Annotated in this window: 108 protein-coding genes (2 of these 108 running past the window's edge); 46 read left to right on the forward strand and 62 right to left on the reverse strand. The window is 74.2% G+C overall.

The genetic code is table 11. The features are described from left to right. The 7 genes from ACIRBX_RS26495 to ACIRBX_RS26525 all read left to right on the forward strand — a co-directional run. On the forward strand, positions 1-524 hold the 3' portion of the coding sequence (locus tag ACIRBX_RS26495) for a TauD/TfdA family dioxygenase (RefSeq protein WP_402300123.1). 478 nt of this gene lie to the left of the window's left edge; 524 of the gene's 1002 nt are visible here — the last part of the coding sequence; its start codon lies beyond the left edge, outside the window; it ends in the stop codon at positions 522-524. A gap of 73 nt (positions 525-597) precedes the next feature. Continuing rightward, positions 598-1869: an MFS transporter gene (locus ACIRBX_RS26500; RefSeq protein WP_402300125.1), complete on the forward strand. Its 1272-nt coding sequence runs from the start codon at positions 598-600 to the stop codon at positions 1867-1869. Positions 1870-2325: 456 nt separating this feature from the next. Next, entirely contained in the window at positions 2326-2751 is a 426-nt protein-coding gene (locus ACIRBX_RS26505) for a hypothetical protein (RefSeq protein ID WP_402300127.1), read from the forward strand. 118 nt (positions 2752-2869) lie between these two features. Next, positions 2870-4465, forward strand: coding sequence for a PP2C family protein-serine/threonine phosphatase (locus ACIRBX_RS26510; RefSeq protein ID WP_402300128.1), 1596 nt, complete (start codon positions 2870-2872; stop codon positions 4463-4465). 109 nt (positions 4466-4574) lie between these two features. Next, the gene (locus ACIRBX_RS26515; RefSeq protein ID WP_402300131.1) at positions 4575-4940 is read left to right on the forward strand and encodes a hypothetical protein; all 366 of its coding nucleotides are present in this window, start codon (positions 4575-4577) and stop codon (positions 4938-4940) included. 207 nt (positions 4941-5147) lie between these two features. Further along, positions 5148-5498, forward strand: coding sequence for a YciI family protein (locus ACIRBX_RS26520; RefSeq protein ID WP_402300132.1), 351 nt, complete (start codon positions 5148-5150; stop codon positions 5496-5498). Between the two features lies 1 nt (position 5499). Then, positions 5500-6816 carry an RNA polymerase sigma factor gene (locus ACIRBX_RS26525; protein ID WP_402300133.1) on the forward strand — a complete coding sequence of 439 codons (1317 nt, stop codon included), beginning with the start codon at positions 5500-5502 and terminating at the stop codon, positions 6814-6816. Positions 6817-6982: 166 nt separating this feature from the next. Here the strand turns inward: ACIRBX_RS26525 and ACIRBX_RS26530 are convergent, their stop codons facing one another. The 3 genes from ACIRBX_RS26530 to ACIRBX_RS26540 form a co-directional block, all read right to left on the reverse strand. Further along, positions 6983-8626 (reverse strand): penicillin-binding transpeptidase domain-containing protein, encoded by a 1644-nt coding sequence (locus ACIRBX_RS26530; protein ID WP_402300135.1) that lies wholly within the window; start codon positions 8624-8626, stop codon positions 6983-6985. Positions 8627-8687: 61 nt separating this feature from the next. After that, positions 8688-10004, reverse strand: a complete 1317-nt coding sequence (locus ACIRBX_RS26535; RefSeq protein ID WP_402300137.1) for a hypothetical protein — start codon at positions 10002-10004, stop codon at positions 8688-8690. Positions 10005-10048: 44 nt separating this feature from the next. Next, the gene (locus ACIRBX_RS26540) at positions 10049-10594 is read right to left on the reverse strand and encodes a SigE family RNA polymerase sigma factor (RefSeq protein WP_402300140.1); all 546 of its coding nucleotides are present in this window, start codon (positions 10592-10594) and stop codon (positions 10049-10051) included. A gap of 224 nt (positions 10595-10818) precedes the next feature. On the opposite strand from ACIRBX_RS26540, the gene ACIRBX_RS26545 reads away from it, so the two are divergent. The 5 genes from ACIRBX_RS26545 (at position 10819) to ACIRBX_RS26565 (ending at position 14255) form a co-directional block, all read left to right on the forward strand. Continuing rightward, entirely contained in the window at positions 10819-11571 is a 753-nt protein-coding gene (locus tag ACIRBX_RS26545) for an SDR family NAD(P)-dependent oxidoreductase (protein ID WP_402300142.1), read from the forward strand. 197 nt (positions 11572-11768) lie between these two features. After that, complete coding sequence (locus ACIRBX_RS26550; protein WP_402300143.1) at positions 11769-12098, forward strand: hypothetical protein; 330 nt, start codon at positions 11769-11771, stop codon at positions 12096-12098. 111 nt (positions 12099-12209) lie between these two features. Continuing rightward, the gene (locus ACIRBX_RS26555) at positions 12210-12470 is read left to right on the forward strand and encodes a hypothetical protein (protein WP_402300145.1); all 261 of its coding nucleotides are present in this window, start codon (positions 12210-12212) and stop codon (positions 12468-12470) included. 48 nt (positions 12471-12518) lie between these two features. Beyond that, positions 12519-13034, forward strand: coding sequence for a hypothetical protein (locus ACIRBX_RS26560; protein ID WP_402300147.1), 516 nt, complete (start codon positions 12519-12521; stop codon positions 13032-13034). A gap of 426 nt (positions 13035-13460) precedes the next feature. Next, on the forward strand, positions 13461-14255 hold the full coding sequence (locus ACIRBX_RS26565) for a metal-dependent hydrolase (RefSeq protein ID WP_402300148.1): 795 nt from the start codon (positions 13461-13463) through the stop codon (positions 14253-14255). 39 nt (positions 14256-14294) lie between these two features. Here the strand turns inward: ACIRBX_RS26565 and ACIRBX_RS26570 are convergent, their stop codons facing one another. From ACIRBX_RS26570 to ACIRBX_RS26580, 3 genes are all read right to left on the reverse strand, one after another. After that, on the reverse strand, positions 14295-14537 hold the full coding sequence (locus ACIRBX_RS26570) for a hypothetical protein (RefSeq protein WP_402300149.1): 243 nt from the start codon (positions 14535-14537) through the stop codon (positions 14295-14297). A 108-nt stretch (positions 14538-14645) separates the two neighbouring features. Beyond that, positions 14646-15377 carry a hypothetical protein gene (locus ACIRBX_RS26575; RefSeq protein ID WP_402300151.1) on the reverse strand — a complete coding sequence of 244 codons (732 nt, stop codon included), beginning with the start codon at positions 15375-15377 and terminating at the stop codon, positions 14646-14648. A 20-nt stretch (positions 15378-15397) separates the two neighbouring features. Then, positions 15398-15976, reverse strand: a complete 579-nt coding sequence (locus tag ACIRBX_RS26580; protein ID WP_402300152.1) for a TerD family protein — start codon at positions 15974-15976, stop codon at positions 15398-15400. Between the two features lie 181 nt (positions 15977-16157). Here ACIRBX_RS26580 and ACIRBX_RS26585 point away from each other — a divergent pair, with 181 nt between their 5' ends. Continuing rightward, positions 16158-16793: an ATP/GTP-binding protein gene (locus ACIRBX_RS26585; RefSeq protein WP_402300153.1), complete on the forward strand. Its 636-nt coding sequence runs from the start codon at positions 16158-16160 to the stop codon at positions 16791-16793. A 95-nt stretch (positions 16794-16888) separates the two neighbouring features. Here ACIRBX_RS26585 and ACIRBX_RS26590 read toward each other — a convergent pair whose 3' ends face one another. The 9 genes from ACIRBX_RS26590 to ACIRBX_RS26630 form a co-directional block, all read right to left on the reverse strand. After that, complete coding sequence (locus tag ACIRBX_RS26590; protein ID WP_402300154.1) at positions 16889-18481, reverse strand: M4 family metallopeptidase; 1593 nt, start codon at positions 18479-18481, stop codon at positions 16889-16891. 184 nt (positions 18482-18665) lie between these two features. Then, positions 18666-20177, reverse strand: coding sequence for an aldehyde dehydrogenase (NADP(+)) (locus tag ACIRBX_RS26595; RefSeq protein ID WP_402300156.1), 1512 nt, complete (start codon positions 20175-20177; stop codon positions 18666-18668). A gap of 137 nt (positions 20178-20314) precedes the next feature. Then, the gene (locus ACIRBX_RS26600) at positions 20315-21133 is read right to left on the reverse strand and encodes an NAD-dependent epimerase/dehydratase family protein (RefSeq protein ID WP_402300158.1); all 819 of its coding nucleotides are present in this window, start codon (positions 21131-21133) and stop codon (positions 20315-20317) included. After that, positions 21130-22383, reverse strand: coding sequence for a hypothetical protein (locus ACIRBX_RS26605; protein WP_402300159.1), 1254 nt, complete (start codon positions 22381-22383; stop codon positions 21130-21132). The genes ACIRBX_RS26600 and ACIRBX_RS26605 overlap by 4 nt, the downstream gene beginning before the upstream one ends. Before the next feature lie 212 nt (positions 22384-22595). Then, positions 22596-23852 (reverse strand): glucarate dehydratase family protein, encoded by a 1257-nt coding sequence (locus tag ACIRBX_RS26610; protein WP_402300161.1) that lies wholly within the window; start codon positions 23850-23852, stop codon positions 22596-22598. Beyond that, positions 23852-24775 (reverse strand): 5-dehydro-4-deoxyglucarate dehydratase, encoded by a 924-nt coding sequence (locus ACIRBX_RS26615; protein WP_402300163.1) that lies wholly within the window; start codon positions 24773-24775, stop codon positions 23852-23854. Before ACIRBX_RS26615 ends, ACIRBX_RS26610 begins: the two co-directional genes overlap by 1 nt. Before the next feature lie 111 nt (positions 24776-24886). Continuing rightward, positions 24887-25756 carry a carbohydrate ABC transporter permease gene (locus ACIRBX_RS26620; RefSeq protein WP_402300164.1) on the reverse strand — a complete coding sequence of 290 codons (870 nt, stop codon included), beginning with the start codon at positions 25754-25756 and terminating at the stop codon, positions 24887-24889. Continuing rightward, positions 25753-26730: a carbohydrate ABC transporter permease gene (locus tag ACIRBX_RS26625; RefSeq protein WP_402300167.1), complete on the reverse strand. Its 978-nt coding sequence runs from the start codon at positions 26728-26730 to the stop codon at positions 25753-25755. The genes ACIRBX_RS26620 and ACIRBX_RS26625 overlap by 4 nt, the downstream gene beginning before the upstream one ends. Beyond that, entirely contained in the window at positions 26730-28064 is a 1335-nt protein-coding gene (locus tag ACIRBX_RS26630; RefSeq protein WP_402300170.1) for an extracellular solute-binding protein, read from the reverse strand. The genes ACIRBX_RS26625 and ACIRBX_RS26630 overlap by 1 nt, the downstream gene beginning before the upstream one ends. Positions 28065-28188: 124 nt before the next feature. On the opposite strand from ACIRBX_RS26630, the gene ACIRBX_RS26635 reads away from it, so the two are divergent. After that, the gene (locus ACIRBX_RS26635; protein WP_402300173.1) at positions 28189-28968 is read left to right on the forward strand and encodes an IclR family transcriptional regulator; all 780 of its coding nucleotides are present in this window, start codon (positions 28189-28191) and stop codon (positions 28966-28968) included. A 16-nt stretch (positions 28969-28984) separates the two neighbouring features. Here the strand turns inward: ACIRBX_RS26635 and ACIRBX_RS26640 are convergent, their stop codons facing one another. Further along, the gene (locus ACIRBX_RS26640; RefSeq protein WP_402300367.1) at positions 28985-29254 is read right to left on the reverse strand and encodes a cellulose binding domain-containing protein; all 270 of its coding nucleotides are present in this window, start codon (positions 29252-29254) and stop codon (positions 28985-28987) included. On the opposite strand from ACIRBX_RS26640, the gene ACIRBX_RS26645 reads away from it, so the two are divergent. From ACIRBX_RS26645 to ACIRBX_RS26660, 4 genes are all read left to right on the forward strand, one after another. Continuing rightward, positions 29220-29477 carry a hypothetical protein gene (locus ACIRBX_RS26645; RefSeq protein WP_402300369.1) on the forward strand — a complete coding sequence of 86 codons (258 nt, stop codon included), beginning with the start codon at positions 29220-29222 and terminating at the stop codon, positions 29475-29477. The genes ACIRBX_RS26640 and ACIRBX_RS26645 overlap by 35 nt on opposite strands. Before the next feature lie 2084 nt (positions 29478-31561). Then, complete coding sequence (locus ACIRBX_RS26650; protein WP_402300174.1) at positions 31562-31888, forward strand: hypothetical protein; 327 nt, start codon at positions 31562-31564, stop codon at positions 31886-31888. Positions 31889-32019: 131 nt separating this feature from the next. Next, positions 32020-34074: an NAD-dependent DNA ligase LigA gene (ligA, locus tag ACIRBX_RS26655; RefSeq protein WP_402300175.1), complete on the forward strand. Its 2055-nt coding sequence runs from the start codon at positions 32020-32022 to the stop codon at positions 34072-34074. Between the two features lie 23 nt (positions 34075-34097). Next, positions 34098-34595 carry a hypothetical protein gene (locus ACIRBX_RS26660; RefSeq protein ID WP_402300177.1) on the forward strand — a complete coding sequence of 166 codons (498 nt, stop codon included), beginning with the start codon at positions 34098-34100 and terminating at the stop codon, positions 34593-34595. A 527-nt stretch (positions 34596-35122) separates the two neighbouring features. Here the strand turns inward: ACIRBX_RS26660 and ACIRBX_RS26665 are convergent. Further along, entirely contained in the window at positions 35123-35431 is a 309-nt protein-coding gene (locus tag ACIRBX_RS26665; protein WP_402300179.1) for a hypothetical protein, read from the reverse strand. Positions 35432-35800: 369 nt separating this feature from the next. Here ACIRBX_RS26665 and ACIRBX_RS26670 point away from each other — a divergent pair, with 369 nt between their 5' ends. The 5 genes from ACIRBX_RS26670 to ACIRBX_RS26690 all read left to right on the forward strand — a co-directional run bounded on the left by ACIRBX_RS26670 (position 35801) and on the right by ACIRBX_RS26690 (position 40542). Next, the gene (locus ACIRBX_RS26670; RefSeq protein WP_402300181.1) at positions 35801-36352 is read left to right on the forward strand and encodes an RNA polymerase sigma factor; all 552 of its coding nucleotides are present in this window, start codon (positions 35801-35803) and stop codon (positions 36350-36352) included. Beyond that, positions 36349-37215 carry a zf-HC2 domain-containing protein gene (locus ACIRBX_RS26675; RefSeq protein WP_402300183.1) on the forward strand — a complete coding sequence of 289 codons (867 nt, stop codon included), beginning with the start codon at positions 36349-36351 and terminating at the stop codon, positions 37213-37215. Before ACIRBX_RS26670 ends, ACIRBX_RS26675 begins: the two co-directional genes overlap by 4 nt. Positions 37216-37340: 125 nt before the next feature. Then, positions 37341-38216, forward strand: a complete 876-nt coding sequence (locus ACIRBX_RS26680; protein WP_402300185.1) for an ABC transporter ATP-binding protein — start codon at positions 37341-37343, stop codon at positions 38214-38216. Beyond that, positions 38213-39835, forward strand: coding sequence for a hypothetical protein (locus tag ACIRBX_RS26685; protein WP_402300186.1), 1623 nt, complete (start codon positions 38213-38215; stop codon positions 39833-39835). The genes ACIRBX_RS26680 and ACIRBX_RS26685 overlap by 4 nt, the downstream gene beginning before the upstream one ends. Next, on the forward strand, positions 39829-40542 hold the full coding sequence (locus ACIRBX_RS26690) for a hypothetical protein (protein ID WP_402300188.1): 714 nt from the start codon (positions 39829-39831) through the stop codon (positions 40540-40542). The genes ACIRBX_RS26685 and ACIRBX_RS26690 overlap by 7 nt, the downstream gene beginning before the upstream one ends. Before the next feature lie 13 nt (positions 40543-40555). On the opposite strand, the gene ACIRBX_RS26695 is transcribed toward ACIRBX_RS26690, so the two are convergent. Both ACIRBX_RS26695 and ACIRBX_RS26700 read right to left on the reverse strand, forming a co-directional pair. Next, complete coding sequence (locus ACIRBX_RS26695) at positions 40556-41242, reverse strand: hypothetical protein (RefSeq protein WP_402300191.1); 687 nt, start codon at positions 41240-41242, stop codon at positions 40556-40558. Positions 41243-41417: 175 nt separating this feature from the next. After that, positions 41418-42704 carry a GDSL-type esterase/lipase family protein gene (locus tag ACIRBX_RS26700; protein ID WP_402300193.1) on the reverse strand — a complete coding sequence of 429 codons (1287 nt, stop codon included), beginning with the start codon at positions 42702-42704 and terminating at the stop codon, positions 41418-41420. A gap of 150 nt (positions 42705-42854) precedes the next feature. On the opposite strand from ACIRBX_RS26700, the gene ACIRBX_RS26705 reads away from it, so the two are divergent. Beyond that, positions 42855-43478, forward strand: a complete 624-nt coding sequence (locus ACIRBX_RS26705; protein ID WP_402300194.1) for a hypothetical protein — start codon at positions 42855-42857, stop codon at positions 43476-43478. 99 nt (positions 43479-43577) lie between these two features. On the opposite strand, the gene ACIRBX_RS26710 is transcribed toward ACIRBX_RS26705, so the two are convergent. After that, positions 43578-44330 carry an LURP-one-related/scramblase family protein gene (locus ACIRBX_RS26710; protein WP_402300196.1) on the reverse strand — a complete coding sequence of 251 codons (753 nt, stop codon included), beginning with the start codon at positions 44328-44330 and terminating at the stop codon, positions 43578-43580. A 688-nt stretch (positions 44331-45018) separates the two neighbouring features. On the opposite strand from ACIRBX_RS26710, the gene ACIRBX_RS26715 reads away from it, so the two are divergent. The 5 genes from ACIRBX_RS26715 to ACIRBX_RS26735 all read left to right on the forward strand — a co-directional run bounded on the left by ACIRBX_RS26715 (position 45019) and on the right by ACIRBX_RS26735 (position 50315). Beyond that, positions 45019-45885 (forward strand): hypothetical protein, encoded by an 867-nt coding sequence (locus tag ACIRBX_RS26715; RefSeq protein ID WP_402300198.1) that lies wholly within the window; start codon positions 45019-45021, stop codon positions 45883-45885. Positions 45886-46325: 440 nt separating this feature from the next. Further along, positions 46326-47483 (forward strand): LLM class flavin-dependent oxidoreductase, encoded by a 1158-nt coding sequence (locus ACIRBX_RS26720; RefSeq protein WP_402300200.1) that lies wholly within the window; start codon positions 46326-46328, stop codon positions 47481-47483. Next, positions 47480-48379 carry an ABC transporter permease gene (locus tag ACIRBX_RS26725; protein ID WP_402300202.1) on the forward strand — a complete coding sequence of 300 codons (900 nt, stop codon included), beginning with the start codon at positions 47480-47482 and terminating at the stop codon, positions 48377-48379. Before ACIRBX_RS26720 ends, ACIRBX_RS26725 begins: the two co-directional genes overlap by 4 nt. A 45-nt stretch (positions 48380-48424) precedes the next feature. Continuing rightward, positions 48425-49480, forward strand: a complete 1056-nt coding sequence (locus ACIRBX_RS26730; protein WP_402300204.1) for an ABC transporter substrate-binding protein — start codon at positions 48425-48427, stop codon at positions 49478-49480. Further along, positions 49467-50315, forward strand: a complete 849-nt coding sequence (locus ACIRBX_RS26735; protein ID WP_402300206.1) for an ABC transporter ATP-binding protein — start codon at positions 49467-49469, stop codon at positions 50313-50315. The genes ACIRBX_RS26730 and ACIRBX_RS26735 overlap by 14 nt, the downstream gene beginning before the upstream one ends. Here the strand turns inward: ACIRBX_RS26735 and ACIRBX_RS26740 are convergent. Next, the gene (locus tag ACIRBX_RS26740) at positions 50294-50953 is read right to left on the reverse strand and encodes a hypothetical protein (protein WP_402300208.1); all 660 of its coding nucleotides are present in this window, start codon (positions 50951-50953) and stop codon (positions 50294-50296) included. The genes ACIRBX_RS26735 and ACIRBX_RS26740 overlap by 22 nt on opposite strands. 26 nt (positions 50954-50979) lie before the next feature. Continuing rightward, a complete protein-coding gene (locus ACIRBX_RS26745; RefSeq protein WP_402300209.1) occupies positions 50980-52560 on the reverse strand; it encodes a phytoene desaturase family protein in 1581 nt (526 codons plus the stop codon). Between the two features lie 219 nt (positions 52561-52779). On the opposite strand from ACIRBX_RS26745, the gene ACIRBX_RS26750 reads away from it, so the two are divergent. Beyond that, complete coding sequence (locus ACIRBX_RS26750; protein WP_402300211.1) at positions 52780-53163, forward strand: STAS domain-containing protein; 384 nt, start codon at positions 52780-52782, stop codon at positions 53161-53163. A 22-nt stretch (positions 53164-53185) separates the two neighbouring features. After that, on the forward strand, positions 53186-53671 hold the full coding sequence (locus ACIRBX_RS26755) for an ATP-binding protein (protein ID WP_402300212.1): 486 nt from the start codon (positions 53186-53188) through the stop codon (positions 53669-53671). A gap of 215 nt (positions 53672-53886) precedes the next feature. Here the strand turns inward: ACIRBX_RS26755 and ACIRBX_RS26760 are convergent, their stop codons facing one another. Both ACIRBX_RS26760 and ACIRBX_RS26765 read right to left on the reverse strand, forming a co-directional pair. Beyond that, the gene (locus ACIRBX_RS26760) at positions 53887-54423 is read right to left on the reverse strand and encodes a hypothetical protein (RefSeq protein ID WP_402300214.1); all 537 of its coding nucleotides are present in this window, start codon (positions 54421-54423) and stop codon (positions 53887-53889) included. Positions 54424-54529: 106 nt separating this feature from the next. After that, complete coding sequence (locus ACIRBX_RS26765) at positions 54530-54691, reverse strand: hypothetical protein (RefSeq protein WP_402300215.1); 162 nt, start codon at positions 54689-54691, stop codon at positions 54530-54532. A gap of 454 nt (positions 54692-55145) precedes the next feature. Between ACIRBX_RS26765 and ACIRBX_RS26770 the strand changes: the two genes are divergently transcribed. Beyond that, positions 55146-55898, forward strand: coding sequence for an SDR family NAD(P)-dependent oxidoreductase (locus ACIRBX_RS26770; protein WP_402300217.1), 753 nt, complete (start codon positions 55146-55148; stop codon positions 55896-55898). A gap of 235 nt (positions 55899-56133) precedes the next feature. On the opposite strand, the gene ACIRBX_RS26775 is transcribed toward ACIRBX_RS26770, so the two are convergent. Beyond that, positions 56134-57150, reverse strand: coding sequence for a phosphatase PAP2 family protein (locus ACIRBX_RS26775; RefSeq protein ID WP_402300218.1), 1017 nt, complete (start codon positions 57148-57150; stop codon positions 56134-56136). A 234-nt stretch (positions 57151-57384) separates the two neighbouring features. Between ACIRBX_RS26775 and ACIRBX_RS26780 the strand changes: the two genes are divergently transcribed. The 4 genes from ACIRBX_RS26780 to ACIRBX_RS26795 all read left to right on the forward strand — a co-directional run bounded on the left by ACIRBX_RS26780 (position 57385) and on the right by ACIRBX_RS26795 (position 60498). Next, complete coding sequence (locus ACIRBX_RS26780; protein WP_402300220.1) at positions 57385-58680, forward strand: pyroglutamyl peptidase; 1296 nt, start codon at positions 57385-57387, stop codon at positions 58678-58680. A gap of 178 nt (positions 58681-58858) precedes the next feature. Next, a complete protein-coding gene (locus ACIRBX_RS26785) occupies positions 58859-59527 on the forward strand; it encodes a hypothetical protein (RefSeq protein ID WP_402300221.1) in 669 nt (222 codons plus the stop codon). Further along, on the forward strand, positions 59514-60167 hold the full coding sequence (locus ACIRBX_RS26790; protein ID WP_402300223.1) for a class F sortase: 654 nt from the start codon (positions 59514-59516) through the stop codon (positions 60165-60167). The genes ACIRBX_RS26785 and ACIRBX_RS26790 overlap by 14 nt, the downstream gene beginning before the upstream one ends. Positions 60168-60276: 109 nt before the next feature. Beyond that, positions 60277-60498 (forward strand): DUF6458 family protein, encoded by a 222-nt coding sequence (locus ACIRBX_RS26795; protein WP_402300225.1) that lies wholly within the window; start codon positions 60277-60279, stop codon positions 60496-60498. A 222-nt stretch (positions 60499-60720) separates the two neighbouring features. On the opposite strand, the gene ACIRBX_RS26800 is transcribed toward ACIRBX_RS26795, so the two are convergent. Beyond that, entirely contained in the window at positions 60721-61323 is a 603-nt protein-coding gene (locus tag ACIRBX_RS26800; RefSeq protein WP_402300227.1) for a DUF309 domain-containing protein, read from the reverse strand. Positions 61324-61528: 205 nt separating this feature from the next. Between ACIRBX_RS26800 and ACIRBX_RS26805 the strand changes: the two genes are divergently transcribed. Then, positions 61529-63928, forward strand: a complete 2400-nt coding sequence (locus tag ACIRBX_RS26805; RefSeq protein WP_402300229.1) for a ricin-type beta-trefoil lectin domain protein — start codon at positions 61529-61531, stop codon at positions 63926-63928. Between the two features lie 114 nt (positions 63929-64042). On the opposite strand, the gene ACIRBX_RS26810 is transcribed toward ACIRBX_RS26805, so the two are convergent. From ACIRBX_RS26810 to ACIRBX_RS26835, 6 genes are all read right to left on the reverse strand, one after another. Next, a complete protein-coding gene (locus tag ACIRBX_RS26810) occupies positions 64043-65080 on the reverse strand; it encodes a serine hydrolase domain-containing protein (RefSeq protein WP_402300231.1) in 1038 nt (345 codons plus the stop codon). Positions 65081-65108: 28 nt separating this feature from the next. Further along, entirely contained in the window at positions 65109-65237 is a 129-nt protein-coding gene (locus ACIRBX_RS26815) for a hypothetical protein (RefSeq protein ID WP_402300234.1), read from the reverse strand. A 370-nt stretch (positions 65238-65607) separates the two neighbouring features. Further along, positions 65608-66258, reverse strand: a complete 651-nt coding sequence (locus ACIRBX_RS26820; RefSeq protein ID WP_402300235.1) for a DUF1062 domain-containing protein — start codon at positions 66256-66258, stop codon at positions 65608-65610. A 229-nt stretch (positions 66259-66487) separates the two neighbouring features. After that, the gene (locus tag ACIRBX_RS26825; protein WP_402300236.1) at positions 66488-67252 is read right to left on the reverse strand and encodes an SOS response-associated peptidase; all 765 of its coding nucleotides are present in this window, start codon (positions 67250-67252) and stop codon (positions 66488-66490) included. Between the two features lie 117 nt (positions 67253-67369). Next, positions 67370-68500, reverse strand: coding sequence for a hypothetical protein (locus ACIRBX_RS26830; RefSeq protein WP_402300237.1), 1131 nt, complete (start codon positions 68498-68500; stop codon positions 67370-67372). Positions 68501-68642: 142 nt separating this feature from the next. Then, positions 68643-68996 (reverse strand): hypothetical protein, encoded by a 354-nt coding sequence (locus ACIRBX_RS26835; protein ID WP_402300238.1) that lies wholly within the window; start codon positions 68994-68996, stop codon positions 68643-68645. Positions 68997-69205: 209 nt separating this feature from the next. Here ACIRBX_RS26835 and ACIRBX_RS26840 point away from each other — a divergent pair, with 209 nt between their 5' ends. Then, the gene (locus ACIRBX_RS26840) at positions 69206-70414 is read left to right on the forward strand and encodes a serpin family protein (RefSeq protein WP_402300240.1); all 1209 of its coding nucleotides are present in this window, start codon (positions 69206-69208) and stop codon (positions 70412-70414) included. A gap of 59 nt (positions 70415-70473) precedes the next feature. Here the strand turns inward: ACIRBX_RS26840 and ACIRBX_RS26845 are convergent, their stop codons facing one another. The 8 genes from ACIRBX_RS26845 to ACIRBX_RS26880 form a co-directional block, all read right to left on the reverse strand. Beyond that, positions 70474-70623 carry a hypothetical protein gene (locus ACIRBX_RS26845; protein WP_402300242.1) on the reverse strand — a complete coding sequence of 50 codons (150 nt, stop codon included), beginning with the start codon at positions 70621-70623 and terminating at the stop codon, positions 70474-70476. Positions 70624-70706: 83 nt separating this feature from the next. Then, entirely contained in the window at positions 70707-71672 is a 966-nt protein-coding gene (locus ACIRBX_RS26850) for a Gfo/Idh/MocA family oxidoreductase (protein WP_402300244.1), read from the reverse strand. Positions 71673-71674: 2 nt separating this feature from the next. Beyond that, positions 71675-72973 (reverse strand): protocatechuate 4,5-dioxygenase subunit alpha, encoded by a 1299-nt coding sequence (gene ligA, locus ACIRBX_RS26855; RefSeq protein ID WP_402300247.1) that lies wholly within the window; start codon positions 72971-72973, stop codon positions 71675-71677. Positions 72974-72979: 6 nt separating this feature from the next. Further along, positions 72980-73996, reverse strand: a complete 1017-nt coding sequence (locus ACIRBX_RS26860) for an amidohydrolase family protein (RefSeq protein ID WP_402300249.1) — start codon at positions 73994-73996, stop codon at positions 72980-72982. A 3-nt stretch (positions 73997-73999) separates the two neighbouring features. Beyond that, positions 74000-74689, reverse strand: a complete 690-nt coding sequence (ligK, locus tag ACIRBX_RS26865; RefSeq protein ID WP_402300252.1) for a 4-carboxy-4-hydroxy-2-oxoadipate aldolase/oxaloacetate decarboxylase — start codon at positions 74687-74689, stop codon at positions 74000-74002. 19 nt (positions 74690-74708) lie between these two features. Then, positions 74709-75728 (reverse strand): amidohydrolase family protein, encoded by a 1020-nt coding sequence (locus ACIRBX_RS26870; protein WP_402300254.1) that lies wholly within the window; start codon positions 75726-75728, stop codon positions 74709-74711. 171 nt (positions 75729-75899) lie between these two features. Beyond that, on the reverse strand, positions 75900-77117 hold the full coding sequence (locus tag ACIRBX_RS26875) for a 4-hydroxybenzoate 3-monooxygenase (protein WP_402300256.1): 1218 nt from the start codon (positions 77115-77117) through the stop codon (positions 75900-75902). A gap of 191 nt (positions 77118-77308) precedes the next feature. Beyond that, complete coding sequence (locus tag ACIRBX_RS26880) at positions 77309-78088, reverse strand: IclR family transcriptional regulator (RefSeq protein ID WP_402300259.1); 780 nt, start codon at positions 78086-78088, stop codon at positions 77309-77311. Positions 78089-78135: 47 nt separating this feature from the next. Here ACIRBX_RS26880 and ACIRBX_RS26885 point away from each other — a divergent pair, with 47 nt between their 5' ends. Next, the gene (locus ACIRBX_RS26885) at positions 78136-78843 is read left to right on the forward strand and encodes a molybdate ABC transporter substrate-binding protein (protein WP_402300261.1); all 708 of its coding nucleotides are present in this window, start codon (positions 78136-78138) and stop codon (positions 78841-78843) included. 37 nt (positions 78844-78880) lie between these two features. Further along, a complete protein-coding gene (locus ACIRBX_RS26890; protein ID WP_402300263.1) occupies positions 78881-79525 on the forward strand; it encodes a GNAT family N-acetyltransferase in 645 nt (214 codons plus the stop codon). Positions 79526-79679: 154 nt separating this feature from the next. Here ACIRBX_RS26890 and ACIRBX_RS26895 read toward each other — a convergent pair whose 3' ends face one another. The 9 genes from ACIRBX_RS26895 to ACIRBX_RS26935 form a co-directional block, all read right to left on the reverse strand. After that, positions 79680-81002 carry an SMI1/KNR4 family protein gene (locus ACIRBX_RS26895; protein ID WP_402300265.1) on the reverse strand — a complete coding sequence of 441 codons (1323 nt, stop codon included), beginning with the start codon at positions 81000-81002 and terminating at the stop codon, positions 79680-79682. An 80-nt stretch (positions 81003-81082) separates the two neighbouring features. Then, entirely contained in the window at positions 81083-81823 is a 741-nt protein-coding gene (locus tag ACIRBX_RS26900; protein ID WP_402300268.1) for a lactate utilization protein C, read from the reverse strand. A gap of 104 nt (positions 81824-81927) precedes the next feature. Further along, positions 81928-83385, reverse strand: a complete 1458-nt coding sequence (locus ACIRBX_RS26905) for a LutB/LldF family L-lactate oxidation iron-sulfur protein (RefSeq protein ID WP_402300271.1) — start codon at positions 83383-83385, stop codon at positions 81928-81930. After that, positions 83385-84128, reverse strand: coding sequence for a (Fe-S)-binding protein (locus ACIRBX_RS26910; RefSeq protein ID WP_402300274.1), 744 nt, complete (start codon positions 84126-84128; stop codon positions 83385-83387). The genes ACIRBX_RS26905 and ACIRBX_RS26910 overlap by 1 nt, the downstream gene beginning before the upstream one ends. Positions 84129-84134: 6 nt before the next feature. Further along, positions 84135-85142: an aldo/keto reductase gene (locus ACIRBX_RS26915; RefSeq protein WP_402300371.1), complete on the reverse strand. Its 1008-nt coding sequence runs from the start codon at positions 85140-85142 to the stop codon at positions 84135-84137. A 17-nt stretch (positions 85143-85159) separates the two neighbouring features. After that, a complete protein-coding gene (locus ACIRBX_RS26920; protein ID WP_402300277.1) occupies positions 85160-85921 on the reverse strand; it encodes an SDR family NAD(P)-dependent oxidoreductase in 762 nt (253 codons plus the stop codon). Next, positions 85918-87255: an enolase C-terminal domain-like protein gene (locus tag ACIRBX_RS26925; RefSeq protein ID WP_402300279.1), complete on the reverse strand. Its 1338-nt coding sequence runs from the start codon at positions 87253-87255 to the stop codon at positions 85918-85920. Before ACIRBX_RS26925 ends, ACIRBX_RS26920 begins: the two co-directional genes overlap by 4 nt. Positions 87256-87266: 11 nt before the next feature. Then, positions 87267-88121: a fumarylacetoacetate hydrolase family protein gene (locus ACIRBX_RS26930; RefSeq protein WP_402300281.1), complete on the reverse strand. Its 855-nt coding sequence runs from the start codon at positions 88119-88121 to the stop codon at positions 87267-87269. A gap of 367 nt (positions 88122-88488) precedes the next feature. Continuing rightward, positions 88489-89160 carry a FadR/GntR family transcriptional regulator gene (locus ACIRBX_RS26935; RefSeq protein WP_402300284.1) on the reverse strand — a complete coding sequence of 224 codons (672 nt, stop codon included), beginning with the start codon at positions 89158-89160 and terminating at the stop codon, positions 88489-88491. Between the two features lie 65 nt (positions 89161-89225). On the opposite strand from ACIRBX_RS26935, the gene ACIRBX_RS26940 reads away from it, so the two are divergent. Next, complete coding sequence (locus ACIRBX_RS26940) at positions 89226-90260, forward strand: sugar ABC transporter substrate-binding protein (RefSeq protein ID WP_402300285.1); 1035 nt, start codon at positions 89226-89228, stop codon at positions 90258-90260. Positions 90261-90277: 17 nt separating this feature from the next. On the opposite strand, the gene ACIRBX_RS26945 is transcribed toward ACIRBX_RS26940, so the two are convergent. The 3 genes from ACIRBX_RS26945 to ACIRBX_RS26955 all read right to left on the reverse strand — a co-directional run bounded on the left by ACIRBX_RS26945 (position 90278) and on the right by ACIRBX_RS26955 (position 95743). Then, positions 90278-90619 carry a DUF5713 family protein gene (locus ACIRBX_RS26945; protein WP_402300288.1) on the reverse strand — a complete coding sequence of 114 codons (342 nt, stop codon included), beginning with the start codon at positions 90617-90619 and terminating at the stop codon, positions 90278-90280. A gap of 72 nt (positions 90620-90691) precedes the next feature. After that, complete coding sequence (locus ACIRBX_RS26950) at positions 90692-92917, reverse strand: MMPL family transporter (RefSeq protein WP_402300289.1); 2226 nt, start codon at positions 92915-92917, stop codon at positions 90692-90694. Positions 92918-93301: 384 nt separating this feature from the next. Next, positions 93302-95743, reverse strand: a complete 2442-nt coding sequence (locus ACIRBX_RS26955) for a SpoIIE family protein phosphatase (RefSeq protein ID WP_402300292.1) — start codon at positions 95741-95743, stop codon at positions 93302-93304. A gap of 160 nt (positions 95744-95903) precedes the next feature. On the opposite strand from ACIRBX_RS26955, the gene ACIRBX_RS26960 reads away from it, so the two are divergent. Next, a complete protein-coding gene (locus ACIRBX_RS26960) occupies positions 95904-96677 on the forward strand; it encodes a S1 family peptidase (protein ID WP_402300294.1) in 774 nt (257 codons plus the stop codon). Here the strand turns inward: ACIRBX_RS26960 and ACIRBX_RS26965 are convergent. From ACIRBX_RS26965 to ACIRBX_RS26995, 7 genes are all read right to left on the reverse strand, one after another. Next, positions 96669-97547 (reverse strand): amidohydrolase family protein, encoded by an 879-nt coding sequence (locus ACIRBX_RS26965; protein ID WP_402300296.1) that lies wholly within the window; start codon positions 97545-97547, stop codon positions 96669-96671. The two genes, ACIRBX_RS26960 and ACIRBX_RS26965, sit on opposite strands and share 9 nt — an antisense overlap. Beyond that, positions 97544-97855, reverse strand: a complete 312-nt coding sequence (locus ACIRBX_RS26970) for an L-rhamnose mutarotase (protein ID WP_402300298.1) — start codon at positions 97853-97855, stop codon at positions 97544-97546. The genes ACIRBX_RS26965 and ACIRBX_RS26970 overlap by 4 nt, the downstream gene beginning before the upstream one ends. A 61-nt stretch (positions 97856-97916) precedes the next feature. After that, positions 97917-99107, reverse strand: coding sequence for a hypothetical protein (locus ACIRBX_RS26975; protein ID WP_402300299.1), 1191 nt, complete (start codon positions 99105-99107; stop codon positions 97917-97919). Between the two features lie 58 nt (positions 99108-99165). Beyond that, positions 99166-100251: an enolase C-terminal domain-like protein gene (locus ACIRBX_RS26980; RefSeq protein ID WP_402300300.1), complete on the reverse strand. Its 1086-nt coding sequence runs from the start codon at positions 100249-100251 to the stop codon at positions 99166-99168. A gap of 58 nt (positions 100252-100309) precedes the next feature. After that, positions 100310-101221 carry a carbohydrate ABC transporter permease gene (locus ACIRBX_RS26985; protein ID WP_402300302.1) on the reverse strand — a complete coding sequence of 304 codons (912 nt, stop codon included), beginning with the start codon at positions 101219-101221 and terminating at the stop codon, positions 100310-100312. After that, a complete protein-coding gene (locus ACIRBX_RS26990) occupies positions 101221-102114 on the reverse strand; it encodes a carbohydrate ABC transporter permease (protein WP_402300304.1) in 894 nt (297 codons plus the stop codon). The genes ACIRBX_RS26985 and ACIRBX_RS26990 overlap by 1 nt, the downstream gene beginning before the upstream one ends. A 190-nt stretch (positions 102115-102304) precedes the next feature. Then, positions 102305-103660, reverse strand: a complete 1356-nt coding sequence (locus ACIRBX_RS26995; protein ID WP_402300306.1) for an ABC transporter substrate-binding protein — start codon at positions 103658-103660, stop codon at positions 102305-102307. A gap of 94 nt (positions 103661-103754) precedes the next feature. Between ACIRBX_RS26995 and ACIRBX_RS27000 the strand changes: the two genes are divergently transcribed. From ACIRBX_RS27000 to ACIRBX_RS27015, 4 genes are all read left to right on the forward strand, one after another. Continuing rightward, positions 103755-104435 (forward strand): GntR family transcriptional regulator, encoded by a 681-nt coding sequence (locus ACIRBX_RS27000; RefSeq protein WP_402300307.1) that lies wholly within the window; start codon positions 103755-103757, stop codon positions 104433-104435. 263 nt (positions 104436-104698) lie between these two features. Then, the gene (locus tag ACIRBX_RS27005) at positions 104699-105355 is read left to right on the forward strand and encodes a GntR family transcriptional regulator (protein ID WP_402300309.1); all 657 of its coding nucleotides are present in this window, start codon (positions 104699-104701) and stop codon (positions 105353-105355) included. Positions 105356-105578: 223 nt separating this feature from the next. After that, entirely contained in the window at positions 105579-108926 is a 3348-nt protein-coding gene (locus tag ACIRBX_RS27010) for a carbohydrate-binding protein (protein ID WP_402300311.1), read from the forward strand. A gap of 68 nt (positions 108927-108994) precedes the next feature. Beyond that, the gene (locus ACIRBX_RS27015; protein WP_402300313.1) at positions 108995-109660 is read left to right on the forward strand and encodes a response regulator; all 666 of its coding nucleotides are present in this window, start codon (positions 108995-108997) and stop codon (positions 109658-109660) included. Here ACIRBX_RS27015 and ACIRBX_RS27020 read toward each other — a convergent pair. From ACIRBX_RS27020 to ACIRBX_RS27030, 3 genes are all read right to left on the reverse strand, one after another. Beyond that, a complete protein-coding gene (locus ACIRBX_RS27020) occupies positions 109635-110891 on the reverse strand; it encodes a threonine/serine exporter ThrE family protein (RefSeq protein WP_402300314.1) in 1257 nt (418 codons plus the stop codon). The genes ACIRBX_RS27015 and ACIRBX_RS27020 overlap by 26 nt on opposite strands. A 517-nt stretch (positions 110892-111408) precedes the next feature. Then, on the reverse strand, positions 111409-112620 hold the full coding sequence (locus tag ACIRBX_RS27025; protein WP_402300315.1) for a sensor histidine kinase: 1212 nt from the start codon (positions 112618-112620) through the stop codon (positions 111409-111411). A gap of 67 nt (positions 112621-112687) precedes the next feature. Continuing rightward, a protein-coding gene (locus tag ACIRBX_RS27030; RefSeq protein ID WP_402300317.1) for an FtsX-like permease family protein crosses the window boundary here: on the reverse strand, positions 112688-113033 show its 3' portion. 1031 nt of this gene lie beyond the right edge of the window; the window shows 346 of its 1377 coding nt (coding positions 1032-1377); its start codon lies beyond the right edge, outside the window; it ends in the stop codon at positions 112688-112690.

Here is a 113033-nt window from a genome sequence, read left to right on the forward strand (position 1 = left end):
TCCACGACGAACGCTGCGACATCCTCGCGCTGCTGACCCTGCGCAACCCGGACCGGATTCCCACCACCATCGCCACCGCCGACCACCTGCCACTGCCGGACCGGCTGGTCGAGGCCCTCTTCCAGCCGCGCTTCCTGATCCTCCCCGACCCCGAGCACCTGCGCACCACCGACGACCCCGAGCACGCGCTGCCGCACCTGCGCGCAGTGCTCTACGGCTCGCCGGACACCCCGTACCTACGGGCCGACCCCGCCTTCACCCGGCCGCAGCCCGGCGACCGGGAGGCCGCCGAGGCCTTCGAGGCGCTCTGCCGCCACCTCCAGGCCGGCCTGGTCGACGTACCCGCCGAGCCCGGCGACCTGCTGCTGCTCGACAACCACCGCGCGGTGCACGGCCGTCGGCCGTTCCGAGCGCGCTACGACGGCACCGACCGGTGGCTGCGCAAGGTCACCACCGTGCGCGACCTACGCCGTACCCGGGACCGGCGGACCGCCGCCGGGCCGCGCGTCCTCGCCCCCTTCTGATCCTCCCTGCTGATCCCCCGTCACCCACCCCACCCCCACGTCCCCCACTGCCAGGAATCACGAGGTACCACCGATGTCCCTGACCACCTACCGCCGTCTGCTCGGCGGTGAGCGCCGGCTCCGGCTGGCGCTCACCGCGGCCTTCCTGGGGCGGCTTCCGCTCGGGCTGGTCACCGTCCTGCTGCTGTTCGCGGTCGGCACCGAGGGTCGCTCGCTCGGCCTGGCCAGTCTGGTGAGCGCGGCGGCGGTGGTCGGGATGGCGGTCGGGGCACCGGTCCAGGGCCGGCTGCTCGACCGGCTGCCCCCGGCCAGGGTCACCGCGTGCTGCGCCGCGCTCCAGGTGGTGGCCCTGCTGGCGCTGGCCTGGTCGCTGACGTCGGCGCCGAGTTGGGCGGTGGTGGTGCTCTCGTTCACCCAGGGGGCCACCGTGCCCTCGCTCTCCGCCTGCGTCCGACTGGTGCTCCGGCGCAGCATCGGCCGGGACGACCCGGGCCCGGCCTTCTCGCTGGACGCCGTGGTGATGGAGGTGATCTACCTGACCGGTCCGGCCGTGGCGGCCTGGGGCACCGTGCTGATCGGACCCGAACTGCTGCTCACCGCCTGCGCGTTGCTGGTCGCGGCCGGCACCGCCGGCTTCCTCGCCGCTGCCCGGGGGAGCTGGCTGGTGCCGCTCCCGCCGGAGGGTGACGAGGAGTCGGGCGGCGCCGCCGCGGCCGGCACCCGGCTCGGGCCGGTGGTCTGCTTCGTGCTGGCGATGGCCCTGGTGGCGGCCCCGTTCGGGATGAGCGAGGTGGCGCTGACCCGGCTGGCCGCCGAACAGGGCAGCGGCCTCGGGCCGGTCGGCAGCACGCTCACCCTGATGGGCCTGGGCAGCGTGGTCGGCGGCCTCGCGTACGGTGCGGTCCGCTGGCGCTCCGGCCCCGGACGGAGGTTCCGACTGCTCGCCCTGGGCCTGGGCCTCGGCCTCACCGCCACCGCCCTGACCTCCGGCTTCGCCCCCGCCCACCTGCTGTTCGCGCTGGCGGGCCTGTGCGTCGCCCCGCTGGCCGGTCTGAGCTTCGAGATCCTCGACCGGATCGGCCTGGTCGGCGCCTGGATGCAGACCCAGAGCTGGGGCTCGGTGGCCAACACCGCCGGCCACGCGGGCGGCCTCGCCCTGGCGGGCGCCCTGGCCGGCTCGGTCGGCGCGAGCGGCGTCTTCTGGCTGACCGGCGCCGCCGTCCTGCTCGGCGTCCTGATCGCCGGCCCCGCCCTGGCCGAGCTCCGCCGCCTCGACCGCTCCCCCGCCGCCCCCGACCGGACACCACGGCCCGTACCCGAGCCCGCAGCACCGACGGCGCAGTAGGGCCTCGGAGGTCCAGCCCGGGCCCACCGGGCCCGCACACCACACCCACCCGACTCCGAACGGCCCGACGAACCGTCAGGCACCGGCCCCGTCCCGTGGCACCGGAGTCCTCCCGTGCCTCCCCCGATTCCCGCACGCCGACGGCCCGGCGAGGGGCTCGCCGAGGTCGGTGCCGCCTGCCCCCGGGTCCGCCCACGCGCGGCGGCGGCCGGCGACCTCCATGCGGCGTTCGTCACCCCGGTACTGTTTCAGCCGATCGCACACGAACCCATGGGTGACAATGGTCCCGCGAGCCGCGCCGGGCCCAGCGCGGAGCGCACCCACACCCGCACCGACCGGACGGCCCGCGCCCGGCGGACCGACGCGGCCACCGGGCTCCGTCCGTGACCAGAGAACCGGGACCCGGCCCATGCCCTCCAGCCCCTCCGCGCCCACCCGCGCCGATTCGAGGACCGGGTGAACGACCGCTGGGGCCCGACGCCGCCCTACCTTCCGCTCGGGCTCTGGTGGCTGATCGCGGCAGTCTGCTCGCTGACCTTCCTGGCCCTCTTCGTCCCGCCGATGCCGACCACCGCGCACCGGATCCGGATCGCGCTGACGCCGCCCGCCCTGGCAGCGGGCGCCGTACTCATGGGCTTCCAACAGGATCTCGACGCCAGGCATTTGGTTCCCATGTACGCCTGCATGCTCATCGGCTTCCAGCTCGGACTCGTGGGCCGCGGGCGCGAGATGCGGCGGGTGGCGATCGACACCCTGGCCTACGAGGCCGGTGAGGACGGTGCGACCACCAGGCCGCAGCTGTCCGCAGGCGCCTACGTCCAACTCGCCTGCGCCCTGCTGCCGACGCTCGCCGCCACCCTCTGGTTCGTCGCCGTCCCCTAGACCGGCGGGCCACCGACCGGGAAGGGCCGGACCGGCTGCGCACGCCCCCGTAGGCCGCGCTCACCCGTCCGGGGAACTGACCGCCGACAGACCGGGCCGTCCGTGACATGCTCCTCCCATGACGGACCTTGAGGTGGCGGCGGCACCGGAGGCGGATGCTCACGAGCCCGCCACCGCCCAGCGGATCGAGCAGGACCCGGAGCTCGGAACGGTCCAGGAGGTGCTGGCCGCGCTCCCCGGCTCGGTGGTCTACCTCCGACCGGTCCGGGCCGGCGGCGCCCGCTCCGAGGTGCTGGACTTCCGGCTGCTCGCCGCCTCCCCCGGGGCGGTGGACATCGGCGGGCGCCGGGGCGCGGAGCTGATCGGCACCAGCCTGCGGCGCACCTACCCGAGCGTGGTCGGCAGCGAGCTGTGGCAGGGCTACCTGACGGCTCTGCAGGGCACCCCGTACGAGGGCGAGTTGGAGTACCAGGAAGCCGCCGCCGGCATCCCGCACCTGTCCCGTTACCGGGTCCGCGCGGTACCCGGCCGGGGCGGGCTGATCGTCTCCTGGGAGCGCCTGGACAGCGGGGAGCGCGAGCGTCGCCGGCTGACGCTGGCCCAGCAGCTGGGCCGGCTGGGCTGGGTGGACCGGGACCTGGTCCGGGGCGGCACCACCTGGTCCGAGGAGGTGTACTCGATCTTCGACCGGGACCGTGCGCTCGGCCCGCTCGGCCTGGACGAGCTGCTGGCCCTCGCGGACGGCGAGGACCGCCCCGAGCTGGCCGACGAGCTCCGGCGCCTGCTCACGGCCGGCGAGCCGATCGACCGCACCTTCCGGGTGCGCCTGCCGCACCAGGTGCGGCACGTGCGGATCGTGGCCGAGACCGAGGCCGACACGCACGGCCGCCCGGTCCAGCTGCACGGCCTGGTCCAGGACCTGACCGCCGCCAAGCAGACCGAGGAGCTGCTCGTCGAGCAGCGGCGGGCCGTGCTCAGCCAGCAGACCCTGCTGGCCGCCGAACGCGACCTCGCCGCCCGGCTCCAGCGGACCATCCTGCCGGTGCCCGAGCAGGTGCTGCGGCTGGCCGACCTCACCGTCGACATCGCCTACCGGCCCGTCCAGCAGGGCCTCAAGCTCGGCGGCGACTGGTACAGCGCGATCGAACTCCCGGACGGCACGGTGCTGTTGGTGGTCGGCGACGTGGCCGGCCACGGACTGGACGCGGTCGCCACCATGGCCCAGCTGCGCTTCACCGCCAAGGGCATGGCCATCACCGGCACCCCGCTGCCGGAGGTGCTGGCCAATCTGAACACCCTGCTGCTGCACTCCCCCGAGCGGCACTGCAACACCGCGACCATGGTGATGGCCGTCTACGAGCCCGCCACCTCCCGGCTCACCTGGGTCCGGGCCGGCCACCCGCCGCCGCTGCTGCTGCGCGACGGCCGGGCCGAGTTCCTCCCCGCCCCCGAAGGCATCCTGCTGGGCGCCGGCACCGACCCGGTGTACCGGGCGGCCACCCTCGACCTGCACCCGGGCGACCACCTGCTGCTCTACACCGACGGCCTGATCGAGAACCCGGGCGAGCCGATCAACGACGGCCTGGCCCGGCTGGCCCGGGCCGCCGCCGAGCAGCAGCCGCGCGGCCCGCGCTTCGTGGACGCGCTGGTGCACGCCCTGACCTCGGCCCGCACCCGGCGCGACGACATCTGCGCGCTCCACATCAGCCGCTGACCACAACCCCCTACCGGCACCCGTCCCCGTCCTCCTGCCGCCCCGCGCCGGCAGTCCCCCGTACCGCCCTTCCGACCGCCGGGGCCGCGCGGGCGCTATCCTCGGGCGCATGTCGAACCCTGATGCGCTGCTCGTCGACATCGCCGCGATGGTGGAGTCCGAGGGCAGCAACCAGATGCCGCTGACCGTCGTCGTCCCCGGGGCGGTGATCACCGGCAGGCTGGCCCCCGAGAGCCTGTGGAACGAGCGAGTGGCCGAAGTCCTCGCCACCTCCGAGCACTTGAAGCCCTTCGCCGCCCTCTTCTCACCCCCCGACGACGGCGGCGCTCCCGAGCCCCCCACCCACCTCCACCTGCACGTGGCCCGCATCCTGCAGGGCAGCTACGGCCTCCCGCACACCGGCGGGATGTACCGGATCGCCATCGCCGACATCAGCAGCTGGACGGTGGGAGACCTCAGCTACTCCGACCAGTGATCCCCGGCCCGCCGGCGGACGGCCCGTGCCCTGACGGCCCGTCCGCCGGCGGCCCGAGCCCGGCCTCGACCTGGTCCGGGAAGGGTCGACCGCGCCCCGGAAGAAAGTCCGGAGGGCGTGTCGATCCGGCCCCCTCGCGTTCGTCGTCATCATGTACGGCAGCCCGCCGTGCACCGCGGGACGCGGGACCTGACAGGGAGTCGGACCATGAAGTACATGCTGCTGATCAACGCCGGTGCGGTCGCCGAGGGCGGCGGGGCCGCCGAGTGCGAGCCCCAGGACTGGATGGACTACGACAAGCAGGTCCGGGACGCCGGGATCCTGGTCTCGGGCGAGTCGCTGGCGGACCTGGTCACCGCCACCACCGTCCGGGTCGGCCCCGACGGCGCCCGGGCCGTGACGGACGGACCGTTCGCCGAGAGCCGTGAGGTGCTCGGCGGCTTCTACGTGATCGACGTGCCGGACCTGGACGTGGCCCTCGACTGGGCGGCCCGCTGCCCGGGCGCGCGCGGCAGCGGCTCGGTGGTGGTGCGCCCGGTCGCCGACTTCGGGGTCTGAGGTGACGGACGGAACGGCTGCGGGGTCGGGCACGCCCGGCCCCGCGGCGGGCCGGGCCTCGGTGGAGGCGGTGTTCCGCGAGGAGCGCGGGCGGCTGCTCGCCTCGCTGGTGGGGCGCTTCGGTGACCTCGACCTGGCGGAGGAGGTCACCTCGGAGGCCGTCGAGGCCGCCCTGGTGCACTGGCCGGTGGACGGCGTCCCGGCCAGGCCCGGGGCCTGGCTGCTCACCACAGCCCGCCGCAAGGCCGTCGACCGCCTACGGCGGGACAAGGCGTACGCCGCCCGGCTGGCCGTCCTCCAGGTCGAGGCGGACCGGGCCGCCCCCGCCCCGCCGGCCGACGCCGACGGTGAACTGCCGGACGAGCGGCTGCAGTTGTTCTTCACCTGCGCCCACCCCGCGCTCGCCGCCGAGGACCGGGCCGCGCTGACCCTGCGCTGCCTGGCCGGGCTCGGCACGCCGGAGGTGGCCCGGGCCCTGCTGCTCCCGACCACCACGGCGGCGCAGCGGATCGTCCGGGCGAAGAAGAAGATCCGTGAGGCCCGCGTGCCGTTCCGGGTGCCCGGACCGGACGAGCTGGCCGAGCGGCTGCCCGGGGTGCTCCTGGTGCTGTCCTCGATCTTCACCGAGGGCTACGCGGCCAGCTCCGGCCCGGACCTCCAGCGGCCCGACCTGGCCGAGGAGAGCATCCGGCTGGCGCGCATCCTGCACCGGCTGCTGCCCGGCGAACGGGAGACGGCCGGGCTGCTCGCCCTGCTGCTGCTCACCCACGCCCGCCGGGCCGCCCGCACCGGCCCGGCCGGTGAGCTGCTGCTCCTCGACGAGCAGGACCGCGGCCGGTGGGACGGGCCGATGATCGAGGAGGGCCGGGCCCTGGTGGTCCGCGCGCTGACCGGCGGGCCGCCGGGCCCGTACGGCGTGCAGGCCGCCATCGCCGCGCTGCACGACGAGGCCGCCGACCTCGACTCGACCGACTGGCCGCAGATCGTCGCCCTCTACGACGTGCTGCTCGCCCTCACCCCGTCCCCGGTGGTGGAGTTGAACCGAGCGGTGGCGGTGGCGATGCGCGACGGCCCCCGGGCCGGCCTGGCCCTGCTCGACGCCCTGGCCGGCCACCCCCGGCTGCGCACCCACCACCCCTATCCGGCCGCCCGGGCCGAGCTGCTCCACCGCCTCGGCCGCCTGCCCGAGGCCGCGACCGCCTACCGGGACGCCCTCGCCCTGGTCGGCACCGATCCCGAACGGGACCACCTACGGCGGAAGTTGGCCGAGATCGAACCGCCCGGCCCGGCTGACGGCCCCGGGGCGCACGGCGCCTGACCGGGCGGGCGAGCCGGGTGCACGTGGTGCCGTCCCCTCCTGAGGACGGCACCACGTGCGTCTGACCGACCCGGCGTCGGCGCCGGGTGACCGCGCCCCTGCACGCACTGCCCCGCCACCCGCGCCAACGGGCCACCGCACCGCCCGGGCCACGAGGCGGACCGGGTCAGCCGGCGTTGCCGACCTTCAGCAGGGCACCGGCCAGCGGCGCGGCGGCGGCGCCGCCGTGGCCGCCGGCCTGGACCTCGGCCGCCACCGCGAGGTTGTCCCGGTAGCCGGTGAACCAGCTGTTCGGCTCCTGACCGCCGACCTCGGCGGTGCCGGTCTTGCCCGCCGCGTTCGGGATCGAGCCGAGGGCCGCCGTCGCGGTGCCGCTCTGGACGGTGCGGCGCATCATGCTGCGCAGGCCGTCGAGGGTCGCGGCGGAGAGGCTGCGGGCGGCCTTGGGCTGGGCCGTGCCGGGCACCAGGATCGGCTGGCGGAAGGTGCCGCTCTTCACGGTGGCCGAGACCGAGGCCATGGCCAGGGCGTTGGTCCGGATGCGGCCCTGGCCGATGTAGGAGACGGCGATCTGCTCGCCGTTGGTCTCGACCGGCACCGAGGTGTCGTAGGCCGGCAGGCCGGCGTCCCAGACCATGCCGAGCCCGAACACCTCCTTGGCGAAGACCGGCAGCGAGTTCGGCTTGAGCCGGTCGCGGGCGGCGTCCAGGAAGGCGGTGTTGCAGGACTGCGCGAAGTCGTCCTTGAAGGTGTTGCCGGGGCGGGCGCCGTCGAAGTCGTTCGGCACCGCCCGGCCGCCGGGCACGGTGGTGGTGGGCGGGCAGGGCAGCGGGGAGTCCGGGGTGAGGCCGGTCTCCAGCAGGGCGGCGCCGGTCACCACCTTCATGGTGGAGCCGGGGGCGAGGGTGGCGCCGAAGGCCCGGTTCTGGCCCTGGGGCGGGTTGTTGGCGAAGGCCAGCACGTTCCCGGTGCTCGGCTCGATCGCGACCACCGAGGCGGGGCCGGACTGCTTGGCGACGGCGGCCTCGGCCGCCCGCTGGAGGTCGGCGTCCAGGGTCAGCCGCTGCGGCTCGGCGGACTCCGAGGCGGTGATGGTGAAGAGCTGCACGGGAGTGGACGGCGAGCCCGGCACGCTGGCCACCACGGCCCGCCCGTTCTTCGGCGCCGACTCGGTGCCCTTGAACCGGATCTCATTCAACACCGCTGCCACCGAGGGGAATTCGGTCACCGGGCGGCCCTTGCGGTCCACCACCTTGGAGGGTGCTCCGGAGACCGACTGGACCGAGAGCGTCTTGGCACCGTCGAGCTTGGGGTGCACCACGGTCGGGGCCCAGTGCACCACCGCCTTGTCCTTGCCGGCCTTCACCATGGTCAGCGTGCCGTCGTACTCCCACGGCGCGCTGGCGCCCTCCAGGGTGACCTTCGCCCGGAAGGTCAGCGGCAGCTCCGTCCCGGCGGTCGGCTTGGCGGCGGTGTCCGGGCCGCCGACCGTGAGGGCGACCGAGGTCGGCTTCAGCACGTCACGGAACTTGGCCAGCGCGGCGTTCGCCGTCTCCGGCTTGTCGGTGTGCTGCCCGGCCTCCTCGTAGTCGCCCTTCGCCCAGGCGGCCAGGAAGGCCTGCGCCCCGGCCGTCGCCTGCTGCGCGCTCGGCGGCTCGGTGGGCGCGGGCTCCGGGGTGGGGGCGGCCTTGGCGGACGCCGGCCGGTCATCGGTGGCGACGTCGCTGATGAACGCGTAGGCGGCGTAGCCGCCACTGGCGAACATCGCGGCGGTGACGGCGGCGATCCCGACCTTGACTCCGGTGTGCATGCTGTGGGTACTCCCCTTCGAGGGCGGTCGTCAGAAGTTTCGGTGCGGACCCGGCGGCGGGTCAGTCTCGGGGCGCCCAGCTGGACGCGTCGCCGATGGCGAGCAGTTGATCGGAGGTCAGCATGGCTTCTCCGGGCCGGACTTCGGGGCCGGTGGCGGCGTAGGCGGCCATCAGCACCCGGCGGCCGTCGGCCCGCAGCAGGTCCACCACCCAGCGCGGGGCCGCGCCGGAGCCGACGGTCACCAGCACCCGGCTGCCGTCGGACCGGAGCTCCCCGCCCCGGTAGCGCTCGACGTACGTGGCGAGGTCCGCCCGGTGGTCCTCGACGGTGACCTCCAGCAGACCGCTGCTCTCGGCGCCCTTGACGGTGAGCCGGGCGAGCGGCTCCCCGGTCGGGGCCGACGGGACGGCGATCAGTCCGGGCGGCATCAGGCCGGAGGCGACGCTCGACACCATCGCGTGCGGAAGGACCGTCACACCGCCCTTCGCGGTGGCGGTCGCCCCGCCTCCCGGGCCCCGGCCGACCACCGGGAGGTCCGCCAGCACCGGGTCCCAGGCACCGGACCTCAGCGCGGCCGTCAGCTGGGCGACCGTCAGCGGCGGCGCGGGCCTGCTCACCGGGACGCCCTTGGAGACGGGCGCGTTCCACTCGTCGATTCGGACCAGGCGGCCGTCCTTGCCCGCCAGCACCGCACTCCAGTACTTGGTCTTCTCCCGGCCGTCCGGGTACTCCAGGCCCTGATGGACCCTCAGCAGCGACCCGTCGGCCAGCGTCTCGACCCGGCAGACCGCCGTCGGATCCACCTCCGCCGCCTTGCAGCCGAACTGGGAGCCGGTGGGCATCTGCACCTGCTGGGCGTGCCGGGACACCTCGACGGCGATCTGGGCGGCGCCCGCGCCGTCGTCGAACCGCGCCTCCACGAAGGTGCCGTCCCGCTCCATGTCCTGCTCCTCCATCCCGTGCACGTCGGTGAACGTGCCGGGCGGGAAGGCCGACTTGAGCGCCGCCACCACCCGGTCGGTCGGCACCGGCACCGGCCCGGAGGTCCGGCCCGAGCCGGGCCCGGACGCGGTGGCGCTCGGGCTGCCGCTGGGGGTGGCCGCCCCGGACGGCGCGGTCGCGGACGGGGTCGGCCCGCCCGCCGGGGCGGGCGGCGCGGTCGGACCGCCCGGCTGGGTGAACAGGTACGCGCCGCCGCTCACCAGCGCCAGCGCGGTCGCCACGCCGATCGCCCGTCCGGCCTGCCGGCGGCGCCAGGCGCGTCGGCCGCGGGCCAGCCCGGCCGACTCCAGACGGAAGGTCTCGGTGTGGAACGCCTCGCCGACCCGCGCCATGGCGAACGTCAGATCCTCTTCGAACTTCTGGTCACTGGACATGCGGAGTCCTCGTCACGGTGGTCGTGGTCCTGAGCGGGACGGGATCAGTGGTGGGCGAGCTCGGCGAGCGAGTCACCGAGGAGGTCGCGCAGCCGGGCCAGCGCCCGAGTGGTCCTGGTGCGCACCGCCCCCGGGGAGGACCGCAGCACCTCGGCGGTCTCCTCGATGCTCCGGTCCTCCCAGTGCCGCAGCACCAGCACCGCGCGGTCCTTCGGCGGCAGTTGGGCCAGCGCGTCCAGCAGGGTCAGCCGCAGCGCGCTGTCCGCGCGCGGGGCCCCCGTCTCGGGCAGCTCGGCGATCGGCAGCTCACCGCTCGACTTCCGCCGGCGGTGGTTGAGGAAGGTGCGGACCAGCACCTGGTGGGCGTAGGCCCCCGGGTCCTCGATCCGGGACCGGCCGGCCAGCCAGGAGTTCTGCCGGCGCCAGATCGCGTACATCCGGGCCAGCGTCTCCTGGACCAGGTCCTCGGCCAGGTGGGTGTCACCACCGGTCAGCAGGCACGCGGTCCGGTACAGCTGGGCCGTGCGGCCGGCCGTCAGTTCCAGGAACCCGGCGTCCCTGGCCTCTGCGGCCACGCGGTAGCCCGCCATCTCTCACTCTCCCCCTCGAACGGTGCTCACCTTTCAGAACCCCGGGACCGGCCGAACGTTACAACCGATCTCCGAAAAGTTTTCCGGATCATCACCTCCCCCAGTCGTTGAACGTTGAACTCCATGGCGGATTGCCGCCAGCTCCTCCCGCTCTCCCCCGCCAGGATCGGGGCAGAGCCGCGAACGACGCGGCCCGCAGGACGGAGGAGACGACAGTGAACGGTGTGACCAACGACGCAGTGGCGCTCGACGGCAAGGTGGCCCTCGTCACGGGTGGCAGCCGGGGGATCGGCGCGGCCGTCGCACTGCGGCTGGCCGAGGACGGGGCGGACGTGGTGCTGACCCACCAGGGCTCGGCGGAGGCCGCCGAGGAGGTGGTCGCGAAGATCGCCTCGATGGGCCGGCGCGCCCTGGCGGTCCGGGCCGACAGTGCCGACCCGGCGGCCGTCGAGGCGGCGGTGACGGCCGCCGTCGACCGGTTCGGACGGCTCGACATCCTGGTGAACAACGCCGGGACGGGTGCGGTCGGCCCGATCGGGGAGATGACGCCCGACCGGATCGACCACGTGCTGGCGGTGAACGTCCGCGCGCCCTACCTCTACGCCCGGGCCGCCCAGGCACACCTGGCCGAGGGCGGACGGATCGTCAGCATCGGCAGCTGCATGGCCCAGCGCGCCGCCTTCCCCGGCGGCACCCTCTACGCCACCAGCAAGGCCGCCCTGATCGGCCTGACCAAGGCGCTGGCCCGCGAGCTCGGCCCGCGCGGCATCACCGTCAACCTGGTCCACCCGGGCCCGGTCGACACCGCCATGAACCCGGCCGACGGCGACTCGGCCGCCTTCCAGCACGGCTTCACCGCGCTGGGCCGCTTCGGCAGCACGACTGAGGTCGCGGACGCCGTCGCCTACCTGGTGGGCGACGGCGCCCGCTACGTCACCGGAGCGGAGCTGGCGGTGGACGGCGGCTTCGCCGCCTGACCCCGGAGCCGGTCCAGGCCGCCGAGACCACGGAGCAGAGGAGAGGGAGGACCGCACACGGAACACCTGAATGGCAAAGCGCCTGCGAATGGCTCCTCAGTTCGAGTACTTTGACGCTCGGTCAGACGGGGGGCGCTCCTCCCAACGGACCCCTCGCGCTCCGGGGGGAGCGCACAAAGGGATACGGGGGGACAGACGTGTCGGCTGGAACGGAAATTCAGGACCCGGCAGCACTCGACCGCGCGGCCGCCGGCGCCCGGGAGATCGCCTGGCGGACGCAGACCGCCGGCGCCCGTCCGGCGGACGAGACGGACTCGGCCGCCCGGGCCTTCGGCGGCGGCACCTGGGACGGCGGGCTGAACGGGGCGCTGACCGGCGCGGCGCAGACCTGGTCGGCCCAGGTGTCCGCCCTCACGGCCGACTGCGGCACGTTCGCCGAGCAGTGCGACAGCACGGCGACGCAGTACCAGCGCGTCGAAGCCGACATCAGTCAGACCTTCCGCTCCATGGCGAACGGCTTCGGCTGAAGCCGTTCGCCCGCCACCACGGCGCAGGCCTGACAGGACGCACCATTTCACGGGGGATTCACCGAGCTCCGCCCGGACCCGGCCACCCTGCCGGAGATCGCCGTCGAGTCCGTGGAGCGCCTGCGCCGGGTCTGCACCTCGGTCGAGGTCACCGGCGGCCGGGAGATCGGCTCTGCGGAGGCACCCGGACTCACCCGGACGCCGGCCGTCACGGCGGTGGTCGGCGGTGTGGCCCGCGCACTCGTCCAGTCCCAGGTGTACCTGTCCATGCCGGACGTCGCCGACCCGCGCAGGCGGGCGGTGACACGCCTGGTGCTGACGGCCACCAAGACCAGTTCCCCGATGTCCTGGACGACTTCCGGGACTTCGTGAGCACCGTCCGCCCGGACTCGGCACACTGACTCCGCAGAGGGAGATTCCATGGGGCTCTTCGACAAGCTCACCGGTACCAAGCGACCCGCCGACGGTGTCGCCCCGCGGCCTGCGGCCGAGGTCTACCGGGCACTGCTCGGTCTCAACCGGCCCGACGTCCCGTACGTCATCAGGGACGGCCGCGCGGAGGGCGCCGACCTGGTGGCCGAGTGGCGCGTCCTGGACCCGGCCTGGCGCAACTTCTTCGTCGCCACCCAGGTAAGCCGGCTGTTCACCGTCCGCATGCTCCTGGTCCCGGAGAAGCACGAAGTCCGCACCCTCGACCAGCAGTTCGAGGTCACCTGGACCGCCGGCGGCATCCCCCATCTGGCCATCGCGGCCGAGGTCCAGCGCGGCCAGGTCCACCCGACCTCGAAGCGCTGGACGATCGGCGGGGGCGAGAACGGCGGCTCCGGTATGACCCAGACGTACGACTTCGACAGCGCCGACCTGAAGACCCCCTTGCAGGAGACCGTCCTGGGCGCCGGCTGGACGTGGCGCGCCGTGGTGAGCGGCAAGCTCTGAACGGTCGCCACCACAGCGGCCGACCACTCCGGCGCAACCCATGAACCACAGGGCCCCGGTGGGCGCGGTGCGACACCGCCGCCTCCGCCGGGGCCCTCGCCCGGTGCACCGCGCACGGAACCGCGGCAGCCGGACCGCTGTCCCCGGCAGACCGCTCCCCCGTCGCCACCACCGCAGCCGGACCGCGCCCCACCTGACCCGCCGTCACCCCGCGCCGGCTCCGCCCTCCGCCCCGTCCCGGGCACGGCCCCCGACCGCCCTGTCGAGTGGGCCTGCGCCAGGCGGCAGTTGACCCGGGGTCACGCTGACACCGGATCAGCACGCGCACGCCGCATCGACAGCACTGTAAAGATCACCTGCCGTATGCTGCCGGGACACCACCGAACACGCGAACGAGCCCGCGCACGGGCCGATGGGGAGACCAGCATGATGGGACCAGCGCACTCGCTGTCAGGCGCCGCCGCCTGGCTCGGAGTGGGCGCCGGGGCGGCACTCCTGGACCGGCCGATGCCCTGGCCGGTGCTGCTCGCCGGAGCGCTGATCTGCGCCGGCGCGGCACTCGCCCCGGACCTCGACCACAAGGCGGCGACCATATCCCGGGCCTTCGGGCCGGTCTCCCGCACCCTGTGCGAGGTCATCGACAAACTGTCCTACGCCACCTACAAGGCGACCCGGATGAAGGGCGACCCGCGCCGCTCCGGTGGCCACCGCACCCTCACCCACACCTGGCCGTGGGCCCTGCTGTGCGGCGGCGGCGCGGCTGCCGCCTGTGTCTACGGCGGCCGTTGGGGCGTGCTCGCGGTCCTCTTCGTGCACATGGTGCTGGCCATCGAGGGCCTGCTCTGGCGGCACGCCCGGGTCTCCAGTGACGTGCTGGTCTGGCTGCTCGGCGCGGCCTCCGCCTGGATGCTGACCGAGGTGCTGGACAAGCCCGGCAACGGCTCCGGCTGGCTGTTCGAGGCCGAGGGCCAGCAGTACATGTGGGTCGGACTCCCGGTCGCGCTGGGCGCGTTGGTGCACTGCCTGGGCGACGCGCTGACCGTCTCCGGCTGCCCGGTGCTCTGGCCGATCCCGCTCGGCCGCAAGCGCTGGTACCCGCTCGGCCCGCCGAAGGCGATGCGCTTCCGGGCCGGCAGCTGGGTCGAACTCAAGGTCCTGATGCCGGTGTTCGCCGCCCTCGGCGGCGTCGGCGCCCTCGCCGCGCTCCAACTGATCGGCTGACCGGCCCGGTTGCCGCGCCCCGCGACCCCGAGCGCCCCGTCAGATCCCCGAACTGGGGAGCAGCACGAGGCGGTCGGGGTCGAACGGCATCCAGCGGGCTTCCTCGCCGCGCCCCAACAGCCGTACCCGGCACCAGGACCGGCCGGTGGCCGGCCGCCACCAGCCGTTGATCCGCCCGACCGCCCAGTCTCCGTCCGCGAGGCCCACCTCCACCGGCTGGTAGGCCGGCTCGACCTCCTCCGCCGGAGGCTGCCAGGCACTGCTCGTCCGCGTGTCCGTCATCGTTCGCTCCCCGTCGGCCGGTCCCGAAAACTCTACACAGCTGTAGATGCCCACGAACCGACCTGACAAGCCATCCGCCGGACACCGTGCGGTACGCACCCGGGCTCCTCAGGAACGGGTGTCGAAATCCGGACTGCTGAAGTCCGGGCTGCTGTAGTCCGGCCCGCTGAACCCGGCCCCGCCCGCACCTCCGGCGCCACCCGCTCCCGTCGCGCCCGTCGCGCCCGTCGCGCCCGAGCGGACCGCCTCCCGCAGCACCGGGAGCATGCCGCGCTCCAGCATCGCCGCCCGCCAGCGCTGCCGCGCCTCCAGCACCAGCGCCTCGTGCGCGGCCGTGGCCGGCTCCCGGCCCTCCGACGCTCCGTCAGCCCCCGCACGCGAGGCGGCGACCACCAGGCCGAGCACCCCGGCGACCGCGCCCAGCACCGCCACCCCGGCCGCCACCAGGGCGGCGGACCGCAGCGCCGCCGCGACGCCCTCGGCCGAGAGGGCCCCGAGCAGCACGGCGAGCAGGAAGAGCACCACGGCCACCCCGCCGGCCACCGCCGGGACCACTACGACGGCCGCGCCGAGCGCCCCGCCCGCACTCCGGGCCGGCGGGGCGTCGGCTCCCGCCGGCCCGGCCGGGCCGGCCTCCCGCAGCGCCGCGTACTCCTCGTACTCGGCGGCGCAGGCGTCCATCACCGCCGCCGCCGCGCCGCGCACCGCGCTCCGCAGCGCACCGAGGTCAGCGCCGGTGCGCTGCACCGCCGTTCGCACCTCCGGCCGGGCCAGGGCCTGGACCAGGGCCTGCTCGAAGTCCCCCCGGTCCTGCTGGGTCAGCCGGTACTGCCGCTCCACGATCCCCCCGCCCCGGGCCGTCAGCCGACGTTGACGCCGTAGTCCAGCGCGATGCCGCGCAGACCGGAGGCGTAACCCTGGCCGATCGCGCGGAACTTCCACTCACCGCCGTGCCGGTAGAGCTCGCCGAAGATCATCGCGGTCTCGGTGGAGGCGTCCTCGGTCAGGTCGTAGCGCGCGATCTCCCGGCCGTCGGCCTGGTTGACTACCCGGATGAAGGCGTTGCGGACCTGGCCGAAGCTCTGGTTGCGCGCGTCCGCGTCGTAGATGGAGACCGGGAAGACCACCTTGGCCACCGTCGCGGGGACGGCCGACAGGTCCACCTTGATCTGCTCGTCGTCGCCGTCGCCGCCACCGGTCAGGTTGTCGCCGCTGTGCTCGACCGAACCGTCCGGGCTGCGCAGGTTGTTGAAGAAGACGAAGTGCTGGTCGGTGAGCACCCGGCCCGCCGCGTCGCACAGGATCGCGCTGGCGTCCAGGTCGTGGTCGGCACCCGTGGTGGTGCGGACGTCCCAGCCCAGCCCGATGATGACCGAGGTCAGCCCGGGCGCCTCCTTCGTCAGTGAGACGTTGCCGCCCTTGGCCAGCGTGACTCCCACGTCGCCCCTCCAGGTTCGCTCCGCCCGCCGGTCGAACGACGGGCACCGTACTGGCCTCCGAATCTACAGCACTGTAGATCGATGCGGGGCGGACGCCCACGGCCCCGCCCGCCCCGCCGCAGGCCGCGTGCTAATTTACGTCGCTGTAGATGACGGACCGACAGGACAGACACCGGACACCGTGGCGAACGACCTCATACCGGACCCCCTGACCACGCCGGCCGGACTGCGCCCGCGCGGCCTGGTCGATCTCAGCGGCGGCGGTGCGGTGCCGCACACCCTCGACTACCCGCCCGGCTCCGTGGTGGTGGTCTCCGGCCTTCCGGGCAGCGGCAAGAGCACCGCGCTCGGACGGTGGGCCGCAGCCGCCCCGGTGATCGACCCGCGCACCACCCACCTCGCCTGCGAGGCCGTGATGCCCGACTGGCTGCCGTACGCCGTCTATCGCCCGTGGGCCCGGCTGCGGTACTTCCGCCGGCTGCACACCAGCACCCGGGACGGCGCCGAACTGCTGGTGCACGACTGCGGCAGCCGCTCCTGGCTCCGCCGCCACCTCTCCCGCCTGCTGGCTCCGCAGGGCCGCGAACTCCACCTGGTCATCCTGGACGTGGGCGCCCCCGAGGCGCTGGCCGGCCAGCACTCCCGGGGCCGGTCGGCCCCGCGCCGCACCTTCGCCCGGCACCACCGGGGCCTCGGCCGGCTGGTCCTCGCCCTGCGCGCGCACGGCCCGGCCGCCGCGCCGGGGACCGCCTCCGTCACACTGCTCGACCGGGCCGCCCGTGACCGGCTCCCGCAGGTCACCTTCGGCCGGGTCTGACGCCGGTCCGGACACCGGGCCGGACGGCGCGCCCGGCACCGGAGGGGCCCCGCGCGCCGGGCAGGCGGGCGGGCCCCGGGGGTGCTGACGACGGGTCAGGCGACGCCGACCGCGCTCCAGGCCGCCGCCACCGCCTTGTACTCGGCGCTCGCGGTGCCGCCGTAGAGGTCCTTGGCCGCGTTCAGCGATGCGGTCCGGGCACCCTTGTAGTCGGTGGTGGAGGTCATGTAGACGGTCAGCGCGCGGTACCAGATCGCCGCCGCCTTCTGGTTGCCGATGCCGGTCACCGTCGAGCCGTTGCAGGTCGGGCTGTTGTAGGTGACGCCGTTGACGGTCTTGCTGCCGCTGCCCTCGCTGGCCAGGTAGAACCAGTGGTTGCCCACGCCCGAGGAGTTGTGCACGTCGAGCTGGCCGACCTTCTTGGTCCAGCAGTCGGCGGAGCGGCCGTCCAGCGAGGGCTTGTCCATCCGGCGCAGCCACGGCGGGGTGGACTGGTCGCTGAACAGGTAGTCGCCCTTGTCCACCGCGTTGCCCGCGTACCACTCGACCATGGTGCCGAAGATGTCGCTGGTGGCCTCGTTCAGCCCGCCGGACTCACCGCTGTAGCGCAGGTTGGCGGTGGCGCTGGTGACGCCGTGGGTCATCTCGTGGCCCATGGTGTCGAGGTCCACCTGCTCGGGGTCGGTGACCCCGTCGCCGTCGCCGGTCATCATGCAGAAGCAGCTGTCCGACCACTGGGCGTTGTCCCACTTGGTGCCGACGTGCACGAAGACCGTGGCGCCCTTGCCGTCGTTCTTGATGCCCCGCCGGCCGAAGGTGTTGAGGTAGTAGTCGTACGTCCAGGCGGTGTTGGCGTGGGCGTCGACGGCGGCGGTGGCGCGGTCGGTGGAGAACTTGCGGCCGTCGCCCCAGACGTTGTCGGCGTCGGTGAAGAGGGTGCCGGAGTTGGCGTTGATCGAGGAGGACGAGACGTTCTTGGCGTCCTTGGTGACGTGTCCCCGGGTCGGGTCCTTCAGCGCGTAGCCGCCGGTCTGCGCGGTGGTGTCGATCCGGACGTCGCCGGTGTACTCGGAGTGCCCGGTGCCCACCGCCTGGTGCTCGGCGGCGTAGGCCTCGATCTGCTCACCGGTGTCCGCGTCGGTGACCACCACCTGCCCGGCCGGCTGGCCGTGGTCGCCGACCCCGGCCACCGTGGTGCGCCAGGCCAGCCGCGGGGTGCCCTCGGCGGCCCAGATGACCAGCTCGGGGGTGGAGGTGGCGGCCGTGATGCCCTCGGCCTGCGCCAGCGCGCCGCTGGCGCTGGCCTGCGCCGGGACGGACGGCCTGGTCGACTTCACTTTGGGGTCGTGGGCCCTGCCGCGTGAGCTGTCCAGCAGCCCGCCGCGCGCGTTCTGATGGACCACCAGGTCACCGCCGACCACCGGCAGGCCCTGGTAGGTGCGGTCGAAGCGGACGTGCTGGGTGCCGTCGGCGTCGATGATGACGTCCTTGACCACCAGGTCCTGACCCGCGCCGAAGCCGAAGTCGCCGGGGTGGTGGGCGACGTTGGCCCGGGCACTGGCTATCGCGGCGTCCCGGCCGGAGGCGGCGGTCGCCGCCCCGGTCTGGAAGGTGACGGCGACGAGGGCGGCGGTGACCGCGAGGGATGCTGCCGCGAGGTGGCGGCGCTGCGAGGAGGTGGGGCTCACTCTGACTCCAGTCGGGGTAGCTGTGAAGAGCTGCGACAGAGCTTGACGGTGAGCTGCCAAGAATGGCCATGCCTGGTCGGATTTCTTGGTCAATCCTTTTCCGAAGATCGCCGAAAGCTTTCAACTTCCGTTCCGGACCGCCCTCTTGACACCACCTCCGGCCGGACGGTAGCGCGCCCGGAGCTCAGCCGGTGGTGCGCTGCGGCACGCCCAGCGGATTGCCGTCCCGCAGCTCCGGCGGGAGCAGCTCCGGCGGGACGTTCTGGTACGCCACCGGACGCAGCCACCGTTCGACCGCCGTCGCGCCGACCGAGGTCGAGCCGGAGGTGCCGGCCGGGTAGGGGCCGCCGTGGTGCATGGCGGGGGCGACCGCGACGCCGGTCGGCCACTGGTCCACCACCAGCCGCCCCACCAGCGGGCGCAACCGCTCCAGCAGGGCCGTCGCCGCCGGGCCGCGCTCGTCGGCCGCCAGCTGCACGGTCGCGGTCAGACTGCCGCCCAGGCGCCCGAGGGCCGCGCCGAGTTCGTCCTCGTCCCGGTAGCGGGCGAGCACGGTCAGCGGGCCGAAGCACTCCTCCAGCAGCTCACCGGTCAGCTCGGCCGCGTCCACCGCCAGCACCCCGGGGCGGACCGCGAGTCCGGACTCCCCCGTGGGCTGCGGCCCGGCCGCCAGCAGCACCCGCACGCCCGGCTGAGCGGCCCGCCGCCGGGCACCGGCCAGGAACGCCTCCCGCATCCGCAGGTCCAGCAGCGGCCCGGGCGGGACGGCGGCGGCCGCGCCGGTCAGCGCCTCCTCCAACCGGTCGGCACCGGCCGGGACCAGCACCAGACCGGGCTTGACGCAGAACTGGCCGCTGCCGAGGGTGAAGGACGCCGCCAGCCCCGCACCGATCTCCTCCGCCCGGGTGGCGGCGGCCCGTTCGGTGACCACCACCGGGTTGAGCGAACCGAGCTCGCCGTGGAACGGGATCGGCACCGGCCGGGCCGCCGCGAGGTCGTACAGGGCCCGGCCGCCGCGTACCGAGCCGGTGAAGCCGACCGCCGCCACCAGCGGGTGGCGGACCAGCTCGGGCCCGGCCGCGAAGCCGTGTACCAGCCCCAGTACACCTTCCGGGACGCCGACTTCGGCCGCCGCGCGGCGGAGCAGCCCGGCGCACAGCTCGCTGGTGGCCGGGTGGTCCGGATGGGCCTTGACCACCACGGGGCAGCCGGCCGCCAGGGCGCTGGCGGTGTCGCCGCCGGGCACGCTGAAGGCCAGCGGGAAGTTGCTCGCGGCGAAGACCGCGACCACGCCCAGCGGCACCTTCATCCGGCGCAGGTCGGGGCGGTTGAGCGCGGGATCGGCCCGGTCGATCGCCACGTCCAGGAAGGCGCCCTGCTCGACCTGCTCGGCGAAGGCCCGCAACTGGTAGGTGGTACGGGCGAGTTCGCCGGTCAGCCGGGCCGGGCCGAGTGCGGTCTCGGCGTCGGCGGCGGCGACCACCTGCTCGGCCGCCGCCGCCAACTGCCCGGCGGCGGCGCGCAGCAGGGCGGCCCGGACCACCCGGTCGGCCAGCGCGGGCCCGGCTACGGCGGCCGCCCGGACCGCGCGGTCGACCTCGGCCGGACCGGCCTCCACGGCGACCGCCCTCCCCGGCTCACCGGTCCTGGGGTCGTGGGTGCGGACGGGATCGGGCCGAACATCGGTCGGCTGCACGGGCGTTCCTCTCTACGGGCTGCGGGCTGCGAGTCTGCGGGGCTACCGGGACTGCCGGGCTGCGGTGGCCGGGTGTGCCGACCGGGCGTGCGCGGTCAGGCGCACGAGGTCATGCGCACGGAGTCAGGCGCACGGAGTCAGGCACGCGGGGGCTGCGGCCCGGTGAACTGACCGCCGATGAAACGGGCGTCGGCGTCGGCCGGGTCGAGCGGGCCGTGCTCGGCGAGCACCTTCTCGGCGAAGGTCTCGGCGTCGTCCTGCGGGTGGTAGCCGAGCGCACGCGCCGGGCCGAGGTCCCACCAGGCGCGGGTGTTGGCGCTGATGCCGTGGACCACGGTGTGCCGGGTCAGCGGCGGGTCGAGCGGGGCGGTGAGGGCGGCGTGCACCAGGCGGGCGCAGTCGTCCGGGCTGAGCCAGGTGGCGAGCATCCGCACCGACCGGGGCGCCGGGAAGCAGGAGCCGATCCGGAGCGAGACCGTCTCGATGCCGTACCGGTCGGCGTAGAGCGAGGCGAGGTTCTCCGCGAAGCACTTGGACAGGCCGTAGAAGGTGTCGGGCCGTTGGGGCGTGTCGGCCCCGATCGGCGCTCCGCCCGGGGCGGGCAGCGGGGTGAAGCCGACCGCGTGGTTGCTGCTCGCCAGCACCACGCGGCAGATGCCCTCCTCCCGGACGGCCTCGTAGACGTGGTGGGTGCCCCGGACGTTGGCGTCCAGGACGTGCTCGAAGGTGTCCTCCAGCGAGATCCCCCCGAGGTGCACCACGGCGTCCACCCCGCGCACCGCCTCGCGGACCGCGTCCGGATCGCGCAGGTCGAAGACCAGCGCCTCGGGCGCGTCGGGGACCGGCCGGACGTCCGCCAACCGGAGTAGGTGGCCGAGGGCGGGCAGGCGCTCGCGCAGGTGCGTGGCGACGCCTCCGGCGGCGCCGGTGAGCAGGACGGTACGGGGCTCGGTCATCGCGGCTGGTGCTCCTGTCGGACGGGGGTCGATCGGAACGCCTCGGCCAGCTCGGCCAGCACGGGCTGTAGACGGGCCGGCAGCAGGCCGAGGTGGTAGAGGCTCAGGCGGGCGGCACCGGCCGCCCGGAGCCGACGGACGTGGGCGGCCAGGTCCTCGGGGCGGGCGGGCGGCAGGGCGGTGACGTAGGCGTCCACCGGCCGGCCCGTGGCGGCGGCCCGCCGGACCAGCTCGGCGCTCTCCTGCCCGGTCGGCCAGCAGGGCACCAGCAGCGCGTCGGCGAGCCCGGCCGCGTTGGCGGTGAGGCCCGGGGACGGACCGGTGGCCCACGGGTCCGGGTGGGCGTGCAGGGTGACGGTCGCTCCGGGGGCGGCGGTCCGGACGGCGGCGGTCACCTGCCGGATCAGCGCGTCCGTGGCGAGGTGACGCACCGTCAGCAGGGCGTCCGCCGTCGGTCCGGGCAGCAGCTCACCGCTGCGCGCGGCCTCGCGCAGCAGGGCCAGGGTCCGCTCCGGATCGAGTCCGTACCGACGCCAGCCGTCCTGGCAGACCGCGCAGCAGCAGACCGAGAGCGCCCGCAGGGCGGTCGGCGGGTAGGCGCCGTCGGTCTTCTCGTGGCAGCCCAGATGGACGGCGCCGAGCTGACCGGCCGACTCCAGCGACACCGACCGGACCGCCCCGGGCGGGAGGCCGTGCAGGGCCTCGGCCGCCAGGGTCGCGCAGTACCGCCGCACCTCCGCCCGGGCCGGGCAGAGCGCGTAGGGGTAGTGCTCGCCGTGGCAGTTGACCACGGTCAGGTCCGGATTCCGGTACCCGAGACGGGAGTTGTGGGCCAGCACGATCCAGGCGTTGACCGGGATGCCGGCTGCCCCGAGCAGCCCGAGGGCGGTGGCGCCCGGGTCGGGTCCGGGCGTCCAGTCGGCCGCCACGGGCACGAGGCGGTGACCGGCCCAGGCCTCCGGCCGGACCGGCCGGTAGAGCGCGCTGTGCCGGGCGTCGACGAAGGTCCGCTCCGGGTGCACCGGAGTGGCGGCCCTGGTCGAGTGGTAGCTCAGCGCCAGGGTGACGGCGTCGGCACCGCTCGCCCGGAAGCGGTCGGCGAAGCCCGGGTCGCCGAGCACGTCCCACGGATAGGCGTGCACCGAGACGGCCGGACTGCCGACCGGGTCGACTTCCCGGGCACCGGCACGGTCACCGGCCGGGGCGCCGGTCGCGCGGTCGGCCAGGGGCTCGATCGGGCGATCGGTCACGTGCTCCGCCCGGTGCTCGTTCGCGTGGCCCGTCTCACCTTCAGCCAGGGACCCGGTCACGTGATCCGCACGGCAGTCAGCCAAGGGCTCGATCGGGCGGTCGGTCACGTGATCCGCCCGGTGCTCGTTCACGTAGCCCGTCTCACGTTCAACCAGGGACCCGGTCACGTGATCCGCACGGCAGTCGACCAAGGGCTCGATCGGGTGGCCGGTCACCAACGGGGCCTCCGCCTGCGGAAGTCGGGCTCGAACTGCTGCCGGTAGGCGGTGTCGTCGCGCTCGCGGATGCCGCACCGCAGGTAGTCCTCGTGCAGCCGGGCCAGCGCGTCCGGGTCGAGTTCGACCCCGAGCCCGGGGCCCTCGGGGACCCGGACCGCACCGTCGACGATCGGCAGCGGCTCGGCGACCACGTCCGTCCCGAGCTGCCAGGGGGTGTGGGTGTCGGCGGCGTAGCTGAGCTCCGGCAGCGCCGCGCCCAGGTGGGTCATGGCGGCGAGGCTGATGCCCAGGTGGCTGTTGGAGTGCATCGAGACGCCGACGCCCCAGGTGCGGCAGATCGCCGCGAGCTCGGCCGAGCGCCGCAGCCCGCCCCAGTAGTGGTGGTCGGCCAGCACCACGCCGACCGCACCGGCCCCGAAGCCCGGGGCGAGGTCGGCGGGGGCGACCACGCACATGTTGGTGGCCAGCGGCATCGGCGCGTCCCTGGCCACCTCGGCCATCCCCGGGATGCCGGGCGTCGGGTCCTCCAGGTACTCCAGCAGGCCCTCCGTCCCGGCCGCCACCGCGCGTGAAGTGTCCACCGTCCAGGCCGCGTTGGGGTCCAGTCGGAGCGGGTGCTCGGGGAAGGCGGCCCGCAGCGCCCGGATCGCCTCGATCTCCAGCTCCGGGGGGAAGACGCCGCCCTTGAGCTTGAGCGAGCCGAAGCCGTACCGGTCCACCATCCGACGGGCCTGCGCGACGATCCCGTCCGGGTCGAGCGCCGGGCCCCAGTCGTCCTCGGCCGCGCCCGGGTGGCCCGCCCACTTGTAGAACAGATAGGCGGAGTAGGGGACTTCGTCCCGGACCCGGCCGCCGAGCAGGTCGGCCACCGGCCGGCCGGTGATCCGGCCCTGGAGGTCGAGGCAGGCGACCTCGAACGGACTGAGCACCTTGAGCGCGGTCTTCTCCGGCCCGGTGCCGCCGGTCAGGCCGTGCCGGTCGGGGGCGTCGGCGGCGCCGAGGGCCTCGGTGATCCGGCGGGTCAGCTCGTTGGTGTGGAAGGGGTCGAGGCCGACCAGCAGCGGTGCGACGGTGCGCAGCAGCGCGAGGTGGGCGGCGTCGCCGTAGGTCTCCCCCAGGCCGGTCAGGCCGTCGCCGCAGTCCAGCTGGACGATCGCCCGCAGGGCCCAGGGCTGGTGCACCCCGGCCGAGTTGAGCAGCGCGGGGTCGGGGAAGGCGACCGGGGTGACGGTCACCGTGCGGATGCGCATCAGCGGGCCCGGGCGGTCAGGGCGGCCCGGCCGCGCTCCAGGATCGCGGCCAGCTGCTCCAGGTGCTCGGGCGTCGGGTCCACCAGCGGTGGCCGGACGGTGCCGAGGTCCAGGCCGGAGAGCCGGGCAGCGGCCTTCACCAGGGCGACCGCGTAGCCGGGCACCTTGTCGCGCAGCGCGACGAAGGGCAGGTAGAACTCGGCGAGCAGCAGTTGCACGGTGGCCTGGTCACCCCCGCGCACCGCGCGGTTGAAGGCGGTGGCGATCTCCGGGGCGAAGCACAGCACGGCGGAGGAGTAGCTGCCGACGCCGATCGCCTCGTAGGCCTGGACGGAGAGTTCGGCGGTGGGCAGGCCGTTGAGGAAGCCGAAGGCGGCGGCCCTGGGGTGCCCGCTGGACCGGACGGCGGTGACCAGGCGGAGCATGTGGTCCACGTCCCCCCGGCCGTCCTTGATGCCGGCCACCGTGGGGATGTCCAGCAGGGCGACGGCCGCCGTCTCGTCCAGCACGGCGGTGGCACGCTGGTAGACGGTGATCGGCAGGTCGGTGGCCCCGGCGACGTAGCGGACGTGGTCGACCAGTCCGCTGGGCGGGGCGGAGACCAGGTACGGCGGGAGCAGCAGCAGGCCGTCGGCCCCGGCCCCGGCGGCGGTGCGGGCGAACTCGTGGGCGGCGCGCGGTCCGCCGCCGCAGCCGGCCAGCACCGGCAGTCGGCCGCCGGCCACCTTGACGGCGGTGCTGACCACCTCGCGGTACTCGCCGTGCGAGAGGGCGGTGAACTCCCCGGTGCCGCAGGCGACGAACAGCGCGTCGGGGCCGGCGGCGATCTGCCGCTCGACGTGCTCGGCGAAGGCGGGGAGGTCCACGCCGTCGTCGGTGGTGAACGGGGTCAGTGGGAAGGACAGCAGCCCGTTCGAGTACATGGCGTCTCCTTGGGTCGGTGGTGAGGGCGGTCCTGCGGTGGTACTTCGGTAGCGCGGCGACGTGCGTCGGTGCGGCGACGGGCGGTACGGCGGTGACGGGCCGTCAGCCCCTCAGCCCTTCACCGCGCCGGAGGTCAGGCCGCGCATGAACTGCCGCTGCATGGCGACGAACGCCAGCACGCTCGGCAGCAGGGCGAGCAGGGCGGAGGCGAGCAGCACGCCGATGCCGACCTCCTCGTCGGCGCGCAGCGTGCGCAGCGCGATCGGCAGGGTGAACTGCCGGGCGTCGGTGGCGACCAGCAGCGGCAGCAGGTACTGGTCCCAGATCATGGTGAAGCCGAAGATGCCGATCACGCCGAGGGCGGGGCGGCAGAGCGGGAGGATGACGGACCAGAAGATCCGCAGGTCGCCGGCACCGTCCAGGCGGGCCGCCTCCTCCAGCTCGACCGGGATCTCCTTCATGAACTCGGCGGTGACCAGGATGGAGAACGCCCAGGCCCCGACCGGCAGGATCATCCCGAACAGCGTGCCCACCAGGTCCAGGTCGGACAGCACCAGGGAGAGCGGGATGGCCAGCACCTCCTCCGGCAGCATCATCGTGCTGAGCACCAGCAGCAGCACCAGGTGCGCGCCCCGGAAGCGCTTGCGGGCCAGCGCGTAGGCCGCGCTGACGCTGACCGCGATCTGCAGCAGCAGGCCGCCGCCGACCACCAGGAAGGAGTTCAGCAGGTAGCGCAGCACGTCGCGGTCGACGGCGGCCCGGAAGTTGGCCAGGGTCGGGTGGGTCGGGAGCAGGGTCAGCGAGGTCGGGTCGGTGACCTTGGAGAAGGCACTGGAGATCAGGGCCAGCAGCGGCCCGGCGAAGACCAGCACCAGCACCAGGTGGAGCAGGACGCGGAGCACCCGGCCGACCGGCCCCCGGGCGGTGTCCAGCCCGAGCGCGGTCTCCGTGGAGAGTGCCCGGCCACGGGTCCGCTTCATCGGTGCCCCCTCCCCCCGGTGCCGCGCCGGGCCCGGACGGCCAGCGTGAGGACCACCGTCGCGCCCAGCAGCACCATCGATCCGGCTGCGGCGACGCCCAGTTCGTTGCGTTCCAGGCCGAGCCGGTAGATGAGCGTCATCACCACGTCGGTCGAGCCGTTCGGTCCGCCGTTGGTGAGGAGGAAGATCTCGGTGAACACCCGTAGACCCCGGATGGCAGCGAGGGTGATCAGGATGGCGAAGGCGGGGCGCAGCGCGGGCAGGGTGACGTGCCACAGCCGCCTGCGCACACCCGCGCCGTCCACGGCGGAGGCCTCGTACAGCGTCCGGTCGACGCCGGCCAGCGCGGCGAGGAAGATCATCATGTCGTAGGGGGCACCCCTCCAGATCCCGACCGCCATCACCGAACCGAGTGCGCTGTCCTCGCTGTTGAGGAACTGCGAGGGGCCCGCGCCGAGCCAGCCGAGCAGGGTGTTCACCGCGCCGTCGGCCGCCGGGTAGTAGAGGATGCGCCAGACCTCGGCGACCACCGCCATGGCGGCGACGGTGGGCAGGAAGACCGCCGTGCGGACGAACCAGAGGTGGCGGGCCTGGCCCTCCAGCAGCAGGGCCAGCGCCAGGCCCAGCAGCACCGAGCCGCCGGTCTGACCGACCGCCAGCAGCACGGTGTGCCAGACGGCCGCCAGGAAGGCGTCGTCGGTCAGCACCTGCCGGTAGTTCGCGGTGCCGACCCAGCGGTCGCCCAGGTAGGGGCGCACCTCGTGGAAGCTCATCACCACGGCGCGCCCGGCGGGGACGAACTTGAAGAGTGCGAACAGGACCAGCGCGGGGGCGAGGAAGAGCCAGGGCGTGAGGGACGGCGTCACCCGGTGGTGCCACCGGCGCGACGGCGGCCCGGGCCGGGCCCCGGCCTGACGGGGGCTCAGGCCGTCGAGCGCGGGCCGCCGGCCGCGGTCCACCCCGGTGGCCGCCATCAGGAGCCCGCCCCCTGCCTCTTGAGCTCGGCGGCGAAGGTGGCGGCGAGCTTGTCGAGCGCGGCCTTCGGGTCGGAGCCGCAGTCCGCCACCACCGCGTTGAGCGTCTCGGCGGAGGCCTGCCGGAACGGCGTCCACTCGGGCACGGCGGGGGCGTAGCGGCCGGCCTCCCGGTACACCCGGTCGAACACCTGCCAGCGCGCGTCGGTCCGCTCGGCGGCGAGGTCGACGGTCCGGTTCACCGGGAGCCGGACCACCGTGCCGTCGGTGTCCCCCGCCATCCCGGTCCGCTGGCCGGCCGGGCTGATCAGGTGCTCGGCGTACCGGAGTTGGCCCTTGGGGTTCTTCGAGCCCGCCATCAGGTAGACGTTCTCGCCCTCCGCGAGCACCGCGCTCCGGCCGCCCGGGCCGGCCGGCAGCGGCACCACCTCGTACTTGTCCTTGCCGAGGCTCTTGTCGAAGCGGGGCATGTTGTACGGCCCGGTCAGGTAGATGCCGCCCTTGCCGGTCTCGAACAGCGGGTGCGCCTGGGTGGTCTCGGCCGTGACCGCGCCGGGCACCACGCTCCGGTCCAGGCAGAACTGCTTCTTGAGGCGCTGGACGGCGGCCAGCGCGCCGTCCCCGGCGATCGCCGGCTTCAGCGCGCCCGGCTCGCCGGTGAAGTAGTCGCCGCCCGCCGACCACAGGAAGCTGGAGGCGTACCAGTCCAGGTAGCCGCGCTTGGTGGAGCCGGGGACGACGTAGCCGAAGGTGTCGGCCTTGCCGTTGCCGTCCGGGTCGCCGGTGGTGAACGCCTCTGCCAGGTCGTCGAGTTGGTCCCAGTCGGCGGGCTGGGCCAGGCCGAGCTTCTCCCGCCAGTCCTTGCGGATCAGCAGGGCGAAGGTCTGTGCCGAGAACGGCACGCCGTAGTACTTCCCGTCGGCGGCCCGCGCGGCGTCCCAGGCCTGGGTGATCACCTGGTCCCCGCCGGCCACCGCGCCCTTGTCCACCGGCCGGACCAGGCCCTGCTTGACCAGGGTGCCCAGCTGCGCGGTGTCGTTGACGATCAGGTCCGGCAGCTTCTTCTGGGCCGCCGCCTGCTGGAGCTTGGTCTCGAAGTCGTCGAACAGCGCGGTGACGTGGGTGGGGACGCCGGTGGCGGCGGTGAAGTCGGCGGCCAGCTTCTGGTGGGTCTTCTCGGTGTTGGAGCCAGGGGGCTTGCGGACCCAGATCTCCAGCGGGGCCCGGTCGTCTCCCCCGCCCGCACCACCGTCGCTGCCGCAGGCGGCGACGGAGCCGAGGGCGAGGGCGGCGGCGAGGGAGACGGCGAAGACTCGGGCGGCTCTGCTGAGCATCGTCGGCATTCCTGTCTACGTATGTGGACGAGGTCTGTGAATGTGGAGGCTTGTCAGGTGAAAGTAGGGCAGCTGTACGATGCGAGTCAACAGTCACGGAAACACGGATGTGGAGGGTGTACCGATGGCCGCTGGCCAGCCCGAGGCCGCGACGGTGAAGTCCGCGGAGCGCACCGTCCGCATCCTGGAGACCCTCGCGGACTCCCCCACCCGACTCACCGTCAACGAGCTCCAGGAACGCCTGGGTTACCCGCGCAGCAGCCTGCACGCGCTGGTCCGGACGCTGCGGGAGCTCAAGTGGCTGGAGGCCGACGACAGCGGCTCCGCCTTCGGTGTCGGCCCGCACGCGCTGCTGTCCGGCACCGCCTACCTCGACCGCGATCCGGCCCTGCCGCACGCCCAGGAGGCCCTGGAGGCGCTGCGCGACGAGATCGGCTACACCGTGCACTTCGCCCGCCGGGACGACGCCTACGTGCTCTACCTCGCCAGCCGCGACTCGCGCGAGAGCGTCCGGGCCGTCTCCCGGGTCGGCCGCCGCCTGCCCGTCCACCTCACCGCACTCGGCCAGGCCCTGCTGGCCGACCTCACCGAGCGGGAGGCCGACGCCGTGCTGCCCGCCGAACTCCCCTCCTACACCCCGCACACCATCACCGACCGCGCCGAACTGCACGCGGCCCTGGCCACAGTCCGGGACCGGGGCTGGGCCCTGGAGCGGGAGCAGGGCACCCTGGGCATCACCTGCGTCTCGGCCGCCGTGCCCTACCGGATCCCGGCGACCGACGCGCTGAGCTGCTCCATGCCGGCCGCCGCGGCGACCGCCAAGGAGACCGAGCGGGTGGCCAGGGCGGTGACGGCACACGCCACCGCCCTGGCCACCACCCTGCGCCGCCACGGCATCCGCTGACGGCGCAGGGCCCGGCTCAGCGGACCGTCAGCGCGGTGGGCTGGCCGGTGCCGGCGGCGTTGAACCCGAAGCCCTGCTCGGCCCCCGGGGCGACCGAAGCGTTCCAGCCCACCGGGGTGAAGGTGAGGTGCTGCCCGCTCTGGACCCGGACGGAGGACCAGCTGGACGACACCGTAGTACCGGCCGGCAGGTCGAACTCCACCGTCCAACCCTGGCGGGTGGCAGCGCAGTTGTTCTTCACGAACACGTCCATGCCGTACCCCGAGCTCCAGGTCGAGGACTTCACCGCGCGGACGGTGAGGCACCCGGACGGCGAGGCGGAGGGCGACGGCGAGGCGGAGGGCGACGGGGACGGCGAGGCGGAGGGCGAGGGTGACGGGGACGGACTGGCCGAGCCGGACGGCGACGGCGACGGCGACGGCGACGGGGTGACGGTGCCGACGGCCTTCAGGAAGAGCGAGGGCCCGCTGTCCGTCCGACTGGCGTCGACGCCGTGGCCGCCGGTGTAGTCGAGCTGCTCCCGACCGGCCCAGTCGGGGATCGGCGTACCGGCCGTGTCCAGGTGCCGCCAGGCGGTGCCGCTCCAGCCGAACTGGAAGATCCGCTGCCGGTCCGCGTAGTACGGGGTGTAGCCCGCACCGGCCGAAGTCTGCTTGGTCATCGCGTTGTTGAAGAAGACGTTGCGCGGCCCGCTGGAGCCCGACCACTTCACCGCCTTCTTCCCGGCCGCCCACCAGATCGGGTACCAGGTGGAGGCGTCGGTCCCGCCGCCGCCCTCCTCGCCGCAGTTGGCCCGGCAGTTGGCGGAGCGGTGGTCGTACGGCACCGTGACGGTGTTGAGCTCCAGCAGGTTGTTCCGCTCCCAACCCCCGTGCAGGTTCAGGTCGGAGTCGAAGTCGTTGCCGATCGCGACGTTGCCCGAGGCGGACCACTGGAAGGTGAAGTGCCGCAGGTTCCGCGAGGTGTTGCCGGCGTAGAGCGAGTCCCAGACCCGGGAGCCGCGGAAGTAGCCGTTGCCGCCCTTGCCCTTGTTCCACGAGCCGTCGAGCTGGTTGCCGACGATCTGGAGGTGGTAGGCCTCCTCGGTGACGATCGGGTGCGAGCCGGTCATCTCGGTCCGCACGCCGCGCACCCAGGAGTCCGCCGCCCACTTCAGCACGATGCCGTGGATGGCGTCGGCGGGCGTCATGTTGCCGTAGTTGTGCACCGCGTCGGCGGCGCTCAGCCCGGGCTCCGCCTGGGTGAGTGCGAAGTCCTCCAGCCCGACGCCGAGCACCGGGTCGACGATCGGGGAGGCCTTCGAGGCGTAGACCGTGCCGTCGATCGGTGCCGAGCCGTCGGAGGTGGAGTCGACCGGGACGTCGTACTCCAGCGGCTTGTTCAGCGTGATGGTCCGGTTCGCGGAGTCGACCGCCGTCACGGTGAAGATCTGCTGCCGCATGTGGATGTTCTGCAGGGTGCCGTCGGCGGGCGTGATGTCCTGCTCGGCGTAGAACTTCAGGGAGTTGGCGGCCCGGATGTTGACCAGCCCGCCGACCTGGAGGCCGGTGAGCGCGCTCCCGGTGGCGAGCGGGACGACGGTGTCGCCGGCCCGGGCCGCGAAGCCCGCCCCGCCCGCCTTCTCGCGGAGCTTCAGGCCCGCCTTCCAGTGGACGTTGACCGTCCCCTCGAAGAGGTCCTTGCGGTTGGCCGCTGCCGCCGCGTACTCGGCGGCGTAGGCCGGGTGCACCGCCCGGGACTGCACCCGGAAGACGCCCCGGCCCGGCCACATCCAGCCGCCCTTGGCCGAGCCCGAGGTCATGCCGTCCTCGTCCCAGTCCGAGCCGTCCTCGGTGAGGGTGTCGTACCGGGTGGCGGCGTCCGGCCGGAAGACGATCCTGGTCCCGCCGGCGCCGCTGCCGGCCCCACGGATCGTCAGGAAGTCGGCGTCGACGCCGATCTGGTGCGAGACGTCGAGCGTCCCGGCGGGCAGCGTGATCAGCGAGAGCCGATCGTACCCGGCGGTCGGTGAGCAGGCGGTGCGGATGCGGTCGATCGCCCGCTGGAGCCCGGCGGTGTCGTCGGCCCCGTCGTCCGGCCTCACTCCGTAGTCGGCGGCCAGTTGGACGGCGGTGATCCGGCAGGCGGCGTCCGGGGTGGTCTGCGCGGTGCCCGGCAGGTCGGCACCGCCCCGGTAGCCGGCCTTCGACCAGTCGTACAGCCCGGCGACGGGGGCCCGACGGTTGGCCGCGGACAGGTCCAGGCCGGTGAGGGCGGCCGAGGCCGCCGCCACCGGAGCGGCGGCGGGGGTGCCGACGGCCGGGGCACTCACGCCGGCCGTCAGCAGCAGGGCGACCGCGCCGGCGAGCGCAGTGCCTGGCACCAGGACCCCAAAGGTCGTTCTGTGCACGGTAGTTCCTCCCATGCGTGGGGGAAGGGGGATGGCCCTCATGGTGTAGACCACTGCTCCACAGGTCAAGACGCAAGACGGAAATACATCATGCGTCCACATACATGGACGACACCCATGACACCGCCCCCCCGGGGCTCCCCGCCGCCGGCCACCCATGCCAAGATCCGTCCAGCACCGACGCCGCACACCCGAGGAGTAACCGTGGCCCGCTGGACCGTCTTCGCCTGCCCCGTCCACCGGGGCATCGGCGAGTCGATCGGCTTCGAGGAGAAGGGCGAGTTCGAGGGCACCGAGGAGGAGGCGCTCGCCTGGTTCGCCGAGCGGGCGGGCGGCTACACCGCCGACCGCAAGAAGGTGCGGCGCCGCGAGGTGTTCAAGTCCTCGGACCGCAGTTACTTCGTCCGCCTGCACGGCCGCTTCATGACCACGCTCCACGTCCTCCGGCTCACCGAGCGGATCTCGGACACCGGGCTCTCCGGCCCGACCGACGCCCCCGACCCGTTCGCCGCCCCCGGCACCACCGACTGACCGGAGTCCCGGCCGACCACCGACGGAGAGTCCACCTGCCCGCACCGCGGCCCGGAGCCGGGCCACGGCACGCGGCCGCCGATGCGGAAGCCTTCCTTCGCATTGTCAGTGCTGGTCAGGATGATGTTCCCATGACGGACACCACCTCCTCGCTGCTCTCCGCCGACGCCTACGCCGCTGCGATCGCCACCGCCGTGGCGGCCTCCGCCGCGTACTACACCGACGGCTCCACGCCGCTCGGCGACGACGAGTACGACGCCCTGCTGCGCGCCATCTCCGCCTACGAGGAGGCCCACCCGGGCGAGGTGCTGCCGGACTCCCCGACCGGCAAGGTGGCGGGCGGCGCCGTTCAGGGCGACGTACCGCACTCCGTCCCGATGCTCTCCCTGGACAACGTCTTCGACGCCACCGAGCTCGCCGACTGGGCGGCCGGCCTGGAGCGCCGCCTGGGCCGCCCGGTGGCCGGCTGGTGCGTGGAGCCGAAGCTCGACGGTCTGGCGATGGCCGCCCGCTACCAGGGCGGCAAGCTGGTGCAGATGCTCACCCGGGGCGACGGCCTGGCCGGCGAGGACATCACCCACGCCGCCGACGCGATCCTCGGCCTGCCCGCCGTCCTGAGCGAGCCGATCGACGTCGAGCTGCGCGGCGAGGTGCTGCTGACGACCGCTCAGTTCGAGGAGGCGAACCGGATCCGGCTCGCCCACGAGGCGCCCGCCTTCGCCCACCCGCGCAGCGGCGCGGCCGGGACGCTGCGCGCCAAGGACCGCCCGTACCGGATCGAGCTGACCTTCTTCGCCTACGACGCGATCGGCCTCGACCTCGACCTCTCGCACAGCTCCCTGCTCGCCCGCCTCGCCGGGCTGGGGGCGAACACGGCGGCCACCACCGCCGCCGCCCCGCTGCACTGCGAGACCCTGGACGCCGCCCAGCAGCGGATCGACGAGATCTCCGCCCTGCGCGCCGCCCTCCCCTTCGGCATCGACGGCGTCGTCGTGAAGGCCGACACCGCCGCCGACCGCCACCAGGCCGGCTCCGGCTCCCGCGCGCCGCGCTGGGCGGTGGCCCGCAAGCTCGCCGCCGAGCACAAGGTCACCCGCCTGCTGGAGGTGGAGTGGAACGTCGGCCGCACCGGCATCATCGCCCCGCGCGCCGTCCTGGAGCCGGTCGTCATCGACGGCGTCACCGTCACCTACGCCACCCTGCACAACCCGGCCGACATCACCCGCCGCGACCTGATGATCGGTGACCAGGTCTTCGTCTACCGGGCCGGCGACGTCATCCCGCGTGTCGAGGCCCCGCTCGCCGACCAGCGCACCGGCGCCGAGACGCTGATCGCCTTCCCAACCGCCTGCCCGCGCTGCGGCGACGAGATCGACACCTCGGAGCAGCGCTGGCGCTGCGTCCGGGGCCGGAACTGCCAGGCCGTCGCCTCCGTCATCTACGCGGCCGGCCGCGACCAGCTCGACATCGAAGGGCTCGGCGGCACCCGCGCGATCCAGCTCGTCGAATCCGGCCTGGTCACCGACATCGCCGACCTCTTCACCCTCACCCGCGAGCAACTCCTCGGCCTGGAGCGGATGGGCGAGACCTCCACCGACAACCTCCTCGCCGCCCTGGAGACCGCCCGCAGCCAGCCCCTGAACCGGGTCTTCTGCGCCCTCGGCGTCCGCGGCACCGGCCGCACCATGTCCCGCCGGATCGCCGCCCACTTCGGCTCGATGGCCGCGATCCGCGCCGCCGACGCCGACACCCTCGCCGAGGTCCCCGGCATCGGCACCGAGAAGGCCCGGGTGGTCGCCGCCGAGCTGGTCGAACTGGCCCCGCTGCTCGACAAGTTGACCGCCCAGCACGTCGGCACCCAGGTCACCGAGCCACAGCGCCCCACCTCGGCGGAGGCCGCAGCCGACACCGAGGCAGCGGGCGAGGCCGGTCCGCTGACGGGCGAGGCCGTGGTCGTCACCGGCTCGATGACCGGCGCCCTCGCCACCCTCTCCCGCAACGAGATGAACGAACTCGTCGAGCGGGCCGGCGGCAAGGCCTCCTCCTCCGTCTCCAAGCGCACCACCCTCCTGGTCGCCGGCGAGAAGGCCGGCTCCAAGCGCACCAAGGCCGAGGAGCTCGGCATCCGCATCCTCACCCCCGAGGACTTCGCCACCCTGGTCGCCGACTTCCTCCCGGCGGGCTGACCGTGGACCCCAGGACGTCCCACTTGGCCGACCTGCTGGGTCCACCGGCCCACCAACCCGCCCAGGTGCCGTGGGAGAGCGCCACGGACGCCCACCCCGACCTCCGCTTCCCCACGGACTACCGCTGGCTGATCGACACCTACGGCTCGATCCGCATCCACGAGGACCTGGCGGTGAGCGGCCCGATGTCCACAAGCTTCTACGGGGAGGGCTTCGCAGGCTTCCTCGCGATGACGGCGGACGCGTACGGGCAGGCCGAGCTGGTCCACGAGGAGCCCCGCTTCCCTCACGAGACCACCCCGGAGCCGCCCTACCCGATGTTCCCTGACAGCGGCGGCCTGCTGTCCTGGGGCAGCGACACCCTCGGGAACTCCTACTTCTGGCTCACCCAGGACCCCGACCCGGACAACTGGCCGGTCGTGGTGTTCTTCGGCGAGGCCGAGGTCTGGGACGTCTTCGACGGCGGCCTGGCCGCCTTCCTCACCGCGCTGCTCACCGGGGAGTACCACCTGGCCCACTAGATCCGGACGCGCCGCGACCCTGCCCACCGGTTCGACGGTGACTGGCAGGGGCGCGCGATCTGACCCTCCTCGGGAGCACGCAAGGACTCCCTCGGCAGACCGGCCCTCACAGGTCGGTCGGGCCGCCCACTCCGGCGGAGCCGGGCCGGTGCGCTGCGGCGAGCCCGCCGGCCGGGCGCGCCGTCGACCCGATGCCGATGCTCGCGTTCGACGCCGAGGTGGACGTCGACCGTGGCCCGGGCCGGCGACCCCAGGCGCACATCGCCGACCGCCCGTGGAACTGGACATCCGCATCCTGGCCGCCGACCGTCTCTCCCGGAGTTGACGGCGGGGAGCGCCCTTCCGCCTGCCGGGCTCCCATGAGAACCGGACACACTTCGCGTGCGGCATCACTGCGGAAATCCGACCAGGAATGCACCTGCCGAGTTTTTCGGAATCATGAACTCCGGAACCGCCTCCCGGCCGACTTTCGGAACAGTTCGTTCCGGAAGTCGGCCGGGGGCATTGTCACTGCATTACCACCCGGATCAGCAGGTGTAGGCGCCCTGGAAGGAGGCCGTGAGCGCCACGGTCTCCGAGTGCCAGCCGCCGTAGGCGCTGATGGTGGTGCACGGGCCGTCCACGTGGTTGGACCAGTTGAACCGGATGCGGACGTTGTAGCTGCAGTTGTTGGTCGCACGGGTCGTGTTGGTGGCCCAGCTGCTGGTGCTGCGGTACGACACGCACGAGGGCGCGTCCGCGGCACTGGCCGACGACACGACGATGCCGCCGCCCATGGCCATGGTGGCCGCGAGAACGACCGCAGAGCGCTTGACCATCAATCCACGCATGCTCATGTGAATTCCTCCCGTTGTTGTGTCGAACGCTGGTGCGGTTCGACGGCACATGAGGCTACAGAGGAACAATTGGTCTGCAGTCGTCCGGTGGGGAAGAATTTCATGATCGTAAAATGATTGGCCGAAACCACACCCTTGCCGAAAACCGACTGCCGCCGACGGCGGACTTTGCCATGATCCTGCTGTGCGCCGGGCGGGCCGACCCGGCGCCGAGGCGCCGGGGGACGCCCGGCCGGCCCGGGTGCGAGAGCGCTCGGCGCACCCACCGGACAGCCCCCGACCTGCGGGAAGGGAACGGGTGGAAAAAACTTCGGCCAGAGCGGAACCCTCCGGGGGGTGGGCTGCGATCAGAAGGGTGTGGCAGGGGAGATGGAGCAGTCCGAGGAGCACGCCGCGCTGCTGTACGCCGTGGCGGACGGCGACCGCGCCGCGTTCGAGCAGCTGTACCGGCACTACGCGCCGTGGCTGACGGCCAGGCTGCGCCAGCGCTGCCCCGATGCGGGCCTGGTGGACGACGTGGTCCAGGAGGCGTTCGTCAGTGTCTGGCGGGGTGCCTCCCGGTACCGGCGGCAGGACGGCGCGGACGTGGCGGGCTGGCTGTGGCGGATCTGTGCCCGCCGCCTGGCCGACGCGTCGCGCCGGCACGGTGCGCGGCAACGGCTCCAGGCGCTCCTGGTGCGGTTCCGGGGACGTGACGAGGGGTCAGCGTCCGCCGAGGACACGGTCCTGGGCACCCTCGCGCACGGTGAGCTGGGCGCCGCGATCGAGCGGCTGCCGGCCGACCTCCGGGAGGCGCTCGCCGCCACCGTGCTCGACGGCATGACTTCCAAGGAGGCGTCGGCGGCGCTGAGCATCCCCGAGGGAACGGTCAAGTCCCGTGCCAGCAGGGCACGCAGGCGACTTCGAGAGGAACTGGCGTGACAGCGGAACGGTACGCCGGGCACCCGGAGGGACACCTCGCGGTCGCCCTGCTGGCGGACTACTCCCGAGGGGCGGTGCCGGCCGGTCGGCTCCCGGAGCTCGAACGCCACCTGGACGGGTGTGCGTCCTGCCGGGACGCGCTGGCTGCGGAGGTGTCCCCGCAGCATACGGAGGCCCGCTGGCAGGTGCTCTCCGAGGCGCTCGACGAACCGGCCCGCAGCAGGGCCGAGCGGCTGCTGCTGCGGCTCGGGGTGCCCGATCACTGGGCCCGGCTGGCCCTGGCGACCCCGGTGCTCCGCCGGTCGTGGCTGATCGCCTCGGTGGTTACCCTGCTGTTCGCGGTGGTCGCCGCCCGGCTGTCCCCCGACGTCTCGGCCACGGCCCTGCTGCTGGCGGCGCCGCTGATCCCGGTCGCGGGGGTCGCCATGTCGTACGGGCCGGCCTTCGACCCGATGTACGAACTCGGGCTGGTGATGCCGTTGAACAGCCTGCGCCTGGTCCTCCTGAGGAGCGCCCTGGTGCTGACCACCAGCACCGTGCTCAGCACCCTCATGACCCTCGTCCTGCCGGGCCAGGGCCTTGCGCTGTTCGGCTGGCTGGCACCCTCCGTCGCGGTGACCTCGCTGACCCTGGCGCTCTCCGCGCACCTCGACCCGACCGTGGCCGCCCGGGCGGTCGGCGCCGGCTGGATCGCGGTGGTGGCGATCGCCGCCCAGGGCCGGACGGCCGGGTCGTTCCTGCTCACCGGCACCGGCCAGGGCGGCGTGGCACTCCTCGCGCTGGCCTCGGCGGGGTTGATCACCTTCCATCGGCACCGCTTCTCCCAGGCCCCGCGCCGACCTGCCCGCCACCTGACCACCTGAGCACCTGAGCACCTGAGCACCGCCCTACCGCAGCACCGCCGCCTGACCGGCCGTCAGTGCACCCCCACGGCACCGTGCGTCATCCGACCGCGCGGTTCCCCTCCCATGACCCGAACAGGAGACCGATGTCCGACCACGACAGTCCGGTGGACGTTCACGCACTCTCGGTGAATTACCGGGGCCGCCCCGCACTGGACCGGGTGACGTTCCGCCTGCAGCCGGGCGTGACGGGGCTGTTGGGACCGAACGGCGCGGGCAAGACCACCCTGCTCCGGGTGCTGGCCACCGCGACGACCGCGGACTCCGGCGGGCTGACCGTCCTGGGCCACGACCCGGCCACCGGTCCGGGCAAGCTGGCCGTCCGGCGCGCCCTCGGCTACCTGCCGCAGAACCCCGGCTTCCACCCGCACTTCACCGCCCTGGAGTTCGTCGACTACGTCGCGATCCTCAAGGAGATGACGGACCGCCGGGCACGCCGCACGGAGGCCCTGCGGGTCCTGGAGGCGGTGGGGCTCTCCGACCAGCGCAGCAAGCGCATCAAGGCGCTCTCCGGCGGCATGCGCCAACGCGTCGCCCTGGCGGCGGCGATCATCGGCGACCCCGAGCTGCTGGTCCTCGACGAGCCGACGGTCGGCCTGGACCCGGAGCAGCGGCTCCGCTTCCGTGAGCTCATCGCGGACCTCGGTGAGGGCCGCACCGTCCTCCTGTCGACCCATCAGACCGAGGACGTGGCAGCACTCTGCCACCGGGTGGTGGTGCTCGACCGGGGCGTGGTCAGGTTCCAGGGCCTGCCCTCCGAGCTGACGGCGCTGGCCGCGGGCCGGGTCTGGTCCAGCGGCGAGCGCGACCGCTCCGCGCTCGCGGGGTGGCGGACCGGCGAGGGCACCTTCCGCAACATCGGCAGCCCGCCACCCGGCGCCGAGTTGGTCGCGCCCACGCTGGAGGACGGCTACCTGCTGCTGCTCGACGGCGCGCTCTCCTCCGAGGAGGCCGTGCGATGACTCCGCCGACCACCACCGCCGGCTCCACCGGGGCGCCGGTCCGCCCCCGCCCCGCCCCGTCCCGACCGCGCGGCGGTCCGGCCGCCGTGGCCGGTCTCGCCCGGGTCGAGGCGCTGCGGCTGCTGCGCCACCCGGCGGTCCTGGCCGCCACCGCCCTGTACGCGGCGTTCTGGCTCTACGACCTGGTCACGGGCGATGCGGCGAACCGCTTCCCCGTGCTGCACGACGAGTCCTGGTCCCTCCACCTGCCGATGCTGCTGGTGGCGGCCGGTGTCCTGCTGGCGGCCAATCAGGGCGCCCTGCGCGCGCACCGGAACGGCACCGAGTCCCTGTTCGAGGTGCTGACCGTCGACCGCGCCCGGCGCACCTCGGCCCACCTGCTGGCGGTGCTGCCCGCCGCACTGCTGGCCCTGCTGCTCACCGTGGTCCGGATCGCCTACCTGGCAGGTCGTCCGGGAGCGGCCGGCGAGATCCGCCCGTGGGACCTGGCGGCCGGGCCGCTGTGCGTCCTGCTGGCGGGCGTCGTCGGCGTGCTGCTGGCGGTCCTGGCCACCTCCGCAGCCGTGGCACCGATGGCCGTGGTGGGCCTGGGCGTGCTGACCTTCGCCGGAGCCCTGAACACCGGCGCCGGGTGGCGCTGGCTGGGCCTGGTGGCCCTGGAGGACCAGAACGCGGCCTCCCTGCCGGTGGTGCTGACGGACCGTCCGGCGGCCTGGCACGTGCTGTGGCTGACGGCGCTGGCGCTCCTGCTGTCGGCGGCGGCGGTGCTGCGGACCGGCGGCCGGGGCCCCTGGGTGACCGCCGTCACGGCCGTGGCCCTGGCCGGCACGCTGACCGCCGGGGTCGTGCAGACCGGCGGGGTCTCCACCGAAGTCGCCGACCGGAAGGCCGAGTTCACCACGCACCCGGCTGCCCACCAGACCTGCGAGGTGGACGGCAACCTCACCCTCTGCGCGTTCCCGGACTTCGAGGCCTGGCGCTCCGAGTGGCGGGCGGTCGGCGCGGGAGTGCTGCGGGAGACCCCGGCCACCGTGGCCGCCGCCCCGTACGCGGTGCGCCAGCGGGTCTTCCCCCAGGGGAACGGGAGCAGCGGCGTCGCGGCACCGCTGGCGGACTGGGCCCGGGACGACGCGGCGGCGGGCCTGACCGCTGCCGTGACCGTGGGCACCGACTGGAGCGACGGAGCCGCGGCGGGCGACCGGCAGGGCGATGCGGTCGCCGAGTTCGCCACCGCCTTCGCCTACCGGGTGGTGACCGGCGGCGTGCCCGACCAGCCGAAGCTGTCGATGGTCTGCGGCTCGCGGGCCGTCCTGGTGCTGGCCCTCGCGGGCCGGGCCACGCCGGGCACCAAGGAGGCGCTGCAGTCGGTCCGCGACCGGACCTTCGGTGGGCTGAGCTTCCCGCTGCTGGGCTCGTCCTCCGGGCTGTCCTTCGAGCCCAGGGCGGCCAAGCTGGCCTTCACCCTCGTCAACCGGCCGACCGGTGGCGGCGCCCCGGCGATCGCGGCGAACTGGGCGGAGCTGTCCGCGCCCGGCACCTCGGTGGACCGGGCCGCCGAACTGCTGGGCGTACCGGCCCCGGCCGCCCTCGCCGAGGGCGAGCAGGTGGCCGGGTGCTGACCGGGACGGCGACGGAGCGCGGCCCGGCGGAGCACGCCCGGGCCGGGGTGGGGGCGCTGCGGCAGGCCGCGGCCCTGGCGGGGCCCGCGCTGCGGCTGGCACCGCGGCTCCCCCTCCTGCTCGGCGCCCTCGTCGGCCTGGTGACGGCGGGTGTCCCGCTCGTCGGCGGCATCGACCTCGGCCTGCCCGACGCGGCCCTGCTCACCCGGGTCGGCGCCGTGACGGTGGCACTCGGCGCAGGCTTCGCCCTCGACGATCCGGCGGCCCGGAGCACGGTGTCGGTGCCGGTGTCCCGGCTGATGGTCCGTCTGGTCCGGGTCCTGCCGGTGCTCGTGGTCTGCGCGCTGGTGTGGCTGTCGGTGGCGCTGCTGGCCCGGGCGACGGTCGAGCCGTCCGCCCGGGCGCTCTTCCCCTGGGGCGGCCTGGCCCTGGAGGCGGCGGCGGTGGTGACCTGGGTGCTGGCGCTCGCAGCACTGGGGCTGCGGTTCACCGACGGCGAGCACGGTGCCCAGACGGCGCTGCCGGGGCTCCTGCTGCTGGTGGTCACGGCGGTACTGCTCCCCGAGCAGGCGGCACTCTTCCTCCCGCCGGGCCACCCGGACTGGGCGGGCACCCACCGGATCTGGGCGCTGCTGGTGGTGCTGGGCCTGCCGGCCTGCGCAATGCCGGTGGGGCGGTGGCGACTTCGGCGCAGGAGCGCGGAGTGACACCGCCCTGAGCCTACTTCTCCACGTCGGCGCGGATGGCGGCGAACAGGCGGGCGGCCTCGGTCGGGGTGGTGGCGGGGATCAGGGCGACGCCGGCGGTGGTGGCGTCGGCCCAGCCGCAGATGACGTCGGTCGGGGTGGTGCCGGCGGGGAGGCTCAGGCACTCCAACGAGCCGCCGAGCGGGCCCGGGGCGTAGGGCTCGGCCGTGGTGGGGGCTCCGGTGGAGCCGGTCTGGAGCGCGTAGTCGATCAGGCCGCGCCAGAGGTGCTCGCGGCGCTTGTTGGGGTCCTCGGGGACGTTGTCGACGGCGAGGACCAGGATGTGGCGGGCGGCGGACTTGCCGGGGCGGTCGTACTCGGCCTGGACGAACTGCATGCCGTCGCGCATCTCGCCCGGGTCGACCGGGACGTCGGTGAGGGTGTCCGGGCCGACGGCGAGGGCCAGCCCGCCGGCGATGGACGCCTCGACCACCTTGCGGGGTCCGGTCGGTGAGGGCTTCGCGGTCTTGGTGGCGGCGGCGCTCGGAGTGGCGGAGGGCGTGCCCGGACTGGTGGAGGGAGCTGCCGAAGGGGTCGGAGCAGGGGTCACCGCGGCGGACGAAGGGGCGCCGGCGGTGGGGCCGGCCTCCTCCGGGACGCAGGCGGTGAGCGAGAGGGCGGCGAGGGCGGCGGCGGTGGCGAGGGCGGCTCTGCGGCTCATGGTGCGGTGAACTCCCCGGTGTGGTGGGCGCGTCCGGGCTGCTGACCCGGTGTGCAGCGAGGTTATGGGGAGCGGGCCGGCCTCGGGGCGGGCTTGGCCGATCCGGGACCGCACCCGGACCGGACGGTGACAGAGCGGACGGCGGCGAAGCGGGCGGCGGCCGGGCGGCGCGGGCTCACAGCAGGTCGGCGACCTCCCGGGCCATCGCGTCGGCACCGGCGTCGTTCGGGTGCAGGCCGTCGCCGGAGTCGTACACCGCGGCCAGCGCGTCCCGGTGACCGGTCCGGGGGTCGGCCAGGGTCCGGTCGAGGTCGGCCACCGCGTCGTAGCTGCCGGAGGTGCGGATCCACCGGTTCACGGCCTCGCGCACCCGCTCCTTCTCGACGCTGTGGTACGGCGCGTAGCCGCGGAAGGGGGTGAGGGTGGCGCCGATCACCGTCAGCCCGCGCCGGCGGGCGGCCTCGACCAGGGCCCGCTGACCGTCGATCACCTGCCGTGCGGTGACCACGGGGTGGGTGCCGCAGCCCCAGTCGTCCAGGCCGCCCCCGCCGATGTCGTTGATGCCGATCAGCACGACGACGGCACGCACCCCGGGCCGCTCCAGCACCTCGCGACGGAACCGCTCCAGCCCGCGTTCGCCGTAGCAGGGCGAGTCGGTGAGCAGTCGGTTCCCGCTCAGGCCGGCGTTGGCCACCGCCAGGCGGCGGCCGTCAGCGCGGAGCCGTTCGGCCAGCCGGTCGGGGTAGCGGCGGTCGGTGTCCGGGGTGGTGCCCCAGCCGTCGGTGAGCGAGTCGCCGAAGGCGACGACGGTACCCCCGGCACGGGCGCCGCGCACCTCGATGCCCGCGAGCAGGTAGCGGGACTCGCTGGTCGCTCCGGCGAAGGCGTCGCCGGCCGCCTCCCGGGTGCGGTCGCCGGGGGCCCGGTACGCGGTGGCGAGGCCGTCCTCGTGCAGGGCCACCGGGCCGGTCGCCCCGGCGAAGTGCAGGGTCACCGCGATCCGTTCCAGCGGACGGACGGGCAGCCGCAGGGCGTCCGACCAACGCTCGGCCCCGGCCGGTACGACGGCATCCGGCCGGCCGGCGAACCGCAGCCCGCCCAGCGTCCCCGGCAACACCGACGCACCGTCACCGGCCCGGCCGACGCTGGCCCGGGTGAGCCGCAGCGGCTGTCCGCCGTGGCGGTTGGAGACCCCGATCCGCAGCTCGGAGCCCTCGGCGCCGACCCGGACGACCTGACGCAGGCTCTGGTCGGCGAAGCCGCCCCAGGCCCAGTTCGGCCAGGACCAGGGCTGCGGGGCGGTCGGGCGGACCAGCGAGGAGGCCCACGCGGTGGTCCAGGGGCCACCGGCGGCGGCCGGGGCCGGCGGCGCGCCCGCGACGGTGGCGAGCAGGAGGAGCAGCAGGCCGACGGCGACGGCGGCCCGACGCCGGGCGGTACGAACGGGACTCCATCCGGGCACGGGGCACTCCTGAATCGGGCGGGACTCCCGGGAACCTACTGCACCAGGCCCGCCCGGCGGTAGCTCGTCCCACTCAACGGACGTTGCTGACAGGCCACTTGAGTGAGCTCCGGGCCGCACTGTCGGAGCCGTTGCCTAGGCTGCACGGCCATGGGACTTTCGATTTCGGTGGGCATGCTCCAGGACCAGGCACGCAACGACCCGGAGGGGCTGGAGTACCACCAGCGGGCGTTCGACCGGCTGCACGAGGCCCTCGCGGCCGAGGGCGTCGCCTGGCAGGAGCCCCCGCTCGGCGGGCCGCAGCAGTCGCCCGCGTTCTCCGGCGGCTTCCCGTACCGCTACCTGACCCTGCTGCGCCGGGTGCTGGCGCTGGTCAACCGGAGCGAGCCGGTCACCCCGGCCGAGGAGGACGGGGCGGTCTGGGAGCGCGACTGCGAGCTGATCCAGGACGAGGTGTCGATGTTCGCCTCGCACCTCATCTGCCATGCGGACAACGCCGGTTACTACGTGCCGGTGGACTTCGCCGACCCGCTGTTCCTGCCCGCCGGGACGAGTGTCGCGGGCGCGGGCATGGTCGGGTCCACCCAGCAGCTGCTGCGCGAACTCACCGTCATCGCCACCGCCCTGGGCATCGATCCGGAGCAGGCCGGGGGCGGCGGCACGGCGGAGACCGAGCACGGCGGCGCGTTCGAGGCCGAGTGGTTCGCCTGGGGTCAGCTGCACCACGCCTGCCGGGCCAGCCTGGCGGAGGGCCAGGCCATCGTCTTCCACTGAGCGCACGTCAGCACGGCGGGCCCCACCCCCTGGCGCGAGGAGTGGGGCCCGGCACCGCGTACGGGCGCCGCGAGCTGCCGGCCACCCGCACGGGCCGGATCAGCCGAAGCCGCGGGCGTCCTGCTTGAGGGCGGTGTCCACGGTCAGCGCGGTCGCCACGACCAGGCTGAGCAGCGGGTCGGCGAGCGGGCGGTGGATCTGCAGGACGTAGTTGTCCGCCGTGGTGAACATGGTCTTGGCCAGACCCTCCCAGGTCTTGGTGACCCGGGCGACCTCGACGTCCGCCTCGTCGACGATGGAGAAGTTCCAGGCACGCCAGTTCTCGGCCTTGACGGCGCCGATCTTCCGGCCGCCGACCTCCAGCGAGAAGTTGATCTTCCCGATCATGTTCTGCTGGACGATCTGGCCGACCTCCTGGCCGTCCGGACGCTGCACGATCACCCGGGACTTGAAGATCTTCGCCGGACGGGTCAGCAGCAGGACCGGGGCGCCCTGGGCGTCGCGGATCTCCAGACGGTGGGTCAGGTACTGGTCGATCGAGAAGAGCAGCCGGATGACCTTGCGCAGGCCGCTCTGGCCCACCTGGACCACCGAGCCGAGGGTGGCACCCTGCTGGTCGAAGACCGAGTACTCGTTGGTCAGCTCGATCAGCTTGGCCTTCTGGTTCACCACCAGGACCGGCTCGGAGAACAGCGTGCCGCCCCCGCCGTGGACCGGGCCGACGCCGGCCTGCTGCTGGACCTGCTTCTGGATCTTGGAGTCGCCGGCGGGCGCGGCCGACTGGCCCGGGATACCGGGCGTGTTCGTGTTCTGGGACATGGCGGGCAGGCTAGGGCTCTGCGGTCCGCGCACGCCAAACCGTTTCGGCCACTTCGGCTCGTTCCGCACCCTCCGTCGCCGCCCCCACCTGCGACTTCGTCTACCAGGCAGGAGAGTTGGCCGATCGGGACCACCGCGACTGTGACCGAAGTCACACTCGAACAAGCGTGCTTCCGCAGGTCCGCACGGGCCTGACGGAGGGTGAGCGGGCCCTCGACCGGACCGGACTGAGCCGGAGTCAGCTGCGGAGCCGGATACGGCAGGCCCCGGCCGCCGGGCGGGGGGGGTTGCCTGCGGCGGCCGGGTCTGCGCGACGGGCGGGTCCGCTCGCCGGAGGGGGGCCAACGAGCGGTACCGGCACCCTGGTCATCGTCTGACCCCGATCCCGGAGCGCAAACCTGACGGTTCGTCCGACCGGCCCGGTGGCGGGTCGACTCCCCCGGCGAACGCCCCGACGCGGGGCGGCCGGGTACGGCGGGGCCCGGGCGGCCTGACCTCCCGCCGGCCGGCCCTGACCCGAGACCCTCCCCCGCGCAGCCCACGGCTCCACGCCACCCCGGCGCCCGCAGCGCACCCGACCACCGACCCACCCCCACGACCACCCTGGTGCTCCGTCACACCTGCTGCCCCGTCCGGTGTCCTGCGGCTTCCCGCACCCGCGCCCGGGCGTCGGCCCCATCGGCCCGCCGGGCACGGACGGCGCTGTGCAAGGATGACGCCGGTGTCGACGCTGATCCTCAAGCTCCTGCTGGCTCCCGCCCTGGTGGTCGCCTCCTCGCTGGCCGGACGCCGCTGGGGGCCGACCGTGGCGGGCACCCTGGTCGCCCTGCCGATCGTGGCCGGGCCGATCCTGCTGATCACCGCCCTCGACCACGGCCCGGAGTTCGCCGCACGCGCCGCCGGGTCCGCCCTGCTCGGTCTGGTGGCACTCGCCGCCTTCGCGGTCGTCTTCGCGGCCCTCGCCCGCCGCCCCCGGCCCGGTCACTGGACCGTCAGCCTGCTGCTCTCCTGGGCCGCCTGCCTCGTGGTCGGCCTCGCGCTCTCCCGGCTCACCGTGCCGCCGCCCGTCGGCCTCGCCCTGGCACTGGCCGCGACCGGCGGTGGCGCCCGGGTGCTGACCCTGGCCACCCGCAACGACCCGCCGCCCGGCCCGGCCGCCGCCCTTCCCTGGTGGGACCTGCCGGCCCGCGCCGGGGCGACCGCCCTGCTGGTCACGGCGCTCACCACCGTCGCCGACCGGCTCGGCCCGGATCTGACCGGCGTGCTCGCACCGTTCCCGATCGCCACCAGCGTGGTCGCCGCCTTCGCCCTCGCCCAGGGCGGCCCGGCCGTCGCCACCGCCACCCTGCGCGGGGTGCTGCGCGGGCTCTGGGGCTTCGTGACGTTCTGCTTCCTGACCGCCGTCCTGACCGTCCCGCTGGGCACCGGCCCGGCCTTCGGCCTGGCCCTCGCCGCAGCGCTCACCCTCCAGTTCGCCCTCGGCCGCCTGCTCCGACCCAAGCCGACCGCCCCTGTGCACGCACCCGCACCCGCGCCCGCACCCGCTGCACCGTCGGGCCTGGACTCCCCCGCCGACGGCCGGGCCTGACACCCCGTCGACGCCGCGCCGTCTCGTAGACCGCGCGGATCACGGCACCACTCTCGCCGCCATTCCACAGTACGGACGATCGGCGCCCACCATCCGAGACGGTGTTGCCAGTGCCGGACCGGGGCCCCGAGGATCACCGCATGGCCCCCTACCTCATCACCCGTCGTCACGTGGATCTGCTGCGTGTCACGACCATGATGTGTCGGGCCGTCAGCGTTCACCGCGCCTGTTGTTGACCCCTCCGCAGGCAGTGAGCTGACCCACCGGATCGCCCCCGGGCCCCCGCCCCGGCCGGTTCCGCGTCCTCGTAAGCCCGTACATCCCGCACGCCCGGCACGTCCTCGCCGCTCCGGCCCACGTCCGTGCACGCATCCGTGCGCCGACCCGGCCGTCCGCGCTCCCGGACGCCCCCGCGCTCCCTCCCTTCCCCGAGGACCAGCATGACCGCCCACACCCCTGCCCCCACGCCCGGCGGGCCGGCTGACGGCCGCCCCGAGCCGCTGCTGCACTGGTTCCTGCCCACCGGCGGCGACGGTCGCGACCCCGGCGGGGTCACCGCCGTCCAGGGTCGGACCGGCACGGCCGTCAGCCGGCCCGCCGACATCGACTACCTCGCCCAGGTGGCGAAGGCCGCCGAGCAGGCCGGGTTCACCTCCCTACTCACCCCGGTCGGCCTCGGCTGCGTCGACCCGTGGATCCTGAGCGCCGCGCTGACCCAGCACACCAGCACCATCGGCTTCCTGGTGGCCTTCCGGGCCGGCTTCACCAGCCCCACCCTGCTGGCCCAACAGGCCGATGCCTTCCGCCGGTTCGCCGGTGGCCGGCTGCGACTGAACGTGGTCACCGGCGGCGATCCGGCCGAACAGCGCGCCTACGGCGACCAGTTGGCGCACGACGACCGCTACGCCCGGACCGACGAGGTGATGGCCGTCCTGCGCGAGCTACTCGACGGCCGGACGGTGGACCACCACGGCAGGCACCTCCGGCTGGAGAACGCCGCCCTGGTGACCCCCTCGGTCGACCACCCCGTGCCGCTCTACTTCGGCGGCGCCAGCCCGGCCGCCGAGCAGGTGGCCGCCCGCCGCGCGGACGTCCAACTCCTCTGGGGCGAACCGCCGTCGGCCCTGCGGGAGCGGATCGACCGCCTACGGCCGCTGGCCGCCGCGCACGGCCGGCGGCTCCGCTACGGCCTGCGGCTGCACGTCATCGCCCGTGACACATCGGCCGCAGCCTGGGCCGAGGCCGACCGGATCCTTGCCGGGCTCGACCCGGCCGCCGTGGCAGCCAGCCAGCGGCGCTTCGCCACCATGGACTCCACCGGACAGGCCCGGATGACCGCCCTGCACGGCGGGCAGGCCGACCCGGCCCGCCTGGAGGTGTCCCCCAACCTCTGGGCCGGGATCGGCCTGGTCCGCGAGGGCGCCGGCACCGCGCTGGTCGGCTCGCACCGTGAGGTCGCCGAACGGCTGGCGGAGTACCGGGAGTTGGGCATCGACGAGTTCGTGCTCTCCGGGTACCCGCACCTGGAGGAGGCGTACCGGGTCGGCGAGCAGGTCGCCCCGCTCTTCCGCGCACTGGTCCGGGACGGCCGCCCGTGACCCTCGCCGATCCCACCCGCACCGACCCCGCACCGGCCGGCTCCGCCCGGGCCCGGCCCGCCCGCACCCGGACCGCCCGCACCCGGACCGCCGGCACCGGCTCCGCCCGCCCCACCGCCCTGCGCTGGCTCGCGCTCCGCGCCCTGGCCCTCGCCGTCCTGCTGGGCGCCTGGCAGGCGGTGGTCACCCTCGAGGTCTGGCCACCGGTACTGGTGCCCTCCCCAGGTGCCGTCTGGCACCAGTTCGTCGTCACCTCCACCACGCACGACGGCGTGCGCGGCTACGGCGGCCACCTGCTGATCGAGCACCTGGCGGTGAGCCTGCGCCGGATCGGCCTCGGCACCGGCTACGCCGTGCTGTTCGGCATCCCGCTGGGCCTGGCGGTCGGGCTGGTCCGGCCGCTGGCCGTGGTGCTCGAACCGGCGGTCACCTTCCTCCGCACCCTGCCGCCGCTGGCCTACCTCAGCCTGCTGGTGATCTGGTTCGGCATCGACGAGCAGCCCAAGGTGTGGCTGCTGCTGATCGCGGCGCTCCCACCGATCGCCGCCGCGACGGCCGCTGCCGTCCGCGGCGTGCCGCGTGATCTGGTCGAGGCCGCACGGGCGTTGGGGTCCGGGCGTGGTGCGCTGCTGGGCGGCGTGATGCTGCCGGCCGCGCTGCCGGAGATCCTGACCGGTGTCCGGATCGCCGTCGGCATCGCGTACACCTCGGTGGTGGCGGCGGAGACCATCAACGGCGTGCCGGGCATCGGCGGCATGATCCGCGACGCCCAGCGCTACAACTCCACCGCCGTCGTCATCGTCGGCATCATCACCATCGGCCTGTCCGGCCTGGTCCTGGACGGGCTGCTGAAGGCCGCCGAGCGGGCCCTGGTGCCCTGGCGCGGCCGGGCCTGATCACCCGAACTCCCCATCCCTTCCTTCCACTTCGAGGAGACAGCCATGTCCGCACACCGCACCTCCCGCCGCTCCGTCCTGCTCGCCGCCGTCACCGCCACCACCCTGCTGGGCACCTCCGCCTGCGGCCTCGGCAGTGACTCCTCCGACGGTGGCGGCGGTGGCAAGGGAAGAACCGTGATCCGGATCGCCTACCAGGACATCCCCAATGCCGACCTGGTGGTGAAGGACAAGCGCCTGCTGGAGCAGGCGCTGCCCGACGCCGAGGTCAAGTGGGTCAAGTTCAGCTCCGGCGGGGACGTCAACACGGCGGTCATCGCCGGTGCGGTGGACCTCGGCCTGGCCGGCTCCAGCCCCGTCACCAAGGGCCTCTCGGCGCCGCTGAACATCCCCTACAAGGTGCTCTGGATCCACGATCTGATCGGGGCCAACGAGGCGCTGGTCGCCCGGGGCGGCCTCACCGAGGTCAAGCAGCTGGTGGGTCGGAAGGTCGGCACGCCGTTCGGCTCGACCGCGCACTACTCGCTGCTGGCCGCGCTCAGGGCGGCCGGGGTGGACCCGGCCCAGGTGCAGACCGTCGACCTCCAGCCGCAGGACGTCCAGGCCGCCTGGACCCGGGGCGACATCGACGCCGCCTACCTCTGGACACCGACCCTCACCGAACTCCAGAAGGACGGCAAGGTGCTGATCACCAGTCAGCAGCTGGCCGAGCAGGGCAAGCCCACCGCCGACCTCGGGGTGGTCACCAACGCCTTCGCGGCCGCCCACCCCGAGGCCGTCACCGCCTGGGTCAAGGCCCAGGACCAGGCCGTGAAGCTGGCCAAGAGCGACCCGGCGGCAGCCGCCGAGTCGATCGGCCGCCAGCTGAACATCCCGGCCCAGCAGGCCCAGGCCGAGCTCAAGCAGCTCGTCCTGCTCACCGCCGCCGAGCAGGCCGGGCCGGACTACCTCGGCAAGCCCGGCGCGCCCGGCAGGCTGGCCGCGAACCTGCGCGACGCCGCCGAGTTCCTGAAGAGCCAGCAGAAGATCGACGCCGTGCCGGACGCCTCGGTCTTCGGCAAGGGCCTGGCCGTCGAGGAGCTGGCCCGTGCCAACGGCTGAACTCCCCTCGGCCACGCCGCCCAGCACCGCCGTTCCGGCCGTCGACCTGCGCGGGGTGGCGGTCCGGTACGGACCGGCGAAGGCTCCGGTCACCGCGCTCGAAGGGGTCACCCTGACGGTGGCCGAGGGTGAGTTCGTGGTCCTGGTCGGCCCGTCCGGTTGCGGGAAGACCACCCTGCTCCGGGTGGTGGCCGGCTTCGAGCACCCGACCGACGGCACGGCGGAGGTGCTCGGCGCGGTGCCCTCGCCCGGGCGGGGCACCGGGCTGGTCTTCCAGCAGCCCCGGCTCTTCCCCTGGCGCACGGTCGGCGGCAACCTCGCCTTCGCGCTGGCTCGGCAGGGCCTGGCCCGGACCGAACGCCCGGCGCGCATCATGGAGTTGCTCACCCTGGTCGGCCTGCCGGGCTTCGAGCGCCGCCGCACCTGGGAGCTCTCCGGCGGCCAGCAGCAGCGGGTGGCGATCGCCCGCGCACTGGCCGGCACGCCCCGGCTGCTACTGCTGGACGAACCGTTCGCCGCGCTGGACGCGATCACCCGGGAGCGGCTCCAGGAGGAGTTGCGCACGCTGGCCGACGTCACCGGCACCACCGTGGTCTTCGTGACCCACTCGGCCGAGGAGGCGGTGCTGCTCGGCAGCCGGGTCCTGGTGATGGCGGCGGAGCCCGGCCGGGTGGCGGCCGAGCTCCCGATCGGCCTGGAGCGCGGGCCGCACACCGAGGTGGCCGCGCTCCGCGCCACGCCCGAGTTCGCCCGCCTACGAGGCGAGTTGAACCTGGCCCTGACCTCAGCCGCCGCTGGCACCGGGGAGGAGGGTCAGCTACCGCCGGCTTCCTGATCACGCTGTGCCCGCACCGCCCGTGCGGCCCTGAGCTCCGCACGGCGGCGCCGGTTGTCCTCCCGCAGGCCGATCGCGGCGACGGAGGTCGCGAGCGCTGCGGCGGCGACCAGGCCGAGCCCGATCCGGCGCGGGAGCGGGTCGGGCGCCTCCGGCAGCCCGATGATCGGCTCGGCGACGCCCTCGGGGTCGACGGTGACGTACACCCGCTCACCGGTCTCGTACCCGGCGTCGTCGTCCACGCCCTTCACCGTGCTCCCGTCGTCCCGCCGGACGTCCGCCTTGTGCTCGGGACGGTCGTCGGTGGTGAGCCAGGTCCGGGTCACCACCGCATCCGACGAACGGCCCCGGTCGTACATCGCCCGGGTGTCCGCCTCCCACAGGGCGGCGGACAGGGTGAACAGGCAGACGAGCCCGAGCAGCCGGAGCGTCCAGGTGGCCGTGCGCTCGTGCCGGGCGTTCCAGGTGATGTCCCCGGCCAGCGGGAAGGCGGCGATGATCAGCAGGAACCCGACGATCCCGGCCACCACCTGGTTCACCCAGTGGTAGGACGCGTAGGCGAGCAGCTCCTCGATCCCGACGAGCACCGCCGTGCCGATCGCGGCGTCCCCGACGACGCGCAGCCACCGAACGAGCATCCGCCCCCCTTCCCCCCATCTTTCTCCTACCCCGCCGAGTCCTCCAGCACCGCCCGGGCCGCGTTGTGCCCCGGGATGCCGCTGACCCCGCCGCCCCGGACGGCGCCCGCCCCGCAGAGCAGCACGTTGGTGTGCGCGGTCGCCACGCCCCACCGTTCGGCGGCCGTCCCGGCCTCCTCGGTGGCGAACGGGAAGGCCAGGTCGCGGTGGAAGATGTGACCGCCCGGCAGGCCGATCTCCCGTTCCAGGTCGAGCGGGGTCTTGGCCTCGACGCACGGCCGCCCGTCGGCGTCGGTGGCCAGGCAGTCGGCGATCGGCTCGGCCAGCACCGCGTCCAACCGGGCCAGACTGGCGGCCAGTGCCCGGTCCTTGGCGGCCGGATCGGCGAACAGCCGGGCCGGCATGTGCAGGCCGAACAGGGTCAGGGTCTGCAGCCCCTGACGGAGCGCCTCGGGGCCGAGGATCGACGGGTCGGTGAGGGTGTGGCAGTAGATCTCCGAGGGCGGCGCGGTGGGCATCCGCCCGGCCTCCGCCTCCGCGTACGCGGTGGCCAACTCCCGGTAGCCCTCGGCGATGTGGAAGGTCCCGGCGAAGGCGTCGCGCGGATCGACCGCACCGTCGCGCAGCGCGGGCAGCCTGCGGAGCACCATGTTCACCTTGAGCTGGGCGCCCTCCGGCGCGGGGCCGGTCGGCGGCTCGCCGAGCAGCCGCTCCAGCACCGCCGGGGCGGCGTTCACCAGCACCCGGCGCCCCACCGCCCTGGCCTCGCCGTCGCGGTGACGGTACGTCAACTCGGCCTCGCCGACCCCGTCGGTGGCCAGCGCGGTCACCTCGCACCCGGTCCGGATCTCGGCTCCGGCCGCGAGCGCCGCCTCGGCCAGCGCGGCGGTGACCGCGCCCATCCCGCCGGCCGGCACGTCCCAGTCACCGGTGCCGTTGCCGATCACGTGGTAGAGGAAGCAGCGGTTCTGTCGCAGCGCGGGGTCGTGGGCATGGGTGAAGGTCCCGATCAGCGCGTCGGTGAGCACCACCCCGCGCACCAGGTCGTCGGCGAAGGTCCGCTCCACCACCTCGCCCAACGGGCGTTCGAAGAACGCCTCCCAGACCGCGTCGTCGTCGACCAGGCGGCGCAGCTCGGCCTTCGACGGCAGCGGCTCGGTCAGGGTCGGGAACACCCGCTCGGCCAGCCGCCCGGTGCTGCCGTAGAAGCCCTGCCAGGCCCGCCACTCCCGGTCGTCACCGGTCAGCCCGCGGAACGACTCCCGGGTCCGGTCCGGATCAGCCGCGTCCACCAGCAGTCCGGTGGGCTTCCCGTCCCGGACGGCCGGCGTGTACGAGGAGATCCGGCGGCGCCGCAGGTCCAGCCGCAGCCCCAACTCCCGGATCACCCGGTGCGGGAGCAGGCTCACCAGGTACGAGTACCGGGACAGCCGGGCGTCCACTCCCGCGAAGGCCCGGGCCGACACCGCCGCCCCGCCCACCTGCGGCAGGCGCTCCAGCACCAGCACCCGCTGTCCGGCCCGCGCCAGGTAGGCCGCTGCCACCAACCCGTTGTGCCCGCCACCGACGATCACGACGTCGTGCCGGGAGGACGATTCCGCGTTCATCCGGCCACGCTAGCGCCGTCGCGACGTTCCGGGAACCACGCCGCCGCGCGCCGGACGTCGGGCTCCCCGCCCCACCCCGTCGGGGACGGCCGGCGCGCGAGCCTGCGGAATCTTCACCACACGTTCGAGTGTGGCCGGGCCCCACGCGGGTAGCAGAGCGCCGGAATGCGATGACGAGGGGAAGAGCGTGCTGCCGGCAGATCAGATCAGGGCGACACCGTGACCGACCCAGGACGCCTCCCGCCGCAAACGGCGGTGGAGGTCCGGACGACGGAGGACGGCACGGTGGTCTGCGTGGTCACCGGCGAACTGGACATCGAGTCGATCGGGCCCGCGCACGAGGCGTTCGCCGCCGTGCGCGCCCGGCGCCCGGCCCTCACCGTGCTGGACCTCTCCGGGGTCGGCTTCTGCGACTCCTCCGGGCTGAACCTGCTGTTGCAGCTGCGCCTGGGCCTGGAGCGCGAGCAGCTCGCCCTGCGGCTGGCGGCGGTACCGCCGCCGGTCGGCCGGGTGCTCGAACTGACCGGTGCCGCAACCGTGTTCTCCCTCCACCCGTCCGTCGAGGACGCGACCCGGGCCGGTGCCGGGCCGTCGTCCTCCTGACCGACCCCTAGGAGGACCGCCCGTGCGGCACGCCGACGCCGACCCGATCCACCCCCCGACCGGCGGCCCGCCGCCCCGGCCGCCCGCCACCGGCCTGCCGGAGGGTGGTCAGCGTCGACGGCTGGTGCTCGCCGGAGCGGCCAAGCCGGTCGCCCGGGCCCGCGCCTTCACCGCCGACGCGCTCCGCGACTGGTACCCCGGTGCCGGCGAGGACACCGCCTCGGACGTGGTCCTGCTGGTGGCCGAGTTGGTGGCCAACGCCATGCGGCACGCGGGCGGCCCGCTCTCCCTGCTGCTGCACGCCACCGCCGACCGGCTGCGGATCGAGGTCGACGACCCGTCCCCGACCCTCCCCACCCCGCGCCGCCCGCACCGGCCCTCGCTGCCCACCGGCCACGGGCTGTTCATCGTGCAGCGGACCTCCGACGCGTGGGGCGCCGAGCCCAACTCCCGGGGCAAGACCGTCTGGGCCGAATTCACCACCGAGCACCTGACCCCGGAGGGCTGAGCCGCCACCCCCCGAGGTCCACGCCCGCCCACGGCACTCCTGCGAACCCGGCCTGATCCCCCGTCACCACCCGTGGCAGCTGTCCGTTGCCCCGGTCGTACGCGCGAAGGACCGGGGCAACGGACAGGTGCCGATGGCGGGCACGACCTACCACAAGCCTGCCGAGCGGTCCCGCCCGCCTCATCCGGACCCGCAGACGACGAACGAGTCGGGCGCTAGCCGGCCGGTCCCGCGAGGCGGGCCAGCCGGACCGCCGCCTGGGTGGTCATCGACCGGGCCAGGTCCAGCGACTCCCCTGCCGTCGGCACGCCGGAGCCCGCCGCGAACGAAGCGGCGTAGTGGTGCGTGACCGTCGCGGCTGCCGCGCTCAGCAGGTCACGCGCGGCGGCCAGCGCCTCGCTGTCCGGCGCCCGTTCGTCCGGCCCGGCCGCCCGGCTCAGGTCGGCCACCAGCAGGCCCAGCCGCAGCACCAGCACCAACCGCTCCGCGTCCGGCGCCCCGGGCAGCGCGTCGGCCACCACCTCGGCCCGCACCGGCCCGTACGCGCTGCGCAGCGCCGCCGTGTCGGCCCCAGCCCGCCGGCCGTCCAGCTCGGCGCGCACCAGGTGCGCCTCGGCCGACCCGAGCAGGGCGGTGGCCAGCATCACCGCCCGGGTCACCTCGTCGCCGACCCGGTCCGGCTGCCAGCCGACGTCCAACAGCGCGAGCGCCTCCGCCAACTGCTCGGCGTGCGCCGCCTCCCGCTCTCCCATCCGGCACTCCCCACCTCGTCCGTCCCACCGCCAGGGTGACCCGGCCGAGGGCGGCGACGCCGCCGAATCGACCGACACGCCGGTTCCGTACCCCGCCGGCGGTCCGTCAGTCGCCGAACACCAACCTCAGCAGCACTTCGGCTCCCTTCCGCACCGCGGCCACCATGCCGTGGACCACGCCCGCCCCGGCCTGCACCGCCTCGGCCACCGTCTCCACCAGGTCCGCCGTCTCGCCGGGATGGCGCTCGGCCAGGTGCGCCGCCGCCACCTTCGCGGCCCGTGCCTCGTCCAGCGGCTCACTGGTGAAGTCGCACTCCTCTCACCGCACCCGCCGCAGCTCCACCGCCCCACCTCCGCCTCCGGGCCGCCACCTCGCCATCATGGCAGCAGCCCCGGGCCGGCCGACCTCGGCCGGCGGGCACCCGGGAGTGCTCCACGGCGGCGAGGATCTGCCGGTGCGGGTGGCAGCGCGGCGCGGAGGACGGCCCCGGCCGGCGTCCGCGCCGGTGCACGGGCGGTCGTTCCCGGAGTCGGCGGACAGCCTGGTCAGCGGTGACCGTCCGCGCCCGACGACCTCCGCCGACCGGGGCCGCGGCTGCGTCCGAGCACTGCCACCGGCACTCTCGCCCCGCGACTCCGCACCGCGCCCGCCCCTGACCGTGGCCACTCAAATCCCGCAGGCTAGGCTCCCCCTGACGCGGAGTCGATCAAGGGGGAGAGACGTGGCGGAGCGACTGGCCGTGGTGTCCGGCGGTGGGACGGGGATCGGGAAGGCGATCGCCCGGGAGCTGGTGGACGCCGGGCACCGGGTGGTGGTGATCGGACGCCGGTCCGCCGTGCTGGCGGCTGCGGCCGAGGAGCTCGGCGCCGGGCGCGTGATCCCGGTGACGGCCGACCTGACCGACCCGGCGCAGGTGGAGGCCGCCGCCGCCCGGATCGGTCAGGTCGGCCCGGTCGACGTGCTGGTGAACAACGCCGGAGCCGTGATCACCCGCCCCGCCGACGACTCCCTCGGCGCGCTCGCCGACTCCTGGCGGCACGACCTCGACACCAACCTGATGACCACCGTGCTGCTCACCACCGCCCTGCTCGGGCAGCTCCGCCGCCCCGGCGGCCGACTGGTGATGATCAGCTCGGCAGCCGCTCAGCGCGGCGGCGCGGGCCCGCACTCGGCCGGCTCCTACGCCGCCGCCAAGGCCGCCGTGCACGGCTGGGCCCTCGGCCTGGCCCGCCAACTCGGGCCCGAGGGCATCACGGTGAACGTCCTGGCCCCCGGCTACATCGCCGACACCGAGATCTTCGGTGAGCAGTGGACCCCGGAGTTCCACGCCGGCAAGGTCGCCGACACCCTGGTCGGCCGGGCCGGCACCCCCGAGGACGTGGCCGCCGCCGTCGGCTACCTCGCCTCCCCCGCCGCCGGTTACCTCACCGGCCAGATCATCGGCCTCAACGGCGGCGCGGTCCTGGGCCGCTGAGGCCGCGTCAGCGGACCGGAAGGGACCCAGCCGTGCCAGACCCGTGACACCGGGTGCTCCGCACCCCCTCCCGGCATCGCACTCGCTCCGCCGGTGCAGGCGCTGGTGACGATCCCGTTCCGGCCGCCCGCCGGGTCCGACACCACCCTCGGGCACCCACGGCGCCGACGTCCCGGCGTCGGACCCGGGCCGATCGGGCACTCAGCGTCCAAGAAGGCAGAGCCCCCCGATGTCCTCACCCGGTCCGGCGGCCGGCTGCCGGCGCACCCTCGGCCACCGCTGCGGCCGCACCGTCCCGCTGACCCGCCATCAGCTCCTGCCGGGCGGCCCGCCGCGCCGCCCGGCGGGCGAGCAGCCGGGTCACGCCGTACACCACGGCGGCGGCGTACCCCCAGCCGACCAGGATGTCGAGGACGAAGTGCTCGCCGCCGTAGACCAGGGTGAAGGCCATCGCGGCCGGATAGGCGGCGAGCAGCACCCGCACCCGTCGGCTCGCCACCGGCCAGAAGAACAGGGCGATCATCATCGGGTACGCGGCGTGCAGCGAGGGCATCGCGGCCACGTCGTTGGCGAACCGGCTGCCGCCCTCGAACACCGAGGCGGCGCGCGGCAGTCCGCTCTGGTCGAGCACCTCGGCGACGATCCTGGTCACCTCGGCGGTCGCCCCCTGCTGCCCGGCCATCCACGGCGGCACCGCCGGGTAGAGCACGTAGGTGAGGAAGCCCGCGTAGGTGAGGCCGAGGTAGCAGGCCAGCAGTCGGCGGAAGCGCGCGTGATCGCGGCGCCAGAGCACGGCCAGCAGCACGAAGACCACGAAGAAGTGCGACATGTAGACGGTGACGGCCGCGTAGTCGTACACGTGCACCACACCGGGGGTGTGCAGGAGGTGCTGCAGACGCACCGTCAGGGTCTCGCCCCCGCCCAGCGCGCGGTCGAGGTCCAGCTGCGGCGAGAGGTGCGGCGCCCAAGGGGTGTGCGCGCCGTAACCGCGCAGCAGCGAGTAGGTCAGCACCGCCGCCATCACCGGCACCCAGTCCCGCAGCACCAGCAGCGCGCGCCGCCACCCCTGTCCGCTGTGCACGGCGGCGGCGAGCAGCGCGCCGATCAGCCAGAGGAAGACCAGGTCGTCGGTGTAGGGCAGGCCGTTCACCCAGGTCCACCGGCCGAGCAGGAGCAGGTAGACCGGCCAGGCGGCCCGGCGGAGGACCCACCACCGCCGGGTCTGCGGTGCGGAGAGCTGCTGGTGGGCCACGGGCGTGTCCCTTCGTGTAGGTACGGGGACGACCGAGCCTGGCACGTGATCATGAGTCGTACCTGGACGGTCCGACCGGCCCTCCTCGGGAACGCCCAGGAACCTCGCAGCCACCCACCCGGTCGGCCCCCAACTCCCCTTCTCCGTAAGGCAGTAGCCATCGACCTCGGGCAGGGCGACAAGGGGTGAGACGGCCGTTCCCCACCGGCCGCGCCGTGTGTAATGTCACATGCCATGAAACCCTCATTCGGTGCCGCCATCCTGGTCGTCGGCACTCTCCTGTCCACCCTCTCCGCCGTCCCCGCCCAAGCCCTCGACGCTCGTACCCTCGACGCCCAAGCCATCGACGCCGGGTGCACTGTCACCGCCCCCGCCCAACGCGGCGTCGAGGAGCGGCGGTTGGCCGATCCCCGGAGCGCCGACCTGGTGACCCGGGGCGGCCTGGCCGGCTTCACCGCCCGCTTCCCCGCCGCCCTCTGCTCGGTCCGCACCGTCCGGGAGGCCGAGGAGCTGGTCGACGCCTGGGGCACCGCGCTCTGGGAGTCGGCGGTCAACCGCGCCCAGGGCCGCCGCCCCGGTGGCGACCTGGCGCTCGGCGACGACCGTCCGCTGTACTGGGCGCGGCTCGCCATGGTCGACCAACTGAACGGCTGGCAGCCGCAGTTCGCCGTCGACACCACCGCGCTGCGGGCCCGCTTCGAGGACGCCTCGCGCGGCCTGAAGGAGAACGAGTTCAGCTCCGCGGCGGGCCTGAAGCGCATCTTCGTCAGCGGCTTCGACCCGTTCGGCCTCGACGGCGACCTGCGCACCGCCAACCCCTCCGGCTCGGCCGCGCTCAGCCTGAACGGGCGGCGGGTCACCCTGGACGACGGCTCGGCGGCCGAGATCCGCGCGGTGATGCTGCCGGTCCGCTACGGCGACTTCGACCGGGGCATCGTGGAGCGCGCCTACGGCCCCCGGCTGGCCGCCGGCCCCCGGGCCGCCGACCGGATCACCTCGATCAGCCAGGGCTACCCGGGCCTGTTCACGGTCGAGGAGTGGGCGGGCCGCGCCCGGGCCGCCGACCCGTACCCCGACAACACCGGCGCACTGTCCGGCGGCACCTACCAGCACCCCGTGGTGGCCCCCGGCATGGGCCCGGGCCCGGAGTTCATCCGCACCACCCTCCCCGGTGCCGCCCTGGAGCAGGCCACCCAGACCCCCTACCCGGTGCTGGTGAACACCGAGGTCACCGAGATCCCGGCGGGTCAGTCCGCACCGGTCGACCGCGCCGACGGCCCCACCCCCGGCTCCCGCGCGGTGGCCGGCGGGGGCGGCAGCTACCTCTCCAACGAGGTCGCCTACCGCAGCAACCGCCTCCGCCAGGAGCTCCGCCCCGACCTCCCCGGCGGCCACCTGCACACCCCCGTGCTGACCGGCCTCCCCTACGACCGCACCCAGCTCACCGGCCCGGTCTTCGAGCAGAACGAGGCGGCCATCACCGCCGAGGTCCTGGTCCTGCTCAAGGCCGGCTGGCGCGGCAACGGCTGACGCGTCCTCAGCACGTCTGCCGGTCCACCACCCGTCCCACCGGCGGCCACCGCTGTCCTCCGGTGAGGTGAAAAAGTAGTACGAGGAGGGCGAGGCGACCCGGCCCCGGCCGGACAGCGGGTGACCCTGAGGCATCCTGCGGCCCCTGTGCCGTGTCCCCCAGGTCTGGAGCCCGCCCATGAGACGCCTCGCCCTCCCCGCACGCGCCCTCCCCGCCCTCCTCCTCACCACCGCCCTCGGCCTCGCCGCCGCACCCGCCGCCCACGCGGCCCCCGGCGACAACGGCACCGTGAAGATCCACAAGTCCACCACGGCCACCACCGACCCGAGCGACGAGCCCAAGGTCTGCAAGTTCTACGTCGCCGGGCTCAACTTCGACAGCATCCAGCTCGTCACCTACTCCATCTCCAAGCAGCCCGACGACGGCAACCCCGACATCCCGGGCCAGGTCGTCCTGGCGAGCGGCCAGGGGCGCTCGATCGACTACGCCCTCCCCGACGGCCAGTACAAGCTGGAGTGGACCTTCGCCGGCGAGAACGGCAAGGCCAAGCAGAAGGTCTTCAAGGTCGACTGCCCGCCGGGCTCCGACCTCCCGATCAGCAGCGCCCCGACCGGCAAGCCCACGCCCACGCCCAGCGCGAGCTCCAGCGCGGGCACGGGTGCGGGCGGCGGCAGCGGCACCGGCTCCGACTCGCTCCCGGTCGGCGGCGTGGACGCGGGCGGCGGCGGCAGCTGGAGCGGCCCCAACGCGGCAGAGATCGCCGGGGGTTCGGCCCTGCTGATCGGCGCGGCGGCCGTCAGCGTCCGCCACCTGCGGCGCCGCGCCGCCCGTCATGCCGAGGGCTGAGCACTCCACCGTCCGCTGCGGCCCCGGCGTCCTCACCGCCGGGGCCGTGGCGGTGGCCGTGCTGCTCGGCGGCTGGCTGGTCCACGACGGTGCCGGCACCACCGGCTCCCCGCCGCCACCACCCGTCGCCGCCGACGCCGGGGCCCGCTCACCCTTCCCCATCGCCTACGCGCCCGCGCTGCCGCCCTCCCCGCCGACCCGGATCCGGATCCCCTCGATCAAGGTGGACGCCCCCGTCTCCGGCCTCGGCCTGGACGCCGCCGGTCATCTGACGTCCCCTCCGATGACCGAGCGCAACCTGGCCGGCTGGTACCGGGACGGCGCCGCCCCCGGCGCGGACGGCACGGCCGTCGTCCTCGGCCACGTCGACAACCGCACCGGCCCGACCGTCTTCCACCGCCTCGGCCTGCTCCGCCGGGGCGACACCGTGGAGATCACCCGCCAGGACCACCGGACCGCCGTCTTCACCGTCACCGACGTCCGCACCCACCCCAAGACAGCCTTCCCCACCGAGGCCGTCTACGCCGCCACCGGCCACCCCGAGCTGCGCGTGCTCACCTGCGGTGGCCGCTTCGACCGCAAGGCCGGCGGCTACGACTCCAACGTGGTGGTCACGGCCCACCTCACCGCCACCCGCTGACGGACCGCCAACTCCCGGAACCCGCACGGGTGATCCGCCCCGAAGGGGGTAGGCGCGGACCGGTGCGTCGGACCGACCGGGTCCGACGCCGTCCGGAGGGAGCCCTACGGTGGGTATCGGTGGCTGCATTCTCCTGTTCGCCGCAGGAGCCATTCTGACGTTCGGTGTGGACTGGGAGCTCTCGGGCGTCAACCTGAACGTGGTCGGCATCATCATGATGATCGCCGGGCTGCTCGGCCTGGTGGTCTACGCCCGGGTCTACCGGCGCCGCCGCCTGCTCGGCAGCGTCGAGACCCCGGTGGTCCGGGAGCGCTACCGCGAGGAGATCTGACGGGCACCGAGCCGGCCGCGCCCCGACGCCCCGCGCCGCCGCGCCGCCCGCTTCCCGTCTCCCGCCCGCCCCGGCCCTGAACTGCGGGCCTGGGTTCCGAGCCCGGGCTCCGGGCCTGAACTCGACCCCGGGGCACCGGCCTTGAGGCACAGGCTCCGAGGGCCCCGCCCCGGAACCGTCCCTGAGCTCCGGCCCGGCGATGGCCGGAGGTCCGACGCCCCGTCAGCCCTCCGGCCGTCCCCGGAGGGCGGGGACGTCGGCCGAGGGCACCGTCGTCCCGGGCGCCTCCGGCCGGGCCGCCCAGCGCCGGATTCCCGCCACGTCGACCCCGAACGGCGGCTCCGCCTCGAACGGCGCCAGCCCCTCCGCCGCCCGCGCGAGCAGCGTGGCGGCGCCCTTCGCATTGCCGCGCGCCGCGTGCGTCAGCCCGACGGCGTACTGGGCCAGCGCCCGCCAGAGCGCCCGCTCCGCTTCCGGCGCCGTCTTCCAGCGGTCCTCCAGCACCTCGTGCGCGTGGAACGGCCGTCCGGCGTCCAGCAGTTGCTGCGCCTCCCGCAAGGTCTCCCCGCCCGTCCGCAGCACCCCCTCCGGCTGCCTCGGCGCCCCCTGGCTGCCGTACGGCAGCGGCCGTCCGAGCCCGTCCCGGGGCCGCCCGTTCCGGGCCCGCCCCTGCGCGTCCCGGTCCCGCCCCGGCCGCCCGCCGACCCGTCGCGGCACCTCGTCGTCCTCCCGGTGCCCGCACTCGGCCCGCAGCCGCCCGCACTCCGCGCAGACCTCACTCACCCAGCACGCCGCCTCGCCACCCTCGGGCTCCCGCTCCGTCATGCCGCCATTGTCCCGCGCACCGGCCGGCCCCGGCGCCCGCACCCCCCGGTGGCCGACCTGCCGTCAGCCCTACACTTCCTCCCCGGCGCGTGCGCCGCGGTTCACCACCGTCCCCGACCCGTCCGAGGTTCACCCCGGCCCGGGCCGGGGGACGCCCGTCCACAGACGCAGCACCTCGCAACCTCGCACCGATCCTGGGGGGATCATGCACTCCACCACCGCCCGGCCTGCCACCGCGCGCAGACCCGGCCTCGGCGCCGGCTTCGCCACCGGCCTCCGGGCCGTCCTGAGCACCGCACTGCTGGCCGCCGCCGGTCTCCTCGCCCTGCCCGCCACCCCCGCACAGGCCGCCGGCCCGGCCGGTGCGCCGCTGCCCGGCACGGCCGGGGTCCACCTCGGTGCCGGCACACCCGGTCCCGCCGACAAGGAGTGCGCGCTGCTGCGCCCCGACCTCGCCGCCCCGCTGGCGCCGACCCGCTCGGCGCTCGCCTCGGGCTGCTGGGCCACGGCCATGACGGTCGATCAGGCGGGCGCGGTCTACTTCGCCGCCTGGGACGGGCGCCAGGTGCTCAAGGTGGACCTCGCGGGCACCGAGACCACCATCCCGCTCGACGGCCCGGGCGGCGTGGTCGAGGACCTGGCGGTCGGCCCGGACGGCTCGATCTACCTCGTCCGGCAGGCCGGGGTCGCCCCGCACCTGTACAAGTTCGACCCGGCCGGGCGCTTCGTCCGGCAGATCCACCCGGACGCACCCATCTCCCCCGACGAGTCGAGCCTCTACTCCGTCGCCGTGGACGCTGCGAACAACGTCCACGCCACCGGGCTGGATCAGAAGCTGTTCATCCTCCCGAGCGGTGGCACCGTCTTCAGCTGGCGCACCGTCAACACCGCCGTCGGCGGTGGAGTGGACGGCCCGTACGACACGGTGCGGCTCGACGGCGCCGGCAACGTCTACGCCATCCCGCTCGACGGCCGTCCGGCCCTCCGGCTGCCGCAGGGCGACCGCTCCGGCGCCACCACCGTGCCGATGGGTGGGGTCACCCGCGGCGGCAGCGCCCAGGAGGTCGCCTTCGACGCCTACGGGGTGCCCACCGTGGTCAGCCCGGACGGCGCCGCGTACCGGATCACCGCCCAGGGCCCGGTCCGGATCGAGACCCGGGGCCCGGTCGACTGGGTGGCCGCTCCCCCGCAACGGCCGCTGCCCGCACCGACGGTGGCCCCCGCGAGCTGGAGCGACTGGGACTACACCGCCCACCGTGCCACCGCCACCCTGCGGGTCACCACCGCCGCCTCCTCCGACAAGCTCCGGCTGACGGCCCGCGCACTCGATCCGGTGACCGGCCGTCAGCTGGCCGCCGCCGACGGCAGCTGGCAGGGCGGGACGTCCGGATCGGTCCGGTTGACCGGCCTCGACCCGGCGGTCGCGTACCGCTTCCAGGTGGCCACCACCGACACCGCGCTGCTCGTCACCAGCCCGGCGGGCGAGCCGAACGGGCTCGAACTCTCCGGCTACGGCGGCAAGTGCGCCGGGGTGACCACGGGCGGGCCGGCCGTCACCGTGCAGCCCTGCGGCACCGCCGCCACCGCCGTCGTGCCGTCCGAGGACGGCCGGATCAAGATCGGCCCGTCCGGCTGTCTGGACCTCCAGCCCGGCGGCGCGGGCTGGAACAGCGCGCCCGTCCACGCCCGGCCCTGCGACCCGGCCTCCGAGGCCCAGCGCTGGACGCCGTTCCACGGCGGCTACCGCAACCTGGCCGCGAACAAGTGCCTGGACGACTACGCCTTCCAGACCGCCGACGGCTCGCCGATCGTGGTCTGGCCGTGCGGCAACGGTGCGAACCAGCAGTGGAGCCCGCTGCCGCTGCTGCCGACCGTCGGGGACCTGGCCACCGTGCTGAACGCCTACAAGTGCGCCGACTTCGGCGACGCGGCGGCCGGGCGCGGCCTGGTGCTCCGGAGCTGCAACCGCACCGACGCCCAGCGGATCACCGTCGCGCCGGCCGGCCCGTCCACGCTCCGGCCCGGCGACCGGGCCGTCAGCCTCCGGGTGAAGAACGGCATGTGCCTGGACGTCGCGGCGGGCGGGGCCCGCTGGAACGGTCCCGACATCCAGACCCGCCCCTGCGACCCCGCCTCCGACACCCAGAAGTGGGCGCAGGAGCCGGACGGCCGCTGGCGCAACCTCGGCACCGTCAACGAGAACGGCAGCGGCCAGTACGTCGAGCGCTGCATCGCCGACTACGCCTTCGGCACCGCCGACGGCAACCGGCTGGTGTCCTGGACCTGTGCCACCGCCAACGACAGCACCCGCTGGTACACCAACACCTACCGCGAGTACCGCCCGGTCTTCACCAGCGCCGCCACCACCGACCTGTCGACCACCCGTCAGTTCACCGTCGCCACCGACACCACGCGCACCGGCGGCGACACCCCGGCACTCACTGCGGACCAGACCTGCGACTCGGTGTTCGCCTTCCAGGACCGGGGGAACGGCACCGCCGACCTGATCCTGCGGCCCACCGACGACCACGGCACCTGCACCCTCACCGTGACCGCCCGCAACCTCTCCGGCAGCACCGTGCAGCGCCTCACCGCGACCTACTGACGCCCAGGCACGCACGGCTTCGGGCCGGAGCCGTCCCGGCTCCGGCCCGGGCCCCACCGCCCGGGCCCTCCCGGCGCGATCCGTCCCGGCGCGATCCGTGCAGACGAACTCGACTCATGCGAACGCGAGTTCGCGGAAGCGGTTCCGGACGGTGGTCATCGGCTCGCGGTCGCGGGTGACGTACACCTTGTTGGTCAGCAGCACCGCCCACCGGCCGAGCCGGGGCGAGACCCACATCCCGGTGCCGGTGAACCCGTAGTGCACCCAGACGTCCTCGGCCTCCCCCGTGCCGGGGGCGGGGTACCAGAACAGCCCCCGGGCCGGCTCCAGCCCGCCGGTCCACACCCGCAGCGACTCCGCCGTCCAGGCCGCCCCGAAGCCGGTCGGCCGGGCCGACGGCGCCAGCAGGTGGCGCAGGAACAGCCCGAGGTCCTCGGCCACCGAGAAGACGCCCGCGATCCCCGCGACCCCGCCGAGCAGCCGGGCCGACGGGTCGTGCACCACACCCTTCCAGCGCAGGCCCGCCTCCTCGTCCCACTCGGTCGGCGCACAGCGTGCCGCCACCGCCTCCGGCAGCGGGCCGAACCACGTCTCCCGCATCCCGAGGGGCCGCCAGATCCGGTCCACCGCCAGCACGTCGAGCGTCTGGCCGGTCAGGTACTCGGCCAGGTACCCGAGGATCAGCGCGGCCCGGTCGGTGTAGTCCACCGCCTCACCCGGCGGCCGGTGCAGCCGCTCCCGCAGCACCCCCGCCCGGATCGCCACCGGATCGGTCCCGTACGACACCCGCAGCCGGGCGTGCAGGGGCAACCCTGCCGTGTGGGTCAGCAACTGCCGCGCCGTCACCTCGCCGAGCGGGGCCCCGGCCACCTCCGGCCAGGACGCACCGAGCGGGCGGTCCAGTTCGATCCGCCCCTCCTCCCACAGCGTGCCGACCACCGACCAGACCGCCAGGATCTTCGTCAGGCTCGCCAGGTCGAAGACGGTGTCCTCCCGCATCGCCTCTCCGGGCCGCTCCGGATCGAGCACCCCGGCCGTGCCGCCGACCCGGAGGCCACCCACGTCACCGACCGCCCACACCGCGCCGGGGAACATCCGCTCCCCGACCCCGTCCGCCAGCAAGCGCCGGATGCCCGCACCGTCGACCGTCATCATCTCCTCCTCCACTCCCGTCTCCGGGTCACCAGGTGCAGCGCTCGCCCTGCGCATCGAGGGAGTCGGAGAGCAGCGCCGTGGCCCCGTCCGCCCGTTCGGGCAGCGCGAAGCACCGCCCGCCGATCCGAACCACAACCCGCAGTTCCGACCCCACGGTCATCTCCTCCGGCACTCCGCCGCTGCCTTCACCACACTTGTCCCACTACCCGCCATTCCCCGTCGCGGATCTCCAGCCGTGCCCCGTCCCTGATTGCTCCGGCCGCTCCCCCGGCGGTCACCGCAGGCACTCCGGCCTCCCGGAGACAGATCGCCAGGTGACAGAGCAACGGGGCCTCCTCGCACACGAACCCGGCACGGGCGCGGTGCCGGCCGGCTGTACCGGCGGCCCGGTGGAGCAGCTCCGGGCCGACACCACCAGCCGGCGCTGGATCCTCCCCGACAGCCGGCCGCGTGCTCCTGACCCCACGTCACCACCCCGCGTCGGACGGGGTCACGGCCCGGGCGGCCGTGACCCCGTCACCGGGCTACGCCGACCGCGCCCGCCGCACCGCGAGCACGGACGCGCGCGCCGCCGTCGCCGACGGACGCCGCGCGGCGTCGACCGCGCCCGGGCCGTGCAGGGTGAAGGCGAAGTCCCGGTGGGCCTTGGCCTCCGGGGCGAGCGGGAGGTCGATCCGGCCCTCCCCGACCAGGCGGCGGACCTCGCTCCGGCTGAGCCCGAGGCCGAGGGTGAGCAGGCGCTCGGCCCGGACCGGAACGGGGAGGTCGAAGCGGACCTGCACCTCGAAGTCCCGTGGATCGTCCAGGGCGTAGAGCGGCATCCGGGTGTCCAGCTCCCAGGTGCCGGTCCAGTCGAGGCGGTATCCGGTCTTCGCGGCGAGCGCCGCACTCATCGTCAACTCCCCTACCACAGCGGCAGAGTTGTTCTCGTAGGCGATCAGCCGGGCCGGGTCGATCGCGGACACGTGGGTCCGCTCGTGCACCGGCACCTTGGAGGTCCGGTCGCAGCCCGCGCAGCTGAGCAGCAGCCAGACATCGAGCAGCTTGCCGCTGGCGTTGACCCGGATCCTGCCGGACGGGCGGTGCCGGGTGGCGGGGCAGTCCGGGCAGGGCCGGACGACGGAGGGCAGGCCGAAGCGGCGCACGGCCCAGCGGGCCTTGCGGTTGGTATGCATGAGGTGGTCGCTCTCTGGACCCGGCGGCCGGGCGCAGCACGGGCCGCGCCTCCGCCGGTTGACGGATGCTCAGGAAGGGTGCGCCTCACCGCCCCGGGGCGGACTCGCCGGAGCCGGGGTCGGGAGCGCGGAGGGTGGTCGCCACGTGGGGCAGCCGTCACTTGTCCATGGCGCGATCCTGCGTGCCATCCGCCGTCCGGGCAAGTGGTTTTCCGGCCCGGCGGGCAGGTCAGGAGTAGTGGCCGCCGCTGACGCCGGCCAGCGGGTCCGCCACCTCGGTGAGCAGCTCGGCGCCGTCGGAGCGGACACTGTTGACGGCGGTGCCCACCGGCCGGATGGCCAACTCGGCGGCGGGGGTGGAGAGCAGAGCGCGCAGCTCGTCGGGCGCGGAGAGCTCGGGGTCGAGCCAGGCGTCCAGGTGGTCGGGATGCAGGGTGACGGGCATCCGGTCGTGCACCCGGCCGGCCGCGTCCACCGCCTCGGTGGTGAGCAGGGTGCAGGTGACCAGCCAGGCGGCCGGGTCGTCGTCCTCGGCCACCGCGCGGTCACGCCAGTACTCGTACAGGCCGGCCATCAACAGCGGTCCGCCGTCCGGGCGGTGGAGGTAGTAGGGCTGTTTGAAGGCCTTGCGGCCGTCCGCCGCCGCGACCGGCTTCCACTCGAAGTAGCCGTCTCCGGGCACCACGCACCGCCGGGCCGCGAACGCCTTGCGGAACGACGGCTTCTCGTGGGCCGTCTCCACCCGCGCGTTGATCAGCCGCGCCGCGCCCTTCGCGTCCTTGGCCCAGGACGGCACCAGTCCCCAGCGCAGCGCCTCGACCCGCCGGGTCAGCTCACCGGTCCCCCGGTCCACCCGCTCCAGCACGGCCGCCACCGGGTCGGTGGGCGCCACGTTCCACGACGGTGCCAGGCTCTCGGCCGACGGCCAGACCACGGCCCGCAGCAGCTCGGCGATGTCCGACGGGCTGGAGGTGGAGACGAAGCGACCGCACATGCGTCCCATCCTCCCCTCCCGCACCCCGAGCCGTCAGCAGAACCGCCGAGCCCCGAGAGCGTGGCGTCCCGGTGGAACGGGCGCCCACCCACCGGTCGGCAGCACGGACCGCCCCGGTCACTTCCCGCCGCGCAGCTCCCGCGTGTGCGTGAGGAGCTCGGTGAGGGTGCGGGCACCCGTCAGGCCCGGCAGCTTCTCGGCGCCCTCACCACGCAGGTCGTAGAGGGCGGCATCGCCCAGCTGCCTCCCCCGCGCCAGGGTCGAGGCGTGGTGTGCACCCAGGCCGACGAAGCGGGTGCCGCGGCCGAAGGCGGCCTGCACGTTCCGACGCATGTGGAACTCGCGCCAGGTCCGCAGCCGCCAGGCCTCCTGGTCGGCCTGCGTGGTGAAGCCCGCGCCTCCTCCGCTGACCTCCTTCGACAGGACCGTGGACAGCCAGTCCCCCGTGCGGGACGCGAAGCGGTGCAGCGGTGACCAGACCTCGGCATCCCGCAGCAGGTCGTCGCCGGAGGAGGCGGGCGATCCCAACGAGGTCATGAACGAGTCGAGTTCGGGCATCAGGTCGAACCAGGCCGCCCCGAACGCGGACTCGTCGGACTCCGCCCGCCTGCCGGTGGCGACCAGGAAGCTCTCGCCGGGCAGCGCCTCGTCCTGGGCCAGCGCCCAGGCCAGCCGCAGCGCGTACCTGGTGGCCGCCCACACGTGCGCGGGCTCGGTCAGGCTCCTGAGCCCCCGCTGCGCCTCCGGCGTGCCGGCCGTGCCCGGGTCCGCGGCGAGGCGCAGCTGCGTCCTGAGCGCGAAGAGCGGCGGCGCGATCTTGGGCAGCAGGGACTCGACGCCGTAGCGACCGAGCTTCTCGGGCGGTGCGGCGAGTTGCAGGGTCTTCCGGAAGAACCCGCCGAGTTCGTGGTGGTAGGCGGCCCGGAGGTGGTCACCGAAGGCGTCCGCGTCGGCGAGCAGCGACTCGTCCACGAAGTCCCGGATGCCGAGGCACGGGATGAGGTCCGCGAAGCGCAGCTGGTGGTGCTCCTCGGCGAAGACCACGTTCCCCGTGACGGGGACCCGCACCCAGACCTGCTCGTCACCGAGGAGCAGGGTGCCCAGGTGGTCGGTGCGCCCCTGGAGGTGCGCGAGCAGTTCCGCCTCATCCTCGTAGTCGCGGACCCACTCGTCCGCGGCCCACGCGGCAGCGGCCGGGATGCGGGCGAGCTGCGCCGCGTCGAACCGATGCCCCTTGATCCAGATCATGGAAGACCCCCGTCGTCGGCGGCCTCCCCACAGCCCCCGCCGGACCGCCCCGTTTCCTCCGTACTGTCTACCGCCCCACCCGACCCGTTGTCGAGCCTCCGCCCCGGCAACCGCGATCCGCCGCAAGAGTGATGACGGACCGTCAGAGCCGGTCCAGCCACACGGTGTGCGGCGTGCCGTCGGCGGCGTGCACGGTGAGCCCGACCACGCCGGGAAGCGGACCACCGGGGACGGTGAAGGTCTCCGTGCTCTCACTCACCCGCCCGTCGGAACCGCCGCCGGCGGAACGGCGCTCCACCTCCTCACCGCGCCAGACCAGCCGGGCCGGACGGTAGGTCCGGTCGGCGGTACCGGGGTCCGGCGGGTGGGTGCGGATCACGGTCACCGATGCCAGGCCCGGTCCGACGCTGACGGCGGTGTGCCAGGCGGTGCGACCGCCGATCTCGGGCAGGGGCCCGGCGGGGCCGTACACGGCGTACTCGTGCTGACTGTCCACCAGCCCACAGTAGGCACCGTCAGCGCCCACCGCCGGGTCCGCCACGAGGCACCGACGGCAGCCCCCACCGGCGGGGCGCGTGCACTGCCGGGATTGCGGCGACCGAGCCCCCGGGCCGCTCGGGCGAAATCCGGTACGCCGCCGCCTCCCCGGCACCCTAGGATCGCCCGGCCGGTACGGGGCGGGAGCCTCAGGAGCCAGGGGGACGGATGGGCAGCAGCAGGGCGGTGGTCGGCGCGGTGAACGCGCTGGCCGCGCGGTGGGCGTCGGTGGCGGTGGCGGAGGGGCGGAACACGGTGTTCTCCCCGGTGGGGGTCTGGCCCCTGCTCGGGCTGCTGGCGGACGGGGCGGGCGGGGACGCCCGGGAGGAGCTGGCGGAGGCGGTCGGGCTGCCGGCCGGGGCCGCCGCCGAGGGGGCCCGGCAGCTGCTGGCGGAGCTCGGCCGGATGCCGGGGGTCGCCGCGGCGGTGGGTCTGTGGACCGACCGCCGGGCGGTGCCGGAGCCGGCGTGGGTGGCCGCCCTGCCGGAGGCCACCCTCGGGGAGCTGACCGGTGACAGCCGCCTTGACCGGACCCGCCTCGACGCCTGGGCCGAGAAGGTGACGAATGGTCTGATCCCGTCCATGCCGGTGGATCTGGACGAGCAGACCCGGCTGGTGCTGGCCAGCGGCCTGAGCCTGCGCACCCGGTGGATCCGCCCGTTCTACGAGGGCCTCTGCCTGCCCGAGGTCGGCCCCTGGGCCGACCGGCACTGGGCCGGGCTGGACCGGACCACCGGCCTCCTGGACCGGGCGGCGGTGCTGCGCGGCGAGGCCGGGGCCGTCACCGAGCTGTCCGTGCTCGGGTACGACGACCTGGAGGTCCGGCTGCTGCTCGGCGAGGAGGGCCGGCCCCCGGCCGAGGTGCTCCGGACCGGGATCGCGGCGCTCTCCGGTCGCGGGGTGGAGCGGGTCACGGCCGACGTGGTGCCCGCCTCGGAGGCCGGTCCGGGCATGTACCTCGAGCACCGGCGGAGCTGGCACCCCGATCCGCTCCTGAACGCCAGGACGGTGTCCTTCGGGTTCGAGGCCGAGCACGACCTGCTCCGGCCCGCCGCACCCTTCGGCCTCGGCGCCGCCTCCGACACCGCCCGGGGCCATTTCCCGGGCATCAGCCGCAGCGAGCCGCTGGCGATCGCCTCGGCCCGCCAGCGGGCGATCGCCTCCTTCCGGGCTAAGGGCTTCGAGGCGGCGGCCGTGACGGCGCTGGGGATGGCCGGCGCCGGGCTGGACACCCGGCGCCCGCCGTACCGGATCCGGGACGTGACCGTCTGCTACGACCGCCCGTTCGGCTTCCTGGCCATCCACCGGCACTCCCGCGTGGTGCTGGCGGCCGGCTGGGTGGCCGAGCCGACCGCCTACCGGGAGCCGCTCGACTGACCGGGGCACCGAGCACCCAGCACCAACCGGCGGGAACCGACCGCCCGGCCCACCACCCGTCAGCCGTCCGCAAGTTGGCGCTCCAGGTCGGCCGGCACGCGGTAGCACGGCAGCACCTGGGCGAGCGAGGCCTCGGGCTCCCGGCCCTGCCGGATCGCGGCGACGAACTCGCGGTCCTGGAGCTCGATGCCGTCGGTCGAGACGGCCACCCCGCTCAGGCGCCGCTCGACTGACCGGGGCACCGAGCACCCAACACCGACCGGCGAGAACCGACCACCCGGCCCACCACCCGTCAGCCGTCCGCAAGTTGGCGCTCCAGGTCGGCCAGCACGCGGTAGCACGGCAGCACCTGGGCGAGCGAGGCCTCGGGCTCCCGGCCCTCCCGGATCGCGGCGACGAACTCACGGTCCTGGAGCTCGATGCCGTCGGTCGAGACGGCCACCCCGCTGACGTCGACCGGCTCCTCGTGGCCGGTGAGCAGGTCGTCGTAGCGGGCCAGGTAGGTGCCGGTGTCGCCGATGTAGCGGAACGAGGTGCCGAACGGGCCGTCGTTGTTGAACGAGAGCGAGAGGGTGCAGAGGGCGCCGTTCGCCGCCTTGAGCTGGACCGAGAGGTCCATCGCGATGCCCAGCTCGGGGTGGAGCGGGCCCTGGAGGGCGTGGGCCCGGACGATCGGTGAGCCCGCCTGGTGGGCGAACAGGTCGACGGTGTGGGCGGCGTGGTGCCAGAGCAGGTGGTCGGTCCAACTCCGCGGCTGCCCGAGTGCGTTGAGATTGCTGCGGCGCAGGAAGTAGGTCTGCACGTCCAGCTGCTGGAGGGTGAACTCCCCGGCCGCCACCCGCTGGTGCACCCACTGGTGACTGGGGTTGAACCGGCGGGTGTGCCCGGCCATCGCGACCAGGCCGGTCCGCTGCTGGGCCGCCACGCAGGCCTCCGCGTCGGCCAACGAGGCGGCCAGCGGGATCTCCACCTGGACGTGCTTGCCGGCCGCCAGGCAGGCCAGGGTCTGGGCGGCGTGCAGCGGGGTCGGGGTGGCCAGCACCACCGCGTCCACGTCGTCCATGGCGAGCACCGCCTCCAGGCCGTCGACCGCCCGCCCGATGCCGTGCTCCTCGGCGAACCGCCGCGCGGCGTCCTGGCCGGAGCTGGCCACCGCCGTCAGCTCCACGCCCTCGATCCGCCGGAGCGCGGCGGCGTGCTTGGCACCGAAGGCCCCGCCGCCGGCCAGCGCGATCCGCAGGGGCTGCTGCTTGCTCATGGTCACTCCTCCTCGGCGGGCCCGGCGGCCCGCCCGTGGTCGGTCAGGATCAGGTGGCCGACGGCGGTGTTGGACGCCGGCACGTGGTAGAAGCGGTGTTCCTCGGTGACGGAGCCGCCGTCGTCGACGTCGCTCAGCGCACCGCGCGCGATCAGCCACATCACCAGCTCGATGCCTTCCGAACCGGCCTGTTCGACGTAGTCCAGGTGCGGGACGGCGGCCAGCCCGGCCGGGTCCTCGACCAGCCGGTCGAGGAAGGCGGCGTCCCACTCCCGGTTGATCAACCCGGCTCGCGGGCCCTGGAGTTGGTGGCTCATCCCGCCCGTGCCCCAGACCTGGACGTCCAGTGGCCGGGGGTAGGAGGCGACGGCCCGGCGGAGCGCGCGGCCGAGCGCGAAGCAGCGCGCGCCGGAGGGAACCGGGTACTGCACCACGTTGACGTGCAGCGGGATCACCTTGCAGGGCCAGCGCTCCACCTCGCCGAAGACCAGCGAGAGCGGCACCGTCAACCCGTGGTCCACCGGCAGCTCCTGGGCCAGTGTCAGGTCGAAGTCCGCCCGGATCAGCTCGTGCGCCAGGTGGGCGGCGAACTCCGGATCCCCCTCCACCTCGGGCACCGGCCGCGGGCCGTAGCCCTCGTCGGCGATCGGGAAGGACGCGCCGGTGCCGAGCACGAAGGTCGGGACGAGGGAGAGGTCGAAGGCGCTGGCGTGGTCGTTGTAGACCAGGATCACCACGTCCGGCACGTGCTCCCGGGCCCACTGCCGGGTGGGCTCGTATCCGGCGAACACCGGCTGCCAGTAAGGCTCCTGGGTCTTCCGGTGGTCCATCGCCGCACCGATGGCGGGCACGTGCGAAGTGAACAGCGCGGCCGAGACCGAGGCGTGCGGCCCGCCCGGGGCGGCCGCGTGGGCCGCCTCCAGCACGGCGTGGTCCAGCCGCTCCCCCGCCGGGCGTCCGCCGCGCACCATCATCTCGCGGTACTCCGCCTCGGTCAGGCCGGTCATCGATCCCGCCATCTGCTGGAACGAGAGGCCCAGCGTGGCACCCCACTTGGCGAGGAAGTAGATGTTCCCGCCCTCCGCGATGGCGGCGTTCAGGTCACGTGCCAGCAGTGCCCGCCGCTGCTCCTCGCGCAGCGGCCAGGCGTCCAGGTAGGCCCGCTCGTCGGCCAGGTAGGCGGCCCGGTTCTCGGCGGTGGTCAGCGACATGCAGAACTGGTTGAGGTGGTAGCCCTTGGCGGACTGCTCGGCGTCGAAGATCGTGGTGCCCGGCACCCGCCGGTACGCGCGCTCGTCCATCCCTCGTCAACTCCCTTCTTCTTCGGGCCAGTACAGGCGCATCGGGTTGTCGACCAGCAGCCGTCGGAGCAGCTCGCCGGTCGGTGCGAGGTGGGCCAGGTGGTCGGTCAGCAGGCCGTCGTCCGGCATGTGGCCGGTCAGGTTCGGGTGCGGCCAGTCGGTGCCCCAGAGCACCCGGTCGGGGAACTCCTCCACCACCCGGCGGGCGAACGGCACCACGTCCCGGTACGCGGCCCGCTCACCGTCCACGGCCGGCGGGCCGGTGAGCGAGAGCCGCTCCGGGCAGCCGACCTTGCACCAGATGTCCTCCCGGGCCCGGAGGAAGTCCAGGAAGGCGCCGAACTCCGGGCCGTCCACGTCCTTCGCGACATCGGGGCGGCCCAGGTGGTCGACCACCAGCGGTACCGGGAGGGACGAGAAGAACCCGGCCCGCTCCGCCAGGTCGGCGGCCTCGAAGTAGAGCACCACGTGCCAGCCGTACGGGGCGATCCGCTCCACCACCGCCCGCAGCTCGTCCTCGGGCGTGACGTCGGCCAGCCGGCGGACGAAGGTGAACCGGACCCCGCGCACCCCCGCCGCGTGCAGCTCGCGCAGCTCCGCGTCGGTCACGTCGGGGCGGACCGTGGCCACGCCCCGGGCCCGGCCGCCGGAGCGGTGCAGGGCGTCCACCAGGGCGCGGTTGTCGGTGCCGTGGCAGGTGGCCTGGACGATCACGTTGCGGGCCAGGCCGAGGTGGTCGCGCAGGGCGAACAGTTGCTCGGCCGAGGCGTCGCAGGGGGTGTACCTGCGCTCGGCGGCGAAGGGGAAGTCGGCGGCGGGGCCGAAGACGTGGCAGTGCGCGTCCACCGCTCCGGCGGGGAGGGCGAGCCGGGGGCGGCTCGGTGCGGGGTGCCAGTCCAGCCAGCCCGGGGTCTTTGCGACGGCCTTCGCGACGGTCTTCGCGACGGTCTTCGCGGGTGCGCTCTCCGGTGCCTGCCCTCCGGGCATCCCGCCGGTCTCCTCGGTGGTCGTCTCGACGGTCACGGTTCAGTCCTCGTAGCGCAGTCCGAGCGCGGCCAGCGGGCCGCGCATGCCGTACATGTCCAGGCCGAGCTCGCCCGCGCGCAGCCGCTCGCGCTTGCCGGCCTCGGCGGCCTCCCGCCCGGCCGCCGCCTCGGCGACCGCCGCCGCCCGCTCGCGCGGGACCACCACCACGCCGTCCGCGTCGGCCAGCACCACGTCACCGGGACGGACCAGGGCGTTGGCGCACACCACCGGGACGTTGACCGACCCGAGGGTGGCCTTCACCGTGCCGCGCGCGTGCACCGCACGGGCGAAGACCGGGAAGTCCATCGCGGCCAGGTCGGCGACATCGCGCACCCCGCCGTCGATGACCAGGCCGGCCGCGCCCCGGGCCCGGAACGAGGTGGCCAGCAGCTCGCCGAAGAATCCGTCCTCGCTCTCGGTGGTGCAGGCGGCCACCACCACGTCCCCGGGCCTGAGTTGTTCGGCGGCGACGTGGAGCATCCAGTTGTCGCCGGGCTGGAGCAGCACGGTGACGGCGGTGCCGCAGACCCGGGCACCGGGGTAGACGGGGCGGAGGTACGGGCGGGTCAGGCCGGTCCGGCCCATCGCCTCGTGGACGGTGGCCACGCCGTGGGCGGCGAGGGCGGCCACGGCGGCGGGGTCGGCGCGGGTGATCGAGGTCCGGACGACGCCGAGTTCGGGGTGTTGCACGGGAGCTCCTGACAGGGGGTCAGCGGCCGAGACGGGCGGCCAGGCGGGGGTGGACGCGCAGCGCGTTGCCGGCGTAGACGGCGGCCCGCTGCGGTGCGGTGAGGTGGGGGGTGCGGTCGAGGTACCGGCGGGTGTCGTCGTAGTGGTGACCGGTGCGCGGGTCGATGCCCCGAACGGCGCCGATCATCTCGTTGGCGAACAGCAGCGCCTCGGCGGGCACCACCTCGGTGAGCAGGTCGATGCCGGGGCGGTGGTAGACGCAGGTGTCGAAGTACACGTTGCGGCCCAGGAGTTCGGCCGGATCGGGCCGTCCGAGGGCCTGCGCCAGGCCCCGGAACCGGCCCCAGTGGTAGGGGACGGCGCCACCGCCGTGCGGGATGATCAGCCGCAGGGTCGGGAAGTCGGCGAACAGGTCACCCTGGACGAGCTGCATGAAGGCGGTGGTGTCGGCGTTCAGGTAGTGCGCACCCGTGGTGTGGAAGGCCGGGTTGCAGGAGGTGGAGACGTGGATCATCGCCGGGACGTCGTACTCGACCAGCGCCTCGTAGAGCGGGTACCAGCTGCGGTCGGTCAGGGGTGGGGCGGTCCAACGGCCGCCGGAGGGATCGGGGTTGAGGTTGACCGCGACCGCGCCGAGCTGCTCCACCGCGCGCCGCAGCTCCGGCAGGCAGGTGACCGGATCGACGCCGGGCGACTGCGGGAGCATCGCCCCCATGGCGAAGCGGTCCGGCAGCAGAGTGGCCACCCGGTGCACCAGGTCGTTGCAGATCCGGGCCCAGGCGGCGGAGGCCGAGAAGTCACCGAGGTGGTGGGCCATGAAGCTGGCACGCGGTGAGAAGACCATCAGGTCGGTGCCGCGCTCGTCCATCAGGCAGAGCTGGTGCTGCCGGACGGCCTCGGTCAACTCGTCGTCGGAGAGGACCAGTTCGTCCGGGTCGGGAGCTTCGGTCGGCGAGCCGAGGGCGGCGAGCTGACGATCCCGCCAGGCGGCGAGTTGCGGTGGGGCGGTGGTGAAGTGGCCGTGGCTGTCGATGATCACGGGTGGCGCTCCTGATGACGGGGCGGGGGCTCGGGCGGACGGGCGATGCGGGCAGCGGACGGAGGAACCCGGACCCGACGGCAGCCGCCCCGGGCCGGGGACGGGGACGGGGGCTGGACGGGGGCTGGGCGGGAGGCCCGGCGGCAGGTGACCGGGGCGACCGGCGGCCGGTCAGCGGTCGGTGGCGGACGGCCATCCGGTGTACTGCTCGGCCAGGTAGCGGCGGCCCGCCCGGGTGCCCACCACGCAGTCCAGTTCACCGAGTTGGCGGCGCAGCTCGAACGGGGTGGCGTCCGGCGGGGTGTGCAGCAGCCGGGTCATCCAGGACGAGAAGTGCTGGGCCCGCCAGACCCGGCGCAGCGCGGCCGGCTGGTAGTCGGCCAGCGCCGCCTCCCCCTCCCGCCCGAGCGCACGGAGCAGCACCGGGGCGAGCACCGCGACGTCGTGCAGCGCGAGGTTCAGCCCGCGCGCGCCGGTCGGCGGGACGGTGTGCGCCGCGTCGCCCGCGAGCAGCAGCGATCCCCAGCGCATCGGCTCCTGGACGAAGGAGCGGAACCGCAGGACGGCACGCTCCAGGATCGGCCCCTCCCGCAGGCGGAACCCGTCCTCACCCGCCATCCGGGCCTGGAGGGTGGCCCAGATCCGGTCGTCCGGCCAGTCCTCCGGCCGCCCGTCCGGAGCGCACTGGAAGTACATCCGTTGCACGGTCTCGGTGCGCCGGCTGATCAGCGCGAAGCCGTGCGGCGAGTGCGCGTACACCAACTCCTCGGCGCTGGGCGGCGCCTGGGCCAGGATCCCGAACCAGGCGAACGGGTACTCGGCTCCGTGCCGCACTCGCAGCCGCTCCGGTACCAGCTCCCGGCAGGTGGACCGCGAGCCGTCCGCGCCGACCACGTACCGGGCCCGCAGCTCGTGCCGCGTACCGTCGGCGGCGGTGTAGCGGACCCGGGGCGCGGCCGTCCCGGCGTCCAGCACCTCGGTGTCGCGCACTCCGAAGTGCACCGTCCCGCCGTCCCGTTCGCGGGCCGCGGCGAGGTCCTCGAACACCTCGGTCTGCGGGTACAGCCAGACCGAGGCGCCGACCAGGTCGGCGAAGTCGATCCGGTACGGGCGTCCGCCCACCCGCAGTTCGGTGCCGGTGTGCTCCTGGCCCTCGCGCAGGACGCGGTCGCCCACCCCGGTCTCCACCAGGGCCCGGGCCGCGTCCGCCTCCAGGATGCCGGCCCGGTGGGTGGTGCGGATCTCCGCACGGGTGCGCAGGTCGAGTGCCACGCACTCCACACCCGCCCGGCCCAGCAGATGAGCCAGCATCAGCCCGGCGGGACCGGCCCCGACCACCACCACGGGTACCTCGGTGACGGTGTCGACCGCCTGCACGGACCCCGGCACGGGCGCCGCCACGGACCCCGGCGCGGGCCCCGACACGGACACGGCTGACGCAGGCACGGCGGCTCCCTGGAGGGTGGGGGTTCTGGGTACGCCCCGAACGCTGACACCTGCGGCCCCGCGCCGTCGCCACCCTTTCCGTCAGGCGGAAACCACCGCCCACGGCGCCGCCCGCCCACGCAGGATCGGAGACGTCAGAGCGCCGTCCGGGCCCGCCGCCCCAACTCCTCGGAGATCCCGTGCACCGCCCGCAGCAGGGGTTCGCGCAGCCCGCGCACCCGGTCCGTGCCCCGATCGGTGCCCCGGGCCGCGACCACGATGCCCAGCACCGCCCCGACCGGCCCGGTCCGCCCGGTCCGCACCGGGGCGGCCACCGCCACGGTGGCCTCCTGGAGCTGACGGTCGCTCACGAAGACCTGCTCCCGCCTGATCAGATCGAGCTGCGCCCGGAGCGCGGCGGGATCGGTCACCGTGTGCTCGGTCCAGGCCCGCAGCGGGGCGCCGAGCACCTCCTCCTGGAGCTCCCTCGGCGCGTGCGCCAGCAGCACCCGCCCCATCCCGGTCGAGGCGACCGGGAAGCGGGTGCCGACCATGGTCAGCAGGTCGACCGAGCGGTGCCCGGCGATCCGCTCCACGAAGACCAGCTCGGTGCCCTCGCGGACCGCCAACTGGACGTTCTCGTGGGTCGCTTCGTAGAGGTCCTGCATGAACGGCAGCGCCGCGTCCCGGAGGATCTGGGTCCTCGGGCAGCCGGAGGCGATCTCCCACAGCCGCAGCCCGACGTGCCAGGAGCCGTCCTCGGCCCGCTCCAGCGCGCCCCAGCCGGCCAGCTCGGTGACCACCCGGTGGGCGGTGCTGATCGCCAGGCCGGAGCGGCGGGCGATCTCCGAGAGGGTCAGCGAGGGGTGCTCGCGGTCGAACAGCGCCAGCACCTGGAGGACCTTGCCCGCCGCTGTCACCCGGGTCGTACTCATCCGGCCAGTCTTGCAGACCACCTCCGACCAGCAGCAGAGGCATCCCCGTGAACCACCGGCACCCCACCCTGCTCGGCCTCTCCTCGATGGCCGTCCGTCCCCTGCTCGACGCGCTGACCGCCACACTGGCCGCCGCCGGCCTGCCGGTCCGGTTCGAGGCGGCCGGCGGCGTCGAGACCGCCCGCCGGATCCGGGCGGGCGCCCGCGCCGACCTGGCCGTGCTGGCCCACGACGCGCTGACCGCCCTCCACCGGGACGGTCTGCTCGCCACCGTGCCGCTCCCGCTCTGGGACTCGGACACCGTCGCCGCCGTCCCCGCCGCCCACCCGGCCCGGCCGCTCGACAGCCCGGCCGACCTGCGGACCCTGCTGCTCTCCGCCACCGCCGTCGCCCACTCCACCGGCCCCAGCGGCACCGCCCTGCTCGCCCTGGTCGGCCGCCTCGGTCTCACCGGCCGCCTCACCCTCCGTCAGACCCCGCCCGGCGTCCCGGTCGCGGCGCTGCTGGCGGACGGCACCGCCGACCTGGCCTTCCAGCAGCAGAGCGAGCTGGCCGGCCACCCGGGCGTCCGCCTCCTCGGCCGGCTGCCCGGCGACACCGCGATCACCTCCACCTTCTCGGCTGCCGTGCTCGCCACCGCGCCCGACCCCGAACGGGCCCGCCGCCTGCTGCCGCTGCTGGCCGCCGACGGGGCGTCAGCCCGGGCGCACGGCCTCCGCCCGTCCACCGGCACCGCCGCACCCGGGCCGAATTGAGGTGCGCCCGACCGGCCGTGGACCCGACCATGGACGGATGCTCGCGGACCTGTGGCCGACGTACGGCCTGACCATCCACACGCCCCGCCTGGAGCTCCGCCTTCCCCGGGAGGCCGAGCTCTGCGCCCTCGCACGGCTCGCGGGCGAGGGCGTCCACCATCCCGGCGAACGGCCGTTCCTCACCCCCTGGACCGAAGGGTCACCGGCCGAACGGGAGTCGAGCGTGCTCAGGGGCTTCTGGTCGGACCTCGCCGAGTGGAGCCCGACCGACTGGGGGCTCCAGCTCGGGGTCTTCCTGGACGGGCGCCCACTGGGCCTGGTCGGCCTCAACGGCCGTGACTTCCGGGTGGTCCGCGAGGTCACCACCTGGTCCTGGCTCGGCCTCCCCCACCACGGCCGGGGCCACGGCACCGAGGCCCGCGCCGGTCTGCTCGCCCTCGCTTTCCACCACCTCGGCGCGCACGCCGCGCTCTCCACCGTCTTCCAGGACAACCACTCCTCGCAGGCGGTCTCCCGCAAGCTCGGCTACCGGCCGGACGGCATCTCGGTCGACGCCCGCGGTGACGAGGCCCTGGTCTCCGACCGCCTGCGCCTCACCCGGGCCGCCTGGTCCGCCGGCGACCACCCCACCGTCACCGTGACCGGGCTGACCGCCGACTGCCGGGCCGCGTTCGGCCTCTGACGCCGCTACAGCTCCGGCGGCGATCAGGTCGAGGAGCCGGAGCGAGCGGCCCGGTCGGCTCCGTAGTGGGTCCGGCGGCCTGCACCGGCCTGCTCAGGTTCGGCTCGGAGGACCTGGAGCGCCGCCTGCGAACGGGATTTCCGCCGCCCCGCCGTCAGCCGCCGGTCGCGCCGGAAGCCGGACCACGGGCGGTGCCGAGCAGCCGGTGCCCGCGCTCCGGGGTGAGCAGATCGGCCAGCACGGGGTGGGCCAGCAGCGAGACCGGCGCGACGTGGTCCGGGCTGACGGGCCGCCAGAGCCGCATCGCGTCCAGCAGGTCCGGCCAGACCTCCGCGTAGACCGCAGCACGCAGCTCGGCCGGGTCCGGCTCGGGCTCGGGCTCGGGACACTCGCCTGGCCCGGTCCAGACGTAGACGTACATCATCCCGGGCTGATCGGCCCGTACGGTCGGCTTCGGGGTCATCAGCTCGCGGCAGGCGGGCACGGCCAGCAGCCGGTCCAGCACCGCGTGCACTGCCGCGTCGAACTCCGGTGTGCCGAACCGGAGTCGGAGACCGGGTGCAGCGGCCCGGGCTTCGTACTCGGTGATCAGCGTCCGCACCGGTTCCGGCGCGTTCGCCCGCACCAGCGTCAGCAGCCACTGATCGGTGGGCCGGGCGGCCCGGCCGGGCGGCACCAGGAGCGGGAGGAGCTCCTCGGCGAAGAGCGGGTCGGTCAGCAGACCCTCCAAGCGGTGCGCGCCGTTGAGAAGGTTGTCCAGCTGCCGGGGCCAGTCCGCCCCCGCCGACAGCAGCCCCAGCTGGGCAGTCAGCACCTCCGCCCGCCGCCGGCCGAACGAGCGGGCCCGCGCGAACAGTGCGACCGCCTGCTCGGTCTCCCCCGCCAGGGCCAAGTGCCGACCGCGCTCGACCTCCGCGTCCCAGTGGTCCCGGGTCACGCCCGGCGGCTGCCGGAGTGCGTGGAAGGAGGCCCACTGACTGCGCATCAGCTCCGCGAATGAGCCGGACCTCTCCGCCCGGTCTGCGGTCCAGGTGGCGTGCCAGTAGCCGGCCCACTCGCCGTGCTCGTCCACGTCCTGCGGGTCGAGCAGCATGACGGCCAGGTCCCCTTCCAGGGACAGGCGCAGCGACCGGCCGAACACCTCGGCGTCCAGCGTTCCCTCCCACCCGTCGGCCCAGTGCCGGTCCGGGGTGTCGCTCAGCCAGTCCAGCTCCGCCGTGCCGGCCAGGCGGTACACGAAGCCGCCGGTGTCCCGCCAGCCGTCGGTGACCAGGAGGAACTGCCGCAGGGACGGCGGGAGTCGGCAGCCCAACCGGGCCTCGGCGGCGGCGACTTGGGCCTCGCTCGCCGCGCCGAAGCCGAGCCAGCCGGACCGCAGCACCTCCGGTGCGGCCGGCCGGTCGTGCTCCGGGTCGTGTGCGGCGATCCACTCCGCACTCCACAGCTCCAGGAACTCCCGCCACTGCGTCCGGTCCATCGCCCGCTCCTCCGCCCCCGCACCGATCGGTCGTCCCCACTCCAACACGCGGGTACGACACCGGCTCCGGGCGGCAGCGGTCAGGCCCGGTCGTCCACGATCAGCACCTCCAGGACGCGCGGGCCGTGCACGCCCTCCACCCGGTCCAGCTCGATGTCGCTGGTGGCGGAGGGGCCGGAGACGAAGGTCAGCGGGCGGGTCGGGTCGAGGGCGCTCAGCGCCTCCGGGACGTCGGCCAGGATCTGGCTGGCCCGCACCACGCAGAGGTGGTGGTCGGGCAGCAGGGTGAGCACCCGTCGGCCCTGGCCGAGGCCGGCGTCCAGCACGATGGTGCCGGTCAGCGCGATGGCCACGGCGGCGGTGCTGACCACGGCGTGCGCCGACTCCAACTCCGCCACACCGGGCTGCCGTTCGCCCTCCGGCGACTCGGTCTCGTCGGCCGCCCCCGGGCCCGGCCACCACCACTGGCCCGCCCCGGCCGCCGGCCCCGGGTGGATCTCGGGCGGAAAGCCCGGCGGCACCACCACCCGGGTGTGACCGTGCCCGGCCAGGGTGCGGCGGATGGTCTCGGCCGCCTCCCCCGGGGTGCAGCGCAGCACGGTGGCCCGGTAGTCGGCCACCCGCTCGGCGAACAGCTCGACCAGGTCGCCGTCGGCATGGCTGCGCCGGTAGTCGCGCGGCACCGGGACGTCCTTGGGGGTCTCGCCCGGCGGGACGTCGGCCAGTGCCGCCCGGATGCGCTCCAGGACCAGGGTCCGGCTGTCCCCGGCGCCCCCCGGGGTGCGGCTGCTGAGGGGGGCCTTCGGGGCACGCCTGCTCACGGAGCCTCCCTCGGCGCGGTTGTTCACGGAGCCTCCCGAGGCACGGCTGCTCACCGAGCCCCCCTCAGCGCGGTTGCTCACGGGGTCTCCCTCCGCGCGGCTGTTCACGGGGTCTCCCGGTTCTTGCGCCACCAGGCCCGGAAGGACTCGGCGGGCGGGACGGCGGTGTCGCGGGCGGCGGACCAGCCGCTCGCGGGCCCGGGCAGCGGGCCGATCCGGCCCTTGCGGCCGACCACCCGGCCGCCGAGGGCGGCGGCCTTCTGAGCGGCGGCGAGCCGGGCCGGGGAGGAGAGCACGGCGGTGGCCGCCTTCATGGTCAGGGCCTCGGCGGTCGGGAGCCGTCGTGTGCGGCGCTTCGCCTCGACCACCTCGGCCCGCAGGTGGGCCAGCACCTCGGGGATGTCGATCATCACCGGGCAGGCCTCGTAGCAGGCGCCGCAGAGGGTGGAGGCGAAGGGCAGCGAGGCCGCGTTCTCGACCCCGGCCAGCTGCGGGGTGAGCACCGCGCCGATCGGCCCGGGGTAGACGGACCCGTAGGCCCGGCCGCCGGTCCGCTCGTAGACCGGGCAGACGTTGAGGCAGGCCGAGCAGCGGATGCACTGGAGCGCCTGGCGGCCGACCTCGTCGGCCAGCGTGGCGGTGCGGCCGTTGTCCAGCAGCACCAGGTGGAACTCCTGCGGGCCGTCGCCGGGCGTCACCCCGGTCCAGAGCGAGGTGTAGGGGTTCATCCGCTCGCCGGTGGAGGAGCGGGGCAGCAGCTGGAGGTAGACCTCCAGGTCCTCGAAGGCCGGGACGACCTTCTCGATGCCCATCACGGTGATCAGCGTCTCGGGCAGGGTCAGGCACATCCGCCCGTTGCCCTCCGACTCGACCACCACCACCGTGCCGGTGTCCGCGCAGGCGAAGTTGGCCCCGGAGACGGCGACCTTGGCCCGGAGGAACTTCTCCCGCAGGTGCAGCCGGGCCGCCTCGGCGAGCTCGGCCGGGTCGTCCCGCAGACCCTCCGGCGCCGGCCGCCCCCAGTCGGCCATCCGCTGCTCGAAGATGTCGCGGATCTCGGCCCGGCCCCGGTGGATCGCGGGCACCAGGATGTGCGAGGGACGGTCCTCGCCCAACTGCACGATCAGCTCCGCGAGATCGGTCTCGTAGCCGGCGATCCCCTCCGCCGCCAGCGCCTCGTTCAGCCCGATCTCCTGGGTGGCCATCGACTTGACCTTGACCACCTCCCGCTCCCCGGTGGCCTTCACCAGCTCGGCGACGATCCGGTTCGCCTCCGCCGCGTCGGCGGCCCAGTGCACGACGCCCCCCGACGCCGTGACCTTCTTCTCCAACTCCTCCAGGTAGTGGTCGAGATGACGCAGTGTCCGACGCTTGATCGCCGCCCCGGCCTCCCGCAGCTGCTCCCAGTCGTCCAGCTCGCCGGTCGCCTCCAGCCGCTTCTCCCGGATGGTGGTGGTGGCCAGCCGGAGGTTGCGCCGCTGCCGGGTGTCGGCCAGCGCCTCGGCCGCCGCCGCCGGGAAGGCCGGACTGCCCAGCCAGACCAGGCCGTTGGTGTCCTTCATCAAGCCGCTCCCTCGGTACCGGTACCGGCCAGGATCTCCGCCAGGTGCAGGGTGCGGACCCCGGAGTTCAGCCGGGACAGCCCGCCGCCGATGTGCATCAGGCAGGAGTTGTCGGCGGCGCAGAGCACCTCGGCCCCGGTGTCCAGCACCCCGCGCATCTTGTCGGCGAGCATCGCCGTCGAGGTCGCGGCGTTCTTCATCGCGAAGGTGCCGCCGAAGCCGCAGCAGGAGTCCGAGCCGGGCAGGTCGACCAGCTCGATGCCCTTGACCGCCCTCAGCAGCCGCAGCGGCCGGTCACCCAGCTTGAGCCCGCGCAGCGAGTGGCAGGTGGGGTGGTAGGTGACCCGGTGCGGGAAGACCGCGCCGACGTCCTCGACGCCCAGCACCTCGGTCAGGAACTCGGTGAACTCGTGCACCCTGGGCACCACGTCGGCCACCTTGGCCCGGAGCGCGGGCGGTGCGAACTGGGCCGCCAGGCCGGGATGGTGGTCACGGACCATGCCCGCGCAGGACGCGGACGGGGTCACCACCGCCTCGTAGCCGGCGAAGGTGTCGGCGAAGCGGCGCACCAGCGGCATCGCGTCGGTGCGGTAGCCGGTGTTGAAGTGCATCTGGCCGCAGCAGGTCTGCTCCATCGGGAAGTCGACGGTGTGGCCTAGGCGTTCGAGGACCTCCACCACGGCCCGGCCGGTGCCCGGGAAGAGCGTGTCGTTGAAGCAGGTGAGGAAGAGCGCGATGCGCACGGGACCTCAACTCCCCTCGGGGTGCAGGTCGATGGGGGTCGGTACGTCGAACGGCAGCAGCCCCTCGGCGCGCAGCTCGGCCCAGAGCGCGGCCGGGAGGTGCCGGCCGTACTGGGCCAGTGCGTCGCGGGTCTGGTCGGCGGTACGCAGGCCGAGCAGCACCGAGGCGACGGCGGGGTGGCCGAGCGGGAAGCGGGCGGCAGCGGCCCGCAGCGGCACGCCGTGCCGGGCGCAGACCTCCTGGAGCCGCAGGGCCCGGCGGAGCACCTCCTCGGGCGCGGCCTGGTAGTCGTAGCTGGCGCCGGGCCTGGGGTTGGCCAGCAGGCCGGAGTTGAAAACCCCGCCGGCCACGATCGAGACGCCGCGCCGCTCAGCCTCCGGGAGCAGGTCGGCCAGGCCGGTCCGGTCCAGCAGGGTGTAGCGGCCGGCCAGCAGCACCACGTCGAGGTCGGTCTCGCGGACGAAGCGGGCGGGCAGCGCGCTCTGGTTCATGCCGACCCCGATGGCGCCCACCACGCCTTCGGCGCGCAGCCGTTCGAGCGCGGGGTAGGCCTCGGTGAGGGCCTGCTCGGCGTGGTCGTCGGGGTCGTGCAGGTAGACGATGTCGACCCGGTCCAGGCCCAGCCGGGTGAGGCTGGCCTCCAGGCTGCGCCGCACGCCGTCGGCGCTGAAGTCCCAGACCCGGCGGTGGGTGGCGGGCACCGCGAAGCCGCCGGCCGACAGGTCGTCACCGACCGGGTCGGCGACCGGCTCCAGCAGCCGGCCGACCTTGGTGGAGACGGTGTACTCGGCCCGGGGGTGCTGCCGCAACGCCTCGCCGAGGCGGCGCTCGGAGAGGCCGAGGCCGTAGTGCGGCGCGGTGTCGTAGCTGCGGATGCCACCGGCCCAGGCGGCGGCCAGCGTCTCGGCGGCATCCCGGTCGGTGATGGCGGTGAACAGGTTCCCGATCCCGGCCGCGCCGAACGAGAGCTCGCTGACCTTGACGTCCGTGCGCCCCAGGGGGTTCGTGCTGATCATGGTGCTCCTCGTGCTCACTTCGCTTCGGGGCGCAGGCGCAGCCCGGCCATGCCGCCGTCCACGGCGAGCGCGGTCCCGGTGACGGAGCCGGCCCCGGGGCCGGCCAGGTAGACGATGGCGGCGGCCACCTCGCGGGCGCTGACCAGCCGGCCGGTGGGTTGACGGGCGTTCAGCGCGGCCCGCTCCGCGTCCGGGTCGGGGGCTGCGCCGAGCAGCCGGTCGACCCACGGGGTGTCCACCGTCCCGGGGTTGACGCAGTTCACCCGGATGCCCTCGCGGACGTGGTCGGCGGCCATCGCCAGGGTCAGCGACTGCACCGCGCCCTTGCTGGCGGAGTAGAGCGCCCGCTGCGGCAGGCCGGCGGTGGCGGCGATCGAGCAGGTGTTGACCACCGAGGCGTGCGCGGAGCGGCGCAGGTGCGGCAGGGCGGCGCGGGTGGTGCGGACCACGCCGAGCACGTTGATGTCCAGCACCCGGCGCCACTGCTCGTCGTCGTTCTGCTCGACCGTCCCGGCCGCGCCGACGCCCGCGTTGTTCACCAGGATGTCCAGCCCGCCGAAGGCCGCGGCGGCGGCGTCCACCGCCTCCCGCACCGAGCGGTCGTCGGAGACGTCGGCCCACAGGCCGAGCAGCGGGCGGGCCACGCTCGCCGGTTCGAGGTCCAGCACCGCGACGTTGGCGCCGAGCTCGCTGAGCAGCTGGGCGGTGGCCAGGCCGATGCCGGAGGCTCCGCCGGTGACGACGGCGCTCAGGCCGTCCAGGTCGGTGCCGGTCATGCCTCGGACTCCGCTCCGGCGAGGTCGGCGGCCCAGAAGACGCCGTCGGGGAAGGTGTAGGTGGCGATCGACTCGGGGTGCATCTCGGCCGAGAAGCCGGGCACGGTGGGGGCCCGGTAGTGGCCGCGCTCCATCACCACCGGGTCGGTGAAGTGCTGGTGCAGGTGGTCGACGTACTCGATCACCCGGTCCTCGACCGTCCCGGACAGCGCCAGGTAGTCGAACATCGAGAGGTGCTGGACGAGTTCGCACAGGCCGACCCCGCCCGCGTGCGGGCAGACCGGCACGCCGTGCTTGGCCGCCAGCAGCAGGATCGCCAGGTTCTCGTTCACCCCGCCGACCCGGGCCGCGTCCAGCTGGAGCACGTCGATGGCACCGGCCTGGAGCAGCTGTTTGAAGACGATCCGGTTCTGCACGTGCTCGCCGGTGGCGACCTTGACCGGGCTGACGCCCCGTCGGACGGCGGCGTGGCCGAGCACGTCGTCGGGGCTGGTGGGCTCCTCGATCCAGTACGGGTCGAACTCGGCCAGTGCCTTGGTCCACTCGATCGCCTCGGGGACGTCCCAGCGCTGGTTGGCGTCGATGGCGATCCGGATGCCGGGCCCGACGGCGGCGCGGGCGGCGCGGCAGCGGCGGATGTCGTCGGCCAGGTCGGCGCCGACCTTCAGCTTGATCTGGGTGAAGCCCTCGGCCACCGCCTCCCGGGCCAGCCGGGTCAGCTTCTCGTCGGAGTAGCCCAGCCAGCCCGGCGAGGTGGTGTAGCCGGGGTAGCCGGTGGCCCGCAGCCGGGCCTCCCGCTCGGGCCGTCCCTCCCGGCCCCGGCGCAGCAGTTCGAGCGCCTCGTCCGGGGTGAGCTCCTCGGAGAGGTAGCGGAAGTCGACCTGGGAGACGAGCCACTCGGGCTCGGCGTCCGCCAGCAGCTGCCAGAGCGGCTTGCCCGCGTCCTTGGCGGCCAGGTCCCAGACGGCGTTGGTGACCGCCCCGATCGCCATGTGCATCACGCCCTTCTCCGGTCCCAGCCACCGGAGTTGGCTGTCGCCGATCAGCTCGCGGTGCAGCGCGCCCGGGTCGGCGCACAGCTCCGCGACCGAGCGGCCGAGCAGGTAGGGGCGCAGCGCGTCCAGCGCGGCGACCTGCACGTCGTTGCCCCGGCCGATGGTGAAGGTGAAGCCGTGGCCCTCGGGGCCGCCCGGATCGTCGGTGCGCAGGACCAGGTAGGCGGCCGAGTAGTCCGGGTCGGGGTTCATCGCGTCCGAGCCGTCCAGCTCGCGGGAGGTGGGGAAGCGGATGTCGTGGGTGTCGACGGAGGTGATCCGTGCGGTGGCGGTGCTCAACTCACGGCCTTTCAGGCGTTGGTGAAGGTCTGGCGCTGGCTGCCGAGGCCGTCGACGGTCAGCTCGACGGTGTCGCCGGCGCGCAGGTAGGGGGTGTCGGGCAGGCCGAGGGCGACGCCGGCCGGGGTGCCGGTGTTGATCACGTCGCCGGGGTTGAGCGCCATGTACTGGCTCAGGTACCAGACCACGTACGCCACCTCGAAGATCATGTCCTTGGTCGAACCCGCCTGCCGCTCACGGCCGTTGACGGACAGCCGGAGGGTGAGCCCCTGCGGGTCGCCGACCTCGTCGGGGGTGACCAGCCAGGGGCCGAGCGGGTTGAAGGTCGGGCAGGACTTGCCGAGGTCCCACTGCCCCGAGTACTCGAGCTGGTACTCGCGCTCGGAGACGTCGTGGCTGATCGCGTAGCCGGCGATCACGGCCGCCGCGTCCTCGGGCGTCTCCAGGTAGTGGGCCGGAGCTCCGATGACCACGGCCAGCTCCACCTCCCAGTCCGTCTTCACCGAGCCCCGGGGGATCAGCACCCCGTCGTAGGGGCCGATCACGGTGGACGGGTCCTTCATGAAGACCACCGGGCGGGCCGGGATCGGCGCCCCGGTCTCCTCGGCGTGGTCGCGGTAGTTCAGCCCGATGCAGACCACCTTGCCGGGCCGGGCGACCGGCGGGCCGATCCGGCCGCCGTCCGCGTCGGCCAGCTCGGGCAGGGTGCCCGCCGCCAGCGCGGCCCGGACGCGTTCGATGCCGCCGCCGGCCAGGAAGGCGCCGTCGATGTCGGCGGTGACCGGCCCGAGGTCCAGCGTGCGGCCGTCCTCCGTGCGGACGGCGGGGCGCTCGTCTCCGGGCGGTCCGATCCTCAGCAGCTTCACGGCATCCCCTTTCATCGGATGTCTCAACAGCTCGAACCCTACGCATCCGCAGGTCCGAACGGCAAGCATTCATCCGATGTCTGAGCCACTGCTCACATCCCAATAACCGCAAATCCTCCCAAACAGGTGAGCAGATCACCGTGAGATCCGATGAAAGGCCCGAAGGCTCCTTGTCAGCGCCCGCCGCCCCGCCTAGCCTGCTCGCAGCGGCCCGCACCCGACTCCTCCGATCACCCGGCGGAGGGGGCCGCACCGTCCGGTGCCGGCCGCCCCTGGGTGTGAGGGCTCCCAGCCGCGGCCGGCACCGATCCGACGGCCTGACGATCCGTCCGTCCGACGGCCCGTCAGGCCCCGGCCGGGGACGGCGTCAGAGCGCGGTGCTCAGCCAGCGGGTGATGCTCGCGACGTGCACCGTGGCCCAGGCCCGCGCCGTCTCCGGGTCCCCCTCCTCCAGCGCCTCCAGGATCGCGGTGTGCTCCGCCAGCGTCCGGGCCACCGCGTCCTGCTGGGTGATCCCCCGCCAGAGCCGGGCCCGGACGGTGGGGGCCGAGATGGTGTCCAGCAGCGAGCAGAGCAGCGGGATCCCGGCGGCGTCCGCGATCCGGCGGTGGAACTCCAGGTCGGAGGCGACCAGCGCCTCCACGCTCGGGTGCTCGCCCAGCCCGGTCAGCAGCTCCCGCAGTCCGGACAGCTGCTCCGGGGTGATCCGCTGCGCCGCCAGCCCGGTCGCGGCGGGCTCCAGGATGCCGCGCACCTGGAAGGCCTGGAGCACGGTGTCGTCGCGGTGGAAGTCCAGCACGAAGGAGACCGCCTCCAGCAGCGCGGCCGGCTCCAGGCTGCTGACGTAGGTGCCGTCGCCCTGGCGCACGTCCAGGATGTTCAGCAGCGACAGAGCCTTGACCGCCTCGCGCAGCGAGTTCCGCGAGAGCCCGAGCTCCGCCGCCAGGTCGGCCTCCTTGGGCAGCCGGTCCCCCGGCCGCAACGCACCGGAGACGATCATCTCCTTGATCTTCCCGATTGCCTCGTCCGTGACGGCCACCCGGCACACCCCTCGATAGATCCGATGTCTGCCCCAGTATGCCCCGCCCGCCCCCAGGAGGTCCCGTGTCCGTCTTCCGCCGCCCCCTCCCGCTCTCCGCCCTGGCCACCGCCCTCCTGCTGGCCGGCTGCACCGGCGGCGGTGACGGGTCGTCAGCCGACCGTCCGCCCCGGATCGCGGTGGACATACCTCGGAGCGACTCCGACTTCTGGACCGCCTTCGGTGCCCGGCTCGCCGACTCGGACGCCGCCGGGGGCACCGAGCTGCTGCCGGTCACCTTCTCGGACGGCGACGTGGACCGGCTGATCGACCACCTGCGGGCCTTCCGCAAGGCCGGCGCCAGGGCGGTGGTGATGGCCCCGCAGGACACCCGGGCCACCGCCGCCGATCTGGACGAGCTGGCGGCGGCCGACATCGGCGTGATCAGCGTGGACACCCGCCCCGAGTCCGGCTGGGTCTACATGGTGGTCCGGGCGGACAACCGCGCGTACGGCACCAAGGCCTGCGAGTTCCTCGGCGGCAAGCTCGGCGGCAAGGGCAGCCTGGCCCTGATCCAGGACTCCCCGGACTCGCTCAACAGCTACGAGCGCTCCCAGGCGTTCGTCCGCTGCATGCAGACCTCCTACCCCAGGATCACCGTGCACCGGATCGACACCGACGGCAGCCCCGCCAAGGCCGGCACCGCCCTCCGCGACCTGCTCACCACCGACCCCGGCCTCGACGGCGTCTACCTCCAGGGCGGCAGCCTCTTCCTGGAGCCCCTGCTGACCACCCTCCAGGCCCGCGGCAAGCTGATCCCGGCCGGCCGCCCCGGCCACCTCACCGTGGTCTCCAACGACGGCACCCCGCCCGAGCTCTCCGCCATCCGCAGCGGCCTGATCGACGCCACCGTCTCCCAACCCGTCGACCTCTACGCGCGCTTCGCCCTGTACTACGCCCAGGCCGCCGCGGCCGGCCGCCGATTCGAGCCCGGCCCCACCGACCACGGCTCCACCATCGTCGCCATCCCCAACGGCCTGGAGGACCAGCTCCCGGCCACCCTGGTGACCCGTCAGAACGCCGACGACCCGGCCCTCTGGGGCAACCGGACGCTCCGCTGACCCGGGCGTCGGCCGGGTCACCGGTCGCGGGTGGCGATCAGCTCCTCGTGGTCCGCGTCCGCGAAGCCGTACGCCGTGGCGACGAACCGGAACTCCTCGCCGATCCACTCGCGGGCCACCGTCTCGATCCCGCTGCCGACCGTCTGGAGTTCCGCGTCCAGCCGGTTGAACTCCTCGGTCGAGGCGTGCGTGAGCGCGTACAGGGCGGGCAGGCCGGACGGGCGGTCGGCCTCGATCCGCTCGCACAGCCGCAGCAGGATCTCCCGGCCCTTGTCGGCCAGGTGGCTCGGGAAGTACGCGTCCTGGTACATCTCGCGCAGGAACGCGCGCTCCGCCACCTGCTGGTTCGTGACCGGCATGACTCCGCCTCAGCGTCCGGGGATCCGACCCGCCGATCGTGCCCGGTGCCACCGACCGGACCGGGCGGGCGGTCAGACCTCCCGGGAGACGGACTCGCCCTCGGTGTCGATGTGCGGGAGCAGCCGGTCCAGCCAGGCCGGGGTCCACCAGACCGCGCGGCCGAGCAGGGTCATCACGGCGGGCACCAGGAGCAGGCGGACCACGGTGGCGTCGATCAGCACGCTCACCGCGAGGCCGACGCCCATCATCTTGATCACGATGTTGTCGCTGATCACGAAGGCGGCGAAGACGCTCACCATGATCAGCGCGGCGCAGGTGATCACCCGGGCGGTGATCTCCAGCGCGTGCGCCACCGCGCCCCGGGCGCCGTCGCCGCGCAGCCAGGCCTCGTGCACCCGGGAGAGCAGGAAGATCTCGTAGTCCATGCTCAGCCCGAAGACGATGGCGAACATCATCATCGGCACGTAGCTCTCGATCGGCACCGTGCCCGCCACCCCCAGCGCCTCCCCGCCCCAGCCCCACTGGAAGACCGCGACCAGCACGCCGTACGAGGCCCCGATCGACACCAGGTTGAGCACCGCCGCCTTCAGCGCCACCAGCGGGGCGCGGAACACCGCCAGGATGATCAGGAAGGCCAGCCCGACGACCACCGCGATGATCGGCACCAGCCGGGACGAGACGATGTCCAGGAAGTCCACCTGGGCCGCGGTGTTCCCGGTGACGTAGGTCTTCGCGCCGGTGCCGGCCACCGCGCCGGGCAGCACGGTGTCGGAGAGCCGGTCCACCAGCTCGGTGGTGGACCGGGCCTGCGGGCGGTCCTGCGGGGTGACGGTGGCGAACAGCACCTGGCCGTCGCCGCTGGTCTGCAACGGGCCGGTGCCCGCCGCGCCCTGAACGCCCGTCAGCGCCTTCTGGAGGCTGCTCTGCAGGGCGGCCCGGCCGTCGGCGGCCACCGCGCTCTGGTCCACCACCACGGTCAGCGGCCCGTTCGAGCCGGGCCCGAAGGCCGCCGACATCAGGTCGAAGGCCCGCCGGTCGGTGAAACTCGTGCGGTCCGCCCCGTCGTCGATGTGGCCGAGCTGGATGGAGAACAGCGGCACCGCCAGCAGCCCGGTGAGCAGCAGGCCGCCGACCAGGAACCACCAAGGGCGGCGGCCCACCTCGCCCGCGTAGGAGTGCCACATGCCGGTGCCCTCGGTGCCCGGCTCGACCTCCGCCACCGGCCGGCGGACCGTCAGGCGGTCCATCCGGCGGCCGATCAGGCCCATCATCGCGGGCATCAGGGTCAGCGCCCCGAGCACCGCCGACACCACCGTGACCGCCGCCGCCACGCCGAGCTTGGAGATGAAGCTGACGCCCGAGACCGAGAGGCCGGCCAGCGCGATCACCACCGTGCAGCCGGAGATCAGCACCGCCCGCCCGCTGGTCGCCACCGCGTGGCCGGCCGCGGCCTCCGGGTCCATCCCGTCCATCAGGTCCTGCCGCTGACGGGTCAGCAGGAAGAGCGCGTAGTCGATGCCCACGCCGAGCCCGATCATGGTGGCCAGGGTCGGCGCCACGGTGGCGAAGGTGGTCAGCGAGGCCAGCAGCCCGAGCAGGCCGAGCCCGGCCACCGCCGCGATCAGCGCCGTCACCAGCGGCAGCCCGGCGGCGATCACGCTGCCGAAGCCGACCAGCAGCACCACCACCGCGACCGCGAAGCCGACCAGTTCGCTGCTCCGGTCGTCCGCCCCGGGCCGGGCCAGCTCGCCGAGCGGGCCGCCGTACTCCACCTGCACCCCGGCCGCCCGCAGCGGCGCGACCGCACCGTCCACCCCGTCCAGGTAGTCGTCCCCGAGCGTGGTGGGGTTGGTGTCGAAACGGACCGTCAGGTAGCCGGTGGTGCCGTCCGCCGAGAGCGAGGGCGGGGCGGGCTGGCCCGGCGCGGGCAGCGGGCTCTGCACCGCGATCACGTGCGGCAGCCCGCCGAGCGCCGTGACGGCCTGGCTCACCTGGGCCTGGAAGGCCGTCAGCGGCTGACCGTCGTGCAGCACCACCTGGCCGGCCGTGCCGCCGGCCGCCGGTTCGTGCGCCTGGAGGACGTCGCGGCCCTGCTGGGCCTGGGTGCCGGGCAGGGAGAAGTCGTCCGAGTAGGCGCCGCCGACCGCCCGGTTGGCGATCTGGGCCCCCGCCAGGGCGAGCAGCCAGAGCACGATCACCACCACGAAGTGGCGGGCGCACCACCGCCCGGTCCGCTGGAGCCACCCCTGCCGGGGACGGGCACCGGCCGTGCCGGTCTGCTGCCGCGACGAGGACATTCCGCTGCTCCCGGGGACCGGGGCCGGCCACCCGGCCGGCCGCACGACCGCCGGCCATCCCACCCTGGGTGACCGGACACTGGCCTGTCGTGACCGTACGTCAGCACACCACCGCCCGCACGACGGGAGCCGGGGCCCTCGCCCGGGCCGACCGGCCTCGAACCCGTACGGGTCCGCCGCTCGGTGCACCCGGGTACCCGGAGCCACGGGTGCACCGAGCGGCGGGGCCGACCTGCCGGAGAGTCCGCCCGCTCAGCACCGGACGCCCGGCCGGCTCGGGACGGCGGCCACCTCCGGCCCCTCCCGCAGGCACCCGCCGCTCGACCCGCCCTCAGGCTCGCCGACCCGGACACCGGGCAGGGCCCCTCACTGGCGGGTCGGCCGCTACAGACCCCAGTCCGGCAGTGCGCCCGGCACCTGTTCGGCCCAGATCACCTTGCCGAGGTCGGTGTACCGGGTGCCCCAGCGGCGGGTCATCTGGGCGATCATGAACAGACCGCGCCCGCCCTCGTCGGTGATCCGGGCGTGCCGCAGGCGCGGGACGGTGCTGATGCCGTCGGACACCTCACAGATCAGCACCGAGTCGTGGATCAGCCGCAGTCGGATCGGCTCGGCGCCGTACCGGATGGCGTTGGTGACCAGCTCGCTGACGACGAGTTCGGTGGTGAACTCCAGCTCCTCCAGGCCCCACTGACCCAGCGTCCGGGACGCCAGCTTCCGGGCCTCGGAGACCGCCGCCGGGTCGGCCGGCAGCTCCCACTCGGCCACCCGGTCGGGGCCCAGCTCGTGGGTGCGGGCCAGCAGCAGGGCCGCGTCGTCGGCCGACGGACCGGCCGGCAGGGCGGCCATCACCCCGTCGCACAGCTCCTCCAACGGACCGTCGGGGCGGGCGGCCAGCAGCTTGCCGAGCACCCGCTGCCCGGCCTCCGGATCGCGGTCCGGGCCGGCCAGCAGGCCGTCCGTGCAGAGCGCGATCAGCGAGCCTTCGGGGAGCACCGTGCGGTACGACTCGAAGGGCAGCGAGCCGAGGCCGAGCGGCGGGCCGCCGGGCAGCTCGACGAAGTCGACCGTGCCGTCCGGGCTCACCAGGGCCGGGCCCGGGTGGCCGGCCCGGGCCATCACGCAGCTGCGGTCCACCGGGTCGTAGACCAGGTAGAGGCAGCCCGCGCCGAGCACGGCGGCGGCGGCGTCCGAGGAGTCCTCGGCCACCGAGCGGTCCAGCGCCTCCTCCTCGATCAGCCGTAGCACCAGGTCGTCCAGGTGGGCCAGCAGCTCCTCCGGCGGCAGGTCGGCACCGGCCAGGGTGCGCACCGCCATTCGCAGCCGGCCCATCGCGGCGGCCGCCGCCAGGCCGTGGCCGACCACGTCGCCGACCACCAGCGCCACCCGCGCGCCGGAGAGCGGGATGGCGTCGAACCAGTCGCCGCCCGCCCCGCCCAGCCCGGCGGCCGGCCGGTAGCGGGCGGCCAGCTCCATGGTGGTGGCACCGTCGGCCAGCTTGGGCAGCAGACTGCGCTGGAGGGTGACGGAGGCCAGCCGCTCGCGGGAGTAGCGGCGGGCGTTGTCCAGCGCGAGGGCGGCCCGGGAGACGAACTCCTCGGCCAGCGGCAGGTCCGCCGGTTCGAACCGCTCACTGCCCCGGGTGCGCAGCAGCAGCACCACGCCCAGGCAGGTGCCCCGGGCCAGGATCGGCACCGCCATCGCCGACCGCAGGCCGAACTCCCGGGCCCGGTCCAGCCGCACCACCTCCTCGGACGGCCAGCCCTCCCCCGCCCGGTCCGCCACCGCCTGGAAGACCGGGGTCCCGGCCGCGATGCACCGCGCCACCGGCGAGTCCGGGTGGTAGCCGGACGGCTCCCCCACCCCGACGGCCGCCTCCGGGGTGCCCGGCCGCACCGAGCGGTGGGCGGCCCGGACCAGGGTGGCGACCCGGCCCGCCGGGGCGACGGGCTCCTCGCCGCGCAGCACCTCGGGGAAGAGGTCGACCGAGACGAAGTCGGCCAGGGCCGGCACCGCACAGGCCGTCAGCTCCTCGGCGGTGCGGGTGAGGTCGAGGCTGCGGCCGATCCGCGCGCCGGAGTCGGTGAGCAGCGACAACCGGTCCTGGGCCCGCTGACGCTCCGTCACGTCGGTGCCCATGTAGCAGACGCCGAGCACCCGGCCGTCCCGGTCGTCCAGCCGGAAGAAGGAGGTGGCGTAGACCCGCTCCCGCTCGGTGTCGGCGGGGGTGTGGCCCCGGTACTCGAAGCCGAGCACCGGCTCGCCGGTCGCCAGCGCGTGCCGCAGCTGGGCCTCCATCGCCTCCGGCTGGAGGCCGGGCAGCACCTCGGTGACCCGGCGGCCGAGCCGGTCGGCCTGCGGCACCCCGGCCATCCGCTCCAGCGTCCGGTTCAGCCAGACGTAGCGCAGGTCGGTGTCCAGGACGGCGATCCCGTAGGGCAGTTCGGTCAGGAAGCGGTCCAGCACCGAGCGGCTGACGGTCCACCAGGGGGCGTCGGCCAGGGCGATCGCGGCGACCAGCGTGCACTGCTCTCCGCCGGGGCCCTCCAGCGGGGTGGTCCGGACGCCGAGCGGGATCGGCCGGCCGTCCCGGTGCCGGCCCTCGGCCGGGCCGGTCCAGGGCCCGGCGGCCCCGGCGGGGAGGTCGAGGAAGTCGCTCAGCGGCCGGCCGACGGCGGCGGACGGCGGGTGGCCGAACAGGCGCTCGGCGGGCGGGCTCCACCAGGTGACCAGGCCGGCCGGATCGGCCGCGAGGGCCGCCACCTCGGCGAGGTCGGCCGGGGGCTGCGCCCCGGGGGACGGTCGGTCGGTGCCGGGGGTGTCCATGCGGGTCGTCCCCTCGCGATCCCCCCAGCCGGTCGGTCCTGGTCACCCATTGTAGTTTCACGGCCGGTCCGGTTCCCGGGCCGACGCGCCCGATCGGGTGGGGCGGGGCGTCCGGGCCCGGACCGCGTACCCGATCGGGCGGCCGTCTCGTTGGCAGGGCATGAAGAAGCGGATCTCCGTCCTGACGGGAGTGCTGGCGGGTGTGCTGGCGGGCGCGGTGGCCCTGACCGCCGGCACCGCGCAGGCGATCGTCGGTGGCAGCCGGGCCTCCACCAAGGACCTGCCCCACCTGCTGATGCTGCTGGACGCCCGGGGCCAGCAGTACTGCGCCGCCGCCCTGATCGCCCCGGACGCGGCCGTGACGGCCGCGCACTGCCTGCTCAAGAAGGACGTCTCGACCCTGACCGTGGTGGCGGGCCGGGACGACAAGCGGAGCACGGCGGGGAGCATCGCGAAGATCGCCTCGGCGGCCGTGCACCCCGACTTCACCGGGACCACCGGCGGCCACGACGTGGCGGTGCTGCACCTCGCCGCACCGCTGACCGGCTACCGGACCGTCCCGCTGGCCCGCCGGGGCAGCGCGCCCGCCCCCGGCGCCGGTGCCACCGTCGCGGGGTGGGGCGACACCGATCCGGGCGACCAGGGCACCCGGTACCTGATGAAGGCGACGGTGCCGGTGGTCGCCCCGAAGACCTGCGCCACGTGGTACCCGTCCTTCCGGGAGGGCCTGATGACCTGCGCCGGGTACGAGCAGGGCGGCGCCGACACCTGCAAGGGCGACAGCGGCGCACCGCTGGTCGTCCAGGGCGCACTGGTGGGCCTGGCCTCCTGGGGCGAGGGCTGCGGCCAGGCCCGCAGGCCGGGCGTCTACACCTCCCTCGGCCATCCGGCCGTGCACGACTTCGTCACCCGGCAGGTGCCCGGCTCACGCTGACCCGCCGAGGTCGGTGTCCGAGTGGTGCGGGGAGAGTCCGTAGACCCGGGTCGCGGTGCCCTCGAACACCTCGGTGCGCTCCGCCACGGTCAGACGCTCCGTCAACTGCTCGGCTGCATCGACCACTTCGGCGTACCCGGCGGCGAGCGTGCAGACCGGCCAGTCGGAGCCGAACATCAGGTGGTCCGGGCCGAAGGCGTCCAGCGCGGTCTCGGTGTAGGGCCGCAGGTCGTCCAGGGTCCAGCGGGTCCAGTCGGCCTCGGTGACCAGGCCGGAGAGCTTGGCGGAGGTGTTCGGCAGCCGGGCGAACTCGCGCAGCGCGGCGGCCCAGGGCTCCAGGGTGCCGGCCGCGACCGGCGGCTTGCCGAGGTGGTCGAGGACGAAGGTCAGCTGCGGCAGCCGGGCGGCGGCCTCGGTCGCGGCCGGCAGCCGGCCGGGGGTGATCACCAGGTCGTAGGCCAGCCCGGCGGCGGCCACGGCGGCGAGCCCGCGCAGCACCTCCGGGCGCACGAGCCAGGCCGGGTCGGGCTCCAGCTGGACCTGGTGACGGATGCCCACCAGCCGCTCCCCGCCCGGGCCGGCCGCCAGCTCGGCGAGGCGGTCGGCCAGCGCGGGGTCGGTCAGGTCGGCCCAGCCGACCACCCCGGCCACCAGCGGGTCGCGGTCGGCCAGCCGGAGCAGCTCCGGGGTCTCCCACTCCTCGGTGACGGTCTGCACCACCACGGTGGCGTGCACCCCGGCGGTGTGCGCCTGCGGGCGGAGCTCGTCGGTGGTGAAGGCGCGGCGCAGCGGGTCGAGGACCGGCGCGGCCAGCCACGGGTGCTCGCGGGTGAGCGGGTCCCAGAGGTGGTGGTGGGCGTCGACGCTCACAGCTGCCACACCACCGGGAGGGCGGCGGCCGAGCCGCCGGCCGAGTAGTCGTGGGCGACGTCCAGCAGTTCGGCCATCCGCAGCTGCCAGGCGGTGTTGACCGGGAGCTTCTCCAGGGCGGCGATCAGGGCGGCGTAGTCCTCGCAGTCGAGCACGTGGAACAGCTCGGTGCCGCTGCGCCAGATGGTCCAGTCGGTGGCGCCCGCCTCCCGCATGGCGTCGGTGAGTTCGGGCGGGACGCCGCGGTGGGCGTCCTCGTACTCGGCGATGCGGTCGGGGCGGACGCGGGTGTGCAGGGCGATTCTCATCGGGGTTCCAGGAAGGGGAGGGGGCCGGCCCCGTGGCGGTGGGGCCGGCCCGGGCGATCGGTTAGAGGCCGGCCAGGTGGCTGGTGCGGGTGCCGGCCGGGGAGGTGAGGTAGCCGCGCAGGCGGGTGGCGATGCCGGGCAGGTCGCCGGGCAGGGCGTAGCCGGGGCCGTAGACCTTGGGGCCGGTCAACTGGCCGACCTGGGCAGCGAGATCGGCGGCGACGGCCGCGTTGAGCGTGCTGTTGGGCACGATCCGGATGGTGTAGTCGACGATGCTGTCGGTCTGGCTGTTGGTGAGGTGGACGCCGGGGAAGGCGCCGATGCCGGTGTCCCAACCCATCGAGTTCCGGACGTGGTTGACGCTCGCGGTGGTGCCGTAGGTCTGGCCGTTGGTGTTGGACTGGACGACGGCCACGTTCGGGCTGGCGGTGGTGGCCCCCTGCTTGAAGACCACCGAGTAGCCGGTGGTCCCGGTGACGGGGGTCTCCGGGTAGTTCGGGATCGAGCCGGCCGGGTACCAGGTGGCCGGGGAGCCGTTGGCGTTGAGGCTGGTGGCGAGCCCGTTGAAGGTGTCGGCGGAGTACTTGAACGGCACCCAGTTCTCCAGGTAGAACGCCTGGTTGGTCTGGGTGACGCCGTTGTCCACGATCTTGGGTATCCGGACCACCCGGCGGATCTGCAGCGCCCCGTTGTCGAGCCGGGTGTAGCGGGTGAGCTGCGGCACGGTGTCGGAGCCGGCGTAACGGCCCGTCAGGTTGGACATCCACTGCTTGTCGGCGATGGTCCAGACGTCGGTGGTGGTCGCGTTCGGCTGCTCCACCGCGACGGTGCGGGTGAACTCGCCCGCCATGTTGCCCGCCTGGTCGATGTTCCACCGGTCGTAGAAGTGCGCCTGGTCGGCGGTGGACATGCCCCAGAGCACCGACTGGATCACCCGGTCGGTCTCCTCCCCCGCGTAGCTCGGGGAGAGCAGGGCCCGGTAGGTGGCGGGGCAGTAGCGCATCTCGGCGATGCTGCCGCCGGCCCCGAGCCGGTAGTCGAACTGCGCGACGCCGTTGTACGAACTGCGCTGCCAGACATCGCCGTTGTAGGTGAAGACCTGCCAGCTCCAGCCGGTGGCGGCGGCCGCCGGGGTGGCGGTGGCGACCGCCGGGAGGACGGCGGCGGCCACCGTGGTGGCCAGCACCGCCAGCACGGTGCGGCGGGTGGGGGTGGCAGTGGCGCCCTTGCTGTGGGTGTTCTTGCGGTGCATGGTTCCGGCTTCCTTACGGGTGGGGGGACGGGCAGGAAGGTCGGTCCGTGAGGGTGGGTCAGCCCAGGAAGCGGTTCAGCTCCTCGGGTGCGCCCTCGCGGTCCCATTCGGCCTCGTAGCCGATGCCGGGAGCGGTCCCGGCGTGCACGAGTCCTGCGGCGTCGACGGCGGGCTCCCGCTGGACGGGGTTGGCCGGGACGAAGGACTCGTAGTACGTGGTGTTGGAGATGGCCATGCAGAGGTGGGTGTGCACCACCCCGCCGCCGTGCACCTCGGCCCGCATCAGGTGCGCGTCGGCCAGGTGGGCGGTGCGCATGGCCCCGGTGATGCCGCCGCGCAGGCCGGCGCTGGTGCGCACGGCGGTGGCGGAGCCGTTGGCGATGAAGTCGGCCGTGTTCATGTGGGCGCCGTCGCTGGTCTCGGCGACGATCAGCGGCACGTCCACCTTCTCGGCCAGGCGCCGGTAGGCGGTGGTGCTGAACTCCCGCATCGGCTCCTCGTACCAGAGGTAGTCGGCCTCGGAGAGCACCCGGCCGAGCCGGATGGCGTCCAGCAGGTCGAAGCCGGCCGAGCCGTCGTACATCAGCGGCACCTTGGCGCCGACGTGCTCGCGCAGCCGGGTGCACAGCTCGATGTCCCGGTCGACATCGCCCCAGGCGTGCAACTTGATGGCGGGGTAGCCGAGTTCGAGGCACTGGTCGGCGACGTCCAGGTACTCCTCGACGCTGCCGAAGGTGGCGGTGGAGGCGTACGCGGGCAGCGAGGTGCGGAAGCCGCCGAGCAGCTGGTGCACCGGCAGGCCGGCCGCCTTGCCGCCGATGTCCCAGAGCGCGACGTCGACCAGGCCGAGCAGGTAGAGCGGGAGCTCCTCTATCCGGTCGATCTCCCACATCCGGTGCCAGAGCCACTCGCGCTGGAGCGGGTCGGCGCCGAGCAGTTCGGCCCGCAGGCGGCGCTCGGTGATGTCGGCCAGGATCTTGCCCCGGTGGGTGTAGGCGAAGCCGGTGTGGCCCTCGTCGGTGCCGAGGACGAGCCAGCCGCCGGTGTGCGCGCCTTCGGAGCCGGGCAGTCCGTCGCGCCAGCGGAAGGCCGGGCTGACGGCGGGTCGGTCCTGGAGGACGACGTCGACGGTGGTGATCTTCACGGGGTCTCCTGGGTCGGAGTGTGCGGGTGAGGGCTTGCAGGGGTGACGCGGGGTCAGCTCAGCTCTTGACGGAGCCTTCGAGCAGACCGCGCACCAGGAAGCGCTGGGCGAACAGGAACACCACGGCGACCGGCACGATGGTCAGCACGCCGGCGATGGCGGCCTCCGGGCGGTGGATCGGCAGGAAGCTGCCGCCGAGCGCGGGGTTGAGGGCCGGGGTGCCGGAGATCAGGGCGCCGAGGCCGACCGGGAGGTTGAAGGTGGAGTCCTCGCCGAGCATCACGTAGGGCAGGAAGTAGTTGTTCCAGTTCCCGACGAAGGCGAAGAAGGTGAGCAGGCCGATCAGCGGACGGGCCAGCGGCAGGGCGATCTTGCTGAACAGCTGGCGCTCCGAGCACCCGTCGATCCGGGCCGCCTCCAGCACCTCCTTGGGCAGCACCGTGGAGAAGTGGATGAAGGCGAGGTAGACGCCGAACGGGTAGAGGCTGGCGGGCAGGATCACCGACCAGGCGGTGCCGGTCAGTTGGACCGCGTTGATCTCAAGGAACAGCGGCAGCACCAGGGCGGCCGGCGGCACGATCATCGCCAGCAGGGTGGCGACCAGCACGGTGCGCCGCCCGGCGATCCTCGTGGCGGCCAGCGCGTAGCCGGCCAGCAGCGAGGTGGAGACCGACAGCAGCACCGCTCCGCCGGTGTAGAGCACCGAGTTGACGATCCAGCGATAGACCACGCCGTCGTTGTAGGTGGTCAGGTTGTGCCAGGCGTCCGCGTATCCGCCGAACGAGCCGAAGGAGAGCGGGTGCCCGTCGACCAGTTGGGCGTCGGTCTTGGTCGGCGCCAGCACCAGCCAGAGCATCGGGATCGCGCAGGCGATCGCCAGCAGGCCGAGCAGCACCGAGCCGGTGGCCCGGCCGGGCGAGAACCGGCGACGGCCGGGGGCGGCCGGGGTCGCGGTGGTGGTCGTGGACATCAGTCCACCTCCGTGTCGAAGAACTTGGCCCGGGTGACCAGCAGCGCCGCCCCGGTGGCGCAGACCGCCAGCATCATCAGGCAGAGCGCGGCAGCGGCCGAGAAGTCGCCGTTGTCGAAGGCGAAGACCAGGCCGAGCTGGTTGAGCGACCAGGTGCGGGAGCCCACGAAGGCGATGCCGTAGAGGAGTTGGGGCTCGATGAAGATCTGCAGGCCGGACGTGAAGGCCAGGATCAGCATGTAGACCACGTACTTGGAGATCAGCGGCAGCTTCACCCGCCAGGCGGTCTGCCACCAGGAGGCACCGTCCACCCGGGCCGCCTCCAGCAGCTCCCGGGGCACGCCCTGGAGCGCGCCGTACATGATCACCACCCACTGGCCGAAGCCGGTGGCGAAGGCCATCAGGGCGAAGATGACGACCAGGTGGGACTGCTGGAAGACGTCGGTGCCGGTCTTCTGCCCCATCGCGTTCAGCGCGGGGCCGAACGGGCTGAGCGAAGGCTGGAGCATCACGTACCAGAGCAGCACGCTGGCCGAGCCGGTGACGGCGCCGGGGAGCATGTAGACCAGCCGCAGGCCGGCGCCGTAGGCCGGGCGCTGCTCCTGCACCACCAGGGCCAGCAGCAGCACCCCGATCACCATGACGGGGAGGTAGAGCGCCATGAAGAGCGCGACGTTGCCGAGCGCGGGCAGGAAGCGGAAGTCCGAGAAGACCCGGAGGTAGGCGTCCCCGCCGGCCGGGCCGACCCCTTGCGGGTCGGCGAACGACTCGTAGACGGCGTAGCCGGCCGGGCCGATGCCGAAGGCGAGCAGCAGGATCAGGTAGGGGGCCAGGCAGAGCCAGCCGAACCACTGGGGTCGGTGCGCTGGCCTGGCCTTGGTGTGGGTGGTCACGGTGCCGGGTCGTCCAGGGGTCGTCGGGGCGGCGGAGGATGCCGCCGGGGGTGAGCCGGTGCGGGGGCGCGTCGCGGTGACGCGGGCCGGTGCGGTGCGAGCGGAGGCGGTGCGGGCCCGGGCGCCGGGGGCCTGGGCACTGGGGGCCGGGGTGGCGCGGGCCTCCGAGACCCGCGCCCCGGCAGCGCCGTCACTCGACGACATAGCCGTCCGCCTTGGCCAGGTTCACCAGGCGGGTCTGCAGCGCGTCCAGGCTGGCGGCGATGCCGGCCCCGGAGCGGACGCTGGGGACCACCACCTCGGTGAACGCGCCCTCGACGTCGTAACTGGTGGGGGACTCCACCGGGTTGACCTTCGACGCCTGCTGCTCCATGGCCGGGAAGGGGTCGGCCGCGTAGAACGTGTCGCCGGCCAGCCGCTCGGCCCAGGCCTTCGCCGCCGGGCCGTAGGCCGGGTAGGTCGGCGCGGTCTTCTGGTAGTCGTTGCTGGTGGTCATCCACTGGATGACCTCGGCCGCCCCCTTCATGTTCTTGGAGTGCTTGGAGACGACGTAGATGCCGCCGCCGACGCTGCCGGACCAGTTGGTGCTCTCACCCTGCCAGCTCGGGTACGGCGCGGCGGCGATCTGCCCGTCCGGCGTGTTGAACAGGTTGTCCGGCTTGAACAGGAAGTCGCCCAGCCAGGAGGCGCCGGGGAGCATCAACACCTTCCCCTGCTTGCCGAGTTCGGCCATCTCCGGGTCGAACAGGCCGACCCCGGTGACCGAACCGTTCTTGATCATCGGGTCCAGCAGATCCGCCACCCGGGTGCAGCGCGGGTCCTTCATGTCGATGTGGACCTTCTTCGGTCCGGTCACCTGCTGGATCGGACAGCCGCTGGCCCAGAAGTAGTCGTAGTAGCTGAACAGGCTGCCCGCGCTGCCGATGATGTAGCCGGGGTGCTCCTTGGCCACCCGCTCACCGAGCGCCTTGTACTCGTCCCAGGTCTTCGGCACCTGGTAGCCGAACCGGTCCATCAGCGTCTTGTTGTACCAAGTGACCGTCTGGGCCAGGTCGTTGCGCAGGCAGTAGAGCTTGCCGCTCTCGGTGCACGGGTCGTTGCTGCTGCCGAAGGCGGTGCGGACGTCCTGCGGGACCAGGGTGTCCAGCGGCTGCGCGTAGTCCATCGACGGGTCGGTCCACTGCGCGATCCGGGTGGTGCGGCCGTCGAACAGGATGTCCGGCCAGCCCTTACCGGTCCGGTTGAACAGCTTCATCTTGGTCAGCAGGGCATTGCCGTCATAGGTCTCGATCTTCATCTTCACGCCGGGGTGGGCCTTCTGGAACTGCTCGAAGCCCGCCTGCCGGGTGGGGTCGGTCCAGACCAGCAGCGTCTCGTTGGAGTCGTCGGTGATCGTCCCGTCACTCTTGGTGCCGCCCGAGCCGCTGCTGCAGCCGGCGACGAGCAGGACCAGAGAGGCTGCGGCGCAGGTCAGAGCACGTCTGAGGGTGGTCGACCGGCGGTGCGAAACATGGCTGCGCATCATCTGCTCCTGAGCGAAAATCATGTACGATGTCGGATGTCTGATGTTCCATGGATGTTTCTTGGACGTCAACCCCCGGAACAAGCAAGATTGGGCATCTACCGAGAAGGAGGTTCGAATGACCGCGACGAGTGATTCCTCTGCCGCAGATCCCGTCCTGCCGCGCCGTCAGGTGCTCGCGGACGACGTGTACGACGTGCTCAAGGGCTGGCTGCAGAGTGGTCACATCGAGCCGGGGAGCCGCGTCAAGATCGACACCCTGGCGGCCCGGCTGGCCATATCGAACACACCGATCCGGCAGGCCCTCGGCCGACTGGAGGCCGACGGCCTGGTGCACAAGCAGCCCTACCGGGGCTTCGTGGCCGCCAGCCTCCCGGACCGCAAGACCATCGCCGACATGTACGAGTGCCGGCTGCTGCTGGAGCCGCCCACCGCCGCGCGGGCGGCAGCCGCCGTCCGGGACGAGGACCTGGCCTTCCTCCGCGCCCACGTCGGCGCGGACGTCCCGCCGCACGACAGCAGTGACCTGGACTCCCTGGTGCGGGCCGACGAGCTGCTGCACGGCCGGCTCGCCACCATGGCGGGCAACACGGTGGTGGCCGACACCCTGGAGCGGCTGTTCGCGCGGTCGCGGTCGTTCCGCTCCTTCTACACCCGGGAGAACGCGGTGCACCTGACCAGGCTGGAGCACGAGGCCGTGGTGCTCGCCGTCTCCCAGGGCGACGGGACCGCCGCCGCCGCCGCGATGACGGCCCACCTGGAGGCGGCGGCCGAGCGGATGCTCAGCTCCCTGGCCTGACGCACCCGCACCACCGCCCGGGGCGGCAGGCACGCACCGCGCCTGCCGCCCCGGCTCACGTCCCCCACGCGGCACGGTCGGCGCTCCCGAAGCACCGGCAACCCGACTGCACGTCACGGGCTTGCGGGCTTGCGGGCTTGCGGGCTTGCGGGCTTGCGGGCTTGCGGGCTTGCGGGCTTGCGGGCTTGCGGGCTTGCGGGCTTGCGGGCTTGCGACAGGCTACGTCCCTCGTCTCCCGACCCAGCGCCCGGAGGTGCCGCCCCATGGCCGACCCCAACGGACCGTCATCCGGCCGCGCCACACCACCGCAGAGCGTGCTGGCCGCCTACGTCTACGGCACCCTCCGCGCCGATCTCCTCGACGGCCGGATCGCCCCCGGCGAGCGGCTCAACCTGGACGCCCTGGCCCGCCGCCTGCACGTCTCGAACACCCCGGTCCGCCAGGCCCTGGCCGCCCTCACCGCCGAGGGCCTCACCGACCGCCTCCCGAACCGCGGCTACCGCGCCTCCCCCCTCCTCGACGCCCGTAGCATCGAGGAGCTGTACGAGTACCGCCTACTGGTAGAGCCCCCCACCGCTGCCGCCGCCGCGCTCCGCCCGGGCCCGCACCGCTCCACCGAGCTGCCCGCCCTCGCCGACCCGGCCGCCAAGGCCGGCGACCCGGCCCGCCGCGACGTCGCCTTCCACCTCGCCCTGGCCCGGGGCGCGGGCAACCGGGTGACCGCCTCCGCCCTCGCCCAGGTGCTCGGCCGCGCCTGCGACTACCAGCTCTACACCGACCCGGCGGCCCTGGCCCGTACCGCCGAGGAGCACCGGCTGATCGCCGTCGCCGTCATCACCGGCGAGCCCGACGCCGCCCGCGCGGCCATGCGGGCCCACCTCAGCAGCGCCCTCGCCCGCCTGCGCCGCGCCGTCTGCTGACGCCGCGTCAACCCCGCTCTGCGGCAGCCGATCCGTCGACCGCAAACACGGTCCCGGGTCACCTCCCGTCCGATCGTGTTACGGCCGCGACCGCCGTTGACCCGCCCGACACCCCGCCGCAGCATTGCCGTCACCACCCCACGCCCCGCACCGGGCCCGCTCACCGGGCCCGGCTCCGCCGTGCGCGGGTGGCCCCAACTCCCCCCACCCGAAGGAGAGTCGGTTGTCCACCGACCGATCCGCCGTCAGGCGCGCGCTGCCCCTGACCCTGATCCTCGCCCTGCTGCTGGCGGCCCTGGCCGCCATCACGCCCACCAACGCCTGGGCCGCCGGGACCTTCTACGTCGCCACCGACGGGAACGACTCCGGTCCCGGCACGATGGCCGCACCGTTCGCCACCCCCGCCCGGGCCCGGGACGCCGCCCGGGCGGCCGGCGGCGGCACCGTCTACCTGCGCGGCGGCACCTACACCCTGGCCGCGCCGCTGACCTTCGACAACCGCGACTCGGGCACCGCCTACCGCGCCTACCAGGGCGAGAAGGTGCTGCTCAGCGGCGGCAAGTCCATCACGGGCACCTGGAGCAACCAGGGCACGCTGGGCAACGGCGTGCACTGGTCCGTCCCGGTGCCGAACGCCGCCGCCTGGGACTTCCGCGAGCTCTGGCTGAACAACCAGCGGATGACCAGGGCCCGTTGGCCCAACGAGCCGCGCGCGGTCGGTGACCTCGGGCAGGCCGCCACCAACCCGTACCTCACCATGACGGGCACCAACGGCGACAAGAGCCGGATCACCGTCGCCGAGAACATCCCGGTGGCCAACCTGGCCGGCACCGGCGCCGAGTTCGTGGTGCACGCGGTGTGGAGCGAGTTCCGCAACAAGGTGGTCTCCTCCGACGCCCACAACCTCAACTTCGCCCCCAAGCCCGGCGGCATGGCGGTCGGCCTGGACAGCATGTACCTGCGCGTCCAGGACGAGGGCGTCGAGTTCAACGGCAAGAAGTTCTGGCCGTACAACTCCTTCCTGGAGAACGCCTACGCGTTCCTCGACGCCAAGCAGGAGTGGTACCTCGACACCGCCGCCAACCGCCTGCACCTGGTGCTGCCGAGCGGCGTGGACCCGAACGCGGCCAACGCCGTCGCCCCGGTGGCCGAGAAGCTGATCGTGGTGCAGGGCTCCTCCCCGGCGAACCCGGTCACCAACCTCACCTTCAGCGGGATCGACTTCGGCTTCTCCGAGTGGAAGCTGCCGGCCGGCGGCTACAACGAGCAGCAGGCCACCCACTACGTCGAGGACGGCACCCTCTCCAACGACGACTGGGCCACCCTCGAGATGGGCCACGCCCTCCAGTTCGCCAACACCTCCGGCCTCTCGCTGACCAACATCAAGGTGGCCCACACCGGGGGCGGCGGCATCGCCTTCGGCGCCGGCACCAGGAACACCACGCTGAACGGCAGCGAGCTCTTCGACATCGGCGGCACCGCCGTCAGCGTCGGCTGGTGGGGCGACACCGCCAAGCACTCCGCCGGCGCGCCCTGGGCCAACGCCGCCGACCTGCCGACCGCCACCACCGTCTCGCACAACTACATCCACGACGTGGGCGCGATGTACGTCGGCGGCGTGGGCGTCTGGGTCGGCATCACCGACTCCACCACCGTGACCAACAACGAGATCGCCGGCGGCCCGTACTCCGGCATCAGCGCGGGGTGGAACTGGCGCTCCAACGACATCGGCGCCAGGAAGACCCGGATCGAGAACAACGACATCCACCACGTGATGCGCACCCTCACCGACGGCGGCGGCATCTACATGCTCGGCAGCCAGCCGGGCTCGCAGCTGACCGGCAACTACTTCCACGACATCTCGATGGACCACTACGCCAAGGGCTGGCTGGCCAACGGCGTCTACTTCGACGAGGGCTCCGGCGGCTGGAACGTGGCGAACAACGTCACCGCCGCCGTCCCGTTCATCCCGCTGCACTTCAACGCCGGTGCAGGCGTCAGCATGAGCGCCGCCACCTGGGGCACCAACTGGTACGACAACCGCTACGTCCCGAACGCCAACTACGGCGGCCCGTCGTACGTCCCCGGCCAGACCTACGGCGTCGGTAACCCGCCCGCCACGGTGGCCAACCTGATCAACGCGGCCGGTCCGTCGGCGAGTTACGCCTACCTCTACCTCCAGGACGACCCGCTGGTCGACCCGGGTGCCTTCCAACGCCCGCTGCCGGTGGTCACCGGGGCCGGCACCACCAACAGCACCACGCCCACCTGGACCTGGCTGAGCGCCGCCGGGGCCACCAAGGACCGCTACGCGCTGGGCAGTTCGCCGACCAGCTGGACCGAGACCACCCAGCACCAGTACACCCCGGCGAGCCCGCTCCCCGACGGCACCCACGTGCTGAGCGTGCAGTCCTTCGTGAACGGCGCCTGGACCGCCGCGTCGACCGCGAGCACCACGGTCGACACCACGCCACCCCCGGCCCCGACCGTCACCGGCAACGCGCCGGCCTGGTACCAGACCGCCCAGTGGAGCTGGCCCGCCGTCGGCGGCGCCTCCTCCTACCTGGTCCGGCTCACCAAGGACGGCGCGGTGGTCACCGACTGGACCTCCGTCACCACCACCTCCCACACCCGCGCCGACCTGACCGGCCCGGCCTCCTACCAACTCGCCGTCAAGTCCGTGGACGCCGCCGGGAACCAGTCCGCCGCCGCCTCCGCGACCGTCACCGTGCCCACCGCACCACCGCTGCCGGGCACGGACAACCTGGCCCGGGGCAAGACCGCCACCGCCTCCTCCGCCTGGAGCTCCGACACCACGGCGGCCAAGGCCTTCGACGGTGACACCGGCACCCTCTGGGCGCCGAACACCACCAACGGCACCGCCTGGCTCCAGGTGGACCTGGGCGCACCGAAGACCTACGTCGGCGCCGTGCTCAAGGCCAAGACCAGCTCCGGCCACGCCACCGGCCTGGTGCTCCAACGCTCCGACGACGGCGTGAACTTCACCGACATCCCGGGCACCGCCGCCACCGGCATCGGCCCGGTCGGCTCGGCGCTGAACACCGTGCCGGTGCGCTTCGCCCCGGTCACCTCGCGGTACGTCCGGCTGAACGTCACCGGGATGAGCGGCGTGGTGAACGTCAACGAGTTCGAGCTCTACGCCGACGAGTCCGCCCCCGGCCGGGACGCCCGCGCCACCACCGAGGCCGAGTCCTTCGACGCCAAGTCCGGTGCGGTGCAGGCCGAGCCGTGCGCCGAGGGCGGTCAGAACCTCGGCTACATCGCGGCCGGCAACTGGACCCGCTACAGCGGTCTGGACTTCGGCACCGGGGTCAGCCGGATCGACCTGCGGGCGGCCACCCCGGCCGCCTCCGGCCAGGCCGAGGTGCGGATCGACAGCCCGACCGGCCCGCTGCTCGGCACCGTCACGGTCACCGGCACCGGTGGCTGGCAGACCTACTCCACCACCTCCCAGCCGGTCGGCACCGTCACCGGCACGCACGACGTCTACCTGGTCTACCGGGGCACCAGCGGCGGCATCATGAACGTCAACTGGTTCCGCTTCGCCTGATCCCCCGTCACCCGCCGGCCCGGAGCCCCCTGCTCCGGGCCGGCTGCGCGGTGGCCGAGAATGGGCTCATGAACGAGCACGCACTGCGGGTGGTACTGGCCGAGGACTCCGTCATCCTGCGCGAGGGGATGGTGGAGCTGCTCCGGGCCCGCGGCTGCGAGGTGCTCGCCGCCGTCGGGACGGTGGACGCGCTGACCGCCGCCGTGGCCGAGCACGACCCGGACGTCTGCGTGCTGGACGTCCGGATGCCGCCGACCCACACCGACGAGGGCGTCCGGGCGGCCGTGGAGCTGCGGACCGCCCGGCCCGGACGGCCGGTACTGCTCTTCTCCCAGCACCTCGAATCCGCCTGGGCCGCCCGCCTGTTGGAGACCGGAGCGGCCGGGGTCGGCTATCTGCTGAAAGAGCGGGTGGCCCGGACCGCCGAGCTGGTCGAGGCGCTGCACCGGGTGGCGGCGGGCGGCACCGCACTGGACCCGGAGATCCTCACCGCCGTGCTCCGGGACGGCCGGCGGCGCAGCCCGGTGGACGGGCTGACGGCGCGCGAGCGGGAGGTGCTGGGGCTGATGTCCGAGGGCCGGTCCAACCGGGCGATCGCCGAGGCGCTGGTGGTCTCGGAGCGGGCGGTGGAGAAGCACGTCGCGGCGGTCTTCGCCAAGTTCGGCCTGCCGGCGACCGGTTCGGACAACCGCCGGGTCAAGGCCGTGCTCACCTACCTGGCCGAGCTGCCCTGACCGGACGCCCCTGACGGCCCGCCGTCCCGATCACGCAGGCGGCGGTGAGCAGGCCCAGCGCGATGGCGGCCAGCAGGGCGAACATCTGGGCGAGGTCGTGCATCCCCTGCACCGGATGGCCGCCGAGCCAGGTCTCCAGACCGCGCAGGCCGTGCGAGCCGGGGGTCAGCACGAAGAACGCGGCGAGGTAGAGCACGTACGGCGGCGGGGCCGCCGGGAGTCGGCCGAGCAGCAGGGCGGCGGCCCCCAGCAGGGCCGCCGCGACGAAGGTGCCGGCCAGGGTGTCGAGCGCACGGACCGTCAGCAGCTGCACCCCGTAGGTGCCCAGCACCAGGGCGAGTGCCCAGGGCAGGTCGCGGACGCCCATGCCGAAGACCAGCATCACGCCGACGGTGAACACCACCCAGCCCAGCCAGCCGGCCACCGGGCCCAGGGTGGGGACCACCGGCTGGTCGAAGATCCGGCTCTGGTCGATGCCGAGCGCGGAGGCGGCCAGCACCGGCCCGAGGGCGAGGGTGCCGAGGGCGGCCAGTGACTGGGCGAAGCGGGCCGCGCCGGCCGTCCAGCGGCCGGCCGACAGCTCGGCCATCGCCATCGTGATCGCGTCCCCGGGGATGAACACGAACAGCACCGGGACCATCAACTCGACCGTGCCGCCGTGCACCCAGCCCTGCCGGGAAGCGGTGAGCACCACCGTGCCGACCACCGTCGACGCCACCAGCGGGACCAGCCAGCCCGGACGCCCCAGGCGCCGCACCCCGGCCTGGAGCAGGCCGACCAGCAGGCCCAGCAGGGCGGTGATCCACACCTCCTGCCAGGTGGGCTGGATGGAGATCCCGAAGCCGACCGAGAACAGCACCACCCCCGCCACCCGCAACCACTCCGGGTACGGGGCGGGCATCGACGCGACGGCCTCCAGCCGGCACCGGGCCTGACCCACCGTCAACCGACCCGCCGTCACCAGGGCCAGCCAGGGCTTGAGCGCACTCACCCGATCGAGCTGCGGGATCTCCGGGGTGTGCGTCACCACCCGGGTCACCCCGCCGACCGACACCACGGCGGACTCGGCCAGCACCGTCACCTCGGCCCGCGCGCCGTAGGCGGCGGCCACCGACCGCAGCCGCTCCTCCACCAGCAGGGTGCCCTCGTACCCACCCGCCACCAGCAGGCCCGCCAACCGGGCCACCAGGTCCAGCACCTCATCGTCGGCAGCGCCGCCGTCATCAGCCATGGCCCCCAGTCTGTGCCGCCCACCCGCCGGGACGGCGCCGCGAAACGCCCGGCCCGGCGCGGATCACCCCAGGGGCGCGGTGGGGTGCTGGTCCCTGGGCCCGGGCGGCTTCAGGCCTCAGCGGAAGCTCGGCGGCGACGGTGGGCAGCCCGCCGGGCGGATGGCGCCACCAGCGGTGTCGTCGCCCGGGGCTCGGACAGCCAGAGCGGGCTCAGAGCCTCAGCGGAAGCTCGGCCGTGACAGTGGTGGGCCCGCCGGGCGGATGGCCCTACCAGGGGTGTCGTCGCCCGGGGCTCGGACAGCCGAAGCGGGCTCAGAGCCTCAGCGGAAGCTCGGCCGTGACAGTGGTGGGCCCGCCGGGCGGATGGCGCCACCAGGGGTGTCATCGCCCGGGGCTCGGACAGCCGAAGCGGGCTCAAGGCCCCAGCCGAAGCTCGGCCGTGACAGCGGTCAGCCCCCAGTGCGGATCGCGCCACCAGGGGTGTCATAGCCCGAGGCTCGGACCGCCCAAGCGTGCTCAGAGCCTCAGCGGAAGTTCGGCCGTGACAGTGGTGGGCCCGCCGGGCGGGCTGTCCACCCGGAGGGTGCCGTCCACGGCGGCCAGCCGCTCGGCGAGTCCGGCCAGCCCGCCGCCCGCCGCTCCGGTGGTCGCGCCGCCCCGGCCGTCGTCCTGCACCCGCAGCGTCAGCTTCCCTCCTCGGGCCCGGAGTTCCACCTCCGCCCGGCTCGCTCCGCTGTGCTTGGCGAGGTTGGTGAGGAGTTCGGCGGCGCAGAAGTAGACGGCCCGCTCGATCGCCGGGTCCGGGCGCTCGGGCAGCTCCACGGTGAGGGCGACCGGGACGGGGGCGGTGCCGGTCAGGGTGGGCAGGGCGGCAGCCAGGCCCTCGTCCAGAGCGACCGGGTGGATGCCCCGGGTGAGGCGGCGCAGGCCGGTGATGGCGGTGTCGGTCTGCCGCCGGGCCCGCTCCAGCAGGACGCGCAGCCGCTCGGCGTCGACCGTCTCCGGAGCGAGGGCGTCCTCGGTCAGGGTGAGGGTGATGGCGATCGCGACCAGCTCGGCCTGGGTGCCGTCGTGCAGGTCCCGCTCCAGCCGACGGAGGTCGCCCGTCGTCCCGGCGAGCAGGGTGGCGCGGGCCCGCTCCAGCTGGCGCACCCGGCGCTGGGAGGCCGCCGGGCCGAGCAACTGCCGTGCCAGGTAGCGGTTCAGCCGGATCACCGCGCGGAACGCGGTCGGCACGGCGGCCAGCACCGCACCCCCGAGCAGCACCCCGGCCGCCGTGAGCCACCAGGACGGCCGCTCCTCCGGCGCCATCAGCAGGGCCACCCCCGGGAAGGCCAGCAGCCAGGCGCAGCCCAGCGGGAGCAGCACCACCGCGAAGGTCAGCAGACCGACCGGAAGCCGTACCCCCAGGTGGAGCAGGCTTCGCCAGCCCACCGGGTCGGTCAGCCGGTCCCGTACCCAGCCGAGCGGTCCGGTGGCGGGCGGAAGCGGCTCGGGTCGGGCGATCTGCTCCCCCAACAGCCGTGCCACCGACCATCGTTGGACTCCGCCGAGCCCGCGCGCACCGTGCAGTCCGGCCGCCAGCAGCGGCAGGCCGAGCACGGTGAGCGAGAGCAGACCGCCCGCGTACAGCACGGCGAGCGCGTAGCCGCCGCCGAGCACCGCCACGGGCAGCCCGGCCACCGCGTAGAGCAGCGGGCCCGCCACCGGATCCACCTTCTGACCCACCGTCGGATCGGCCGCCCGTCCAGGTGCTCGCCCGGCCTCACGGTCGGCGGACCGACGGCCCTTCCGGTCAGCCACGGCGCCCGCCGACCGCTGCCACGGCCGCCCCGGCCCGGTCGCTGGAGACCGCGAGCCCGGTGCCGAGGACACTGGGCACCGTCAGCGCCACCGCCCCGGCCACGATCCACCCGAAGGTCGACCAGTCCACCGCCGGGACCACCGATCCGGTGAGCGATCGGCTGAACGCCCCCGCCGCCGTGACGGCCACCGCCCCACCGAGCAGCACCCCGGCGACGGCGGTCAGCAGCGCCTCGGTGCCGAGCGTGCGGGCGAGTTGACGCCGGGTCGCGCCGACCAGGGTGAGCAGGGCCAGCTCCCGGCGGCGGTCGGCGGTGAGCGCGGCCAGGGTGTTGACG

The organism is Kitasatospora sp. NPDC096147 (assembly GCF_044763225.1).
Lineage (GTDB): Bacteria > Actinomycetota > Actinomycetes > Streptomycetales > Streptomycetaceae > Kitasatospora.

Excerpts from the sequence above, each read along its gene's own strand:
- ACIRBX_RS26960 (WP_402300294.1), top strand. The coding sequence starts at position 95,904 with ATGAAGAAGCGGATCTCCGTCCTGACGGGAGTGCTGGCGGGTGTGCTG.
- ACIRBX_RS26985 (WP_402300302.1), bottom strand. The coding sequence starts at position 101,221 with ATGTCCACGACCACCACCGCGACCCCGGCCGCCCCCGGCCGTCGCCGG.
- ACIRBX_RS26920 (WP_402300277.1), bottom strand. The coding sequence starts at position 85,921 with ATGACCGGCACCGACCTGGACGGCCTGAGCGCCGTCGTCACCGGCGGA.
- ACIRBX_RS26705 (WP_402300194.1), top strand. The coding sequence starts at position 42,855 with ATGGGACTTTCGATTTCGGTGGGCATGCTCCAGGACCAGGCACGCAAC.
- ACIRBX_RS26800 (WP_402300227.1), bottom strand. The coding sequence starts at position 61,323 with ATGACGGAGCGGGAGCCCGAGGGTGGCGAGGCGGCGTGCTGGGTGAGT.
- ACIRBX_RS26680 (WP_402300185.1), top strand. The coding sequence starts at position 37,341 with ATGTCCGACCACGACAGTCCGGTGGACGTTCACGCACTCTCGGTGAAT.
- ACIRBX_RS27020 (WP_402300314.1), bottom strand. The coding sequence starts at position 110,891 with ATGGCTGATGACGGCGGCGCTGCCGACGATGAGGTGCTGGACCTGGTG.
- ACIRBX_RS26630 (WP_402300170.1), bottom strand. The coding sequence starts at position 28,064 with ATGCTCAGCAGAGCCGCCCGAGTCTTCGCCGTCTCCCTCGCCGCCGCC.
- ACIRBX_RS26635 (WP_402300173.1), top strand. The coding sequence starts at position 28,189 with ATGGCCGCTGGCCAGCCCGAGGCCGCGACGGTGAAGTCCGCGGAGCGC.
- ACIRBX_RS26905 (WP_402300271.1), bottom strand. The coding sequence starts at position 83,385 with ATGAAGGACACCAACGGCCTGGTCTGGCTGGGCAGTCCGGCCTTCCCG.
- ACIRBX_RS26670 (WP_402300181.1), top strand. The coding sequence starts at position 35,801 with ATGGAGCAGTCCGAGGAGCACGCCGCGCTGCTGTACGCCGTGGCGGAC.
- ACIRBX_RS26890 (WP_402300263.1), top strand. The coding sequence starts at position 78,881 with ATGCTCGCGGACCTGTGGCCGACGTACGGCCTGACCATCCACACGCCC.
- ACIRBX_RS26515 (WP_402300131.1), top strand. The coding sequence starts at position 4,575 with ATGTCGAACCCTGATGCGCTGCTCGTCGACATCGCCGCGATGGTGGAG.
- ACIRBX_RS26825 (WP_402300236.1), bottom strand. The coding sequence starts at position 67,252 with ATGTGCGGTCGCTTCGTCTCCACCTCCAGCCCGTCGGACATCGCCGAG.
- ACIRBX_RS26625 (WP_402300167.1), bottom strand. The coding sequence starts at position 26,730 with ATGGCGGCCACCGGGGTGGACCGCGGCCGGCGGCCCGCGCTCGACGGC.
- ACIRBX_RS26665 (WP_402300179.1), bottom strand. The coding sequence starts at position 35,431 with ATGAGCATGCGTGGATTGATGGTCAAGCGCTCTGCGGTCGTTCTCGCG.
- ACIRBX_RS26760 (WP_402300214.1), bottom strand. The coding sequence starts at position 54,423 with ATGGGAGAGCGGGAGGCGGCGCACGCCGAGCAGTTGGCGGAGGCGCTC.
- ACIRBX_RS26615 (WP_402300163.1), bottom strand. The coding sequence starts at position 24,775 with ATGTACTCGAACGGGCTGCTGTCCTTCCCACTGACCCCGTTCACCACC.
- ACIRBX_RS26720 (WP_402300200.1), top strand. The coding sequence starts at position 46,326 with ATGACCGCCCACACCCCTGCCCCCACGCCCGGCGGGCCGGCTGACGGC.
- ACIRBX_RS26740 (WP_402300208.1), bottom strand. The coding sequence starts at position 50,953 with ATGCTCGTTCGGTGGCTGCGCGTCGTCGGGGACGCCGCGATCGGCACG.
- ACIRBX_RS26805 (WP_402300229.1), top strand. The coding sequence starts at position 61,529 with ATGCACTCCACCACCGCCCGGCCTGCCACCGCGCGCAGACCCGGCCTC.
- ACIRBX_RS26645 (WP_402300369.1), top strand. The coding sequence starts at position 29,220 with ATGCCGTACCCCGAGCTCCAGGTCGAGGACTTCACCGCGCGGACGGTG.
- ACIRBX_RS26560 (WP_402300147.1), top strand. The coding sequence starts at position 12,519 with ATGGGGCTCTTCGACAAGCTCACCGGTACCAAGCGACCCGCCGACGGT.
- ACIRBX_RS27005 (WP_402300309.1), top strand. The coding sequence starts at position 104,699 with ATGGCCGACCCCAACGGACCGTCATCCGGCCGCGCCACACCACCGCAG.
- ACIRBX_RS26810 (WP_402300231.1), bottom strand. The coding sequence starts at position 65,080 with ATGACGGTCGACGGTGCGGGCATCCGGCGCTTGCTGGCGGACGGGGTC.
- ACIRBX_RS26790 (WP_402300223.1), top strand. The coding sequence starts at position 59,514 with ATGCCGAGGGCTGAGCACTCCACCGTCCGCTGCGGCCCCGGCGTCCTC.
- ACIRBX_RS26975 (WP_402300299.1), bottom strand. The coding sequence starts at position 99,107 with ATGCACCGCAAGAACACCCACAGCAAGGGCGCCACTGCCACCCCCACC.
- ACIRBX_RS26695 (WP_402300191.1), bottom strand. The coding sequence starts at position 41,242 with ATGAGCCGCAGAGCCGCCCTCGCCACCGCCGCCGCCCTCGCCGCCCTC.
- ligA (WP_402300247.1), bottom strand. The coding sequence starts at position 72,973 with ATGGACGAGCGCGCGTACCGGCGGGTGCCGGGCACCACGATCTTCGAC.
- ACIRBX_RS26570 (WP_402300149.1), bottom strand. The coding sequence starts at position 14,537 with ATGACGGACACGCGGACGAGCAGTGCCTGGCAGCCTCCGGCGGAGGAG.
- ACIRBX_RS26600 (WP_402300158.1), bottom strand. The coding sequence starts at position 21,133 with ATGACCGAGCCCCGTACCGTCCTGCTCACCGGCGCCGCCGGAGGCGTC.
- ACIRBX_RS26945 (WP_402300288.1), bottom strand. The coding sequence starts at position 90,619 with ATGCCGGTCACGAACCAGCAGGTGGCGGAGCGCGCGTTCCTGCGCGAG.
- ACIRBX_RS26955 (WP_402300292.1), bottom strand. The coding sequence starts at position 95,743 with ATGGACACCCCCGGCACCGACCGACCGTCCCCCGGGGCGCAGCCCCCG.
- ACIRBX_RS26895 (WP_402300265.1), bottom strand. The coding sequence starts at position 81,002 with ATGGACCGGACGCAGTGGCGGGAGTTCCTGGAGCTGTGGAGTGCGGAG.
- ACIRBX_RS26785 (WP_402300221.1), top strand. The coding sequence starts at position 58,859 with ATGAGACGCCTCGCCCTCCCCGCACGCGCCCTCCCCGCCCTCCTCCTC.
- ACIRBX_RS26540 (WP_402300140.1), bottom strand. The coding sequence starts at position 10,594 with ATGGCGGGCTACCGCGTGGCCGCAGAGGCCAGGGACGCCGGGTTCCTG.
- ACIRBX_RS26500 (WP_402300125.1), top strand. The coding sequence starts at position 598 with ATGTCCCTGACCACCTACCGCCGTCTGCTCGGCGGTGAGCGCCGGCTC.
- ACIRBX_RS26880 (WP_402300259.1), bottom strand. The coding sequence starts at position 78,088 with ATGAGTACGACCCGGGTGACAGCGGCGGGCAAGGTCCTCCAGGTGCTG.
- ACIRBX_RS26685 (WP_402300186.1), top strand. The coding sequence starts at position 38,213 with ATGACTCCGCCGACCACCACCGCCGGCTCCACCGGGGCGCCGGTCCGC.
- ACIRBX_RS26850 (WP_402300244.1), bottom strand. The coding sequence starts at position 71,672 with ATGAGCAAGCAGCAGCCCCTGCGGATCGCGCTGGCCGGCGGCGGGGCC.
- ACIRBX_RS26970 (WP_402300298.1), bottom strand. The coding sequence starts at position 97,855 with ATGAGAATCGCCCTGCACACCCGCGTCCGCCCCGACCGCATCGCCGAG.
- ACIRBX_RS26510 (WP_402300128.1), top strand. The coding sequence starts at position 2,870 with ATGACGGACCTTGAGGTGGCGGCGGCACCGGAGGCGGATGCTCACGAG.
- ACIRBX_RS26565 (WP_402300148.1), top strand. The coding sequence starts at position 13,461 with ATGATGGGACCAGCGCACTCGCTGTCAGGCGCCGCCGCCTGGCTCGGA.
- ACIRBX_RS26780 (WP_402300220.1), top strand. The coding sequence starts at position 57,385 with ATGAAACCCTCATTCGGTGCCGCCATCCTGGTCGTCGGCACTCTCCTG.
- ACIRBX_RS26745 (WP_402300209.1), bottom strand. The coding sequence starts at position 52,560 with ATGAACGCGGAATCGTCCTCCCGGCACGACGTCGTGATCGTCGGTGGC.
- ACIRBX_RS26820 (WP_402300235.1), bottom strand. The coding sequence starts at position 66,258 with ATGCATACCAACCGCAAGGCCCGCTGGGCCGTGCGCCGCTTCGGCCTG.
- ACIRBX_RS26610 (WP_402300161.1), bottom strand. The coding sequence starts at position 23,852 with ATGCGCATCCGCACGGTGACCGTCACCCCGGTCGCCTTCCCCGACCCC.
- ligA (WP_402300175.1), top strand. The coding sequence starts at position 32,020 with ATGACGGACACCACCTCCTCGCTGCTCTCCGCCGACGCCTACGCCGCT.
- ACIRBX_RS27000 (WP_402300307.1), top strand. The coding sequence starts at position 103,755 with ATGACCGCGACGAGTGATTCCTCTGCCGCAGATCCCGTCCTGCCGCGC.
- ACIRBX_RS26535 (WP_402300137.1), bottom strand. The coding sequence starts at position 10,004 with ATGTCCAGTGACCAGAAGTTCGAAGAGGATCTGACGTTCGCCATGGCG.
- ACIRBX_RS26620 (WP_402300164.1), bottom strand. The coding sequence starts at position 25,756 with ATGAAGCGGACCCGTGGCCGGGCACTCTCCACGGAGACCGCGCTCGGG.
- ACIRBX_RS26830 (WP_402300237.1), bottom strand. The coding sequence starts at position 68,500 with ATGATCTGGATCAAGGGGCATCGGTTCGACGCGGCGCAGCTCGCCCGC.
- ACIRBX_RS27015 (WP_402300313.1), top strand. The coding sequence starts at position 108,995 with ATGAACGAGCACGCACTGCGGGTGGTACTGGCCGAGGACTCCGTCATC.
- ACIRBX_RS26530 (WP_402300135.1), bottom strand. The coding sequence starts at position 8,626 with ATGCACACCGGAGTCAAGGTCGGGATCGCCGCCGTCACCGCCGCGATG.
- ACIRBX_RS26520 (WP_402300132.1), top strand. The coding sequence starts at position 5,148 with ATGAAGTACATGCTGCTGATCAACGCCGGTGCGGTCGCCGAGGGCGGC.
- ACIRBX_RS26840 (WP_402300240.1), top strand. The coding sequence starts at position 69,206 with ATGGGCAGCAGCAGGGCGGTGGTCGGCGCGGTGAACGCGCTGGCCGCG.
- ACIRBX_RS26950 (WP_402300289.1), bottom strand. The coding sequence starts at position 92,917 with ATGTCCTCGTCGCGGCAGCAGACCGGCACGGCCGGTGCCCGTCCCCGG.
- ACIRBX_RS26730 (WP_402300204.1), top strand. The coding sequence starts at position 48,425 with ATGTCCGCACACCGCACCTCCCGCCGCTCCGTCCTGCTCGCCGCCGTC.
- ACIRBX_RS26995 (WP_402300306.1), bottom strand. The coding sequence starts at position 103,660 with ATGATTTTCGCTCAGGAGCAGATGATGCGCAGCCATGTTTCGCACCGC.